Raw genomic sequence first — 105,559 nt, 5'->3', positions numbered from 1 at the left:
TAGGCTGTGGTTCATGACTGGGGTGAAGTCGTAACAAGGTAACTGTACCGGAAGGTGCGGTTGGATCACCTCCTTTCTATAGGTCACATTTTTCAACACCAGATGCGTCTTCAAGCGCCCCGGAACTGTTATGGTTCCGGGGCGTTCTTCGTTTTTGTGTATCTACAGGCTGTTGCTGTGGAGCACCGGGTTCCACTTGGGGTTTATCTCTATCTGGACTTTGCTCATGGAGATGCTGTTCGCCGGAAGCTCAGCCTGCTTCTTCTGGTCCTTCCAGGCACAGTGTGGGATGGTCTGCTGCCCAATGAACGGGGCGCAGGCTTGCACCGAGCGGAAAGAGCTGGCTTCACGACTGCAGGTGATTCAGACCGTCTGCAGGCGGAAGCAACCATCAAGAGCTGGGTCCAGGAGCGTGCTTTGTTGCCTGTCCTGCGCTGCAGATGCCCCAAGTGGCCTGTTCCGTTCTGGATCCGCGGTGGCTCTCCGCTGCAGCCGGGTCACTGGTTGTAGTTGAAAGTGGAGGTACAGCCTCCGTCCACAGTGACGATGGAACCGGTCATGAAGGAACTCGCGTCTGAGGCCAGGAAGACCGCCACACGGGCCACCTCGTCCACGTGGGCCTGGCGGCCGAGGGGCTGGCGGGCGGCATTGCTCTCGCGCCGTTGCAGCGCCGCCGCTGCCTGCTCGGGACCCAGGCGGGCACGCTGACCGCCCATGTCGGTATCCACATAGCCCGGGCACACGGCATTCACGCGGACGCCACTGGGACCGTAATCCACCGCAAGCTGTCGGGTCAGGTTGACCAACCCGCCCTTGGAAGCGCAGTAGGCGGGTGCCTGGGGTGCGCCGATCAGACCGTAGGTGGAAGCGACGTTGACCATGCTGCCCCTCCGTTCCATCAGGTGGGGGAGGGCGTACTTGGCGCACAGAAAGGGACCGCGGAGATTGACCGCCATCACGCGGTCCCAGGCGTCGACCTCCAGTTCATGCAGGCGCTGTGCTCCTCCCGAGATGCCCGCATTGTTGATCAGAACGTCGAGACGGCCAAAGCTCGCTACCGTCCGCTCCAGCAGGGCGCTGACCTGTTCGGGGACCGAGACATCGCAGCCGATGAACAGGGCCGTTCCCCCCTCGGTACGGATGGTATGGGCCGTATCCTCTCCCGCCTCGTCCAGATCCGCAACGACCACCACTGCGCCCGCCTCAGCCAGCGCGCGTGCGGTGGCCCTGCCTATCCCGCCCCCAGCGCCCGTGACCAGAGCGACGCGGCCATCAAAATTCCCCAGTGTGGTGCTGCGGCCGTCTGCAGGATCAAGGGTCATAGGGCCTGACTGTAGCGCCCCGGTGCAGATCGGTGATCAGGGCAGTCATCCGGGTGATCTTCCCGCAGGCCTACCGCTGGACGGTGCCCGGCCGGTGCTCTGCCCTAAAGACTTGACCCGCATCAGAGGTTTTTCAACGTGCTGCCGCAGGTGCATCCCTGCCGGTCTTCCCGGTTGGCCGCGCGGAACGAACCCGGTGTCGTCTGTCTCAAAAAAACCCCCCGTCTGGGACGGAGTCTGGTGTGGCGGACATGTCTGCAAGTACTCCGCCCAGCGGTCGTAGGTGCGGGTCCTGCATGGTGCGCCACACCGCACAAAGTCCACGCTGGCACACCATCGCGTACTGGCGAATTCGGTCTGGACAGAGCAGTGAACGGCCCACCGCCTTCAAGCCCAATCCCTGGAGTGACAGGCCAGGCTGATTGGGTGGTCAACTGCCCAGCCCGCTCTGCTGGGGCAGCCCTCTACTTGAGCAGACTTTGACCCCGTGCGAAGGGAGGGTAACGCTTCTCAAGGTCTTAGAACATCGGTGTGATGGCCGGATGAAGGTTCCCATCCTGCCTACATGCCTGGAATCACATTGCCCTCGTATTGGATGGCAATGACCGCCGTACGCATGCAGAGCGGCATTTACGACCATCCAGTCGTTTCTATCCGAGGAGTTGCTATGCGGGACGTGTGCAGGCTTTGTAAGAACGCCTCAGCCAAGATCGGGAGATGGGCTGTGCCATCACACCGAGTGATGCCCACGCCACACCAAGACCGAGGTGAACCTTATTTACACGACGATTCGCAGCTTGACCCTCGCGGCCACCGGCCTGCTCGCGCTGAACCTGAGCGGCTGTGCCGGCACCCAGACGCCTCCTTCTACCGTGATTACCGCCGACGGCGGCACGGTGAGCGGCCCGGACGGCGCTACGGTGACGGTGCCGGCCGGCGCGCTGACGCGCCCCACCGCCATCGCCATCACCCGCGTCTCCGGCATGGCGCAGCCCAGCGGCGTGGACGCCGCTCCGGACAGCCCGGTCTACCAGATCGAGCCGCACGACGTGACCTTCAAAGAGGCGGTGACCATCCGGCTGCCGCTGCCCGCCGGCGTGACCAGCGCGACGGTGTACGCCGCCGAGGACGGTACCGGGTGGTATCCACACGCCGCAGTGATCAAGGACGGATACCTGGAACTGCAGCGCAACGGGTTTTCGTACTACTACTGGAAGTACACCTCCACCGCCGGCGCCCAGGCTCCCGGCGAATACAAAGATCACTTCATCTACAAGGCCACCCAGGGCATCACCGACACGCAGTTCGATCCCAAGAACGCCCAGAGCTCCAACTACGGCTACATCGAGTACACCTCGACCCAGGGCACCTGGACCGCGCGCCGCGGCGCCGCGGCCAGCGTGACCTTCTCGGCCTTTCGTACCCAAGACGGCATCCAGACGGCGCTGCCCGCGTGCGCCAACCCGAAGGTCATCGGCACGCACCGCGTCCCCGGCGGCCCCCGGGCGCTGCTGGGAAGCTTCGAGATGACGTCCGGGGCGAGCGGCAGTGAAGTCACCGTGCCGGTGGACACCAACGTCCTGGCGCTGGGCGACAACGAGCTGTACTTCGGGCTGAGCTGCGCCGTCAACTTCGACGCCCCCCCCTACGCGCAGATCGGCATCAAGGTCAACGCGACGGTGCTCGCGCCGCTGCGAACGGTGGGCGGCCGGGTCAGCGGGCTCGGCACTGGGCAGAGCGTGACCCTCTCGAACGGTGGGCGGACCCGCACGGTGGTGGGCACCGGCGCGTCCGGCGGCGACGCTTTTGCCTTTGACGCCCTGGAAAGCGGCGAAGCCTATGACGTGAGGATCAGCGCTTCTCCCGCCGGCTCCACCTGCGCGGTCACGAACGGCAGCGGCACGGTGGGCAGCACTGACGTCACCGGCGTGGCCGTCACGTGCGCGGCCAACCGCTATGCGGTGGGCGGCAGCGTCACCGGCCTGCCCCAGGGCCAGAGCGTAACGGTGTCCAACGCGGGTGTGAGCCAGAGTGTGGCGTCCAGCGGCGGCGCCGCCGCGTTCTCGTTTGCCGGCGTCGAGTTCGGCACGACCTACAACGTCACGGTCTCGAACGTGCCCGCCGGGTACACCTGCACAGTCACCGGCGGCAGCGGCACGGTGGGCGCGGGCAACGTCACCGGCGTGGCCGTCACCTGCGCGGCCAACCCCACCTACGCCATCGGCGGCACCGTTTCGGGCCTGGTCAGCGACCGCGTGAAGCTGCAACTCAATGGCGGGGAGACCGTGAGCGTGGGCAACGGCAGCTTCGCCTTCACCACCCGCCTGGAAGCCGGACAGACCTACACGGTGGCCCTGACGGACAGCGGCAACTCCAGCTGCACCCTGAGCGGCGCGGGCGGCACGGTGGGCGGCGCAGTGGGCGACATCACCGTGAGCTGCACGCCCGGGTCTTACACCATCGGCGGCACCGTCAGTGGCCTGAGTGGCGGGGTGTTCGACACGGCCGAGGTACAGCTCAACGGCGGCGAGACGCTGACGCTGCGCAACGGCGCGTTCGTTTTCCAAACCCGCGTCACCGACGGACAGCCTTACGCCGTGACCATCCCCAGCCAGGGGCAGTCCACCTGCACTGTGCAGGGCGGGAGCGGCACTGTGGCCGGCATGAACGTCAGCGTCAGCGTGAGTTGTGAGCAGCCGGCCGCCGGCGGTCCGTTTCACGTCACCGGCGCGGTCGACGGTTGGATGCCTGGCGAGGACTACACCCTGAGCCTCACGCTGAGCAGTCCCGACGCCGCTGGCGGCTCAGAAACCGTGGTGGTCGACGACACCACCTACACCAACTTCGCGTTCGGGACGGCCCTGAGCGCTGGCAGCACCTACACCATTACCCTCTCCAAGGCCGTCTCCAGCGACCCCGGCGCACCCAGCCTGACGTGCATGTCTCAGGCCGACGGCTCCAACACCGCCACGGCCGACATGTTCCTCAACGTCACCTGCTTCCCCCCGTTCTGAGGGGCACTTCTTCCTGACCGGCAGCCATACGGCCGCCGGTTTCCTCATGTCTCCTTTCATGGGGGATTGCTGCTGCAGGTGCCATCAGGAGGCCTCGCTGGTTGGTGGTAACGCAAGAGGTGTGAGTAAAAGCAGCCAGTGGACAAGATCGCGATCCGCCTGCGCGTATTGTTTGCGGAAAGCAGTGTCCAATCAGCTCATCCACGGGCGGCACCAAGGCAGGGGAACCCCCAGCCCGGGCGTACAAGCTGTGGATCAGGTGCTGGATTTGCCTCAGGCGGCGCAGTTCCATGCGCTGGCTCCCCTGCTTTATGAGGCTGGACTGTGTCATCTGTGGCCTGTCCTGTTTGTGGCCGTCAGCATCGTGCTGCGCCGTGGGGTGCAATTGCCGGTGGTAAGCAAAAACGTTGGGTCATGCCAAGGTGTCGATCACCCACGGTATCAACCGGCCTGTTCTGCCAAGCGAAGCCAGGGCCAAGGCCATCGGTCTGTTCGGTCCCGGGTCAGGCGGTCCCCACTACTGAGCTTCTCCAGGCACTGTTACAGACGAAGACCCCGGGAAGCTCAAGTGGCCTCGGGGTCTTCGTCTGCAAAAACTGTGCTGAACGGCTGTTTCGTGTGGCGCACCCTGTAGGACTCGAACCTACGACCGACCGCTTAGAAGGCGGTTGCTCTATCCAGCTGAGCTAAGGGTGCGTGCTGTAAAAGACAGAAAGCTCCCACACGGGGAGCTTCTGGAGCTGGAGCGGGATCACGGATTCGAACCGAGGCCAGAAGCTTGGAAGGCTGCTGTGCTACCACTACACCAATCCCGCCGGTGCCGCGCGCCGCTTCTGATGAATATCAGAAAATGATGGTCGAGGCGACTGGATTCGAACCAGCGACCCCTTGGTCCCAAACCAAGTGCGCTACCAGCCTGCGCTACGCCTCGAACCTGCGCGCGGACGGCACTATAGCAAATGTTGCGCCGCGAATGTCGAGTCCTGCCGGGTGGCGTATGCTGACGACCGAATGAGTGTGGCTCCGCGCATGAAAACCTACCTGCAGCTCGTAAAATTCGAGCACACCGTGTTCGCCCTGCCCTTCGCCTACGCGGGCATGTTGCTGGCCAGCATGCAGACCCAGGGCACCGGCTGGCCGGGGCTGGGGGTGGTGGTGTGGGTCACGGTGGCGATGGCGGCGGCGCGCACGGCGGCGATGGGAGCCAACCGGGTCATTGACCGCTTCATAGACGCGCGTAACCCACGCACGGCGGGCCGCGAGGTGCCGAGCGGCAAGGTCAGCCCCGCGCAGGCCTGGGCCCTCGTGGGAATCAGTCTGGTGGTTATGGCCTTTGCGGCGGCGCAGCTCAATCCGCTGTGCCTGGCCCTGCTGCCCCTGGCGGTGGTCTTCCTGATCGGCTACCCGTATACCAAGCGCTTTACCTGGCTGTGCCACGCGTGGCTGGGCGTGACCGATGGCGCGGCGGCGGCGGGAGGATGGATCGCCGTCACCGGGCACTTTGCCCCCGGCGCCTGGGTGCTGTGGGCGGTGGTGATCTTCTGGATGATCGGCCTGGACGTGATCTACGCCACCATGGACCGCGACTTCGACGTCAAGCACGGCATCAAGAGCATTCCGGCCCGGTTTGGCATCCGCCGCGCCCTGCGCATCGCGGCCGCCAGCCACGCGCTGACCTTCGCCCTGCTGCTGCTCGTGGGTGTGGTCACCGGGGCCAGCGGGTGGTATTACCTGGCCGCCGCCGCGATGGGCGTGATCCTGCTCTACGAGCACCGCATCGTCAACCCGGATGATCTGGCGCGCGTCAACGTGGCGTTTTTCGACGCCAACATGTGGCTGGCCCTGACCATGCTCGCGGGCGTGGTGGTGGACGTAACGTGGCGGACCCTGACCTGAATGCCCTGGCCCTGCAACTCATCCCGCTGGAGGCGGCGCAGGCCTTTGCGGACGGCGACGAGCGCCTGACCCTGACCCTGCTGGCCCGCACCCGGGACACGCAGCGGGCAGGCAGCGCCGAGTGGGCGGTGCTGGAGCGGCTGGTGGGGCTGGTGCTGATTCACGTGCTGCGCGAGGTGGAGGGCACCTTTGCCCTGGAGCGCGCAGACGCCATTCTCGATTCCCTGGAACAGGCGCGGCCCACGCTGGGCCTGCTGGAAGCCCGGCTGGACCGGCCCCGGCTCGGATAGAGTGGCCGCAATGTCCGCCTGCGTGCCCATCCGACCACGTGTGTCCCGTTGCCTGGACTGGGGTCCCCGATGACCCTGGAGAGTTCCGAGCGTGATTTTGCCGCGCAATTCGGAGCCTTTGCGGCCGAGGGCCTGCTGTACCCGCAGCGCGAGGGCAGTCCGCTGCTCGAGTTCACTGCGGGGGGCCGGGTGCTTTACCTGTTCGATCGCCTGGGTCCGTATGCCGTGCAGCCGGGTGCGGCGCGGGTGGTGGTCCACGGAATTCTGGAACACGCCGAGGTGCTGGAGCCACAGGAAGACCCGACCGAGGCCCTGACCGTCATCGGCGTCTCTGCCGCCGAGGGTTGTGGGCGGGTTCTGCAGGCCGGGCGCAACACCTGGGTGGTACAGGCGCGGTTGCCCCTGGTTCTGTCGGCCTTCGAACCCCTGCCGGCCGCCCGGGTGGGCGAGTGGGTGGCCTTCCGGACGGCGCCTCCCCTTCATGGATTCATCGTGGTCTAGAGGGGTGGGGGTGAAGGCCCCCTCCAGTGAACTTGGGCGGACCGTCTGTGAAATTTTCTGCACTCCAAAACTAAGACAACCTTCATAATGCAAGGGTCTTCATGACCCAGCTTCTTCTGCCGCTGCCCAGCCATCCTCCTGACCCCATCTCGGTGTGTCTGGTCACGGTTGACGTGTCGGGCAGCACCCAGCTGGTCCGCACGCTGCCGCTGAACCACTACATGGCACTGATGACCGAGTTCGTGCAGGTCATGATCCTGAGTTTTGAGGCGCGGGGAGGGCAGGTCCTGCAGCATCAGGGGGACGCCGTGCTGGCCTACTGGACGGCGCAGGACACCGCGCAGGCCTGTGCGGCGGCGCTGGACGCCCATGACCGTGCGGCCCGGCTGGGGCTGGCCGGCATGCTGGGCGTGGCGCTGCGCGTCCGGGTGGGTCTGGCGGTAGGGGACGTGCTCACCGGCGTGGTGGGCGGGCAGCACAGCGCCTACGGCCTGCCCGTGAACTATGCCCGGCGGCTGTGCGACGCCGCGCGGCCCGGAGAGACGCTTGCCTGCCCCGATGTGGCCCCGCTGGTGGGCCGGGCCGTGGGCGTGGAGGTTCATCGTCCGCTGAATCTGCCGGGTTTCGGGCCGGAGTGCCGGACCTTCCGCCTCACACAGCTGCAGAATACGGCGCTGGACCACCGGGCCCTGCCGCTGTCCATATGAAAGCCGATTAAGCACCGCGCCCTGATTCTCATGAGAGCCGTCCCTAGACTGGCGGTATGGAACGCAAGCCTCTGGTACTCGTCATCGAGGATGAGAAAGACATCGCTCGATTTATTGAACTTGAACTCGCCGCCGAAGGATATGCCACCGAGGTCGCCTTCGACGGCGTAACCGGCCTGTCCAAATTCCGTGAAGTCAACCCCGATCTGGTGATTCTCGACCTGATGCTGCCCGTGCTCGACGGCCTGGAGGTGGCGCGGCGCATCCGCAAGACCAGCAACACGCCCATCATCATCCTGACCGCCAAGGACGGCATCCAGGACAAGGTCGAGGGCCTGGACAGCGGCGCGGACGATTACCTGATCAAGCCGTTTTCCATCGAGGAACTGCTTGCCCGCGTGCGCGCCCACCTGCGCCGCGTCAACCCGGCCGTGACCGGCGAGGTGCGGGTCGCCGATCTGGTGATGAACCTCGACGGGCGCGAGATCTTCCGGGGAGGCCGGCGTGTGGAACTGTCGGCCAAGGAATTCGAACTGCTGGAACTGCTCGCCCGCAACCCCGGCAAGGTGTTCTCGCGCTTCGAGATCGAGGAGAAGGTCTGGCCCGAGTACACCGGCGGCAGCAACGTGGTGGACGTGTACATTGGGTACCTGCGCCGCAAGCTGGAGGAGGGTGGTGAACGCCGCCTCATTCATACCGTGCGCGGCGTGGGCTACGTGCTGCGCGAGGAATAAAGCGGGCACCGGCCCCCCTTTGCCTTTTCCTCATTCAGCTCCCTCTCTCTGAGGCGGCCCTCATGGTGTCCCGGCTACACTACCGGGCGTGAGGGCCTGTTCCTTTTTTCCGGTCTGCCGCCGGGTGCGGCCATGACGCTGCGCTGGCGGCTGACGCTGTTCTATACGGCGCTGCTGGCGGCGCTGCTGACGGCGGTGGGCGTGACCACGCTGGTGATCATGCGCGGCAACCTGATCGCCAGCGTGAACAGCGATCTCAGCGACGCCTACGGCCGCTTTACCCAGGTGTTGCCCTCGCTGGGGCTCGATCCGAGCAACCAGGTGAACCGGGACGGTGCCGGAGACCTGCGCAGTGTCCGCTACCAGTTTCCCAACTACGCCATTCAGATCGAGCTGCTGCCGTTCTACGTCGACGGTCAGGTGGGGCTGGTGGACCGGCTGGCGGGCGCCACCTCGGGTCCGCAACGCCAGCAGCTGTTCGATGAGATGAAGTTTCAGCGTTTGGGCAGCCGCGACTCGTCTGGCATTGACCGCGCGGCCCCCATCGAGCTGTCCGAGGAACAATTAACAGAACTGATTCGCTCGCCGGGCGGGCAACTGCTGCTCAACCTGCACGTCAAGGAGGCCTTCCGCGAGCAGCCCACGCTGATGCGGGTGCTTGTGCGGCTCGCCCCCCTGGCGGTGCAGCCGGCGGTGCTCGGGCTGCCCGGCAGCAACGAGGTGCTGAGCATCGTGTACGTGGGGCGCAGCCTGGAGGAGATCCAGCGGACCCTGACCAACCTGCAAAACGTCATCCTGCTGCTGTTCCTGGCCGGGCTGGTGACGGCGGGCACCGGCGCCTACCTGCTTGCCGGTCAGGCGCTGCGGCCCCTGCAGCAGGTGCAGCGCGCCGCCGAGGGCATCGGCGGACAGAACCTGACCGAGCGGGTGCCCGAGCCGAGCACCGGCGACGAGGTGCAGGCGCTGGCCGGAGCGCTGAACAGCATGCTGGGCCGTCTGGAGGCCAGCTTCGAGGCCCAGCGGCGCTTTACCAGCGACGCCAGCCACGAACTGCGCACACCGGTCACGGCCATCAGCGGGCACGCCAGCTACCTGCTGCGGCGCACCAATCCCGACGAGCAGCAGCGCGAGAGCCTCAAGATCATCCGCAGCGAGTCCGAGCGGCTGACCAACCTGATTGCCAGCCTGTTGCAGCTGGCCCGTTCGGACAGCGGCGCGCTGGTCCTGACCCGCGAGCCGATTCTCTCCGAGCTGTTTCTGGACGAGATTGCCCGCGAGCTGATGCCACTGGCACGCGCCCAGAAAACCACCCTGACGGTGGGCGGACAGGAAGTTGCCTTCGAGGGCGACGCCGACCGCCTCAAGCAGGTCATCATCAACCTGGTGAGCAACGCGCTCAAGGCGGGGGCCGGCACCATCACCCTGCTCAGCCAGCCCGAGGAGAACGGCGAGCAGGTGCGCCTGAGCGTGCGTGACGACGGCCCCGGCATTCCGCCCGACCAGCTTGAGCGGCTCTTTGACCGCTTCTACCGCCTGGAAGACAGCCGCAGCCGTGATCAGGGAGGCGCTGGCCTGGGCCTGAGCATCGCGCGCAGCATCGTGGAGGCCCACGGGGGGCGCATCTGGCTGGAAAGCACCCTGGGCCGGGGGACCTCAGCCCACGTTCAGCTGCCCGTGGGCAATGTGCCTGTGCTGGATGAGGAGGACGTGCCGTGACCAGCACAGAGGGAAGTGAAGGGACCGCAGTGTTCCGTGGTCCCGTCTGGGTTGCCCGGTAGCTTTACCCCAGCATCAGTGCGTGCAGCTCCTCCATCAGCGCCTCGCCCTCGTCGGTGGTGCGGGCAACCACGAAAATGGTGTCTTCTCCCGCAATGGTGCCCACGATGTCGTCGCGGCGCAGGCGGTCAAGCAGCAGGGCGACCCCCGAAGCGTGGCCCTCGGCAGTGCGGACAACCAGGATGTTCTCACCCCGGTCCACATCGTGGACAAAGTTCTGGAACAGCCGGGCCAGTTCGTCATGCACGTCGCTGTGGCCGGTGGTCTGAGACAGGGCGTACCGGTGCCGGCCCTTGCCCACCGGCACCCGCACCAGCCGCAGTTCGTTGATGTCGCGGCTGACGGTGGCCTGGGTCACCTGAATGGCTTCCCGGCGCAGGAACTCGACCAGCTCACCCTGCGTCGAGACGCTCTCGCGGGCGATGATGTCCTGAATTCGTTTCTGGCGCTGTTCCTTGCTGAGCTTTCCGGGCACGCCGCTCACTGTATGCAGCTGGGATGAATAATGCAATCGGGCAGAGGGGGGGAAGGTCCGCGGCGGGTAAACCGGGCGCACCCCCGGCCCCGTCAGGAGGAGGCAGCCCCACGCATCAGCCGGGCGGCCTCGTCCAGCAGACGCCGGGCCACCTCGCGCTTGCTGGTGCGCGGCCAGTCCTCGTGCGAGCCGTCGGCCCGGACCAGCGTGACCTGATTGTCATCGCCGCCGAAGGCCGTGCCCGCCTGGGTGGGGTAGTTCAGCAGAATGAAGTCGGCGTTCTTGCGCTGGGCCTTGAGGGCGGCCCGTTCCACCCCCGCGTGGGTTTCCATCGCGAAGCCGACCAGCACGCGGCTGCCCTTGTTCGTGCCCAGTTCAGCGAGGATGTCGGGGTTGGGGGTCAGATGAAGGCTGACGTCGCCCGCGACCTTGGCCTGCTTCTCGTGCTGCTGCTCGGCGGCGCGGTAGTCGGCCACGGCGGCGGTCATGACCACAAGGTCGGCGTCCTGGGCGGCAGCAAGCACCGCGCCGCGCAGCTCCAGCGCCGATTCGATCCTGACCACCCGCATTCCAGACGGATCGGGAAGGTTCACGGGGCCCGTCACCAGCGTGACTCGCGCACCCCGGTCGCGCGCCTCCTGGGCCACCGCGAAGCCCATCTTGCCGCTGCTGGGGTTGCTGATGTAGCGCACCGGGTCCAGGTACTCGCGCGTCGGCCCGGCAGAGACGACCACCTGCAGGCCCTCCAGGTCACGCGGCCCGGTGGGCTGAAGCAGCTTCAGGGCGGCGGCGGCGATGGTTTCCGGCTCGGCCATGCGCCCCAGACCCGCTCCCTCACCGCGCGTGCCGAAGGCTCCGACCTCCGGCCCGAGGAAGTGGTGGCCCCAGTCCTTGAGCCGCTGCACGTTGGCCTGAACCGCCGGGCTGTGCCACATCGCCGCGTTCATGGCCGGCACCCACAGCACCGGACCGCGCACGCTGAGCAGGGTCGCGAGCGCGAGATCGCCGGCATGTCCTCCTGCCGCGCCGGCCAGCAGCTCGGCCGACGCGCCCACGACCACCGCGGCGTCCGCACGGGCCAGCGTGAGGTGCAGGGCGTCGGGGCGGGGCGAGAACCACGCCTCGTCGGTGCCCACCGGGCCGTCGGCAGCGGTGGACAGGCTCAGCTCGGTGATGAAGTGTAGAGCCGCCCGAGTGGCGATCACGTTGACCCGCACGCCGTCCTTACGCAGCCGCCGCAGCACCGAGGGCGCCTTCACGGCGGCCATGCTGCCTCCCACGATCACCAGCACGGTTGCCGGGTTCTCTGTCATCTTCGTTGCCGCCGCATCTGCCATCACCCCCGGAGTCTAGCGGGGCAGCCCCGTCCTGGGCCTTCTGAACAGCCCGGTAACCGCTCTGGCGCTCCTAAGCGGGGTTCCCGCCTCTGCCAGGGGACCGGGCATGACAAGACCTTCACCCGACCTTGACATCACTTTTGAAATACGATTACACTCTATAAAAATTAGACAACTAAGTAAGATGCCGGCAGGGAGGACGGGTGCAACGCGGGCAAGGTGAGGCAGGTTCGGCATACAGCGGCAGCGGGCCATTTCTCGGCGCATCAACGCAATCTGTGCTGACCCAGACGGTCGGCTCCGGAGGAACCATGACGACAGCACCCGTCCCGAACAAGGTCCACCCCGTCGATGAAGTTCTGCCCGTCCAGAACATGATCGCCTTCGGCCTGCAGCACGTTCTGAGCATGTATGCCGGAATCGTGGCGGTGCCGCTGATCCTGGCAACGGCGCTGGGGCTGGAGGGCGACGCTCTGGTCCGCATCATCGGCGCGAGCTTTTTCATGTGCGGCGTCGCCACGCTGATCCAGACCCTTGGGTTCGCGGGCTTCGGGGCCAAACTGCCCATCGTCCAGGGCACCACCTTTGCGGCGGTGGCCACCATGATCGCCATCGGCAAGGCCTATGGGTTGCCGGGCATCTACGGCGCGGTGATCGCCGGGGGCGTGCTCACCGTGCTGCTCGCGCCGTACTTTTCCAGGCTGCTGCGCTTCTTTCCGCCGGTGGTGGCCGGAACCGTGATCCTGATGATCGGCGTTTCGCTGATGCCCGTGGCCATCCGCTGGGCCGGGGGCGGCGTACCCGGCACGCCCACCTTCGGCGCCCCGGCCAACCTGGGGCTGGCGCTGCTGACCATGGTGACCGTGCTGCTGCTCACCCGCTTTGGCGCGGGCTTCCTGAGCCGGGTGGCCGTGCTGCTGGGTCTGGTCATCGGCACCGTCGTGGCCGCTGTGCTGGGGCTGGCGGATTTCTCCGGCGTCGCCACCGCCGCGTGGTTTGGCTTCAGCGCACCCTTTCACTTCGGCACGCCCACCTTCAACCTCGTTTCGGTGCTGTCCATGCTGCTGGTGATGCTGGTGGTCATGGTGGAGACCACCGCCGACATCCTGGCCATTGGAGAAGTCACCGGGAAGAAAGTGGATGCGGGCGTCGTGGCCCGGGGCCTGCGCGCCGACGGCCTGTCCACCGCGCTGGGCGGCCTGTTCAACGCCTTTCCCTTCACCGCCTTTGCCCAGAATGTCGGGCTGGTGCGCTTTACCGGCATCAAGAGCCGCTTCGTGGTGGCGGGGGCGGGCATCATCCTGATGCTGCTGGGCTTTTTGCCCAAGCTGAGCGCGCTGGTCTCGGCCATTCCGCTGCCCGTGCTGGGCGGCGCGGGGCTGGTGCTGTTCGGCACGGTGGCCGCCGCCGGGGTGCAAACCCTGTCCAAGGTCGACATGAACGACACCCGCAACCTGATCATCGTGGCCGTCAGCGTGGCCCTGGGCGTGATTCCCTCCACCGTGCCCACCCTGTACGAGAAGCTGCCCGAACAGGCCCAGCTCTTCCTGGACAGCGGCATCACCTCGGCCGCGCTGGCCGCCATCCTCCTGAACGTTCTGTTCAACATCGTTGGCCACAACACGCCGCATCCGTCCTCGCTGGCGGTCTCGGCCGGCCACGCGCCGGAACCCGGCGACCTGCACTGAGCTGGTGTGCGTCACGGGCGCGAAGAGGGCCTCCGGTCCACAGCGGCCGGGGGTTGCCTTGTGGCCGGCCTGTGTCGGGGAGGCGAGATCGCTGGGCGGGGCTGCTGCCCGGCCTTGCCTCCTCAGCGCCTTGCCAGCGGCTCTACGGGACCCTTACTGGGGAGGAGAGATCGGCGGGGCATCCTGACCGGGCCAGGACCCGCCGGTCTCGGAGGCCAGGGCCGCCACCCCGCCCGCGATAAACTGTCCCACCGCGTGGGCCTGCGCCTGCAGGTCTTCGGGGTTCTGTTCGGTGCGCACGGCTTCCACCAGGGCCGCCTCGAGCAGCAGCGTGATCAGGTGCAGGACGCCGGGCTGCCTCGCCTCGGCCCGGCGGTAGGGTTTGAGCCAGCCGCCGAGCTGCCGCAGAAAGTGACCGCGCTGCTCGCGGAAAATCGGGCCGCCGCCGCTGTGCAGCAGCAGCAGCAGCTCGCGCTCGTGCAGCAGGGCCAGGAACAGGGCGCTGAAGGTCCCGGCGCGGAACTCGCCCGAGGCGGGCAGGATCGGGCGCAGCCGCTCCCACATGGCGGGCAGCCGCCCCTGCAGCAGGGCGCGCAGCATGTCCTCGGTGGACGTGAAATAGGTGTAGACCGTGGGCCGCGAGGTCTGGAGTTCGTGGGCGATGTCGTTCATGCCCACCGCCTCGAAGCCGCGCTCGATAAACAGCGCCGACGCGGTTTCCAGAATCTGCTCGCGGCGGTCTTCCGCACTTAACCGGCGGGCAATGGGCGGGGGAGAAGTTGCAGCCATAGCATCAGTTTAACATGTCATTGACACTCTGTCACTTGACGGAGTGTCAGTAAAGGGGGATACTGGGGTCATTCGGGTGAAGCAGGACTCACCCCTGCAAGGAGCTTTCATGTCCCCGTTGACCAGACTGACCCAGGACTTCAGAACATTGACCCCCGCCGAGCGCAGCCTGTGGCGCCATCCCATGATGTGGCTGTCGGCCGCCGCCATTTCGGTGGTGCCGCTGCTGTACGCAGGCATCTATCTGGGCAGCGCGATTGACCCCTACGGCAACCTGAAGAACCTGCCCGTGGCCCTGGTCAATCTGGATGCGGGCACGCGGAGCCGGGGCGAGGCGGTGGACCTGGGGGCAGAGGTGATTCAGGATCTGCGTGATACGGCCAAGTTCAAATACCTGAACTACCCCAGTGAGGCCGCCGCGCAGAATGCCGTGCGGCGCGGCGACGCCTACTTTGCGCTGACGCTGCCCCGCGATTTCAGCGCAAAAGCCGTGGCCGGGGACAGTTCCAGCCACGGACTGCTGAAGTTTTACGTCTCCGAGGGCGGCAGCTACTTTGCCAGCCGTGTGGCGTCCACCTTCGCCACCACCCTGAGCGACGAGCTGAACCGCACCCTGGGCGAGAACCGCTGGGAAGTTGTGGGCGATTCGCTGAGGGATGTGCAGCAGGGCTTTGCCGACATCCGGAGCGCCACCGGAAAACTGCGCGACGGCGCGGCCACGCTGGAAGACGGCACCGGGGCCCTGAAGAGCGGAGCGGCGGACCTCGCGAGCGGTGCGGCGGCGGCGGCGGACGGCGGAACACAACTGACGGACGGAGCGAAGGCGCTGGCTGCCGGCGTGGGCCGTTTGACGCAAGGCAGCGCAAAACTCTCGGGGGGCTTGCGGGAGCTGGAGGCGGCGGCGCCCGGCCCGGCCCAGCTCTCGCCGCTGCAGCAGGGGGCCCGGCAGCTTCAGGCGGGGACCGCTGCCTTGTCGGGCGGCCTGAATCAGCTGTCCGAGGGAGCGGCTGCGCTCTCGGACGGCGCGGTGGATGTGAATGCGGGCGCGGCGCAGCTGGTGGGCGGCAGCAAGGAACTGGCGACCAGGCTTCCGCAGCTTCAACGCGGTCTGGGTGAGCTGCAGGCCGGAGCCACCGAACTCAGCGCCGGAGCAAAGACGGCCAACGCCGGAGCCGGAAAACTGGCTGCCGGAAACGGGCAACTGGCAGGCGGCCTGAAAGAACTGACGGACGGGCTGAAGCAGGCCAGCGCCGGAGCGGAGCAGTTGACCCTGGGAGCCACGGAACTCGCCGCGGGCACGCGGACACTCCATGAATCGGTGAAGGACCAGCCCCCCCTTCCCGGCGAGTTGAAGGCCGGGGTGGCGAAGCTCAATAACGGAGCCGTGCAGGTTCAGGCCGGGGGCACCCGCCTGAGCAACGCCCTGCCCGGTCTGGCAGACGCGGCAGCCAGGGCAGCGGCGAGCGCCGGCCAGCTCAGCGCCGGGGCGAAGGAGCTGGCGGCGGGCACGGCGAAGGTGCAGGGCGGGGCAGCCCGCCTCGCCTCCGGTGTGAAGGACGCCTCTGCCGCCTCTGCCGCCGCCGTGGGGGGCGCGGAGAAGCTCGGCGCCGGGGCCGCACAATTGCAGGACGGGACGGTCAAGCTGCAAAGCGGAGCGGCGACGCTGGCCGGAAAAACGGATGAGGCGGCGAAGGGCGCCGTGGACCTGAGCGCGGGGGCCATTTCCCTGCAAAGTGGTGTGGAGACGCTGGTGGCGGGCAACCTCAAAATCAAGGATGCCCTGAAGCAGATCACCGCCCAACTGCCCGCGCCGGACGATCTGGGCGAGCTGAACAACGGAGCCTCCACCCTGGCCCAGAAATCTGGAGAACTCGGCGCTGGTCTGACCACCCTGAGCAGCGGCGCAGCCAGGCTGCAGACGGGAGCAGATGACCTGGACGCCGGGGCCACCCGACTGCGCGACGGCCTGGCCACCCTGTACAGCAAGATTCCCGCCGACACCGAACAGCTGGGCGGCGACCCGGCGGGTCTGAGCGCCAGCGTCCTGCCCGTGACCGAGACGTTCGCCCCGGTCAGGAACAACGGGGCCGGGTTCGCGCCGTACTTCATGGCCCTGAGCCTGTGGGTGGGCGTGACGCTGACCACCTTCATCTTTCCGTACAGCCTGTTGCCCCGCAGCGGGCGCGGCACCTCGCAGTTTGCGCGGATGCTGCGCAAGGCCGCCGTTCCCGCCGCTCTGGTCACGGTGCAGGCGCTGCTGGTGGTCTGGGGGGTGCATGCGCTGGGCGTGGACTTCCTGCACCCGGCGCAGGTGGTGGCGACCGCTGTGGCCTCCAGCCTGACCTTCCTGGCGCTGGTGCTCGCGCTGATCTTTCTGTTCGGTGCGGCGGGCCGGCTGATCGCGCTGGTGCTGCTTGTGCTGCAGCTCGCGGCGTCGGGGGGCAGTTATCCGGTGGAACTCGCGCCGCCCTTTTTCGGGGCCATCCACAATTTCGTGCCCGTGACCCAGAGCGTCAATGCCTTTCGCCACGCCCTGAGCGGCGCGTTTCAGGGCAGCTATCCCACCTTCATGCTGGTCCTGCTGGGTATTGCCGTTCTGAGCGTTCTGGCGGGTCTGCTCGGACGCCGCCGCTGGGAACTGGTGGCCGACGAGGACTTCAAGCCGCTGATCTCCTCGCCGCTGGTCTCGGAGGAAGGGCACCACGAACGGGAGGAGCTGGGCCGCGGGTAAGGTGAAGTCCCGCAAACCCAGGGCGCGTCCAGGTCTTCCCGGACGCGCCCTGTTTTCCTGCTCTTCCCGGCTTAGCGCACCTTGAACGGCAGGTACCGGGGCTGCCAGAACTTGCGGCGCACCAGCTCCAGCAACTCGGTGTCGTTCAGACCGCGGATGCTGAATTCGGTGGCGACGCCGTCCTTCAGCGCCTGCTTGATCACGGCCACGGCAACTTCCACGCTCGCGTCGGCGAGTTCGGCCACGGGCGGGTAGATGCGGTCCGGGTGGTGGCGCTGGGTGTAGGCGGCCAGCGCGTAGGCCGACTCGGTGACCATCTCGTCGGTGATCTCGCGCACGCGGGCCAGGATCGCGCCGAAGCCCAGCCCCGGAAAGATGAAGGCGTTGTTGCCCTGCCCGATGGAATAGGTCTCGCCGCCGAGCGTTACCGGGTCAAAGGGGCTGCCGGTGGCGACCAGGGCCGTGCCCCCGCTCCAGCGCAGCACGTCCTGGGGCAGCGCCTCGCAGTGGGCGGTGGGGTTGGACAGCGGGAAGATCAGCGGGCGCGGGGTGTTCGCCAGCGCGGCCTTCACGATCTGCTCGTCAAAGGTGCCCGGCACCCCCGAAAGGCCCAGCAGAACGGTGGCCCCCGCCTCACGAATCACGTCCAGCAGCGAGGTGCCGGCCCAGCCCTCGGTCAGGGCCCGGGGCGTGGCGAGGCTGCGTTTGTAATCCTCCATCGAGCGGTCATCGGTAAGCAGGCCGCGCGAATCCAGCACAAAGACGCGCTCCGCGATCTCCTCGGGGCTCAGGCCCTCGCGGCGCATGCCCTCGCGGATGGCGGCGGCGACCCCGGCCCCGCCCGCGCCCGCACCGCTGACCACCACCCGCTGTTCGGCCAGCGTCTCGCCTTTGAGCCGGCAGGCGTTCAGCACGCCCGCGAGCACCACCGCGCCGGTGCCCTGGATGTCGTCGTTGAAGCTCGGAACCACCCGGCGGTAGCGGTCCAGCACCATGAAGGCGGTGTCCTTGGAGAAATCCTCCCACTGGATGATCGCCTTGGGGTAGCGCTCCAGGGTGGCCTCCACAAAACGGTCCACAAAGCGCAGGTACTCCTCGCCGGTCAGGCGGTCGTGCTTGACGCCCAGGTAGGAGGGGTCCTCGCGCAGGTCGGCGCGGCCCGTACCCACGTCGAGCTCCACGGGCAGGGTCTTGTCGGGGCCAACCCCGCCCGCCACCGTGTACAGCGAGAGCTTGCCAATGCTGATGGCCATGCCGCCAAAGCCCTGATCCCCGATGCCCAGAATGGCGCTGGAATCGGTCGCCACGATGATGCGCACGTCGTTGAGGGGCACGTTTGCCAGGGCCTGCGCCGCCCGGTCGATGGTTCGGGTGCTCAGGGTCAGGCCGCGTGCGTAGCGGTAGATCTGGCTGAATTTCTGCACCGCCAGACCCACCGTGGGCGTGTACACGATGGGCAGCATCTCCTCGACATGGGCGGCGAGCAGTGCGTAGAACAGCACCTCATTGCGGTCCTGCAGGCCCCGCAGGAATACGTGGCGTTCCAGCGGATCTGTGACCTTGACGTAATCCGCGTACAGCCGCTCGGCGAGCTCTTCCAGGGTGTCCACCTGCGGAGCGAGCAGGCCGTCGAGGTTCAGCTTCTCGCGCTCCTCGGCGGTGAAGGCCGTGCCCTTGTTGAGCAGCGGAATGCGGGTCAGGTTAAAGCCGGTCACCAGCGGATGCAGGTAGCGGTGGCCGTCCGGGTCGCGGCGCACGTCGTAGTGGTCGGTCAGGGGCAGCGGCGGGTGGCTCATGACAGCCCTCCCAGCATCGCCAGCGGGTGGCGGTTCATATCTTTGTACAGCAGGTACTTGCTCCAGTGGCGGCCCAGCGCGCCGTACCACTGCGGGCAGTGGGCGCCCATCCAGATCACGTCGCCCTGCGTGACCGGATAGTACGTTTGCTGCAGCTTGTACAGGCCCTCGCCCTCCAGCATCAACAGGCCGTGTTCCATGTAATGCACCTCGGTGTACGGCAGGCTGGCCCCCGGCGCAAAGCTCATGGTGCTGACCATGAAGTCGAAGGCGGGTTCGTCGGGCAGCAGCTTGCGGGCAATCAGGTGGTCGTCGCCCTCGAAGGCGTCGCCGGGATGGGCGCGCTCGTTGCCCCAGTGGACGCCGGGAGTGCCCACGCCGTCCACCGCGTCATAGGGCTTTTCGAACACTGCCACGCGGGCGTCCGTGGTGGCGCTCAGGGTATGCGGCACGCCCGCCGGGACGTACACGTAGTCGTATTCCCCCAGCGTGCGCTTCTCGCCGTCCCCCTCACCCTCAATCTGGGCCTCCACCGTGCCGCTCAGCACGAAGGCGAAGCGCTGGTGGCCGTGTGCCGATTCCCGTGCCGTCGCCCCGGCGGGCATCTGGGCCGTGAACTGCACGAAGCGGGCGCGGGTGCCGATCACGGGCGCGATGTGCAGCACGACCGAACTGCCCGGCCACTCGGCCAGGGCGGTGCGGACAAAAGTATCGGGCGTGATGACGGCGTGGGCCTGTTCCAGGGCGCTGCGGGTGACTCCAAGATGTTTCATCAGACTCCTGTGGGGAAAAAGGCGAGGTGGTGGGAGAAAGGATCAAGAGAACGCAGGGTGTGGAGGTGCTAGCTGCGTGGCCGCAGCAACCGCGCACGCCTCGGAGGACCAAAATGACCGCCGTGGTACACTGTGTGGCCCCGCGACAACGTATGCAGGACCCGGCCCCGATACGCTTCTCCAGCGAAGGGGTTCTGTTGCCAGCGGTCATGCAGCTCGGTCAGCGTGAAGGTCTCGTCCAGCTTTACCAGGGCGAGGTCGGCGTCGGCGCCCACCTCCAGGCGGCCCTTGTGTGCCAGGCCAAACCGGCGCGCGGGGTTCAGGGCGCTCAGGGCGGCGACGGCCTCCAGCGGCAGGCCCCGCGCGGCGTGCCCGTCGCTGAGCAGCACGTTCAGGGTGCTCTGTACCCCGCTGATGCCGCCCCACAGCGCAAAGAAGTCGTCGCTGGTCTTCAGGTCCGGGGGCGCGGGCGAGTGATCGGAACCGACCGTGTCAACGTGTCCGGCGAGCAGTTCGGCCCACAACTCCTCCTGCACGGCCCCTGAGCGCAGCGGCGGCGCACATTTCAGGGCTGCGCCGACCCGCTCCACGTCCTCATCGGTGAAGTGCAGGTAGTGGGGGCAGGTCTCGATGCTCACGTCCACGCCGCGCTGTTTCGCTTCATAGGCCAGCGCCACCGCCCGCCCACTGCTCAGGTGAACGAGGTGCAGGGCGGCTCCCGTTTCCTCGGCGAACAGCAGGGCGCGGCCCACCGCCTCCAGTTCGGCCACCACGGGGCGGCTGCTCAGGTAGTCGCGCACGCCCGTCCGCCCGCCCGCGCGCACCTGTTCGGCCAGGCCGCGGGTGAGCCCGTCGCTCTCGGCGTGGGCGCCGACCACCAGGCCGTGACGCGCGGCGACCCGCATGCCCTCCAGCAGGGTCAGGTCGTCGGCCGCCGGAAACTCCTCCAGCCCGCTGTGGCTCATGAAGGCCTTGAAAGCGACGACCCCGGCCTCGGCCAGCTCCTCCAGCCGGTCCAGATTCAGCGGCGTCAGGCCGCCCCACAGTCCGAAATCCACCAGCGATTTCTGCTGGCCCAGTGCGCGCTTGGCCTCGAACTCGGCGCGGCCCAGCACCGGGGGCGAGGAATTGAGGGGCATGTCCAGAAAACTGGTTCCCCCGCCCGCCACCAGTGCCCGTGACCCGGTTTCAAAGCCTTCCCAGTGGGTGCGGCCCGGTTCGTTGAAGTGCACGTGGGCGTCCACCACACCGGGAAAGATGTGCAGGCCGGAGGCGTCCAGCGTCTCGCCCGCCGCCGCGATCTCCGGCGAGATGTCCACAATCTGCCCGCCGCTGACGCCCAGGTCTGCGCGGCGCAGGCCGTCCGGCGTGACCAGCGTGCCGCCGCGCACGATCAGGTCAAGGCTCATGCGCTCTGTTCCGCCAGCAGGTGCAGAAAGCGCACGCTCAGGCGCAGGGCGTCGGCCACGTCCTCCGGCAGCACGAGTTCATCCGGGTGGTGCGACAGGGCGTTGGGCGAACGCACGAACAGCATGGCGGCCGGCATGTGCGCGGCCAGGATCATGGCGTCGTGGCCTGCGCCGCTGACCAGCTCGGGGTGTGGCAGCCCTTCGGCCTCGGCGGCGCGGTGCAGCAGCGCCCTTAACGTGTCTGACATGGGCGTGGCCGGCTCTTCCATCTTGGGCGTGATGGTCACGCTCACGCCCCGCGCCCCGGCCTCAGCCCGGGCGGTATGCAGCAGCTGTTCCAGGGCCTGCAGGCGCACTCCATCGTGGGCGTGGCGGAGGTCCAGGGTGCAGTGGGCCTCGCCGGGAATCACGTTGATCGCGCCGGGCCGGGCCGTCATCACGCCCACCGTCGCCACCAGGCCAGGGGTGGCGCGGGCCAGGTCCTCGGCGGCCACGGCAAAGCGGGCGGCGGCGGCCAGTGCGTCGCGGCGCAGCCCCATCGGGGTGGTCCCGGCGTGCGAGGCCTGACCCACGAAGTCCAGCAGCACACGGTTCTGGCCGGCGATGCCCTGCACCACCCCCACCGAGACGCCCGCGTCCTGCAGCACCGGTCCCTGTTCGGCGTGGATCTCGAGGTAGCCCAGCGCCGGGCGCCGGAAGCGGGCCGCACCGAGGTCCTGCACGTTCAGGCCGTACCCGCTGAGGGCCTCGCGCACGCTGTGGCCCGCCGCGTCGCGCAGTTCCAGCATCTCGTCCACCGTACCCACCAGGGTCCGGCTGCCGATGAAAGGCACGCCGTAGCGCACGCCCTCCTCCTCGGAGAAGCCCAGCACCTCCACCGCGTAGGGCAGGGTCTGGTCGCCCAGCGCTTCCAGCATGGCGTAGCCCATCACCACGCCCAGAATGCCGTCGTAGGCCCCCGCGTTTGGCACGGTGTCCAGGTGGGAGCCGAGGTACAGCGTCGGGGCGTCCGGTGTGGGGCCTGCCCGGCGCGAGCGCAGATTGCCGGCCGCGTCCACCCGGGTCTGCAGGCCCAGTCCATCGGCCCAGCGGATCAGGTAGGCGTGGACCTGATGCGTGGTGGGGCACAGAAAGGGCCGGTTGATCTCGCCGGGAACCTCGGTGTAGCAGGCCAGCGCGGCGCAGGCGTCCATGATCTTGCGGGTCAGTGCCTGCACGGTGGCGTCGGCAAGGGCGGCGGGGTGGGCATCGGTGGTCATACGGGGGCCTCCTGGGACGCGGTCTGGAGCAGCTGGGCCGCGCGCGGAAAGTATTCGGGGCAGGTGTGGGAAAGGACCAGATGATCGAGCAGCCGGGCGGAGGGGGTGAGGTCGTCCGTCAGTGTGCGCCGTTCGCTGAGGTAACGCTCGGGGGTCAACCGGCCCCCACCCTCCAGCTCTGCCCCACACCCCACCCACTGCCACAGCTGGGCGCGGGCGAGTTCGGCGGTGGCGGTGTCCTCGATGCGCCCGCCCCGGACCACCACGCCGCGCCCGGTGTACCACGCCCCGAACACCTCCAGGGCCAGGCCGATGGTGTCCTGCACGGTGGTCAGGGCAAGCGGACGCGGCCCAGGCAAGGCAAGCAGCCGGCGGTGCGTCTCCGGGGCCGGTTCCTCCGGGAGCGGGGGTGGGGCCTCTCCGGAAAAGCCCTCCCGCACGGCGTCCAGCAGTTCCGGCAGCCCGGCCCAGGCGGCGCTGAAGCCCTGCGCGGCTTCACGCCGTTTGTCGGCGCACACCGCGTCCAGCGCGGGCTGCGGATTGGCCGGGTCCGGCGCGACGGCGGCGCTGCCCCCGATGGCCTGGGCGCCGCGCCGCTGGCACACGCGCACCAGCGTCTCGGCGTAGGCGCGCATGGCTTCCACGTCCATGGTCAGGTCGCTGCGCGGCGGCATGGCCCCACGCCCGGGTCCCACCCGCTTGGTCAGGCTGAACACGTAATCCCAGCGCCCGGCGTTCAGCCCGAAGGCCCGCCCGCGCAGCGCATACAGCAGGGCGTCGGCGTGCAGCGCGCCCGCATAGGTCTCGATCTGCAGGCACACCCGGACCGCGTTGTGTGGCAGCCCCAGGTGGTGCTCGGCCAGCGTGAGCGCGTCGTCCCAGACCTGCGCTTCCTCCACGGTTTCCAGCTTGGGAATATAAACGTGCATGGGTTGCGCGGGCCGGGCGGCCAGCGCGGCCCCCAGGTCACACAGCGCGGCGATGGCGGGGCCGCCGAAGGTCAGATGCTCCTCCACGGCATACAGCGCGCGGGGCCGGACGAGCAGCGGCCGGGTGCCCGCCGCCGCCATCCTGAGCGCCCGGTACCCCCGCTCCACGTTGGCCCGCGTGGGCGCGAAGGTGTCGTCAAAATCCAGCACCACGGCGTCTGCCCCCGAATTCAGCGCCACCTCCAGGGCCTCCAGGTCGGAGGCCTCCACGATCAGCTCTACCCGGCGGCCCCGCAGATCATCCGGCACAGGGGCGGCGCGGTAGTCGGGGGGCGGGGGCGGCGCGGGCTGCCCGCCGGGGTCAAGCGCTTCCCAGCGCGGCCGCAGCGCGTGGTGCAGCGTCTCCAGCAGGGCGTGGACATCGTGTGGAAGGGAAAGGACAGTCATGGAGTCTCTCCTGGGGGTCGGGGGGAGGTCTGGAGACCGGGCGGCGGCCGGAGGGTTCTGGAGAAACAGGAGACAGTGGTCGGTCCCGCTCGCAAAACTTACTTAGTCATCTATCTATCTGGTCTTAAAAAAGGCGTCCCCTTGCGTGCCGGACGCCTGCGGGAACGGCGGGCTACGGAGTCCAGCCCAGCCGGGCCGAGATGGCGCGCGAGGCCTGTTCCATGCGCTGGTAAAACGCAGGAACCTGCGCCTTTTCAAAACGTGAGGTCGGCGCGGACACGCTCAGCGAGGCCACCACCTGCCGGGTGTGATCGTACAGGGGGGTCGCCATGCAGCGCACGCCGATCTCGCGTTCCTCGTCGTCCAGGGCGTAGCCGCGCGCGCGCACCTGCTGCAGCTCCTTGAGATACGGCTCCAGCGCCGTGATCGAGTGGGGGGTGAAGGCGGCGTAGGGCGCGGGCCCCAGGCGCGCGGACACCTCGGCTTCGGGCTGCCACGCGAGCAGCACCTTGCCCACGCCCGAGCAGTTCAGCGGGGTGCCCGCTCCCAGCTGCGCGAACATGCGCACGAGCTGCCTGCCCTCGACCTGATGGATGTAGACCGCCTCCTGGCCGCGCAGCACCGCCAGGTTCACCGTCTCGCCCAGGTCGTCCACCAGCGAGAGCATCTCGGACTGGGCCGCGCTCATCAGGGTGTTGCGCCCCGCGAAGGCCGCGCCCACCTGATAGGCGCGTATGCCCACGCTGAACAGGCCGCTGCGTTCCTCCCACTCCACGAACCCGCCCTGGCGCAGCGTTTCCAGCAGCCGGTAGGCCGTGCTCGCCGAGAGCCCGGAGGCCTTGGCGATCTGCGTGAGCGACGCCTGACCCAGCGCGGCCAGCGAGGTCAGGACCGTCAGGCCCCGTTCCAGCGTGCGGACGCTGGCCGCGTCGCCGCTGCGGGCGCGGCCCGTCTTCTGCCGGCCGCCGGGGGGAGGAGAGGAGTCGGTCATGGTACTAGGCCAGCTGCTCGTAGCCGGGAAGGGTCAGGAAGTCGGCCAGGGGAGAGCGGGTCGCCACGTCGCGGAACAGGGTGGCGGCGGCGGCGAAGTCCCCGCCCAGCTTCTGCGTCTCGTCGGCGTACAGTTCGTCGAACAGTTCGGGGGTCAGGGTGCGGCCGTCTTCCAGGGTCACGCCCTGCTCGCGCCACTGCCACAGCTGCGCGCGGCTGATCTCGGCAGTCGCGGCGTCCTCCATCAGGTTGTGGATCGGCACCGCGCCGCTGCCGCGCAGCCACGCCGCGAGGTACTGAATGCCCACGTTGATGTTCGTCCGCACGCCCTCCTCGGTCACCGTGCCCTCGGGCGGAGTCAGCAGGTCGGCGGCCGTGATGTGCAGGTCCATCTGCTTGCCGCTGTCGATCTGGTTGGGCGTGGGCATCAGGCGGTCAAAGACCTCGGTCGCCAGCGCCACCATGCCGGGGTGGGCCACCCAGGTACCGTCGTGGCCGTTGGTCGCCTCGCGCTCCTTGTCGGCGCGCACCTGCGCGAAGGCCCGCTCGTTGGCCGCCTCGTCGTTCTTGACCGGAATAAAGGCGCTCATGCCGCCGATGGCGGGGGCGCCGCGCTTGTGGCAGGTCTGGATGGCCAGCTTGCTGTAATTGCTCATCATCGGCACGGCCATGCTGACCTTGGCGCGGTCGGGCAGCACGCGGTCCCCGCGCTGACGGAACTTCTTGATGTACGAGAAGATGTAGTCCCAGCGCCCGCAGTTCAGCCCCGCCGAGTGTTCGCGCAGCTCGTACAGGATCTCATCCATCTCGAAGGCGGCTAGGATCGTCTCGATCAGCACCGTACCCTTGACGCTGCCGTGCTGAATGCCCAGCGTCTGCTCGGCGTGGTTGAACACGTCATTCCACAGCCGGGCTTCCAGGTGAGATTCCATCTTGGGCAGGTAGAAGTACGGGCCGCTGCCGCGGGCCAGCAGTTCGGCGGCGTTGTGGAAGAAGTACAGCCCGAAGTCGAAGAACGCGCCGTACAGCGTTTCCCCATCCACCATGACGTGCTTCTCGGGCAGGTGCCAGCCGCGCGGGCGCACCACCAGCACGGCCGTCTGGTCGTTGAGCCGGTAGGACTTGGCCCCGGTATCCAGGGTAATTTCCCGGCGCACCGCGTCGCGCAGGTTGATCTGGCCGTCCACCATGTTCTCCCAGGTGGGGCTACTCGCGTCCTCGAAATCGGCCATGAACACCCGCGCGCCGCTGTTGAGCGCATTGATGATCATCTTGCGGTCCACTGGCCCGGTGATCTCGACCCGGCGGTCCTGCAGGTCCTGCGGCAGCGGTGCAATGCGCCAGTCCCCTTCGCGGATCTCGCGCGTCTGCGGCAGAAAATCGGGCAGCTCTCCGGCGTCCAGCCGCGCCTGCCGGGCCCCGCGCGCCGCCATCAGCTCGCGGCGGCGCGGCTCGAAGCGGCGGTGCAGCTCGGCCACGAAGGCCAGCGCCTCGGGCGTGAGGATCTCCTGCTGCTGCGGGGTAAGGGGGGCCGAGATGTGCATGCCAGAGGGAAGGGTGATCATGGAGGCTCCTTCGGGAAACAGAAACAGGGGGGTGGCCGCTCCATGACCGCCGGGTGCCATGGATTCCGTAGAGTGAACTTGATTTTCATTGTACGCAAACCCGGCGGCAAAGGGAATCCCCTGTCTGCTGGGCAGGAACAGGGGAAGGCTGACGTTGGGGAAGGAGGGTTACCTCAGGCGGGGATCGCCGGCCGCCACCGCGAACACGCCGCCCCACGGCCGGTAACGGCTGCTGAAGGCGTCGGTGGTGTTCTGGCCGTCCCCAGACACGACGGTGCGGGTGACCACCGCCTTCATCCCGGTGGCGGGCATGTCGATGCGCCGGGCTCCGCCGGCGGGCAGAGTCCGGTCCAGCACGAAGCTGGGCTCGGTGGCCGTCTGCCGCCCGGTGATGACCGGCTCGGCAATCCGGACCGTGCGGCCGTCATCGTGGCCGAACACGCTGACCGTCAGGCGCCCGGCCTTCAGGTCCCAGTCGGCCTGCACGAGCAGCGGGGCGGCGGTGTCGTTGGTCCAGCGCAGGTCCTTGGCCGGGGCATAGACGGTGGCGTCCAGACCGGGTTCGCCGTAATACCCGACCAAGTAGGAGTGGGCGTGGCGTTCGGTGATGGGCAGCCCGGAGAGCAGGGCGGCGCGGAAGACGGTGGTGCTGACCTGACAGATGCCGCCGCCGTCCTCGGTCGCCAGGGTGTTGCCCGACACCACGTAGCCGGGCTGGAACCCGGTTGCTGCGCTGATGGGGCCCACCGCGCCGTTGAAGCTGAAGGTTTCTCCGGGCGCGATCCACAGGCCCTGCATGCGCGAGGCCCCCACCCGGATGTTGTGAACCCGGAAGGTCGGGCTGCCCGTGAACAGCGACTCCCCGCTCGCGAGGTGGGTCAGGCCCTTCCCGGCCGCCCAGCGCACGCTGCGCGCCGGGGCCTGCAGCGCCACACTCAGGGGGCTGCTGGGGCTTCCGTTCCGGAGGGCAGCGAGCAGCGCCGCCTCGCTGGCCGTCCGGTCCACCTTCCAGCCGGTGCGTGCCTCGCCCACCCAGGTCTTTCCCATGCGGGTAAAGCGGATGTCCCGGGACTCTCGGGACTCAATGCGGGCATACACCGCGTTCAGGGAAGCCCGGATGGCCTGCAAGCTGCCCTCCTGCCGGACCCGGGCCACCTGGCCGGCGCTCAGGGTCAGGGGGGCCGACCTGTGCAGCAGCGTGCGCTCGACCCGGGTGCCGATCAAGCGCGGTTCCGGCACCGACCAGCGCAGGTTCACGGTGTGCGGGGCCTCGGGACGCGGCACCTTTGCCGGGGGCGCGGCAACCGGCTGGGCAGGCGCGGCGGTCGCGCTCGCCAGCGTGGCCGTTCCGGAGGAAGCGGACTGCGCCGTCCCGGGAATGCGCGGCCCACACGCCATCAGCAGGGCGCCCAGCAGGGTCAGGCAGGTGAGGCGGGGGAGAACCTTGAATGCAGTCATGGGCGGAGGATTCCTTTCGGGAAGGGCGGGGCCGGTCTGCCGGAAGAGCGCAAGAGGGAGAGAGGCCCGCAAGCGTCTCTCCCCCGGATGGTGTGGGTGTTCAGGGCAGCAACACGGTGTCGATCACGTGGATGATGCCGTTGCTGGCGTTGATGTTCGTCCGGGTCACGGTGGCGTCGTTGATCATCACCATGCCGCCGCTCGTGGAGATGTTCAGGTCGGCGCCGTTGACGGTCGTGGCGCTGGACATGCCCGTGACCTGCGCGGCGGTGACGCGGCCGGGCACCACGTGGTACAGCAGAACCGACTTCAGCTGGGCGGGATCGTTCAGCAGGGCATTGAGCTGATCCTGCGGGATCTTGGCAAAGGCGGCGTTGGTGGGCGCGAACACGGTAAAGGGTCCCGGCCCGCTCAGCGTCTCGACCAGTCCGGCCGCCTTTACGGCGGCGAGGAGGGTGCTGAAGTTGGGGTCGTTGGACACGATGCCCGCAATGGTGTTGCCCGCAGGCATGGAGCTGCCGCCTCCGGCCACGGCCGCGCCGGTCAGAAGAAGGGCTGCGCTTAAAAGAAGCTTTTTCATGGTGGAACCTCCTGAATGAAAGGACGAACTGGTTTGTGATGGTGTCTGTCTTAGCTTCCGGGCGGTTTGTCTTAATTCGGGAGCGGTTATCTTGGAAAGATGGGACCTGTTCCCGGCATCTATCGGCTCCCCCGCCTTGATTGCTGCCTGTACCTTAAAGGCAGCCCGACAACATGGGCGTACGGCGCGGCACAATATGTGAAGCGGCTCAATCGCACATTGGAATGTAAGTCAGGGTACCGGATGAACAGCAGTCATCCGGCGCTTTTTAACATGCAAATGCTCCGGCTCAGCTGAAAGCCGCGGGCCAGAAGAGCGGTTCAGGGTTCCAGGGATTCCACCGCAATCAGCCGCAGGTCGTTGAGGTTGTGGCCGCTGGGACCGGTCACCAGACCGTCGTGCAGGGCGGCGAAGAAGGAGCCGGAATCGTTGCGGGCCAGGAAGGCGCGGGCGTCCAGGCCGGCCGCCCGCGCCCGCACGAGGCTGTCGGGGGTCAGGAACGCGCCCGCTGCCGGGCTGGAGCCGTCCACGCCGTCCGACCCGGCCGAGAGGACGTGCAGGCCGCGCTCGCCCAGCGCGAGCAGCAGCGCCAGCGCAAATTCCTGGTTGCGCCCGCCGACGCCGTCGCCGCGCAGGGTCACGGTGGCCTCGCCGCCGGACAGCAGCACGACCGGGGGCCTTGCCGGGCTGCCGTGGCGCTGCACGCTGCGCGCGATGGCCGCGTGGGCCCGCGCCAATTCTCTCGCCTCGCCCTCGAAACTGTCCGAGAGGATCACTGCCCGCATTCCCTGACCTTCCAGATACGCCTGCGCCGCCTCCAGCAGGTGACGGTTGGAGCCGATCACGGTGTTGGTAACGTGCGGCAGGTGGTCGGGCGTCTCCGGCACCCGGCCCGCCACGCCGGCCTGAAAGTGCCCGCGGACTTCCGGGGCGGAAATGCCGTAGTGGTCCAGCACAGCCAGAGCCTGCGCGAAGGTCGTCCGGTCCGGCACGGTGGGTCCGCTGGCGATCACCGAGGGATCGTCGCCCACCACGTCCGAGATCAGCAGGGCGGTCACCCGCGCCCGCGTGGCCGCCGCCAGCCGCCCGCCCTTGACGTGCGAGAGATGCTTGCGGACGGTATTGATCTCACCGATGTCCGCCCCGGCCCGCAGCAGCGCGCGGGTCAGCGCCTGCTTGTGCTCCAGCGTCACGCCGTCCGGGGCCGCCATCAGGGCGCTGCCGCCGCCGGAGACCAGCACCAGGGCGTGCTGTTCCTCCTTCAGCGCGCCCAACCGCGTGAGCGCTGCGTGCGCCGCCGCCACGCTGGAGGCGTCGGGAACCGGGTGGCTGGACAGCATCAGGTGTGCCTCTGCCGGAAGCTCCAGATGCTCGCTGTCCTTCGGGGCGATCACCAGCGTTTGCACCCCGGGAAAGGCCGCCAGCGCCGCCCGCGCCATCGGCAGCGCGGCCTTGCCGAACGCCAGGATGAAATCGGGCTTCTCTGCGTTCAGATGCGGGGCGTTCAGGTGGGGGGCCAGCAATTGCGCCGGACCCGCGGCCTCCAGCGCGGCGCGGTAGGCCCCTTCCAGCAGTGAGCGGATGTTCATGACAGGAGTTCCTTTTGAGTTAAAGCCGGATTGAAGCCGGGGAGAAAAAAGAAGCGGGCCGCAGCCAGCGCCTTTCTCGCGTCCTGCGTTCCGCCCGGGATGTGGTGTCTACCTTATTCGATGCCGCTCATCTCGGCATAGAACTTCGCCATGCCGGAGTGGTCCAGATCGCCGTCGCCCCGCGCGATCATGGCGTCCATGAGGTTGGCGGCCACGCCCGTGGCGAACAGCGGCACGCCCGCCTCGCGGCCTGTTTCCAGGGCCAGGCGCAGGTCCTTGCGGTGAAGGTTGATGCGAAAGCCCGGCGTGAAGTTGCCGTCCAGAATGCGCTGACCGTGCAGATCCAGAATGCGGCTCTGGGCAAAGCCGCCCAGCAGCGCCTCGCGCACCTTTGCCGGGTCCACACCGCTCTTCTTCGCCAGCGTCAGCGCCTCGGAGACCGCCTGGATGGTCAGGCCCACCACGATCTGGTTGGCGATCTTGGTCACCTGCCCCGAACCCGGGCCGCCGATGTGAACGATATTCTTGCCCACAGCCTCAAACACGGGTCTGGCGCGGTTAAACGACTCCTCGCTGCCGCCCACCATGATGCTCAGGGTGGCACCTTCCGCGCCCACCTGTCCGCCGGACACCGGGGCGTCCAGCGCGTCCGCGCCCCGGGCCGCCAGCTCCCGCTGCACCCTGCGCGAGGTGGCCGGCGAGATGCTGCTCATGTCGATGAACAGCGCCCCCTGCTTGATGCCGTGGGTGACGCCGCCCTCGCCCAGCACCACCTCCTCCACCTGCGGCGAGTCGGGCAGCATGGTGATGATGAGGTCGCTCTGCTCGGCGACTTCTTTAGCGCTGTGGGCCGCCTTCGCCCCGGCCCCCACCAGCTCGTCCATCACCTCGGGCGTGCGGTTGTGAACGACGACGGAGAATCCAGCCTTCACCAGATTCAGCGCCATGGGTTTGCCCATGATGCCCAGACCGATAAAGCCGATGGTTTCTTTGTGTGCCATGTGGTGGCCTCCTTTCAGGTCAAGTCGGGGGACGAAGTTCAGGCGTTCTGTAATGTTTTGAGCCAGCCCAGCGTGTCTTCCGTTCGCCCTTCGGGGATGTATTCCAGGCCCACGTACCCCCCGTACCCCAGGCAGTCCAGCTCGGCCATCAGGAAGGGGTAGTTGATTTCCCCGGTTCCTGGCTGGTGGCGGCCCGGCACATCGGCCAGCTGGATGTGGGCGATGCGGTCCAGATGCTCGCGCACGGTCTGGGTCAGGCGGCCCTCCACGCGCTGCATGTGGTAGACGTCATACTGCAATTTCACGTTGTCGCGCCCGATCTCGTCGATCAAATCCAGCGCACCCTGCGTGCCGTACAGGTAGAAGCCGGGTACGTCGTAGGGATTGAGCGGCTCGACGATCAGCGTCAGGCCCGCGTCGGCCAGCGCGTCGGCGGCGTACTGAAGATTGCCCACCACTGTTTTGCGCGTGGTGGCCTCGTCGCCCTCGGCCTTCCCGACGAGGACGTTGACCAGTTTCGGCCCTTTGGCACCTTTGTAAAGAACGTCCGCGTACGTCAGCGCCTGTTGAACACCCGCACGGAACTCGTCCTCGCGGCCCGGTTGCACGGCAATGCCCCGGTCTCCGCCGGCCCAGTCGCCCGCAGGCAGGTTGAACAGCACCTGACGCTGCCCGTTGCGGTCCAGCCGGTCCCGCAACTCGGCGGCGTCGTAGGGGTAGGGGAACATGTACTCGATGAACCGGAACCCGGCCCGGCCCGCTGCGTCGAAGCGGTCCAGAAAGTCGTGTTCCTGAAACAGCATGGAAAGGTTGGCGGCGTACCTGGGCATGGGTCTCCTTCGGAGGCAGGGGCGGGGAACACGGGTTCCAGACGGTAAAGGAGGTGCGGACCTCCGGGACCATGTCAATCCAGCAGGGCAAGCGCCGTGGGAGCGTCCTCACGGGTTCCAGCCAGGTCCTCGAACTCCACCACGTTGTCCAGTTGGGTGCCCATGCTGATGTTGGTCACGCGCTCCAGAATCACTTCCAGCACCACCGGCACTCGGAACTCCTGGGCCAGCGCCCGGGCTTCTTCCAGCCCGGCCCTGATCCTGTCCGGCTCGGTCACGCGCAGGGCGCGGCAGCCCAGGCCCTCGGCCACGGCCACATGGTCCACGCCGTAGCCGTTGAGGTCCGGGTTGTTGATGTTCTCGAAGGACAGCTGCACCTGATAGTCCATCTCGAAGCCGCGCTGCGACTGGCGGATGAGACCCAGGTAGGAGTTGTTCACCAGCACATGCACGTAGGGCAGCTTGAACTGTGCGCCCACGGCGAGTTCCTCGATCATGAACTGGAAGTCGTAGTCGCCGCTCAGGGCCACCACCGTCTTGCTGCGGTCGGCGGCCACTACCCCCAGCGCGGCGGGCAGCGTCCAGCCCAGAGGCCCGGCCTGTCCGGCGTTGATCCACTGGCGCGGCCCGTACACGTGCAGAAACTGCGCGGCGGCGATCTGCGACAGGCCGATGGTGCTGACATACACCGTGTCGCGCCCGAAGGACCGCAGCATTTCCTCGTACACGCGCTGCGGCTTGATCGGCATGTTGTCGTAGTGGGTCTTGCGCAGCAGGGTGCGCTTGCGCTCGCGGCACTGCTCGGCCCATCCGCCGTAGTCGGGCAGGCGGCCCTGCTGCCGCCACTCGCGCGCCACCTCCACCATCAGCCGCAGGGCCGCGCCCGCGTCGGACACGATGCCGTAATCGGGGCCGAACACGCGCCCGATCTGGGTCGGCTCGATGTCAATGTGGACAAAGCGGCGGCCCTCGGTGTACTTCTCCACACTCCCGGTGTGGCGGTTGGCCCAGCGGTTGCCGATGCCGTACACGAAGTCCGAGGCGAGCAACGTGGCGTTGCCGTACCTCTGCGCGGTCTGCAGGCCGGCCATGCCCGCCATCAGCGGGTGGTCGTCGGGAATGCTGCCCCAGCCCATCAGTGTGGGAATCACCGGAATGCCGGTCAGCTCGGCAAACTGCACCAGTTCCTCGCACGCGTCCGCGTTGATGATTCCGCCGCCGGCCACCAGCAACGGGCGATCGGAGGCGAACAGCATCTCCAGCGATTTCTCGATCTGGGCGCGGCTGGCGGTGGGCCTGTACGGGGGCAGCGGTTCGTAGGTGCCGGGGTCGAACTCGATCTCGGCCATCTGCACGTCGAAGGGCAGGTCGATATGCACGGGGCCGGGGCGACCCGAACGCATGATGTGGAAGGCCTGCTGGAACACGCGCGGCACCAGGGCGGGCTCGCGCACGGTCACGGCCCATTTGGTCACCGGCGCCGCGATGCTCTCGATGTCCACCGCCTGGAAGTCCTCCTTGTACAGGCGGTCGCGCGGAGCCTGACCCGTGATGCACAGAATCGGCACCGAGTCGGCAATCGCCGCGTACAGGCCGGTGATCATGTCGGTCCCGGCAGGGCCGGAGGTGCCGATGCACACGCCGATGTTGCCGGCCCGGGCGCGGGTATATCCGTCGGCCATGTGCGAGGCCCCCTCCACATGCCGCGCCAGGATGTGTTCAATCCCGCCGAGTTTCTTCAGCGCCGCGTACAGCGGATTGATCGCCGCGCCGGGCACCCCGAAGGCGATGTTCACGCCCTCCCTCTTCAGGACTTCGACCGCCGCCTCAATCGCCCGCATCTTTGCCATACGCCCGCCTCCTATGGTCTGAGTGCCCGCAGGTTAAAACTTAGACGTCTATTTGTCAATGTGTGATAACAATTTTCATTCAATAAAAATAAGAAGTCGAGGTCTGGACCGCCGGGTGTCTACGTGGCCGGTCCGCCGCGGCGTTCGGCGTCTTCCAGGTGGTTGACCAGCTTGACGGCCACTTGGGTCAGCACATCGAGTTCCTCGGGGCTCAGGGCGCTCAGGGCTTCCTGTTCGCGGGCGATGTGCTGGGGCAGCAGTTGCTCGACCAGGGCGCGGCCTTCGCGGGTCAGCCGGACCAGGGCCGAGCGGCGGTCTTTCTCGCTCACCACCCGTTCCACCAGTCCCTTCTCCAGCAGCCGGCCCACCCGGTTGGTCATGGACGGCCCGGAGATGGCGGTCAGTTCGCTGAGTTCGGTGTGGGTCAGGCCCTCGGGGGGGGCCGAACGCAGCAGCGTGAGCAGCAGGTCCCAGTTGGAGGAATTCAGGCCCGAGGCGCTGTAGGTCTGGCCCACATGCCTCGCAAAGGCGCTGCCCAGGCGGTCAAGCAGCAGCCCCGTCAGCATCGGGCGGGTGTCCAGGTCGGGCCGGACCCGTTGCCAGTCCTGGCCGATGCGGCCAAGCAGGCCCAGGGTGTCGCTGCGGCCGTCGCGGTCCTGTTCTTCCGGCAGGGCGCGGTCCGGGGCGGGAGGGGTCGGGGTCATGGGCGGCTCCGGGGTCCCGGCATACCGGACCAGTGTATCCCGCCCCGGCGCCGTCCGTCGCGGCGCCGGGGGCGCGGGCCGCTCCAGGCAGTCACACTTCGCTTGGCCCCTTTTCGTGGCCGGGGCCGGCATGCTACACTTCTCCAGTTTGCCCTCCAGCGCGGGGGCGCGGGGCGCTGCCGCACTCGGCAGATGACCCACGCGGCGCACCAGGCACCAAGCGTCCAGGCCGCGAGCAAGGAGAGACAGAGCATGAAGCGTACCTACCAGCCCAACGTCCGCAAGCGGGCCAAGACCCACGGTTTCCGCGCCCGCATGAAAACCAAAGCCGGCCGCAACATTCTCGCGCGCCGCCGCGCCAAGGGCCGCCGCCAGCTCACCGTCAGCGACGAGTAAGTCGCCAGGAGCGGCCCTTATCGCCACCCCACCCCTCCCCAGCGCCACGCAGGAACGGTCTCGCCGTCCGGTGGCGCTGGATTCATTGCGTGGGGACCGCGAGTTCCGCAAGGTCCGCAACCATGGCGTGGCCGTGCGCGACCCCCTGCTGACGGTGCGCGTGACCGAATATCGACCGCGTTACGGCGAGGCGTGGCGGCCACGCGCGATCATTGGCATCGTGGTCTCCAAGAAGACGCTGAGGCGGGCCGTGGACCGCAACCGTGCGCGCCGCCGGGTACGTGAGGCCCTGCGGACCCTGCCGGGCGGTCTGCCGCCGTGCCGCGCCATCGTGCTGCCCAATCCGGGGGTGTTGAGTGTGCCGTTTGAAGTGTTGCAGGCCACATTGACCCGCGCCCTGAGCCGCGCTCCCGGCCGGGCCCAGAGCAAGACCCAGGGCGCGGCTCAGGGCAAGGCGCAGGGGCGCAAGGCGGGGGGAGAAGGGAACCGCCGGGCTGCGGGCGTATCCGCCCCCGTGGCCTCCTCCCCCAGCCCTGACGCTTCCGGGGCCACTCCGGACCGGAAGGCGCCGTGAGCCGGGTGGCACGCGGGCTGGTCCGGGCCGTGCGGTACTACCAGCGCGAGCTGTCGCCGCGCAAGCCGGCGCCCACCTGCCGCTTTACCCCTACCTGCTCGGAATACGCGGCGCAGGCCATCGAACGCCACGGTGCCGTGGTGGGCGGGTGGCTGGCCACGTGGCGGGTGGTGCGCTGCAATCCGCTGGTGCCGGGCAGGTATGACCCGGTGCCCGAACATTTCCCGGACCACCACCTTCCGCCGGAGGCGAGCAACGCTCCGCCTGCGGCCGCTCCGCCCCACCCCGCCTCCCAGAAAAGCCCTTCCCCCAAAAAGAGACGCGTATCCTGATGAAACCCAGACTGCTACTTCCTTTGATCGCCGCCACGGGCGCGCTGCTGCTCACGGGCTGCGGACAGACCGGACCGCTGCCGACCTTCGGCAAGGCCATCAGCCCCGAATGGATCCGTGCCGACTATGACGGCCAGCCCGGCGACGAGTACATCGCCACCAGCAACCTGCAGGACGTGGTGTTCAACGCCCGCGGCGAGATCATCGGCTGGTTCATCAAGAGCTATGCGGGCACGCCCTACATCAAGCGCAATCCCGACGGCAGCGCCAACGTCAGCGGCCTGAAAAACCAGTCCAGCCTCGTGAACATGGTCGGGGAGCGCAAGGCGCTGGCGCTGCAGGGCGGCGGGCTCGATCCCGCGCAGCCGGCCCAGACCACCGCGCCTACGCTGTCCACGGACCTGCCGGCCAACCGGCAGGAGGCGGTCTTCAAGTACGTGCAAAACGGCGTGAACGTGACCAAGACCGTCACGCTGCACCCGCGCAACTTCAAGATTGACGTGCGGACCGACGTGAACAGTGGGCCCGAACGTGTGGACATGCTGTTTCCCGGTCTGGGCAAGGCCGACAACCCCCGCGTGCAGGCGTATGCCAGGGGTGCCGAGCAGCCGGCCGCCGTGCAGGGAGCGGGTACCCTGGTCGTGAACAACGCTCTGTACGCGGCGTTGCAGGAAAAGCCCAGCCAGATCGCGCACGCGCTGATCGTCCGCCCGCAGGGGGACACCACCCTGAACGCCACCCTGACCGGCGGGACGCAGGGCCTGATCGCAGCCAGCGTGCCGGCCCAGAGCAGCGTGGAAGTGTACGGCGGCAAGAACGAGCTTATTCACCTGTATCAAAGCGGCTACACGGAACTGCCGGGCCTGTTCCAGCCCAATATCTTCGGTCAGATCAGCCTGTACATCGTCAAACTGATGGAGGCGATCTACAAGTTGGTGGGCAACTGGGGTCTGGTGCTGGTGCTGCTGACCGTGCTGCTGCGGCTGATCATGTGGCCGCTGATGCAGGCCCAGGGCCGCACCACCGCCCGCATGCAGGTGATGCAGCCGCGCATCAAGGAAATCCAGGACAAGTACAAAGACCGCAAGGACCGCGACTCGCAGGTGGCCATGCAGGCCGAGATGCAGAAGCTGTACAAGGACTACAACTTCAACCCGGCTGGATGCCTCTCGACCTTCCTGCCCTTCCCGGTGTTGATCGCGCTGTGGTCCACCATCCGCAACTTCGAGTTCGACAGCGGCTTCCTGTGGCTGCCGGACCTCGCCATCCCCGATCCGTTTTACATCCTGGCGCTGTTCTACCTGATCGTAAACATCGGGCAGCTGTACGTCATGACCCGCAAGAACCCGGCCATGTTCCGCCAGCAGGCGTTCATCTACCTGATCTTCCTGTATTTCGCCCTGACCTTCCCGGCCGGCGTGACCATCTACATCATCCTGAGCACCATGATCGGCATCGTGCAGCAGGTCATCATCAACCGGCAGGTCGAGGCCGAGACGGCCACCATCGGCCAGCGAGTGGAGAAGGCGAGCGCGGCCCGGACCGTGACCGCCCCGGCGAACGGCGGGGGCAAGACCGTGATCGCCAAGACGGCCAAACCCTCCAAGACCCTGGACGCTCCCAAGAAGTAGCGCCCCGGATAGGGAAGACCGCCCGGCCGTCATGGCCGGGCGGTCTTTCTTTCTGGTGACCGATTCTATTCGCTCGTCTGCTCCAGTCGGCCCCATGCCTTCAGGGTCAGCAGCGCGTCCAGCGTCAGGGCGCTGCGCCACTCGGCCTCGGCTTCGGGCCACGTCTCGGGGAACTGTCCGAACCACGTCCAGGTCGGTCCCCAGCTGCCGTCCGCGGCCTGTGCGCCGATCAGGTGGGCCAGGGCTGCGCTGAGCGGTTCTTCCAAGGCGTGGGCCAGCGGGTGCCCCGGCGTCGGCGCGACCATCAGCGGGTTCAGGCCGTGCTGGGCAAACTCCTCCGGGATGGTCTGAACCCGGCCGGGCAGCACGTCGGCCAGATACTCCAGCACCGGCAGGCGGTGGTCGTCGGGAATCTGGGACGTTCCGGCAAAGACGGCCGCCGCCGCGTGGCCGTTCGCGTCCCCCTCCTCCAGCCCGGCGAGCACCGCGTCCCGCGCTTCGAGCGTCAGCTGGGCGAGCAGACCGTCCGGCCACAGCGCCGGCCAGCGCCACAGCCGGCCCACAAGTTCGGCGCGCGGATTGACCCGGAAGCCGCCGAAGGTCCGGGCCAGCTCGCCCGGCGGGCGCTGGTTCCACCACGGCGCGTGCGGATGGGATTCGGCCTGCGGCGGCACAAAGGGCCACACGCTGCCGTCCGCGTCGGTGTGCAGCTGCGTGTGCAGCCAGGCCACCGCGCCTTCCAGCAGCGGTTCGTCGGCGGGTACATCCAGATCCTGCAGTGCCCGCAGCGCCATCAGGGTCGCCAGGACGCTGCTGTGGGGAGCGCGCAGGTCCGGTTCCAGGGCCTGTCCAAAGCCGCCGTCATCGTTGCGGTAGGCCCTCAGCGCGTCCAGCACCCCGCCGGCCTCCCCGCCCTCAAAGGCGTGGCGAAACCGCGCGGCGTCCAGGGCCCGGCCCCCCTCCAGCACGAACGCGCGGGCGCGGGCGAAGGCCTCCGGGGTCAGGTGGGCGCTGGGCATGGGGCAGGGTAACATCCGGGGCAACAGGCCACAGGAAGGGAGCGCAGGGTTCACCGGCCCCACAACTTCGCCGCCGGCCGCCCGGTGTTCAGTACTCCATGACCTGCCGGATCGCCCGCGCCACCCGCACGGCATTGGGGCGGTACACGTCCTCGATGGCCGTGAAGGGGGGGTAGGGCGCGTCGAAGCCGGTGACCCGCACGACGGGGGCGTGCAGGTACTCGATGGCCTCTTCGGCGATGATCGCGCTGATCTCACTGTGGAACCCGCCCGTACGCGGCGCCTCGGTGACCACCACGGCGCGGCCGGTTTTCTGCACGCTCTCCAGAATGGTCTCGGTGTCCAGCGGCACCAGGGTCCGCAGGTCAATGACCTCCACGCCGATGCCGGCGCTCTGGGCGGCGGCGGCGGCCTTCTGGGCCACCTCCACCATGCCGCCGTAGCAGATCACGGTGACGTCGTTGCCTTCCGTGACCACGCGCGCCTTGCCCAGCGGAATGCGGTAGTCGCCGGTCTGAACGTCTTCCTTGACGCTGCGGTAGAGCTTGATGGCCTCAAAGAAGAACACCGGGTCCGGATCGTTGATGGCAGACAGCAGCAGTCCCTTGGCGTCGCTGGGGGTGCTGGGAATCACGACCTTGACTCCGGGGGTGTGCGCCAGGATGGCCTCGGGGCTGTCGGCGTGCTGCTCGGGGGTATGAACACCGCCGCCGTAGGGCGCGCGCACCACCATGGGCAGGTGGTAGCGGCTGCGGGTGCGGTGGCGGTAGCGCCCCAGGTGCGAGAGCACCTGATCCAGCGCCGGGTACAGAAAGCCCGCGAACTGGATCTCGGCCACCGGCTTGAGTCCGGCCAGGCCCATGCCGATGCCCATGCCCACGATGCCGGCCTCGGCCAGCGGCGTATCGAAGACCCGCTCGGCACCGTACCTGGCCTGCAGGCCGTCGGTGGCCCGGAACACGCCGCCCATCACGCCTACGTCCTCGCCGAAGATGTGGACGGTCGGATCGGCGGCCAGCGCCAGGTCCAGGGCGTCGTTGATGGCGGCGACCATGGTCATGGTCCGGGTTTCGGTGCGGGGTGCGGCGGCGGTCATGCGTTCTCCTCGGCCAGAATCTGTGCGCGCTGGCGGGCCAGCTGGGGGGTGGGCTCGGCAAAGACGTGGTCCAGAATCTCGGCGGGGGTCGGCTCGGGGTAGCCGTCGGCCTCCTGCAGGGCCGCCTCGAACTCGTCGGCCACCTCCTTGAGCAGCGCGGCCTCCGAGGCCTCGGTCATCAGGCCCTCGGCGAGCAGATGGGTCCGCAGACGCAGCACCGGGTCCTTGGCGTCCCACCCGGCGTTGTCCTCCTCGGTGCGGTATCGGCTGGGATCGTCGGCCACCGTGTGCGGCTTGACCCGGTACGTCACGGTCTCGATCAGGGTGGGGCCGCCGCCGTTGCGGGCGCGTTCCACGGCCTCGCGGGTCACGTGGTAGGTCGCGAGCACGTCGTTGCCGTCCACCCGCACGCCGGGAATGCCGTAACCCTCGGCGCGGCGCGAGAGGTTGGTGGCGCGGGTCTGGCTGCGCGTGGGCACGCTGATGGCCCAGCCGTTGTTCTGCAGGATGAACACGCACGGAGCGTCCAGCGCGCCCGCGAAGTTCAGGGCCTCGTGAAAGTCGCCCTCCGAGCTGCCGCCGTCCCCGATGTAGGCCATTGCCACGTTGCGCGTGCCCTTGCGTTTCTCGGCCAGCGCCGCCCCGACCGCGTGCGGGTACTGGGTGGCGATGGGAATGTAGAACGGCAGCACCTTGAGGTTCTCGGGCATGGCCCAGCCGTGCGGCGAGGTGCGCCAGTACGCCAGCGCCCGCGCGATGGGCAGGCCCAGGGTCAGGGCCGCGCCGGTGTCGCGGTAGGTGGGAAACAGCCAGTCGTCGGCGGTGAGGGCGGCGGCGGTGCCGCACTGGCTGGCCTCCATGCCCCCGAAAGGCGGAAAGACCCCCAGGCGGCCCTGGCGGTACAGCACCCATCCGCGGTCGTCGAAGTGGCGGGCGCGGCGCATCTCGCGGTACAGGCGCAGCCGGGTCTCGGGGTCCGGCAGCTCGGCGGCCCCGGTGGCTGTGCCCTCGGGCGTGAGCAGCTGGAACATGTCCCCGGCGTTGGCGTACGCAGCGGCGGCCGCGTCCAGGGCGGCGTCGCTGGGCAGGGTGCCCATGGGCGGGGTCACGGTGGAAGCGGAAACGGACTTGGTCTTGGATTTGGAACGGGTCATGCGACCTCCGGTCAGTGACCTGGGAACAACAGAAGCAGGGGCAGGCGGCCGTCCGCATGGAACGGGGCGGAATCCAGGCAGACGGTCAGGGAGCGCGGCGCTGGTTCAGCAGGCGGCGCGGTTCCGGGGGAGACTCGGGCGGGCAGGAACGCGGGAAGTGTGGCATGGAGGTTCGTTGGGGATAAAGCAGGGCGCAGGCCCGGTGGGGTGGAAGCCCCAGCGTAGCAGCCACGCGGACCGAAACCAAACGGGCGTTCGTGCGGGCCGAACCGGCGGCGTGGCCGACCTGAAAGGGCAGGGGGGGCCGCACCGTTTCCGATTCGGCGCCCCCCCTGTGCATTTGAAGTGTGCGCTCCAGAGTCGTGCAATCCGGAGCCGTGTTCCCTGGAACTGGGCAGGCGTTACTGCCAGGTGCCGCCGTTGTAGGTGGCGCTGCCCGAGGCTGGGGTGGTGTAGCTGCGGTTGTTGCCGCCCTCGTAGGTCACGCCCGCACCACTGTCCCCGGGTTTCTTGATGAACTTGAACTGCAGGGCCACGCTGGGCGGCAGGCTGACGGTGGTCTTCCAGGTGCAGGTGCTGCCCGAGCATCCGCTGGCGGTCATGGCCAGCGCCGAGCCGGTGTTCCACGCGCCCAGCTCACTGCGGTCCCCGACCAGATACACGTCCTGACCGTAGAACGTATTCGCCGTGACCTGGAAGGTGATGGTGGTGGACCCGCCGCCACCCCCGCTGCCTGCGGCTCCGGCGCGGTAGATGCCCATCTTGCCGGCCCCCAGCGTGACCGGCAGCTTGCCGCCGGCCACGGTGACGCTGCCCGGCGCTCCCTCGGCAAGCAGGTCGTTGAAGACCGTGCCGTTGGGCAGGGCCGCCTTGTCGGCGGCGCTGATGCCGGCGTTGCCCTGCAGGTCCAGATTCACGGTGGCGCTGCTCGCCGAGGAATTGAGGACCACCACAACCCGGCTGCTGCCGCTGCCCCGGTAGAAGGCGAACACATTCTGGCCACCGTTGGGCCGCCACAGTTCCGCGTAGTTGCCCTTCCACAGCGCGGGGGCGCCGGTACGGATGCCGATCAGCTTCTTGGTGAGGTCGAAGGTGGACTTGGGTGTGCCGCCTCCTGCCATGAAGTTCGCCTGGGTGGCGTTGCGGCCGCTGTCGGTCCAGGCCCAGGTCGGCATATCGCGGCGGTTGTCGGGATCGGAGCCGCCGTACATGCCCAGCTCGTTGCCGTAGTACAGCTGCGGAATGCCGGGCAGGGTCATCAGCGAGCCCAGGGCCAGCGCGTAGCGGGTGCGGATCTCGGCCTCGGGGACGCCCACGCCCGGCTCGTTCACGAAACGCGGCACGTCATGGTTGTCCAGCAGGTTCACCTGCAGCAGGGTGCGGCTCAGGCCGAAGGTGTTCAGGGTGTCCTGCGTGCGGGCGGCCAGGGCGTCCAGACTGCCGCCGCGCCCCAGACTGTCCACCATCGCCTGACGCAGCGGGAAGTTGAAGGTCGAGTCGAAGCCGGCGTCCAGGTAGGTCTTCAGCTTGCCCAGATTGCCCGAATCGAAGACCTCGCCGAGCAGGAAGGTGTTGGGCCGCGCACCGAGCACCCCGGGCACCCAGGAGTTCTGCCAGTAGGTGGTGGGGGCGTGCTTGACCGTATCCATGCGGATGCCGTCGAGGGCGTAGGTGCTGGTCCAGGTCTTGCTAAGGTTGGTCAGGTAGGTGGCGACGGCACTGTCCTCCTGGCGGAAGTCCGGCAGACCGGCCAGCGGGCAGGTGATGTCGTCGCCGCTGCAGTCGGCATGAAACCACCCGGGCTGCTGCGAGACGATCCGTGCTCCGTACCCGGCGTGGTTGACCACCATGTCCATCATGTATTTCTGGCCAGCGGCGTGCAGGTCGCCGATCAATCCGTTCAGGTCGGCGCTGGTGCCCAGCTTGGGCTCCAGGGCGGTGTCGTCCGGGATGGTGTAGTCCGGCCAGTAACCGTGGTAGCCGCACTGGCTGCCGTTGACAAGACCCACCTGTTTGTACACCGGCGTGGTCCAGACGGTGGTGGCTCCCAGATCACGGATGTACGGCAGCTTGTTGCGCAGCCCGGCGAGGTCTCCGCCATGAAACTTGGTGGCGCTCGCCTTGTCAAAGCAGCTGGCCTGCCCCAGGCCGTCGTTGGCCGTGTTGCCGTTGTAGAACCGGTCGGGCATGACCAGATAGATCACCTGTTTCTGCCACGCCTCGATGTTGGTTCCGCTGATGGTCTGTCCGGACAGGGAGGATGTGGAATCGGTTCCAGATGCGGCAGGTGAAGGTCCCTGGGCACAGGACCCGAGCAACAGGGCAACGGACAGAGCAGGCAACAGACCACGGCAACGGTTCATGGAAACCCCCAGAAAAACGGGCCCCACCTGCAGTGGAGCCGGACATTGATAATGTGCCGGCCAAACATACCACGCCGTTTTTAAGCCGGGAAGTTTGAGCGAAACTTCATTTGGGGGGCAGGAAAACAGCGGGGGCGTGCGCCGGAGCGCCGCCCCCGGACCGGGCACTGGTGGAGGGCTAGTGGGCGGCGGCAGGCTGCGGGGCCAGGGCCAGCTGTCCGGGCGTCAGCGGTTCGCGCAGCAAGCGTGCGAATCCCTCGGCCCCGTGCCGCTGCACCCACCCGCGCACCAGTGCGCCGCCCACGCTGTAGGTGAAGATGTACGCGCGGAAGTTGGGGTTCTGAATGAAGCGCAACGCCTGACGCGCCCGCTCCTCGGTGGCGAGGTCATAGCGGCGCAAAAAGGCCACGACCTCCTCCTCGGCCTGCCCGTCTTCATGCAGCATCAGGGCGGCGGTGCCGCGCACGTTTTTCAGACCTTCGCGGGCGTGGGCGGCGTTCAGGAATGCCCGGATGTCTGCGCTGTGCAGCCCCGCCAGAACCGCGAGTTCGCCCGTCAGCCAGTCTTCGACCTCGGCCCGGTCCATCACGGCGTCCAGGGCGTTGGTGGCGACGCCCTCGCTCACCACGCATTCGGGGGCGTTGATGAGCTGGATGCTGTGCTCGTGCCAGCCGTATTCGCGCACGAGCAGCGCCTCCTTGGTCGCGTGCTCGGTGTGGTGGCCGGGATAGCCCTCATGGGCAAGCAGGTCGGGCAGACCCGTCAGCAGAACCGGCAGGTCGGTGTTGATGTCGATGCGGCTTTTCAGGTTGCCCAGCGGCCAGTTGTACCCGCCCCAGGGTTTGTCGGACACCAGCCCGATGGCGAAGTCCTCTCCGTCCGGCAGTCCGAAGCGCCGCTGCACCCGCCCGCGCAGTTCGTGCAAAATCGGCTGTGCCACCCGCAGGATGTCGCCCTGCGGCAGGGCCACCCGGGTCCGCAACGCTTCAAGCCGTTCGGTCAGGGGGCCGCTTCCGGGCACGGCCGTTTCCAGGGCGTCCAGGGCGGCGTCCAGTTCGGTGGGGTCGGCCCGCACCGGGTCAATGTCGTACAGGCCGCGCACTTCCTGGGTGTAGGGCAGAGCCTCGCCCGCAATCAGGCGGGTCATGGTGTGCATGGCCGAAACCTGCACGCGCAGGAACTCGCGCCGGGCGTCGTCCGCCACCCCGGACACGTCGGCCTGCAGTTCCTGAGCCTCGGCCTGGAGGGCGGCGGGGTCGCGCCGGGTGCGGTCGGCCCACTCGGATGGACCGCCGTAGCCGTCGATAAACCCCTCGGAATGGGCGTCGATGGCGTGGGCGAGGCGGATGTAGCGTTCGGCAAAGTCCATGCCCGGCAGAATAGGGCCAGGGAACAGAACGTGGGAGAAGGGTCGCCGGGGGCCTCTCGCCGGCGCTGGCTCAGTCCCCCACGAACACCGCCCGCTGATACGTTCCGTCCCCGCCCACCTCGGGCAGCCCGGCCTGCGCCGCCTTCTTCAGGTGTTCCAGGGCCAGCGCTACCGTGGGCCCCTCGCCGTACATCCGCAGGGCGTCGCGGGTAAGCAGCAGTTCCAGCCCGTGCCCCGGCTGGGCCGCCCGGAACACGTGGCCTTCGGGGATGGTGCGCCGCGTCACCACCACGCCGGGAGGAAAGGCTGCGAGTTCCACCTGTCTGGCAAAGTCCATACCGGCCAGCATAAACGGACCGGACCAAACGGGATTCCGTCCACAACGTTTCTGGCCAGAGCGTCTATCCTCGCCCGGTGACCCTGTTCGATCCTCCCGCGCCCCTGGCCGAACGTCTGCGTCCCCGCACCGTTGCCGAGGTGGTGGGACAGTCTCATCTGCTCGGGCCGGGCAAACCCCTGACGCGGGTACTGCAGTCGGGCCGTCTGGGGTCGCTGATCCTATGGGGTCCGCCGGGCGTGGGCAAGACGACGCTGGCGCGGTTGATCGCGGGCGAGGTCGGCGCGCACTTTATTGCGCTGTCGGCGGTGTCGGCGGGGGTCAAGGATGTGCGCGAGGCCACCGCCGAGGCCGAGCGGCTGCGCGGGCGCGGCCAGAAGACCATCCTGTTTCTGGACGAGATTCACCGCTTCAACAAGGCCCAGCAGGACGCCCTGCTGCCGCACGTGGAGTCCGGGCTGCTCACCCTGATCGGCGCAACCACCGAGAACCCGAGCTTTGAGGTCAACCCGGCGCTGCGTTCACGGGCGCGGACGCTGGTCCTTGAGGCCCTGACCCATGAGGAGGTGCGCGGCCTGCTGGACCGGGCGCTGAACGATCCGCGCGGCCTGAGCGGCGTGACGGCCGAGCCCGAGGCCCTGGACCTGCTCGCGCGGCTGGCCGAGGGGGACGCCCGGCGCGCGCTGGGCACGCTGGAGGTGGCGAGCACCCTCGCCAACCCGGTGACCCCCGACGCCGTGACCGAGGCCTTTGGCCGCCACCTGCCCGCCATGGACAAGAACGGCGAGGACTTTTACAACCTGATTTCCGCGCTGCACAAATCGGTGCGCGGCAGCCATGTGGACGGAGCGCTGTACTGGCTCGCGCGCATGCTGGAGGGCGGCGCGGACGCCATGTACGTGGCCCGCCGTATCGTGCGCATGGCCGCCGAGGACATCGGGCTGGCCGATCCGCAGGCGCTGCGGCTGGCAGTTGCGGCCCGCGACACCGCCGATTTTCTGGGCAGTCCGGAAGGAGACCTGGCGCTGGCCCAGGCGGTGGTGTACCTGGCCCTGGCCCCCAAGAGCAACAGTGTGTACCTGGCCTGGAAAAGGGCGGTGGGCGCGGTACGGGAAGGAGAGACCCTGCCGGTGCCGCTGCACCTGCGCAACGCTCCCACCGGGCTGATGCGCCAGCAGGGGTACGGTCAGGGGTACGCGTATTACTTCGACGATCCGGAAGGCTCCTTCGCGCAGAACTACCTGCCGGACGGCGTGCATCTGGGCCTGTATGCTCCGACCGGTGAGGGCTGGGAGGCGCGGGTGGCAGAGCGCTGGCGCAAGCTGCAAGACGCCCACGGGGAGGGAGAGGAAGGCGAGAAGGGTTAGGCGTCCAGCCCCAGCCCCGCCCGGATGGCCCCTTCTTCCGGGCTGCCTCCCACCACGACCCGTTCTATAACGCCCGCTGGACCCGTCAGGACCAGGGTGGGGAATACGCCCACGCGGTAGGCCCGCCCGATCCTGCCGCCGTGATCCAGCACGAGTTGTTCGCCGTATCCGTGCTCGGGCAGTTCGCCGCGCCGCGCGTCAATGACCCGCAGGTCCAGCCCGCAGGCGCAGGCCAGCCGCCCGATAAACAGATCGAGCCGGTCGCACCCCACGCAGCCCTCGGCCTTGAAGTACAGCAGCGTCCGGCCGGTCAGTTCCAGCGCGGGCGGCGGCGGAACGGTGGCGCCCGCCCGGACGGTGGAGGCGGTGAGCAGGCGCTCCAGCAGGACACCGATGACCGGCGGCACCCTGAGTCTGATCTGCTTTTGAGATTTTGCGGTCTGGGACATGCCGACCTCCTGTGCGTGAATGCTCCCCGGTACGTGAGCGTCCGGGCAAGGGTTCCCTCACGCAAGCTTCAGCGCCTAAGCCACTACGCGCACGATTTCCTCCCCCCGGCGTTGTTATGCTCCCCATGAGATGCCGTTTGATGCCCGCGCCCTGTCTGCCCTGGATTTTCCCCGTATTCGTGACGCCCTTGCCGAGCGCAGCAGCACCTCGCTGGGCGTGGAACGGGCGCGGGCGCTGGCCCCCTCGGACGACGCGGGGCGCATCGCCCGTGAACTCGATGAGGTGGACGACGCGCTGTTCGGCGTGAGCCTGAGCCTGGGCGGCATTCAGGACATCCGCGAACTGCACGCGCGGGCCGCCGAGGGCCGGGTGCTCTCGGGACAGGAACTGCTGAACGCCGCGTACTCGCTGGACGGCGCGATGACCGTCAAGCGGGCCATCCACGCCAATTCGCGCGGGCCGCTGCGCGAGGTGGCCCTGGGCCTGGGCGAACACGCCGAGCTGATCCGGCGGGTGCTCTCGGCCCTGGACCGCGACGGCGGCGTGCGCGACGACGCCTCTCCGCGCCTGCGCGACCTGCGCAAACGCATCGAGCCGCTGCGCGGGCGCATCCGCGAGCGGCTGGCAGCCACGCTGGAGAAGTGGGCGGACGTGCTGCAGGAAAACATCGTGACCATCCGCCGCGACCGCTACGTGCTGCCGGTGCAGGCCAGCCGGGTGTCCACGGTGCAGGGCATCATCGTGGACGCCTCGGCCACCGGACAGACCTACTTCGTGGAACCGGCGGCGGTGACCCAGCTCAACAACGAGCTGACCCGCCTGATTCTGGATGAGGAGGCCGAGGTGCGGCGCATCCTCAGCGAACTCTCGGGCCTGCTCGCGCAGGACGCCGAGGTGCCCATGACGCTGATGACCATCGGCGAGCTGGACCTGATCGCGGCCCGCGCCCGGCTGGCCCGCGACTGGCGTCTGAACCGTCCCGAGGCGGTCACGGACGGCACCTACGACCTGCGCGAGGCCCGCCACCCCCTGATCGAGAATCCGGTGGCGAACGACATCCGGCTGGGCGAGACAAAACTGCTGCTGATTACCGGCCCGAACATGGGGGGCAAGACGGCCACCCTCAAGACGCTGGGGCTGGCCGTGCTGATGCACCAGTGCGGGCTGTACGTTGCCGCCGCCCGCGCCCGGCTGCCGGTCGTCAGCGACGTGCTCGTGGACATCGGGGACGAGCAGAGCATCGAGGCCTCGCTGAGTACCTTCGCCTCGCACCTCAAGCACCTGCGGTATGTGCTGCGCTACGCCTCGCCGGACACGCTGGTACTGGTGGACGAGCTGGGCAGCGGCACCGACCCGGACGAGGGCGCGGCGCTGTCGCAGGGCATCATCGAGACCCTGCTCGCGCAGGACGCGCGCGGCATCATCACGTCGCACCTCTCGCCGCTCAAGCTCTTTGCGCTGGAAACGCCGGGCCTCAAGAACGCGAGCATGGGCTTTGACCTCGAGACGCTGGCCCCCACGTACCACCTGCAGGTCGGGCAGCCGGGCCGCAGCTACGCGCTCGCGATCGCGCGGCGCATGGGTCTGCCGGAAAACGTGCTCGCGCGCGCCGAGGGCCTGCTCGGGCCGGAGGCCGGAATCATGGAGCGCATGCTCGAGGGCCTGGAGCGCGAACGCGCCGAGCTGGCCGCGCAGCTTGCGGACACCGCCAGCGCCCGGCGCGAGGCCGAGGCCGAGCTGGGCCGGGTCCGGCAGGAGCGCGACACCCTGGAGGCCCGCCGCAGCGAGATGCTCGCCGAGGCGGCCCAGAAGGCCGAGACGCTCTACGCCGACGCCATCGAGCGGGTCCGCAGCCTGCGCGCCCGCGCCCAGGAGGACAGCGCCCGCCCGCGCGTCATGCAGGAACTGCGCGAGCTGCGCACCGCCGCCCAGAAGGTCCGCCCCGCTCCCCCCGTGCGTGAGGAGCGCGGCGACCCGATTCGGGTGGGCAACATCGTGGATGTGCCCGCCTACAACGCGAGCGGTCAGGTGCTGGAACTGCGCGGCGACAATCTGGTGGTGCAGCTCGGCGTAATGAAGGTGGGCGTCAAGCGGCGCGACGTGCGTCTCAAGCCGCAGCCCAAGGTCACCGCGCCGGTGGGCCGCGGCGCACGCTCCGGCTTTGCCGGGACCAGCCCCAGCACCTTCAGCAACGAGCTGCAGTTGCGGGGGCTGGGGGTGGAGGAGGCCGTCGAGGAACTGCGCACCGCCGTGCTGGAGGCCCACGCCCTCAAGGAGTCGCCGCTGCGGGTGGTGCATGGCAAGGGCCAGGGCGTGCTCAGGCGGCTGCTGCGCGATTACCTCAAGACCGACAAGAAGGTGGAGTCCTTTCACGACGCCGAACCCAACCAGGGGGGCCACGGCGTGACCATCGTGAACATCCGGCGCTGAGGCGGCGCACTTCCTGATCTGGGTCGGTGGGTAGGGCCGCGCTGTGAGGACGGGTGCCGGGAATGGAAGAACCGGTCAGACGGATGACAGAGAAATGCGTCACCATGGACGGTGTGATCGTCCGGATTTCCTCGCCCCGCCCTTTTCGTCGCCTGCGTTCCCTGGGCAGCCTCCTGCTCGCCGGGCTGGCTGCCTTCCCGGTGGCTGGGGCGCAGACACAAAGCGCGCCCGCGCCCTTTGGCCTGCAGCTGCCGCCCGGCTACATGGACCGCTTTGGCGCCACGGCTGTCATGGCATCCAGCACCAGCGGTTTCGGAGTGCGGTATCTGCCGCTGCCGCTTGCGGCAGACCTGCGCGTGTCGCTGGTCAAGACTCCGGCCGCCCTGGACTACGGGCTGAGTGGCAACCTGGGCACGCTGAATGTGGCGGTGGGAGTCTTTTCCGGGATGCCCCGGGCGGAGATGGGCCAGAACCTGCCCTCCGGAGTGCAGTGGAGCGGGCTCGTCCAGGGGCCGGAGGGCCTGTCGCGCCTGACCTTCGGCTACGCATTCACGCAGAACGAGGGCCGCTTCCGGTTGCTCAACACGGTGGGGCTGGCCGCCCGCAGCGCGGTCAGTGCGCCGTACAGCTACAGCGAGGTCAGCAACTTTGCCCCCCGGTCGTTTGGCAAGGTCAACGCGGCGCTGAGGGCCACGGGCCGGCTGTACACCTTTCCGGCCCAGCAGGAAGCCCAGGCCAGCTTTGACCTGAACCTCAGCGCCAACTACTCGCCGCTCCCGGGGCTGCTGCTGGAAGGCTCACACCTGGAGCGCTTCGCCGCCGGCAGCGTGCCCATTGCCGATTTTGGCGCGGGCCGTTACGAGGAGAGCAACTTCAACGTCACCTACCGCCTGCCGGGAGCAGACTCCGCGCTGCGTGTGGGGGCGGTGCGCAGCCGCCTGACCCGCAACTGGACGGCCGACTACACCTACCTGTACGGCGACGTCCTGCTGCGGACCTCGGCGCTGCCGAGCATGTTTGGCCCCAGTATCGGCTACCAGTGGGGCCCCGGAGGCCGGGACGCCCACTGGCTGATCAGTCTGGTGTCGTTGCCCAAATAGCGCCGGGGCCGGCGCCGTGTTCATGGCGCCGGCCGTGAGGACTGTGCAAGAGTGCGCCTCCTACACTGCCCTCAGCCCTGGCGACCGACCGCGTGCCGCCGCCGGGGACCTTCCGGTTCCTGCGCGTGGTCGCAGGGCGGCCGGGAGGAGAGGCGGGAGGCAGCGGCCAGCCACGCGGTTCTTGTCCGGTGTGACGCGCAGCACGGGCGCAGCGGCTCCCTTCACAGAGCCGCTGCGCCCACTTCCTTGTGGCGGCCACTGTCTGTTGCGCCCGCTGTCCGTGGGGTCAGCCGGTGGACGGTGACGGCGCTGCGCGCTGCGCCCGCTGCCGCGCCACGAAGGCCCGGAATTCCGTCAGGTCCAGGGTGTTGACGACCTGCTGCGGTCTCAGCCCCGCCTTGCGCGCCACTGCCACCCCGAAGCGGGCGTCGGCGAGGCCGCCGGGCACGTGGGCATCGGTGTTGATGGCAAAGGTCAGCCGCTCACGCCAGCGCAGCGCGTCGCGCCAGTCCAGGTCCAGGCGGGAGGCGTTGGCATTGATCTCCACCACCGTTCCGTTCGCCTCGCAGGCGGCGAGCACCGCGTCGAGGTCGAGGGCGTAGCCGGGGCGGCGCAGCAGCAGGCGGCCCGTGGGGTGGCCCAGCACCGTGATCAGTGGGTGTGAGGCCGCCCGGATCAGCCGTTCGGTCTGCCGGGCCGGGTCCAGCGTGAACAGGCTGTGGACGCTGGCGACCACATAGTCCAGTTCCGAGAGCACCTCGTCCGGGTAGTCCAGCGAGCCGTCCTGCAGGATGTCCACCTCGGCCCCGGCCAGGACCGGGAGGCCCTCTGCCTGAAGCTCCCGGATCTCGGCGATGTATCCATGCAGCCGTTCCAGGCTCAGGCCGTTGGCGTAATGCGCCGACCGGGAGTGGTCGCCGGTGCCCAAAAAGGCGTGGCCCCGCTCCAGGGTGCTGCCCACCATGTCGCGGATGGTGGCCGCGCCGTCCGACCACACCGAGTGGGTGTGCAGCATGCCGCGCAGGTCGGCCACCGTGACCAGTTCCTCGGGGGGGGGCAGCGTCTGCCACACGGCGTCGTGCTCGGGCTCGCGGTATTCCGGCGGGCGCAGCGGCAGCCCCAGGGTGCCGGTCACGTCGTGTTCCTGTGGGGTCGGAATCAGCACCCCGCCGCGCTTCAGTCCGCGCCCGCTGAGGTCAAAGCCCCGCGCCTTCGCCTCGGCCCGCAGCGCCTCACGGTAGGCCGTGCTGCCGCCCATCATCAGGTCCAGAGCGCCGCGCGCCGCGGCGTCCGCGTACGCGACCTCTACCGGCACGCCATTCACCCGGCCAGCAAGCACGGGTTTGTGTTCGACCGGACCAAGGCCCTCCACCACGCCCTCCAGCCGCCGGGTCACGTCGTCGGCCGTGCCGGTCACGGTCACTCGGGCGGCGCGCACGGTGTCCAGTCCGCGCCGCGCGTCGCCGGAGATGCGCGCGTCCAGATCGGTCAGCCGCGCCGCCAGGGCCGCGGCGACGTCCAGCCCGGTGCTCAGGGCCTGCCGCTCCTGGGCCTCCAGGGCAAACTCCACCGCTTCAAGGATGGTGGCCGCGCTGCGGGCTCCGAACCCCTTGATGGCCGCCACCCGCCCGTCCCGGGCGGCGGCCCGCAGCTCCTCCAGCGAGTCCAGGCCCGCATCCCACAGCGTGCGGATCTTCTTGGGCCCCAGCCCGCGCACCCGGAACAGGTCCAGCACGCCCGGAGGAATCTGGCGGGCGGCCTCCTCCAGCGGCCCGAACAGTCCGGTGTCAACGAGGGCGCTCAGCTCGGCGGCGATGTTCTTGCCCACCTTGGGAATACCCGCAAACTCCCGGGCAGCGAGTTCGGACACCTCCGCCTCCAGCCCCTCCAGGCTGCGCGCCGCGCTGCGGTACGCCTGCGCCCGGAACGCCTCCTCGCCCAGCAGGTCCAGCAGGTCGGCGGTGGTGTTCAGGGCATGAACCAGCGACTTGCGGGTCATGTCTGTATTCACGCGGGGTCCTGGGGGCCAGCGGTCAGCGCGTCTCCTTGCGCCGACTCCTGCCGCACCCGCCCCGCATACGTCACGATGCGGCCCCCCACGTTTTCGATCTGCGCCGCCGCCTCGGCAAAGCGGTATCCCACCTCGCCGGGTTTGTGGGCGTCGCTGCCAAGCACAAAGGGGATGCCGCGTTCGGCGGCGGCCCGGACGAGTTGCGGCGCCGGGTAGGCCTCGGCGACCGGCTTGCGCCAGCCCGCCGTGTTGAAATCCAGCGCCAGGCCTACGGCCGCCACGGTGTCCAGCGTCCGCAGCGCGGCCGCGCCGTCCGGATCGCGGTGTCCGAACTTCTTGGGCAGGTCCAGGTGGCCGAGGGCATCGAACAGCCCCGACCGGGCCGCTCCCTCCACCAGCGTGTAGTAGTCGCGGTACAGGCCGCCCAGATCACGCTCGCCGTACTCATCGGTGAATTCGGGATTGTCAAAGCCCCACGCGCCGATGTAGTGGACGCTGCCGATCACGTAATCCCACTCGTGGACGCCGAGCAGCCGCTCCACGAACCGCTCGGTGCCGGGATGAAAATCGGCCTCCAGGCCCAGCCGCACGTCCAGCCGACCGGCGAACTCGGCCTGCACGTCCTGCACCTTCTCCACGTATTGCCACAGCTGTTCTATGCGCATGCGCCACGGTGCGTCGTACCAGCGGGGCATGGGGGAGTGGTCGGTAAAGCACAGACCGGCCAGCCCCGCGTCCAGGGCCGCCTGCGCATACTCGCGCGGCTCGCCCGAAGCGTGACCGCACAGCGGGGTATGCAGGTGAGAGTCGAGAAACCGCGAAACGGTGGACATGAGGTAAGCGTACTGGGTTGAGGCAGCGGACGTCACCAAACAACCTCAAGACCCCTCAAGACTTGCCCGGGTCCCGCGTATTTCGGCCCTCCGGTCTGGGAGGCGGCCTATCCGGCCAGGCGTTCGGGCCTGTTGAGCGGCCACACCCGCCGCCCGAAGACATGCAGCAGCAGCCCTCCGGCGATCAGGGCGGCGCCCACACCCTTTCCGAGTGGAAAACCCTCGTGGTAGACGGCGGCGCTGGCGAGCAGCCCGAACACGGGAACGAGCAGGGACAGCGGCGCGACCCGCGCGGCCCCGTGGCGCTGGATCAACAGCGACCACACCCCGAAGCCCAGGACGGTGTTGCCCAGACCCATGTACAGCACGGCCGCCCACAGCTCCCACCCACCGTGCAGCAGCGTGTGGGCCACCCGGTCCCAGCCCTCGGTGAGGCCGGCGAGCAAGGTCAGCGGCAGCGGGGCCACCAGACTGCTCCAGACCACCAGCGAGAACATGTTGGCCCCGCCCGCGGCGCGCACGAGCAGGTTGCTGACTGCCCACCCCAGCGCGGCAAACAGCGTCAGGCCCAGGGTCAGGGCCGTCACGTCCCCGCCCGCGAGCGCGCCGATCAGGCCCATGCCGCCAAAGGCGAGCACCATTCCCGCGACCTGCCACGGCTGAATGCGCTCGCCCAGGAAGGTGGCGGCGAGCAGGGCGGTGAAGAAGGCCTGCACCTGCATCAGCAGCGAGCCCAGCCCCGCGCTGAGGCCCAGCCCCACCGCCAGATACAGCAGCCCGAACTGCACCACCCCCACCGCCAGCCCGTAGCTCCACAGCACGCGCGCAGACACGGCGGGGCGCCGCACGAAAAAGACGGCGGGCACAGCCGCCACCGCAAAGCGCAGCGCCGCGACCAGCAGCGGAGGAGCGTCCGCCACCGACCACTTGATCACCACGAAGTTCAGCCCCCAGATCAGGGTGATCAGCAGGGCGAGCAGCAGTCCCCGCAGGCCCAGCGACTGGGTTCCGGGCCCGGCATGTGCAGGCGGTATGGTGGCGGGGCGGGGGGTCATCTGATGCGGAGTTTACTCCCGGGTCCGCCCGGCCGTCCGGGTCAGCCGGATGCATCTTTACACACTCAGGACGTATACTTACTCTCTATGACCAAGGCCGCCAAGTCCACCAGAAAAGCCAGTCCAACCGGAAAAAAGGCCGGGAAGGCGCCGTCCGCTGCGGAGGCTGCCGTGAATAATTCTGCGCTGTTGACCCCGGAGACCCTGCCCCGTCCGGTGATGGCGGGCCGCGATTTCCTGAGCAATCTGGACATGACGGCCGCCGAGCTGCGCGCGGTGATGGACACCGCCCACTCCATGAAGCGCGGCGAGTGGCGCGCGGTCAAGCCCCTGGCAGGCCTGAGCCTCGCGCTGGTGTTCGAGAAAGCGTCCCTGCGGACGCGCACCACCTTCGATGTCGGCATGTACCAGCTGGGCGGGCACGCCATCACGCTGTCGAACACCGAGATCGGCCTGGGCACCCGCGAGCGCGTCAGTGACGTGGCGCGCAACCTCGAGCGCTGGGTGGACGGCGTGATGGGCCGGGTGTACCTGCAGCAGACGCTCAATGAGCTGGCCGACCACGCCGCCGTTCCGGTGATCAACGGCCTGAGCGACATGCTGCACCCCGCGCAGCTGCTCGCCGACTACCAAACCATCGAGGAAGAATTCGGCACCGACCTCAGGGGCCGCCGCGTCGTGTACATCGGCGACGGCAACAACCTCGCCAACAGCCACATCCACATGGGCATCCTGACCGGCACCGACGTCACCATCGTCACGCCCGTCGGCTACGAACCCAACGCCGGAGTCCTGATGGATGCGGTGAGGGCCGGAGTAAACGTCACCCTCACCAACGACCTCGCCGCCATCGCCGGAGCCGACGTGCTGTACACCGACGTGTGGATCAGCATGGGGCAGGAAGCCGAGGCGGACATCCGCCGCCGCGCCTTTCAAGGCTACCAGGTCACCCCGGAAATGCTCGACACGCTGGCCCCGCACGGGATTTTCCTGCATTGCCTGCCCGCCCACTACGGCGAGGAGACCGTGCCCGAGGCCACCGAACACTCCAAGAGCCGCGTCTTCGATCAGGCCGAGAACCGACTGCATGCCCAGAAGGCGCTGCTGTACCACGTCATGGGCGACATGAAGCCCCGCTGGTAATGACCCTCCTGACCACCCCTCGCCTGACCCTGCGGCCCCTGACGCCGGACGACCTGCCCGCCGTGCTGGCCTACCGCAACGATCCGCAGGTCGCGCGGTACCAGGGCTGGGCGCTGCCCGCCACGCCCGACTCGGTGGCGGGACTGGTTTCGGACCGGCCACTGGGCGCGCCCGGCTGGGTGCAGCGGGCCGTCACCCTGCACGGCGGCACCTTGCTGGGCGACGTGGCGCTGAACACCCATAACCAGCAGGCCGAAATGGGCGTCACCCTGGCCCGGTCCGCCCAGGGGCACGGATACGCCCGCGAGGCCCTGCACGCCCTGATCACGCACGCCTTCACGGAGCTGGGGTTGCACCGCCTGCGCGCGAGTACCGACCCGCGCAACACGCCTGTGGCTGCCCTCCTGATCCGTCTGGGTTTCCGCTATGAGGGCACCGCCCTCCGGAGTTACTGGCACCGGGGCGAGTGGACCGATGACGCGCGGTACGCCCTGCTCGGGACAGAATGGACGGCATGACGGCGGCTGAAGCTCCATTTCTCCCCGCAAGGGCAGCCCCGGACGCTTATGTGTGGTGGGAGAAGACAGACACGAAGGGCAGCGGGCAGGGCGAGGACAGCCCGATCCGTTGACGCCGGACTTCTGGACGCACCAGAAGCCGGGAACGTTCCCAGACATGCCACTGGAACGCCTGCACGCGCAGGTCACGCATTCCCCGATGGAGAATCAATCATGACGGTACCCAGGGTATTTATTGACGGTGAGGCCGGAACGACCGGTCTTCAGATCCGGCAACGGCTGGAGGGCCGCGCGGATATCGAGTTGCTGAGCATCGATCCGGCGCGGCGCAAGGACCCGGCGGCGCGGGCGGAGTTGCTGAACGCGGCGGATGTGAGCATCTTGTGCCTGCATGACGACGCGGCGCGTGAGGCGGTCACGCTCACCACCAATCCGGCGGCCCGTTTGCTGGACGCGAGTACGGCGCACCGTGTGGACCCGGCATGGGTGTTCGGCTTCCCGGAGCTGAACGCGGCGCAGCCGGAACGGATCCGCGCGGCGCGGTTCGTGGCGAACCCAGGGTGCTACAGCACTGGGGCAATCTCGCTGCTTGCCCCGCTGACGGCGGCGGGCCTGATTCCGCCGGAGTTCCCGGTGAGCATTCAGGGCTACAGCGGGTATACGGGTGGAGGCCGGGCGCTGGTCGACGCCCACGAGAAGAACGAGGCGCACCCCATGAAGGGCGCATTCCTGGGATATGCGCTGGGCCTGGGCCACAAGCACATTCCCGAAACGATGCGTTACGGGGGCCTGAGCCGTACGCCGATCTTCACACCGAACGTGGGTGCGTGGGCGCAGGGCATGACCGTGACCATCCCGCTGCATCTGCGCGAACTGGGCACCACCCCACAGACGCTGCACGCGGCACTTCAGGCCCATTACGCCGGGCAGCGCTACGTGCGGGTGTTCGGGATGGCCGACAACCCGGAAGTGCTGGACCCGCAGACGCTCAACGGCACGAATAACCTGGAACTGTTCGTGTACGGCTCGGCACAGGGAGAACGTGCCGTGCTCGCCGCGCGGCTCGACAACCTGGGCAAGGGAGCCGGCGGCGCAGCGGTGCAGAACCTGGAACTGATGCTGGGCCTGCACAGTGCCGGGGTCTGAGCGCATCTGAGCGCATAAGGAGGAGGCTGATTCCCTTTCCCTCGCCTTCTACCGGGACTGGCAGGCCACCCGCCGGTACGCCGCTTCCTGCCGGCCCGCCAGATATTTGTCCTTGAACATGGAATTGATGCCCAGGCGGCGGGCCTCGGCGCAGTTCAGGAACTTCTGGTCGTATTCCACGTTCAGGGCAGGCTTGCCGCGCCGGACGTATTCGGCCAGCGGAGCGCATTCGTCGTAGCGCTGGCAGCTCTCGTTGAGAATGCCGTCGAACTTGTCGGCCAGCCGCTGCCCGGTCCGGTCCCTGAGCAGCACCTTGTCGGGGCCGTTTTTCTGGAAGATCGCCAGCCCCAGGGCATGCGCCTCGTCGGCGAGCCAGCCGTTGAAGTCCACCTGATCCTGCAGCGTGATGACGCCGCCGGGCACGTTCTCGTCGTTTTGCAGGTTGTCCGGTTCCACCGCCTCGAAGCCCTTGTCACGGCACAGGCGCAGGCGGTCTTTCAGGACATCGGCCAGCACAGAGCGGGGCCGGAACACGTCGCGCACGTCCACAAACGCCTCGTCGGTCCAGTTGGGGTCCACCCCCAGCTTGAGGCGGGCCGGGTAACGCGCGGCGTCGGGGCGGTACGGTTCGTAGCTGCCGGCGTTGATGTAGCACACGGTGTACAGCCCCGCCGCCTTCAGGCGGGCGACGGTGGCCGCCGAGGTTGCAAAGGCGTCCAGATCAATGAGGCGGATGCCCTCAGGCACGCCGACATGGGTTTCATCAGCCGCGCCGATCTGCCAGTCCCAGCCGTACAGGCCGGCGGGGGGCGGACTGAGGGTCGGATGGGCGCTGCCCGCATCACACGCCTGCACGATGCCGGCACCGACCACCAGGAACAACAGCCAGGGCCAGCGTCTTTTCATTCCATCACTGTAAGCCGCGGGTGGGGGGCTGCAGTAAGGTGAGCAGAGCGATGATGGAGCTCTGGAGGTTCACCATGTCAGCGAAATTTGTTCTGAAAGTATCTGGCGAGCAGTTCATGTTCAACTTGCAGGCCGCCAACGGCCAGACGGTACTGACCAGCGAGCGTTACGTGACCAAAGCCGCCGCGATACAGGGAATTGCCTCCGTGAAACAGAATGCGGCCAATGACAGCCGGTACGAGCTGAGCGAGTCGGGCAGGCACTTTAACCTCAAGGCCGGCAATGGTCAGGTCATTGGCACCAGCCAGCATTACTCCAGTGAGGCGGCGGCGCACGGCGGCATGGACGCTGTAAAGCGCGCGGCGGCCGAAGGCCTGGTGGACGACCAGACCTGAGCAGGGAGCGTGCTGGAAGTCATCTGGGCAGAGGCCCTAGACCTCGGCCACATGCGACTCCACCGTGATCTCGCCGTAGACCTCGGCCTGCTGCACGCTGAAGGTGCCTTCCTTGACGCCCTCAAGCAGGGCGGCGAAGTAGGTGGTCTGTTCGGGCCAGTCCTGGGCGGGCAGGCCCCGGAAGGTGAAATGGCGCAGGCGGGTGCCGAAGGCGCGCAGGGCGTGCAGGGCGTCGGCGAGCGTCAGGCGTTCGCGGGCGAGCAGGGGCAGGTCCACTGGGCGAACGGCGTTCTGCGCGGCCCGCACCAGCCGGGCTAGGCTGCCGGCTGGATTGCGGGGGCGTTCGCGCCGGGGCAGGTTCACCGGGGCGGGACGGGCGGCGAGCAGTCCCTCGCGTTCGCGGCGGCGGGCGGCCAGAAAACCCACCAGCGTGTCCAGCTCGGCCAGCGCCTCGACGCCCTCCAGGAGCCCTTCCAGATCGCCGTCCGGGGCGTCGTCGTAGGGTTCAGGCTCCGGTGCGGGCAACAGCAAGCGGGCCTTCAGGGCGATCACGGTGGCCAGCGTGGGCAGCAGGTCGGGATGGGACGCGGTAAAGGCCTGCACTCCGCCCGTGACGGTGTGGACCCAGGCAAGCACGCCCCGGGTCAGCGTGAGCAGGCCCACCTCCTCCGGCAGCACCCGTCCGGCCCGCAGCGCGGCGGCCAGTTCTGCCAGCGTGCCGCTGAAGCCGGGCAACTCGACCACGAAGCCGGGGGAACCCGGCGGCGCAGCGTTGGCGGGAACGGCGAGCGTCAAGCCCGCGGTCTCCCCACCCGCACGTCCCCGCCCCCGCGCCCCGCCCTCACAGCTTCAGGAAACCGACCTTCTCGCGCACCTCTTCCATGACCGGCGCGGCGATGGCGCGGGCCTCCCGGGCGCCCTGCGCCAGCGCGTCGCGGATCTCGTCCGGGCGCTCGGCCAGCTCGGCGGCCCGCGCCTGGATGGGGGAGAGGGTGGCGGTCACGCCCTCCATCAGCTTCTTCTTGCAGTCCACACAGCCGATACCCGCCCGGCGGCACTCCACGTTCACCAGCTCGATGGTCGGCAGGTCCGAGAACAGCTTGTGGTAATCGAAGATCAGGCACACGTCCGGGTTGCCCGGATCGGTGCGGCGCACGCGGGCCGGGTCGGTGGGCGCAGCCCGCAGCTTCTGCCAGATGGAGCCCAGGTCCTCCAGCAGGCCCAGGGTGCTGTTCTCACCCTTGCTCTTGCTCATCTTGCCGTGGCCGTCCACGCCGGGAATCCGCAGGGCGTCTTTGGTGTACACGGCCTGGGGCTCCGGAAAGGTCTCGCCAAAGGTGTGGTTGAAGCGCCGGGCGATCTCACGCGTCAGCTCGATGTGCTGGGTCTGGTCCTCGCCCACCGGCACGGTGTCGGCCTTGTACAGCAGGATGTCGGCGGCCATCAGCACCGGATACATCAGCAGCCCGGCAGGAACGCTCTCCAGCTGGCCGGCCTTGTCCTTGTACTGGGTCATGCGCTCCAGCTCGCCCACTGGAGTCAGGTTGGTGAAGATCCAGCTCAGTTCCTGGTGCTCGGGTACCTGCGACTGCACAAAGAAGATCACCTTGCTGGGGTCCAGGCCCACCGCGAAGTTCGCCAGCGCCATGTCGAAGGTGCGCTGGGCAAGCAGTTCGCGGTCGAAGGCCGCCGGGTTGGTCAGGGCATGCAGGTCCACCACGCAGTACAGGCTGTTCTTGCCGTACTGCTCGCCCAGCTTGACGTAGTTCTGCATGGCCCCGAAGTAGTTGCCGATGTGGGGCTCACCGGTGGGCTGAATTCCTGAAAACACGCGCGACATAACCGGGACATTCTAGCGGGCCGCTGCCAGTCGGGGCCGGCCGCCGGCCACAGACGGCCGCGCCCCCAGTACGCCGGGGGGACCAATAGGTCAGGGGGCGGCCCGCACTGCTGGGCCGCCCCCTGAAAGAGACTTGGGAAGAAAGAAAGACTCTAGCGGTTGACCGGGGCGGCGGGAGTGCCGTTCTCGACCGCTCCGCTGCCGGTACCCTCGCTGGGCGTGGCGGTTTCGTCCGTGGCCGGGGTACCGGTGGCTGGAGTGTCGGTCTCGGGAGTGGCCGTCTCGGGGGTATCGGTCGCGGGGGTCGCGGCCTCGCCGGAGGGAACCGGCGCGTCACTGCCCGGGGTGGCGGGCGTGGTGGACTCGGGCGTGGCGGCGGGTTTGGGCGCGGCGGCGGCGACCCGCTTCTCCTGCGCTTCCAGCACGGCCTTGAGGTTGTTCTCGGGCTTGAGGGTGGCGACCTGCTCGGTCAGGTAGGCCTGGCCGGCCTCGTTCTTCTTGGTGGCCAGCACCTGCGGCTCAATCTGGGCCCGCACGGCGCTCAGGGGCTGGGTCTCGGCCTTCTTCAGGTCGGTCACGTACAGCAGCGAGTAGCGGTCGCCCACCTTGACCACGTCGGTCAGGCTGCCCTCGCCGGCGTCCTTGAGGCTCTGGGCGCTGAACACGGCGGCGTTCAGTTCCTCGCTGAGCTTGCTGTCGCCGGCGGTCACTGCGCCGCGTTCGCTGACGGTGGCTCCGGCCTTACCGGCGGCCTGCGTGAAGTCCCCGGTGCCCTTCCAGTCGGTGCGGAAGGCCAGGGCCTGGTTGCGGTCGCGGAAGCTGGCCTCGGTCACGTTGGCGCTGGCCGGGGTCTGGAACTGCGCCTTGTTCTGCGTGTAGTACTCCTGCAGGTCGGCGTCGGTGACCTTCACGTCCCGCGCGCCGTAGGCGGCCAGTCCCGCCGCGATGTCCTGACGGGTGCCGACCAGGGGCAGCTTCAGCTTCTGGGCCAGGGTGGGGGCGGCGTAGTTCTGGATCAGGCTCTCGGTAACCTGCGGCTTGAGGATGCCGTTGACCAGCTGCGCGGCCTGTTCGGGCGGCACCTGCTGAAGCAGCGAGGCGAACTGCTGGTTGGTGACCACGCCCTCGATCACGTCCGAGTACGGAATCTTGCGGTCGCCCACCACGGCCACGGTGGGGTTCTCGACCTTCCAGTTGAGGTCCTGGTACTCGATCTTGGCGTCGCGCTCCAGACCGGTGATCCACTGCTCCAGGGCAGCGTTCTTCTTCTGCTCGGTCACGGCGGTCACGGCGTCGCTCTTGGCTTCCGCGTAGGGCTTGACGGCGGGCGGCAGGTACTTCTCGACCTGGACGATGTAGAACTTACCGCCGCTGGACACCACGTCGGTCACGCCCCCACCCGTGAGGGCGAAGGCCGCCGCGCCCACCTCGGCGGGCAGCGCGACCTGAGCGACCGGACGCGGAGCGCCGTTCTCGATGGGGCCGAGGGCGCCGCCCCGGTCCTTGTTCTCGGTGCTGTTGGCGGCGGCCAGTTCGGCGAAGTCCGCGCCGCTCCGGATCTGTGCGAGCAGGCTCTTGGCCTTGGCCTCGTCGGTCACCACGATCTGGCGGCCCACGATGCGCGCGTCACTCTGGAAAGCCTGGGGGTTGAGGTCGTAGTACAGCTTGGCCTCGGCGTCGGTGGCTGCGGGCACGGCGTCGCGCAGCTGCTCGGCCTTGCGCTGGACTGCGAGGTTCTGACGGGTCCGTTCGCGGTAGGTGGCGTCGGTCAGGCCCGCACCCTGCAGGGCGTCGGTCCAGGCCTTGTTGTCCTGGAAGTTGTTCGCCTCGCGGACCTTGTTCACCTCGGCGTTCACGTCTGCGCGGCTGACCTTGATGTCGCTGGCCCCCTGCGTGATCAGTTCCTGGCGAATCTGACTGGCGACCACGTAGGTCTTGAAATCATCGCCCAGCACGCCGGTATCGGTGCTGCTCAGGACCGGGTTGCTGCGGCGGGCCGTTTCCAGCTGTTCTACCGTCACGGTCTGGCCGTTGACCGTCAGCGCGGGCGTGCCGGTCTGGCGGTTGAACAGCCCCGCCACGTTGGGGGTGAACTGGTAGGCCATGCCCACCACCAGCAGCAGGGCCAGAACGCCCAGCAGGACGTTCACGACTTTTTTTCGGTTCACTTGATCTCCTTTACGCAAGGTGCTAGGGTACCTGAGCTTTGCACTCGTAGCTCAGGTGGATAGAGCGTTGGCCTCCGGAGCCAAAGGCCACTGGTTCGAGTCCAGTCGAGTGCACCACCCTCACCACCCTTCGGGGTGGTTTTTTGTGGCATGGGTGTGGGGGATGACCCGGCGCTCCAGAAAGACACGCGCAGAAGTCTAGCACGCAAGGTTAAATGAAGGTGAAGCAAAAAACTTCGTGCTGGCCGGTCTTTTTGCTGGGTCCCTGCCGCGCTGGACGCCGGCGGCCTGTACGCTGTGGGCATGAGCGATTCCTCTTCTTCCATGTCGATGTCCGGCTCCACGTCCGGCCTGCTGGCCCTGCTTGAGCGTCTGCCCGGCAGCTACGCCGGTCCCACCGAGCAGGAAAGTGCTCCCTACGGCGTGGTGGGGGTGGGCGAGGGCACCCTGGCGGCCCACCTGATCCAGGCCTTTGCGCTGCCCAGCCTGACCCGCAGCGGCACCCAGTTCGTGCTGAGCAGCCCCGATGTTCACGCCGCCGCCGTGGACTACGCCGATCTGGCCGAGGTCGCCGGAGCCAGTGCCCGGCGCGTGAGTACCGGCGGGGTGGCGGGCGAGATCGACACGCTGATGCCGGGCGGGCCGCTGTCCACCTACCACTTCGCGCAGTACCTGGCCCACGTCACTGGCCATGCCGATGAGGCGCAGGCCGCCGACGCCGCGTTGGCCGATCTGGCCGGGCGCTGCGGCCCACACGTGGAGGAGAACAATCCGGCCCGAGACCTCGCGTGGAGTCTGTGGGGGCGCACGCCGCTGCTGCTCGCCACCCCCGACGCGGACGCCCTGCCGCACGCGTGGCAGCAACTGCTGGCCCGCACCGGCAAGATCCTGGCCGTGCCGCTGCTGGGCGACCTGCTGCCGCTGACCTGTGGGGCCTTTGAGGCCCAGCACGAGCGCGGTGACGCCAAGGTGGCGCTGATCCTGGGCGAGACGGATGACAGCCTGCTCCTGGCCCGCGAGATTCTGGAGTCACGCATCGACGAGATCATTCATGTTCCGGCTCCTGGGGGCGTGCAGGGCTATCCGGCCGCGCTGGCGCTGTGGTATTTCGGCGCGTGGGTCGCCGCCTACCTCGCCGAGCGCTATCAGATGGCTCCCGCCGACCCCGCCGTGCTGATCCGCGCCCAGGCCACCCTGGCGGGCGAGGCGGCGGACCCGGCGCAGCTCAGCGCTCCCCGCGATGACCTGCGACGCAGCGAACCCGTGTGGGCCGGCGACGAAGAGGTGTCCGGTGGGCCCGATGACGGCGATGAACCCGACGACGATGATGAAGAGGACGGGGACCGCTGAGCCGCATCCCTGAGGGGGACAGGCGCCGGGGCCGGGCGCGGTTCAGGAATCCGTGGAGCCGGAGGGGCCGGACGTGACCGAGAGGTGCAGGTCCAGGCCCGGCAGCTGCCGTCTGATATGGCCGAACAGGGCCGAGATGAACACGACCAGCCCCAGCATCTCCATCGTTTCCTCGATGGCCACGCCAAGCAGAGGAATGAAGCCGCTGTGAATCCCGCGGGCGTCGGAGGCCGCCTCGATCAGTTCCAGGCCCAGCGCCCCCCCGACATACATAGCCCCGGCAAGCACGAAGAGCCGGCGGGTGGCGGCGGGCAGGTGCAGCAAGAAGCGCACCGAGGCGAGCAGCAGCAGCAGGACGGCCAGACCGTACGGCACGACCCACAGGTAGAGCAGGGCGCCCCCAGGCTGGGCGAGCCGGCTGAGGGGGGCGCTGATGTTGTCGTGAATGGCGGCGAGCTCGTCCAGACACAGAAACAGAAACACGCCCGCGAGGACGGCCCAGTGGCGTGAGAACGGCCCGCCCGCCCGCTGCGTCGTCAGGGCGATGGTTCCGAGCAGCGCGGCGCTGAGCAGCAGCAGCCCCCCCGAAAAGGTGGCCGGAAGGTTGGCCTCCCCGCCCAGTCCGAACATGATGACCAGCCAGTTGCGTCCCGGAAAATCGGGAAAGTACACCGTCGCTACTTTGGTCAGCACGTGAATGCCGGCGAAGACCGCCGTGATCCACAGCAGCGCACGCGTAATTTTTTCCGGGGACAGCGTCAGGTGTCCGGCATACGGACCTTCCAGGGGCACGGTGTCTGTGGCGCCTGCGACGGTTGACGCAGGAATCAACACGGTGGATTGCGGGGTCCAGTTCGTTCGGCTCGGTTCCGACATGCCGGGTTCCTCCTGTGCCGTGTCCGGCTGGGCGCGTGTATGCCGTGCAGGGCCATCCCGGGGAGGCGCTGTGACCCGGGGAGGCACTGAGAAGGGCCCCTGGGAAGTGGGTCGGCTGCGGCCCCTCCATAAGAGGCGTCCCGGCGTTTCAAGGTCGTAAATTGTGTCTGTCACGCGTGTCTGCCGGACCCACAGCATGGGCGTGAGGCTGGCCGTCGGTCACCCTGCGTGCTGGTGCGGCCCCGAAGACGCCCCCTTGAGGGGCTCCAGGCCGATGGCGGGTGGGTTCTTTTCTTTCATCCCACCTGAAAAAGCTGTTTCAATTTGGCCGGCAGGCTTCCATCGTTGGCCATCAGTCGGCGGCAGCGAGGTCCGCTGCGCCGCGTGGCGTCAGACCCAGCATGGCGTACACCGAGGCCGCCCAGCCCGCGTCGTCCAGCGTGCGCCAGTGGTGAACCCACTGCCAGCGGCGGTAGGCGTCGGCGGCGGCGGCCATGTGCGCCTCGTCCTGGGTCGCGTCGGCCAGCGGATTGGCGGGCGGCACGCTGAGGTGATGCCGGGACAGCGCGCCTTCCAGCTCGGCCAGGGTCTTGGGCCCCAGCGCGAAGGCGATCCGGCCACCGTTCCGGTCTGCTCCGCTGATCCACGCGCGCAGGTCCTCCTCGGCGGGCAGGGCGTACAGGATCAGCTCGCCGCCAGGAGCGGGGTCGCCCGCGGCCACCAGCTGCAGGCCCGGCACGTTGTCGCGCAGGTAGGCGGCGACGGCTCCCTGCGCGTGGGCGCTGGCCCCGGCGTGCAGACGCTGCATGGCGTCCCGGGGATTCAGGCGGGCCAGCCGGGGCTCCGGCGCGGCGTCCATGTCCTCCGGAACCGGCCCGGGCCCGTCCAGCGACAGCTGAGCAGGGGGCCGCAGGGCCTGGGCGTGGTATTCCAGGCGCGACTGGCCGCGCCACTCGCTGACCACCAGCCCGGTGGCGAGGTCACGCTCGCCTGCCTGGGCGTCGTGCTCGCCGTACTTGATGCCGCGCAGCGCTCCGATCCGGAACTGCAGGCTGTCGCCACGCTTGCCCACCAGCCGCGTGTCGCTCAGGGTGTCGCGCACATGCCACAGCGGCGGCGCGTGGCCCTCGCCGAAGGGTTCGAAGGCCCCGGCTCCCTCCACCAGTTCGTGTGTCGCGCCCAGCGTGGGCAGCGGGGCGTCCAGGCGCACCTGTGGCCGGGGCACCGGGAACTGCCGCATGTAGGCGTGGATGCGTTCGCGGAAGGCCCCGAAGTGTTCGTCGTCTATGGAAAAGCCCGCCGCTCCCATGTGCCCGCCATAGCGTTTCAGGAGGTCTTCGCTGTAGCGCAGGCCGCCCACCGCACTGATGCCCGGCGTGCTGCGGACCGAGCCCTTGCCCTGCGCGACGATAAACACCGGCTTGTGGTAAGTCTCGACCAGTTTGCTCGCCACAATGCCCATCACGCCCGCGTGCCAGTCGGGGTGCGTGACCACCAGCGCCGGTTCGCTGGGATCGGCAATCTGCAGCGCCTGGGCAAACATGTCGTCCTGCAGCTTGCGCCGCTCGCCGTTGCGGATCTCCAGGTATTCGGCGAGCCGGCCCGCGTCGTGGCGGCTCGCCGTGGTCAGCAGGTCCAGCGCCACGTCCGCCTCGCCCAGCCGGCCGGCGGCGTTGATGCGCGGCGCGATCACGAAGGCCACGTCGCGGGCGCTGGGCCGCGCCACCCGGCCCGAATCCAGCAGCGCCCGCAGTCCGGGCAACTCGGTTGCGGCCAGGGCACTCAGGCCCGCGCGCACCAGCGCCCGGTTCTCACCGATCAGCGGAGCCACATCTGCCACCGTGCCCAGGGTCGCCAGCGCCGAGAGGGAACGCGGCTCCTCCAGGCCCAGTTCGGCATGAACGGCCCACAGCAGGTGGTAGGCCACGCCCGCGCCGGTGAGGTTGTGTATCTGCGGGTCGTAGTCGGCGGTCAGGCTGGGATGCACCACCAGCGCCGCCGGGAAACTGGGTCCCGGCGTGTGGTGGTCGGTGACGATTACCTCGGTGCCGCTCGCCAGCAGGGCGGCGACCTCCTCGACGTTGCTCACGCCGCAGTCCACCGTCACGAGCAGGTCGCAGGCGGCGGCATGTTCGGCCACCTTGTCGGGATGAATGCCGTACCCCTCGTTCAGGCGGTGCGGAATGAAGCCGTGTACGTCGGCGCCCAGCGCCCGCAGACCCAGCACGAGTACGGCGGTGGCGCTCACACCGTCGGCGTCGTAGTCGCCGTGAATGCGCAGACGTTTGCGCGCCCGGATGGCTGCCACGAGGCGGCGCGCCGCTTCGCCCAGGGCCGGGTTGGGGGTCAGGGCCAGCGGCGGGTCCAGCAGCGCCGGAGTCAGGCCGCGCCCGTGCAGCACCTGTGCCAGCGGCGGCGAGACCCGCCAGCGCCGCATCACCGAGAGCAGTTCCTCCCGGCTGGCGGGAGGGGCAAGCAGCCAGCGGGCCTGCGGGGGGTGGTCCGTCGGGTGCCGCGTCATGCCGCGCCGCTCATGACACCTGCTCCAGGGCGTTGCTCTCGGGAAGGCCCACCGGTGCCCGCAGACCATCGGCGGGGGGCATGGCTCCCAGCCGGGCCTGCAGGGTGGCGGTCAGGCGCTGCTCGACCGCGCGGCGTTCGCGGCGCTCGCGCAGGCGGCGGGCGCGCTCGCCCCACACCGGGGGCAGCAGCAGCAGGACGGCGTAGGCCACCCCGACGAGCAAGGCGAGCGCCACCGTCAGGCCCACCGACAACGACAGTTCGCCGCGTCCGAAGGGCAGCGGCAGGCGCACCAGCGCCGGATTCTCCAGGGTCACCAGCACCAGATAGGCCGCGATGGTCAGCAAAAGCAGCACCTGGATGAACGAGACGAGCCGCATGGTGCCAGTTTAGCGCCAAGCTGCAACAAAAACCGTGCCGGACGCGTGCCTGCGTTTGCGGCCCGACTGGCTTTCAGGGCCCGCAGTCACCAACGAAACATAAAGGGGCGACGGCAACAGCGAAGGGCAGAGGCCCGCGTGGTAAACTGAGCTGTTAACCCATATTTCTGTGGGTGCAGCCGCCCGGCCCGCCAGCGTGCGGGGGGTGTGCGGAGGTGATGAATATAGCGAAAGAACATAAGGTCAACGAGCAGATCCGCGTCCGCCAGATCCGTCTGATCGGCGCAGAGGGCGAGCAGGTGGGCATCATCGACACCCGTGAGGCCATGAACATGGCGCGCGAGGCGGCCATGGATCTGGTCATGGTCAGTCCGCAGGCTGTTCCGCCCGTCTGCCGCCTGCTCGATTATGGCCGGTTCCGCTACGAGCAGCAGCAGAACGAGAAGGAAAACCGCAAGCGTGCCCGCGCTCAGGAAGTCAAGGCCATCAAGTTCCGGGTCAAGATTGACGACCACGACTTCAAGACCAAGACCGGGCACGTGCGCCGCTTTCTCGAAGAGGGCCACAAGGTCAAGGTCACCATCATGTTCCGCGGGCGCGAGCGCACCCACCCGGAGCTCGGCGAGCGCATTCTGGTGCGTGTGGCCGAGACCCTGGCCGACATCGGGGCGCCCGAGAGCAACCCCAGCATGATGGGCATGGACATGAACATGATCATGACCCCCAAGGCGGCTCCCGCGCCCAAGAAAGAGCGTGGCGAGGACAGCGGCGCTGCGGGCACCGAGGCTGCGTCCCCGGCACCGGCAGAAACGCCCGCCGAGACGCCCGCTTCGGCCTAAACGCTTCCAGGCAGCGGTCCGCCCCACTCGGCGGGCCGTTTTCTGTCGCCGGATATGCAACCTGCCGCTTGCTTTTCATGCTTTATTTTGTAAACTGATGCGGTGCCTGAGGCCGAGTCCGACCGGGCGCAGTGCACTGGAGGAACCCATGATCAAGATGTACACGACCAACTGGTGCCCCGACTGTCACGCGGCCAAACGCGCCCTGAGCAGCAAGGGCCTGGCCTTTGAGGAAATCAACATTGAGCAGGATGAGGACGCCGCCGCCTACGTGATGAGCGTCAACGGCGGGCGGCGCAGCGTTCCGACGCTGGTTCACGGCGAGGTGGCGCACAGCCTCAGCGGGTTCCGGCCGCAGAAGCTGGACGCCTTTCTGGCCGCCGCCGGCCTGTAACTCCTAGCGTCCGGCAGAAGTGGGCGGTCCTCCAGCGGGGGCCGCCCCTTTCGTGTTTTATCTGCTGCCCTCCCGCGTGGTGATGTGGTGCGTGCCGGCGAGCCGCGCTGTTCCGTCGGCCGCCACGGTATAGACCCGCACGTTCAGGGTGTGCGGCGTCAAGTGCAGCCACAGAAAGCCGGGCTGTCCATGGATTTCGGTGGCGGCGGGCCGCGTGCCTGTCCGCGCGCCCTCGGCCTTGCCCGCTGCACCGGACACCATCGCCCAGGTGCCGGGGCATTCCGGCTGTGGAGCAAAGACTTCCAGGGCGTGGTCGTGTCCGCTCAGCACGGCGTCCGCGTACCCACAGGCCACCCGGTACAGGTCGCGCACCGCGTCTCCCCGCTGAAAGGCGAAGGGCAGTCCGTCGTACTGCCCGGCGTCGCCGTGTTTGCCGTTGGAAAACAGGGGATGGTGACCCAGCACCAGCTTCCAGCGGGCGCCGCTGCCGCGCAGCGCATTCGCCAGCCAAGTGCGCTGCGCAGCGTCCCACGGTCCGCCGGGCCACTCGTTCACCCGTCTGCCCGGCAGGTAGGCGGCAAGCGGCGTGGTGTCCACCACAAAGAATTCGGCCAGAGCCTCTCCGGTTCCAGCGGTCACGGGTGCCCGGTAGGTGCGGGCGGGCATCACCCAGCGCGGATTGACCTTCGCGTAGGCGACCTGAGTCTCCGCTCCGCGTGCGTCCGTTCCGTCGCCGCCAAAAAGTCCGCTCTCGTCGTGGTTGCCTGCCACCATCAGGAAGGGAAGGTTCAGGGGGCCATACACGTCCTCAAAGCGGGTCTGGAACAGGGGAGAGCCCACCTCCCGCGGGCCGGCGGGATAGAAGTTGTCGCCCAGGCCCACGCCCAGATCGCAGCCCTCGCGCGCGCATACCTCCTGCATGGCCGCCGCGACACGCCGCTGCACGTCCGTTCCGGTGCCCTGGTCCCCCATGACCACCACGCGCAGGTGCTCCGGGCCAGGCATGGTGAGGGGGGCGGTCACGTCGGGCAGGGACACTGCCGGGCCGCTCAGGGCGGGGGCGCAGGCGGGCAGGAACAGCAGGAGAACGCTTGGCAGACTCAGGCGGTGCATGGAGGTCACGGTATACCCCCAGATCCCCCGCCGGGCCACGCGCAAGTGCGGCAACGCGGCGGTGTCTGCGCTCCTACGCTGTTTGCGTGAACGAATATCTGAAGGTCATCCGTCACCATTACGCCGACTTTTCTGGCCGTGCCCGTCGCCGCGAATACTGGATGTTTACGCTTTTCAACCTCATCATCACGTTCGTTCTGGGGTTCGTGGACGGCATGCTCGGACTGGGAAGCGACGATCTCTCACTGGGGGTCCTGAGCGGCATCTATACGCTGGCGGTGCTGATTCCAGGCCTCGCCCTGACTGCCCGGCGTCTGCACGACACGGGACGGAGCGGCTGGTGGCAACTCCTGAGCCTCATTCCCCTGGTGGGCGGAATCGTGGTGCTGGTTTTCGTGGTATCAGACAGCGATGCCCAGACCAACAGGTGGGGGCCGAATCCCAAAGGGGTGTCCGGCAGTGCCGCCTTTGGAGTGCAGGGCTGAGCCGTTCACGGGTAAGCCCGACAAAGACGACAGCGCCCTGGAGCTGTTTCCATGCCTGGAGGGCGGTGTGTGCGGCGGGAACTGGGTGACGCCGCCGCCGCGCTTGCCCCCACTCGTCCCAAACCGCTATCCTGCCTGCATGAAGTCACGCGCCCATCACTCCGGTCTGGTGATGGCTGCCGTGTGGCTACGAATGTCTGGCCCATCCGGTCTGAACACGCGAACTCCCTGCGCCTGAGAACCTATAGACGGTTTTCAGGCGTCCTGCTGGAGTGCGGCCAGGCCGGGTCTTTTTGTCTTGAATTCTAAGGAGTGGAACACATGCACGTCTTTTTGCCCGATGGAAAACAACTGGAACTGCCGCAGGGAGCGACCGCGCTGGACGCTGCCCAGGCGATTGGCCCCCGGCTGGCGCAGGACGCGCTCGCCGCGACCGTGGGCGGCGTTCTGACCGACCTGCAAACGCCGTTGCCCGAGGGCGCACAGATTAGTCTGATCACCAAGAAGAATCCCGGACAGGCCCAGAGCGTCTTCCGGCACTCGCTGGGCCACGTCATGAGTCAGGCGGTGGGCGAGTTCTACACGCGCAAGGGCCATCCCAGGGAAGCGGTCAAGCGTGGGGTCGGCCCCAGCATCGAGAACGGCTTCTACCAGGACTTTGATCTGCCCGAGCCGCTGCGTGAGGAGGACCTGCCCGCAATCGAGGCGATCATGCGCGAGATCATCGGGCAGGGCCTGGACATCACGCGCTCGGAGGTCAGCAAGCAGGAGGCGCTGGAGCGCTTCGGCTTCGATCCCTACAAGGTTGAGCTGATCTCTGAATTGCCTGACGACCAGGCCATCACCTTCTATACCCAGGGCGACTATGTGGACCTGTGCCGCGGCCCGCACTTCCCGAACACCGGCAAGCTGCCCACTGCCTTCAAGCTGACGAGTACCTCGGGCGCGTACTGGCGCGGCAACGAGAAGAACCCCATCCTGCAGCGGGTCTACGGCGTCGCCTTTGCCAGCCAGAAGGAACTCGACGAGTACCTGGAGCGGCTGGAAGAGGCCAAGCGGCGCGACCACCGCAAGCTGGGACGCGAGCTGGAACTGTTCACGATTGATCCCCTCGTGGGCAAGGGCCTGCCGCTGTGGCTGCCCAACGGCACAGTGCTGCGCGAGGAACTCGCGGGCTTTCTCAAGGAGCAGCAGTTCCAGCGCGGGTACCAGGGCGTGATCACGCCGAACATCGGCAATCTGGAGCTGTACAAGACGAGCGGCCATTACCAGAACTACAGCGACAGCAACTTCTCGCCGATCACCGTGGACGACGAGCAGTACATGCTCAAGCCCATGAACTGCCCGCACCACGTCCGCATCTACGCGAGCAAGCCGCGCAGCTACCGCGACCTGCCGGTGCGGCTGGCCGAGTTCGGAACTGTGTACCGCTACGAGCAGTCCGGCGAGCTCAATGGCCTGACGCGCGTGCGCGGCTTCACGCAGGACGACGCCCACATCTTCTGCCGCCCGGACCAGCTCAAGAAGGAATTCCTGGATGTGCTGGACCTGACCGTGCTCGTGCTGCGGACCTTCGGCATGAACGACGTGCGTTTCCGGGTGGGCACCCGTGACCCGGAGAGCGACAAGTACGTGGGCGACGCCGCGAACTGGGACCTGGCCGAGGGGCAGATCATCCAGGCGGTCGAGGAAGTCGGGCTGCCCTACAGCGTCGAGCCCGGCGACGCCGCCTTCTACGGCCCCAAGCTGGATTTCGTGGTCAAGGACGTGCTGGGCCGCGAGTGGCAGCTGGGCACCATTCAGGTGGACTACAACCTGCCCGAACGCTTTGACATCAGCTATGTCGGCGAGGACGGCCAGGACCACCGCCCCATCATGATTCACCGCGCGCCTTTCGGCAGCCTGGAGCGTTTCGTGGGCATCCTGATCGAGCACTACGCCGGAGACTTCCCGCTGTGGCTCGCGCCCCGGCAGGTCGCCATCATTCCCATCGCCGACCGTCACAATGCTTATGCCGAGGAACTGCGCGCCGAACTGCACGCGGCGGGCCTGCGCGCCGAGGTGGACGATTCCTCCAACCGCATGAACGCCAAGGTCCGCTCGGCCGAGCTGTCCAAGATCCCGGTGATGCTGATCGTGGGTGATAAGGAACAGGAAGCGCGGCAGGTCAGCGTCCGTGAGCGCACCCCCAGCGGCCATCAGGAGCGCAAGGGCGTGGGCTTTGACGACCTCAAGGCCGAGTTGCTGGAGCGCTACAACAGCCGCAGCTAGCGGTCCGGGTGCCCCACGCGGGGCGGGGGCGGGAGGCGGGCGAGCGCGCCCGCCCCCGCCCCTTAATCTGGATTACGGTCCCTCCCCTCCAAAAAGGACATACTCTTGCGATGACCACCGCGAATCCCCCCGCCACCCTGGGTGCCGACCAACTGATGCAAGAGCAGCTGGAGCTGCCCGGACTGAGCGCCCTGACCGAGCAGTGGCTGAGTGCCATCGGTGAAGATCCGCAGCGCGAGGGGTTGCTCAAGACCCCGCACCGCGTGGCCAAGGCCTGGAATTTCCTGACCGACGGCTACCGCCTGACCCTGGAGGCCGCCGCCGGGGACGCCGTGTTCGAGGCCGAGGGCAGCGAGATGGTGATCGTCAAGGACATCGAGTTCTATTCGATGTGCGAGCACCACATGCTGCCCTTCTACGGCCGGGCGCACATCGCCTACATTCCCGACGGCAAGATCCTGGGTCTGAGCAAGTTCGCGCGCATCGTGGACCTGTACGCCCGGCGCCTGCAGGTGCAGGAGCGCATCACCACCCAGCTGGCCGACGCCATCGAGGAACTGCTCGCTCCCAAGGGGGTGGCCGTGCTGATGGAAGGCACCCACCTGTGCATGGCCATGCGCGGCGTGCAGAAGCAGAACTCCTCGACCACCACCAGCGCCATGCGCGGCACCTTCCGCGACGATCCGCGCACCCGCGCCGAGTTCATGAGTGCGGTGCAGACCACGCTGCGCTCGCGCTGAGCCACAACAGTCCTGAAGGACAAAGGAGCAGGGCCGTGACGGTGGTCACCGGCCCTGCTTTTCAGGCCCGGAGTTAGTCGCGCCGTTCCAGCCAGCCCGCGATCCAGGGCAGCTTTCTTTGCACCTTGTCGGCCATACCGCCCCAGTACCGGCGCGACCAGCCCTCGATGTTGCGCTGTTTGCCGCGCGCAATCGCCATCGCTCCCTCGGGAACGTCGTCGTGGACGGCGCTGCCGGCGGCGATGAAAGCGGCGTCTCCCACCGTGCGCGGCGCGATCAGCGTGCTGTTGCTGCCGATGAAGACGCCCGCGCCCACCGTGCTGCGGTGCTTGTTCACGCCGTCGAAGTTGGCGATGATGGTGCCTGCCCCGACGTTGGTCTCCGCGCCGATCTCGACGTCTCCCAGGTAGGCGAGGTGCCCGGCCTTGACCCCGGCGTCCAGATGGGCGTTCTTGGTCTCCACGAAGTTGCCGATGTGGACGCCCGGCCCCAGCACGCTGCCGGGGCGCAGGCGCGCGAAGGGCCCGACGTCGCTGCCCGCGCCAACGTGCGCGCCTTCCAGCACGCTGTGGGGTTTGACCACCACGCCCGCTTCCAGCACGCTGTCGGTGACCACGCTGTATGCCCCCACCGTCACGCCGTCTGCCAGGCGGGTGCGCCCCCGCAGAATCACGCCGGGTTCCAGAATCACGTCGCGGCCCAAGGCCACGCCGTCCTCGATGCGGATGCTGTGGGGGTCTTGCAGGGTCACCCCGGCCTGCATGTGGGCCATGTTGATGCGGCGGCGCAGGATGGCTTCCAGCTCGGCCAGGCCGCGCCGGTCGTTGGCGCCCAGCACCTCGTCGGGGTCGCTGAGCTTGAAAGCGTGGGCCTGCTCGCCCTCGGCGTGGTACAGCTCCAGCAGGTCGGTCAGGTAGTACTCGCCCGCCGCGTTGTCGTTGGTGATGCGGTGTGCCAGCCCCGAGGCGCGCGAATCCATCAGGTACACGCCGCTGTTGAACTCGCGCACGATCTGTTCGTGGGGCTTGAGGTCCTTTTGCTCCACGATGCGCTCGACGTTGCCCTCCAGATCACGGATGATGCGGCCATAGCCGGTGGCGTCGGGCAGCTCGCCGGTCAGGATGGTCAGTGCGCTGTCGCGCGTGCGGTGGTCTTCGAGCAGCGCGCGCAGCGTTTCGGTGCGCAGCAACGGGGTGTCGCCGTACAGCACCAGCACGTCCGCGTCCGCGTGGTCCCCCAGCGCATCGATGCCGCACACGAAGGCGTGGCCGGTCCCCTGCTGCCGGTCCTGGCGTGCGAAGACCAGCTGGGGCTGATGGACCGCGCCAGGGTCCGGCGCGCCCTGTGGTCCGGTCAGCGCCGCCTCCACCTGCCCGGCCCCGTGGCCGGTCACCACGACCACGTTGCGCGCGCCCAGCTCACGGGCGGCCTTCACCGCCCACGCGACCATCGGGCGGCCTCCCACCGGATGCAGCACCTTGGGCAGGGCCGAGCGCATACGGGTGCCCTGGCCCGCTGCGAGAATCACCACGTCCAGCGGACGGTTGTCTTCAATCATTCCACTTCACCTGACCGGCAGTGTAGTGCAGCGGTCCGTCCGGGCGGGCGGGGTTTTTCATATCCGTTCGTGGCGCGGCGCACCCGGGCACGCGGGCTGCCGGTCAGGCGCCACAATGCCGGTCATGCAACGCCTCGCAGTGATTCATACCGGCGGCACCATCGCCAGCCGGCCCAGCCCGGACGGACGCGGCCTGACGCCCCAGCAGGCTCCCAGCGTGCCGGGCTTGCCGGGGGTGGAGGTCCGCGACTTCCAGCCCTTCACCCTGCCCAGTCCACAGGTCACGCCGGCGCACATGCTGCAGCTCGGTGACCTGATTGCGCGCGTGGCCCCCGAGCATGACGGCGTGGTGGTCACACACGGCACGGATACGCTGGAGGAAACGGCCTTCGCGCTGCACCTGTTGCTGGACACCCCCGCCCCCGTGGTCCTGACCGGCAGCATGCGCCACGCCGAGGAGGTGTCCTGGGACGGTCCCGGCAACCTGCTGGACGCCGCCGGGGTGGCTCTGCACGCCCGCAGCGCCGGGCGCGGACCCCTGGTGGTGTTCGGCGGCGACATCTTCGACGCCCGCACGGTGACCAAGGTGCATACCACCGCGGTGGACGCCTTCGGCGGCTACCCGGGCCCCATCGGGCGGATTGACCGTGAGGGCGATACCGCCCACCTCAAGTACTTCGCCGGCCCCGAGCCGCGCGTGAGTTACCACCCGCCCCACCTGAACGCGCGCGTGGACATCCTGTACGCCTACGCCGGCTGGCGCGGTGAGGGCTACGCGGCGGCGCGGGCCGGGGCCGACGGCATCGTCATCGCGGCGCTGGGTACCGGCAATCTGCCGGCCGAACTGCTGCCCCTGATCGCGGCCACCCGGCAGCCGGTGGTCATTGCCACGCGTACGCACGCCGGGCCGGTGCTGCCGGTCTACGGGTACGCGGGGGGCGGGGCGACGCTGGTGGACGCCGGCGCCATTCCGGCCAGCTTCCTCAATGCCCACAAGGCCCGCATCCTGCTGCTGACGCTGCTGGGCTGTGGCCTGGACCGCGGAGAGATCCGCAGGGTGTTCACGCAGATGGAGTTCTAGCACCGGCACCCGCCCACAACATCAAAAGCCATCGCCCGGTCCTCCGGGCGGTGGCTTTTGATGTTGTGGGCGGGTGGGGGAGAAGCCTCCAGTCGGGGTGCGGGCCAGGAGACCGGGACCCCACCGGGGAGCTCCGCTCCCACTGGCTTCAGTCCAGGTCCAGCCGGATCAGGAAGCGCCCACACGAGGGGCATTTCACGGGGGGCAGTTTGCCCAGCGCCGCTTTCTGCTGCACGTTGACCGGCAGGACCACGTTGCAGCCGGTGCAGCGTCCTCCCCGGATCTCCACGACCCCCAGACCCTTCTTGGCCTTGCGGATCATGTCGTATTCGCGCACAGTGCGGGCCTCCAGGCCGCCCACCAGCGCGGCGCGTTCCTGGCGGTCGGCCTCGCCCTGATCGCGCAGGTCCTGCACGCGGGCCTCGTCACGTTCCTCGAGCGCGTTCAGGGTGGGGCGCAGGGCGCGGTGCTGGCTGCGCAGCTCGGCGGCCTTCTCGTTGAGTTCGCGCTGGCGTTCACGCAGGGGCAGCAGGTCCTCTTCCATCTCGTCGGCGCGCTCGCCGAGCTGCTGGATGCGGCTGCCGTACTGGCTCTGGGCGCGGGCGTCGAAGGCGCTCTTCTCCTGCTCCTCCTGGGCGCGCTCGATCTGGGCGCGGGTGCCCGCCAGATCCTGTTCCTGAGCACGGACCCGCTTGTCCACCCCCTCGAGGGTGATCTCGGTGTCTTCCAGGTCGTTGTTCAGACGCTCCTGCTCGTTGCGGGCGGCGCGCAGGTCGTCGGGCAGGTTCTTTTCCTCGTCGCGCAGGCGGTCCAGATTGAGATCGAGTTCCTGAACGCGGTGCAGGCGACGGAGGGGGGAGGTATCACTCATCGCTTCCAGTCTACCCCCAACGCCGGTCATCGGGCGGAGACCAAATGTGCTCTAAACTGGGAAGCGTTCCTGTTCCCCGTGGGGGAAGCCCAATTTCTGGTCCTGACCGCTGTGGTCGGGGCCATTTTGTGTTGCATGACCGTTCGTCCACAGGAGGCTCCATGCACCCCACCCGGCATCCCACCCGCACTGTCTTGCTTGCGCCGCATTCGAACGCCGGGGTGCGGGTGGCCCTGAGCGCCTACGACGCCCTGTGGCTGGCCATCCGCGGCGGCGCGGCGGTGCTGAACCGCGACGACATCTGCCCGCTGGCGCCGGGATTTGCCGCCAACCTGATCGTGGGGTATTCCGGGGCCACGCACGACTCCGCAGCGCCCTGCTGTGTACCCCGCCGCGCGCGGCCCTCAACATGGTGGGGGGCCGGGTGATGGTGGGGAACGGGAAACTGTCCGGCGTGGACCTTTCGGTCCTGGTGGAGCGCCACACGGCCCACGGCCACCGCATGATCGGGGGTGAGGTGGCCGCACACACCAAAAAAAACTCCCGCACGAAGCGGGAGGTTTTGTCTGGCGGGCCCTGTAGGACTTGAACCTACGACCCTCGGTTTTGGAGACCGATGCTCTACCAACTGAGCTAAGAACCCATCTGCCATTCAAAGGTGCCGCGCGGTCACGCGGGCCCAACCAAAATAGCAGAGGCCCGGCGGACGTGCAAGGCGGCTCTCCCGGCGGCGCGTTACAGCACGCCGCCCCCCAGCAGCAGGCGCAGCGCAGCGAGCACGGCGACGACCGCGCTCAGGGTGGTGGCTCCCCGGTCGCGGCTGAGTGCGCCGAACACCAGCCCCAGCACGGCGGGAGGCAACACCACCAGCCAGTTCAGCCACCCGAACAGCGGCAGCAGCCCCAGCAGCAGTCCCAGGGCGGCGAGGATGCCAAAGATCAACGAGAGGACTCTCATGCCCCCGATTACGCGGCGGAGGCCGCCCGGGTTGCATCTGCCCGGGCCGCGTCTGCACGGGTTGCGTCTGGGCCGGGCGGACAGCCTGCCAGGGAGGGGCGCTAGCCTGGGAACCCGATGACCTCCTCTTCCTCTGCCCGGCGTCCTGCGGCGCGTCTGCCTGCCGGGGCCCGGAGCCGTGCTCCGCAGGTCCTGACGGTGCTGGATACCCTGTACCCGGACGCCCGCACCGAACTGGAGTTCCGCACGCCGTTTGAACTGCTCGTCGCCACCGTCCTGAGCGCCCAGGCCACCGATGTGAGCGTGAACGCCGCTACTCCTGCCCTGTTCGCCCGCTATCCCGACGCCCACGCCATGAGCGCGGCCAGCGCCGAGGACATAGAGCCCCTGATCCGCCGCATCGGACTGTACCGGGGCAAGGCCCGCAACCTTGCGGCGCTCGCCCGCCTGCTTGTCGAGCGGCACGGCGGCGAGGTCCCCGACGACTTCGCCGCCGTGGTGGCCTTGCCCGGTGCGGGCCGCAAGACGGCCAATGTCGTGCTGAGCAACGCATACGGGTATCCGGCCATCGCGGTGGATACCCATGTGGGCCGTCTGGCCCGCCGTCTGGGATTGAGCACCCAGACCAACCCCGACAAGGTGGAAACCGACCTGCAAAAACTGTTTCCGCGTGGGCGCTGGGTCTTTCTGCACCACGCGCTGATCCTGCACGGGCGGCGGGTATGCCACGCCCGCAAGCCGCAGTGTGGGGCGTGTGGGCTGGCGTCTTTCTGTCCGAAGGTGGGGGTGGAGGGTGCGGAGCAAGGCCGTTAACCCACCCGCAGCCGGAGGGCCGGCATGAACTGGCGCTTTTCCCGGCAGGTCTGGCTGTACCTGGCGTCTGTCTTCTCGTTCGGGCTGGCCCAGGCGTTTCTGGTTCTGTTCCTGAACTTCTATCTGCGGGCGCTGGGCCTGGGAGCCGAGTGGCAGGGCTTCATGAATGCCCTGCCCGCGCTGACCCTGGTGTGCCTGAGTCTGCCCGCCGTGGCGCTGGCGCGGCGCATCAGCAACGCGCACACCATCAAGATCGGGGTGGCGCTGAGCCTGCTGGGCACCCTGGCGCTGGCGCTGGCGGGCGGGGCCGGTCTGCCGGTCGTGGCGGGCGTAGTCGTGGGGGCGCTGGTGCAGGGCAGTGGAGCGGCGCTGCTGATTGTGGCGGGTTCGCCCTTCATGGCCAACAACAGCACCGACGAGAACCGCGTGACCCTGTTCAGTGTGCAGAGCGCCCTGATGACCGGCGCGGGCTTTCTGGGCAACCTGCTGGGCGGACGGATTCCGGAACTGTACGCCGCCGCCACCGCCACCGAGCCCGCGGGACTGGGGGCGCTCCGGGCCGCGCTGCTGGTTGCCACGGCGCTGCAGCTGCTGGGGCTGGCTCCGGTGCTGGCCCTGAAGCCCACGGGCAAGTCGTCCCAGACCGGCCGCAGCTTCGCCGTGCAGGACTGGGGCACCATGGGACGGCTGGTGTTTCCCAATCTGCTCGTGGGGCTGGGGGCCGGGGCCACCATTCCCTTCCTGAACATCTATATCGAGGGCCGTTTTCAGGTGAGCTACGCCAGCCTGGGCCTGCTGTTCGCGTGGGCCAGTCTGGCGACGGCGGCGACGGCGCTGCTGCAGCCGCTGCTCGTGCGGCGACTGGGGCAGCTGCCGGCGGTCCTGCTCGTGCAGGCTTCCAGCCTGCCGTTTCTGGCGCTGCTGGGCTTTGCGCCGCAGCTGTGGCTGGTGACCATCGCGCTGTTCACCCGCGGAGCGCTGATGAACGCGGCTGGCCCGGTATACGGGGCCTACGCCATGTCGGCCCTGCCGGAAAATGACCGCCCCATGTACTCGGCCGTGAACGTGATCGCCTGGGACCTGGGCTGGGCCGCGAGCAGCATTCTCTCCGGCGTGGTGCGCGGTCAGCTGCCGTTCAGCACGGCCTTCAACGTGCTGTTCGGCTGGACGCTCGCCATGTACGCGGCCAGTGTGGCTGCCATCTACCTGGGACTGTACCGGCGGGCCCGGCGGGCAGCGCCGGCCTCGGCCACCTGAGCGGCTCTGGTCTGTCCCTGGTCAGGGGATGTAGGGGACCCGGCCCATGTTCAAGGTTTCCATGACCATGTGGGCCGCTGTGCGTGAATTTGCTCACCCGCATCCCCCCGCTGGGGTCAGTGTCGGGCGGGACTAGGCATGAACCGGAGCGGCGTGTTACGGTGCGCCCAACAGCTTTACATCAATTGCTTCGGTTCCTCTCATCTCGCCCCCTGTGAGCCCCTGTCCGGATGCTGCAATTCTCATTTCAATCCTGGCGTGTTTCCCTGCTGACGACGGTCCTGCTTGCTTGTGCGGCTTCGGCCCGGGCGCAGGTTGCCCCTCTGCCTGCCCAGGCAGTCACCGTACAGACGGTCACTGTTCAGGCGGGCGACACTGCCTACGCCATCGCCCGCCGCGTCGGTCTGCGGGTGGAGACCCTGCTGGCCCTCAACCACCTGACCGCACCCGACCTGAAGGTGGGACAGGTGCTGCTCGTGCAGGATCCATACCGCCACAGCGTGCAGCCGGGGGAGACCCTGTATGCCCTGTCGCGCCGTTACGGCGTGAGTGTGGACGCCCTGCTCGCCGAGAACCTGCTGCCGGTCGGCGCGGTGCTGACGGTGGGTCAGGTGCTGAAATTGCCCGTCTCCGCCATCCGGCCCGCCGCTCCGGTCGTGGCCCCCCTCGCCACCGCCCCGTTCCAGCCCGCTCAGGCTCCGGCCGCTTCCTCCAACTCCCAGCCCCTCCAGACTTCGTCGGGGGGGCTGCCCCCTTTGGTACTTCCGACAGCGCTGTCGGCTCCTCTCCGGAGTGCGGCGGGAGAACAGCCTGCGCTCCCCACCGCCGCGCTCGGGCCGTCCTGGGCAGCGCCCGAGCCGCTGCCCGCTCCTCCCGAGGCCCTGCCCGCGCTTTCCAGCGACTGGCGCAGCGCGGCGCTCGCCATGCTCGACACGCCGTATGTCTACGGTGGCACCACCCGCGCTGGCCTGGACTGCAGCGGCTTCGTCCTGCAGGTGTTTACGCCGCTGGGCGTACGCCTGCCCCGGGTCAGTGCCGATCAGGCGCGGACGGGCCTGCCGGTCGAGGCGGGGCAGTTGCAGCCCGGCGACCTGCTGTTCTTCGACACCGAGGGCCGGGGCCGGGTGTCCCATGTGGGCATCTACCTGGGAGACGACACCTTCGTGAGCGCCAACAGCTACCGGGGCAAGGTCAGCATTGACGCGCTGATGACCGACCGCTACTGGGCCCCGCGGTACCTGGGGGCGCGGCGGGTGCTGGGCACGCCCTACGCCCAGCAGGCCCCCTGAGCCCACCCGCCTGGCCTGCACGGTCGCTCCCGATCACGTGGACGCCGTGAAAAAAACTGGCGCAACGGGGTTTGGTCCGTTCCGCCAGTTCTGTGATGCCGCGGCGCCCTGTGGTTCTAGCTGTCGGCCTCGGGATCCTCATTTTCCAGCAGGGCCCGGAAGCCGTCGAGCGGCTCGCCGTCCCCGAGTTCGCGGGCGATCTTCTCGATGGCCAGCCGGACCACTTCACTCTTGCTGATCAGCCGTTCGGGGCTAGACAACTCATAAGCGGTCCGTGTCAGCAGGGCATCCTGTTCGTCGCTGATGACCACCTGCAGGCGTTTGCGTTCCTTCTTGGGCATGCCTCTCCTGAATGGGCCTCACGCGGCCCGGTGGGGGCGTGGGTGTGTGGGAAGCGTATCACGCAACCACACTCCCCTCAACATCCTCCTCACCATCAGCCGCAGGCGGCCGCGCGCCTGATGAGTTCATGAGGCTTCGCAGATAGACGAGTCTAGACGTGCGGTGAGTATGATGTGTAACATGCACCTGTAGTCGGGATGAATGCGTTCAACCGTCATCACCGTACCGCCCCCTCTGACCACCCCCCTGGGGTCCCCAGCAGAAAAAGGATGAAGCCATGCAATTGACCCCGCTCCAGATCAAGGGTGGCCGCCAGATCGGCGGCGAAATTACCGTTCAGCACAGCAAGAATGCCGCTCTTCCCGTCATTGTGGCCAGCCTGCTGACCCACGAGCCGGTGATCCTTCACGGCATTCCCCGCCTGAGTGACGTGTACACCATCCTTGACCTGCTTGCCCACCTGGGCACGGTTCACCGCTGGGTCGGCGACAACAGCCTGGAGTTGCACACCCCCGAGATCCTGAACACCGACGCGCCGTACGCGCTCGTGAGCAAGATGCGGGCGAGCTTCATCGTGATGGGGGCCATCCTGGCGCGTGCCGGAGAGGCCACCGTCAGCATGCCCGGCGGCTGCGCGTGGGGGCCGCGTCCGGTGGACCAGCACGTCAAGGCCTTCCGGGCGCTGGGTGTGGAGATCACCGAGGACGGCGGCAACTTTGATGCCCGGCGCTCGGCCAGCCTCAGCGGACGCTTTACCTTTGAGCTGCTGACGGTGGGCGGCACCCACAACGCCATTCTGGCGGCGGTGCTCGGAGACGGCGTCGTGATTCTTGAAAACGCCAGCATCGACACCGATGTGGTGGACATGGTGGAATTCCTGAACAGCCTGGGCGCCGACATCGAGGGTGCGGGAACCAACACCATCACCGTGCGGGGCGTGCCCGCCCTGCGCGGCGGCGAATACACCGTGATTCCCGACCGCATCGAGGCCGGCACCTTCATGATGCTCGCCGCCGCCACCCGCAGCCGCCTGACGGTCAACAACGTGCGCCCCGACCACCTGCGCGCCGTGACGGCCAAGCTGCAGGAGATGGGCGTGGAAATCACCGAGGAGGCGGGCCGCCTGATCGTGGACGCCACCGTGCGCGAGCTCAAGCCGGTGAACATCACGACCCAGAGCTACCCGGGCTTTCCCACCGACCTGCAGCCGCAGATGAGTGCGCTGCTGGCAACGGTGCCCGGCACGAGCGTGGTGCAGGACCCGGTCTATCCCGACCGCTTGACCCACGTGGCCGAATTGCACCGCATGGGCGCAAACATCACCGTCAGCGGCTACACCCAGGTAATCCAGGGCGCGGACCTGCACGCCGCGCCCGTCAAGGCCGCCGACCTGCGCGCCGGAGCGGCCCTGTTTATCGCCGCGCTGACCACCGAGGGCGAAACCGTCATTGACGGCGTGCAGTATCTGAACCGGGGCTACGAGCGTCTGGGCGAGCGTCTGCGTGGCATCGGGGCGAGCGTCCGGCAGCCGGACCTCGCGCTGGCAATGGACTGAGCGGTTACCCCGTTCAGGACGGGCTGACGGGCACGGCTCCGCAGACCGCCACCTCCGACAGGCGCCGGGCTGCCTCGGCGAGCACCTCGGGCGGCTGAATCAGGGCAAAGCGCACGAAACCCTCGCCGCGCTCTCCAAAAGCCCGACCTGGATTGACCGCCACGCCGGTGGTCTCGGCCGCCCGCACGGCGTAGGCCACGCTGTCGGTCAGGCCGGGCACGTGGGCCCAGACGTACATGCTCGCCTGGGGTAGGGCGACCTCCCAGCCCAGGGCGCGCAGGGCCGGGACCAGGGCGTCGCGGCGCTCCTGAAACACCGCCGCGCCGGCGCGGCCCACCTCATCCGGCAGGCCCAGCGCGAGCGCAGCGGCCCGCTGGATGCCCAGGTACGGATGGAAATCCACAGCTCCCTTCACGCGGGCCAGCGCGGCCAGAGCGTCGGCATCCCCGGCGGCAAAGCCCACCCGGAAGCCGCCCATGTGGTGCGTCTTGCTCAGCGAATGCAGTTCCACCACCCCCTGTACCCCCGCTTCCAGGGCGCTGGGGGCGCGGTAGTCGCCGAAGGTCAGCTCGGCGTAGGGATGATCGTGGATCAGCAGCGTGCCGCGCGCCCGGCACCACGCCGCCACCGCGCGGAAGAAGGCGGCGTCGGCCACCGCGGAGGTCGGGTTGTTGGGGTAGTTCAGCAGCAGGGCGCGGGGGCGCAGGTCGGCCGGAAGGGCGTCCAGATCCGGCAGAAAGCCGCGTTCGGGCAGCAGGGGCAGCGTCACCGCGCGCACGCCGGCCACCGCCGCCGCCCCCAGATACGGCGGGTAGCCCGGATCGGGCAGCAGCAGCGTGTCACCGGGGTCGGTCACCGCGAGCAGCAGGTGGGCCAGTCCCTCCTGAGCGCCGATCAGCGGCAGCACCTCGCGTTCGGCGTCGAGGTTCACTCCGAAGCGCCGGCCCAGATAGGCGGCAGCGGCCTCGCGCAGCGGGCGCGTGTCGCTGAACAGCGGGTAGCGGTAGGTCAGCGGATCGTGGGTCGCCTCACGCAGCGTTTCCAGTACGGCCGGTGAAGGAGCCTGATCGCTGCTGCCGATGCTCAGGTCAATGACCTCCCGTCCGGCCGACCGCGCCCGTTGCTTGGCCGCGTCCATCAGCGCGAATACGCTGCCCGGCACATCTGCTGCCCGCCGTGAACTCCACATGCGCTCAGCCTAGAGCACGCGCGTGGGCCCGCGCCACCGGGCGCCGGGCCCCACCGCCGCGGCTTACTCGTCGGCGCTCGCGGCGCCCAGGACTGGGATGGACACCGTGGTCAGGGTCTGTCCGCCCGAGTTCAGGGCGATGGTGGCGGTCTGGTTGATGGCCCTGCCGGTGTCCGCGCGGCTCACTGTGACGTGCAGCAGCACCAGATCGCCCTGCCGGGTCACGCCGTCGAGCGTGATGGTGGTGCCTGCGTCCAGGTCGCCGGCGCTCAGGGTCAGGTCGCTGGGAACCGTGCCGCCCAGGTCCGCGACGGGCACGGCGATGGCCATCCACGAACTCTCGGTGTACAGCGCCGTATAGCTCAGGTTGCCGTCGGTGGCGGTGACCTGCATGGGCGAGGCGGCGAAGGCGCTGCTGACGGTCAGGCTCAGGCCCAGGATGGCGGACAGAATGGTCTTGTTCATGGTGTGCTCCTTTGGGGCGGGGGCGGCGCGGTGCCTTCTCCCGTCTGAGCAAAGGATGCGGGCGGGCTGTGCAGAAGCCGTTTACGGGCTGTGCAGATTCTGTGAAGGGCCGTGCGAGGCCGGTCTGCCGGGCGTGCCCTCCTCCCAGCTGCCTACAGCTGAGCGCGCTGGCCTCCGTTCGGCGCTAGCCTGCCGTCATGGCCGACGCCAGCCTGAGTGTTCTGACCGCCATGATCACCCCCGCCGTTCTGATCAGCGGAGCGGGCACGCTGCTGATGAGCACGAGCACGCGGGTGGGCCGCGCCACCGACCGGGTGCGGCACCTGACCGCGCGCTTCCGCTTTCTGGTGTCGCCCGAAGGCCAGCAGGAACCGCGTGCCCGCGAGGAAAAACGGCTGATCGTGCGCCAGTTGCCCCGGCTGGCCCGCCGGACCCGCCTGCTCGTGCGGGCCATGACCGCGCTGTACGTGGCCGTGGCGCTGCTGGTGCTGACCAGCATCCTGATCGGCGGGTCTTCGCTGCTCGGCGAGGCGGCGGGGCTGCTGCCGGTGGTGGTGGCGGTGCTGGGCTCGGCCTCGCTGGCGTTTGCCGCGCTGCTGCTGAGCTTCGAGACCCGCCTGAGCGCCCGCACCACCCGCGAGGAGATGGGGTTTCTGGTGGGTCTGGGCGAACATTACGCCGCCCTGTATGACGATGCGTATCCCGAGGCAGAGGAAAGAACCCCAGCGGACCTGCGCACGGAGTAGGCCCGCGCCGCCCGCAGGTGGCCCCAGAGAATTCCGTCCCAGCCGACTTTCTGACCGTTCGGTCGGGGACGGCTGCCCCGGCCGGACGCGCTATGCTGCGCGGTGTGAGTGTGCTGCCCGTGTTCCTGAATCTGTGCGCCCAGCGGGCGGTGGTCGTCGGCGGAGGTGCCGTGGCGCTGCGCCGCGTTCGTACCCTGCTGGCCGCAGAACTGCAGGTGACGGTCATTGCCCCCGAGCTGCACCCGGACTTGCGTACACTGCCGGTTCAGCTGGAGCGCCGGCCCTACCGGGAGGGCGATCTGATGGGGGCACGGCTGGTCGTGGTGGCCACCGACCGGCCAGACGTCAACGCCGCCGCCGCCGCCGAGGCGCGGCGTGTCGGCGCGCTGGTGAACCATGCCGCCGACGCGACGCTGGGGGAGGTGCGCTTTCCAGCGACCGCGCAGCGTGCGGGCGTTCAGGTGGCTGTGGGCACCGGGCGCGAGCTGCCCATGCTTGCGCGGGCAGTCGCCGAGCGGGTGGCCCAGCTGCTGCCCGGTGACGCGCAGATCAGCGGCTGGGTCACGGCCCGCGAACAGGCCCTGAGCCTGGAAGGTGCGGGCCGCGAGAGCGCGCTGCAGCGCCTGCGTGACGACATCCAAGCCGCCCTGGGAGTGCCCGCATGACGCTGGCCTGTCCCACCGCCCGCACCCTGCTGCGCCAGGCGCATGGGCCCACGCCCGATCCGCTGGATTTCGTGGTGGTCGGCCTCAACCACCACACTGCTCCGGTCGAGGTGCGCGAACGCGCCGCCGTGCGTGCCGGCGAGGAAGAGGCGCTGCTGGCGCATCTGGGCCAGCATGCCCGCGAGGTGATGCTGCTTTCCACCTGCAACCGCACCGAGGTCTACTTCGCCGGGCTGTCCGGCGACGCGCTGGCGGCGTTTCAGGGCGCGTGGGGCCACGCCCTGGAAGACCACCTGTACAGCCACTGTGGTGAAGCCGCCGTGACCCACCTGTACCGGGTGGCGGCCGGGCTCGACAGCCTGGTGATCGGGGAGACCCAGATTCAGGGACAGGTCAAGCGGGCGTGGCAGGACGCCCACGCGCGCGGCCTGAGCGGCACCCTGTTGAACAAGATTGCCCAGGGAGCGCTGGCCGCCGGCAAGCGGGTCCGCAGTGAGACCGGCCTGAGCGACCGCGTGGTCAGCGTGTCCAGCGCGGCCGTGGAACTGGCGGGCCTGGCGCTCGGGGGCCTTTCTGGGCGCACCGCCCTGATTCTCGGTGCGGGCGAGACGGCCGAGCTGACCCTGACGCACCTGCGCGCCGCCGGAGTCGAGGACGTGATCGTGGTGAACCGCACCGCCGAGCGGGCCCGTCAGCTGGCCGAGAAACTCGGCGGGCGGGTCTGCGCCGCCGAGTACCTGCACGAGGCGCTGCCCGAGGCCGATGTGGTGATTGCGTCCAGCGCCGCGCCGCATTACGTGCTGCACGGAGAGGCGGTGGCGGCGGCGCTGGCGGGGCGTGAGGACCGCGCCATGTTCCTGATTGACATCAGCGTGCCGCGCATCCTGGCCCCCGACATTGCCGACGTGCGCGGCGCCCACCTGCTGAACCTCGACGACCTGACGGCGGTGGTCAACCACAACATGCAGGGCCGCCGCGCCGCGTTGCCCCGCGCCGGAGCGATCATCCGCGAGTCGGTCGCCGACCTGAACCGCTGGCACCTTACCCGGCAGGCGCAGGGGCTCAGGAGCGTGCGCCGCGAACTGGCCGTGGCGAGCGACTGAAGGAAGCCTGAGCGCTGCGGGGGAGGCCGGAAGCTGTTTTCCCGCCTCCCTTTCACTTGCCGCGCCGCATTTCCCGTACCCTGGCGTCATGTGGACCTTTCTTCCCTCGGGCGGACTGCGCGTGACCGGCGCGGACCGTGTGGACTTTGTGCAGGGGCAGATGACCGGCGACCTGCGCGGCGCGCCGACGCCGGGGCTGGTGGCCTGCGCCTTTCTGAACGTGCGCGGACAGATCGAGCACTTCGCGCGGGCGTACCGGCGGGCCGATGACGTGTACCTGCACCTGGATGCCGGGCAGTCGGCCTCGCTGCTCGCCCGGCTCAAGCGTTACATCATCTTCGATCAGGTGGAGCTTCAGGACGTGTCGGAGACGCTGCGCACCGTGCATGTCTGGCGTGCCGACAGTTTGCCCGGCTGGCAGGCCGATGGTCCGGACGCGCAGAGCTTCGAGCTGGGGGGCGCAACGGTGCTGGTCGGACGGGTGAACCGCACGGGGGAGGCGGGCGTGGACCTGCATTACCTTGCCCAGCACGAGGATGAGGTGCGGGCTGTCCTTCCGGGCGAGGAGGTGTCCCTGGCCACCCTGGACGCCGCCCGGGTCCGCGCCGGGATTCCCGACATTGCCCGCGACGGCTTTACCGGCACGCTGCCGCAGGAGGTGGGCCTGGACGTGGGCGGGCCGCTGCCGGCCATCAGCTACCGCAAGGGGTGTTACGTGGGCCAGGAGATCATGGCCCGGCTGGAGGCGCGCGGCAATGCCCGGTACCACCTCGCCCGGCTGGCGGGGGAGGGCTGGGAGGCCGGCGCGCAGGTCGTGCGTGACGGCAAGGTGGTGGGGCAGGCCGGCCTGAACGCGGGCGGCCTGAGCCTCGCGCGGCTGCGCAAGGAACTGCCGGAGGGTGCCGAGGTTCTGGTGGGGGGCCGCCCGGCCCACGCGCACCAACTGGCGGCCCGCGTCTGAAGCGGCCCATGCTGGAAGCCCTGATTCAGGAAATGCGTGCCGGTCGGGCGGGGCTGATCCGCGCTGCCCGCCGCGTTTACCTGTGGGCCCTGCTGGCCCTGGCCCTGCCCGGTGCGGTGCTGGGGGGGCTGCTGGTCTGGACCCGTCCGGTTCCGGTGCCTCTCCCCGCGCTGCTCATTCTGGGAGGGGTGGCGCTGGGGGTATCCCTGGTGGCCCTGACCCTGGCGCGCTACGCTGCCAGGAAAAAAGACCAGCCCGCACATCAGGCTGCCCTGACTGCGGCGATCCAGGCGGCGACGGTTCCCGGAGTGCCGCTGCTGCTCGCCTGCGCCACCCTGTCGCAGGGGTGGGCGGTCCTGTCGTTTCTGATCCTGGCACTGATTCTGCACCTGTGGGTCTGGAAGCAGCTGCCCGACTGGGTGCGGGGCCCGGAAACCGCCGACACCACGGGTTCCTGAACAACAGAAGCAGGCGGCGCACAGGAGATTCCCTGTGCGCCGCCTGCTTCTGAATCTCTTTTGCGAACCTACCGCGTCTTCGGATCGAGTGCGTCGCGCAGACCGTCCCCGAACAGGTTGAAGGCCAAGCTGAACAGCACGATGAAGGCGGCGGGAAACACCAGCACGTACCAGTATTCGGGTTTGAGCCACGCGCGGGCAAAGTCCACCAGCTGTCCCCACTCGGAGTACCCCGGCTCGAAGCCCAGGCCCAGGAAGCTCAGGGCGGCGATGCCCAGCGGCACGGTCGCGAGGTCCAGCACGGCGATCGTGAACACGGTGGTTACGCTGTTGGGGATGATGTGCTTCAGGATCATGCGCATGTCGCGCGCACCCAGGCCGCGCGCAGCGTCCACGTATTCCAGCTGCCGGGTCTTCAGGACGTCGCCGCGGATCACGCGGGCGTACGAGGCCCAGCCCGCCACGCTGTAGGCAAAGATGATCGGCCAGGTGGGGTCGCCGCCCGGATTCTTGGCCCGCAGGATGGTCAGGATCACCACGGTCAGCACCAGGCCCGGCATGGCGAACAGAACGTCAATGAAGCGCTGGATCAGGTTGTCGATCCAGCCGCCATAGAAGCCGCTGATGGCCCCGATCAGCACGCCCACGAGCAGCGTGATGCCCACGATGGTAAAGGCCATTTTCAGAGCGGTGCGGGTGCCCCAGATCAGACCATAGAAGATGTTGTAGCCGTTAACGGTCCCGAAGGGCGCGGTGGCTCCGGCAACCGAGTTGGGCGGCGCGGGTTCCTGCGCAAAGCTCAGACGCTCGATCTTGTAGCAGCTGGCCGGCGGCACGAAGATCGCGTTCCAGAACGGAGCGGCCAGCGGGTTGTAGATCTGGCTCTGGCTGGTCATGCCCAGGTCGCGCAGGCAGTTGCCGGTGGGCCGGGCCACCAGCGGCGCGAACAGCGCAAGCAGGGCGAACAGCAGTGTGATGATCAGTCCGCCGATGGCGAGCGGATTGCGCCGCAGCTTGCGCATGGCCGGGCCGGTCCAGAACATCTGGAATGCGCCGCGTTTTTCAAGGGCAACGGGGGCAGAAGTGGTCGTCATGCCTGTCCTCCTGGCAGGTGCGCGCGCATCAGTGGAACCTCACGCGCGGGTCGATCACGCCGTACAGGATGTCCACGGCGGTGCTCATCACGACCACCAACAGGGCCGAGAGCAGCGTGAAGCCCAGCACGCCGGCAATGTCCAGCTGCAGCGCGGATTGCACAAACCACTGCCCGATGCCGGGGTAGGCGAAAATGGTCTCGGTGATGATCGAGCCGCCCAGCAGCCCGATCACCAGGAAGCCGCCCAGCGTCACGATGGGCAGCAGGGCGTTGCGGCGGGCGTGCTTGCCGTTCACCACCCGCGAGGACAGGCCCTTGGCCCGGGCCGTACGCACGTAATCGCTGGTCAGCACTTCCAGCATGCTGTTGCGCATCACCTTGACCAGGTTGGCGCTCAGGACGATCATCAGCGTCACGGCGGGCAGGATCATGTGGCGCAGCGCGTCCCAAGCGATGTCCCAGCGGCCGTTGAGCGCGGCGTCTATCGACATCATGCCGGTATAGCGCCGCAGGTCGCCCACGGCAAACTGGTTGATGATCTCCAGCTGTCCGGCGCCGGGCAGCCAGCCCAGATACGCATAGAACACCGCCAGCAGCACGATGCCCAGCACGAAGGTGGGCAGACTGTAGCCAAAGACCACCAGCACACGCAGGATTTGGTCAAGCAGCTTGTCCTTGTGCAGGGCGCTCAGCGTGCCCAGCCAGATGGACAGCAGCAGAATGGGAAGCGCGGTGACCAGCGTCAGCTCAATGGTGTTCGGCAGACGTTCCTGGATGGTGGGAATCACGTCCTTGCCACTGGCCTTGGAAAAGCCCAGGTCGCCGCGGATGGTGTTGGAAAACCAGCGCCCGTACTGGACCGGAAAGGGGTCGCGCAGGCCGCGTTCCGTGATGATCTGTTCCAGACGTGCGGCCTGCTGTTCGGAACGGATGTACGGCGCGGCGCGTTGCTCGGGCGACAGCAACTGTGTCAGCCCGATGACGATGACGGACAGGACAAGCATGACCAGCGGAATCTGGATCAGCCGTCGGATGGTGAAGTTCAGCATGCGGGGGCCTCGGGTTCAACGGATGAAAAATGACAACGGGTCGGGCGGACAGCTTGACAGCCAGGTGCAGAAGGTTTGCCAAGTATAGGGCGAGCCAGTCTACACAAGGACACGGTCAAAGCAAAAGGGCCCTCAAGCACAGAAGGCGGGCAGGGACACCCGCGTGGTGACTCCCCTGCCCGCCTGTGAAGAACCTGTCAGGTCCTGTTGGCGCTTACTTCTTGGACAGATCCTTCCAGTTCAGCGACGTCATGGGGTTGAAGCCGGCCTTGGTGATCGGCGCGCCACTGAGTCGGCTGCTCTGGAAGGTGTAGTTGACCGGTGCGGGCACCAGGATGAACGGGGCCTGCTCGTAGGCACGGTTGCCGATGAGGCTGTACAGGCGGTTGCGCTCGGCGACGTTCACGGTCGAACGGGCCTGCTTGAGCCACTTGTCCACGCTGGCGTCCTTCCAGTTGGCGCGGGGGCTGTAGTAGCCGTCCGAGGCGTAGAAGGTGTACATGAAGTTGTCGGCGTCGGCGTAGTCCGGAGCCCAGCCGATCAGGATCATGGCTTCCTCGCCCTTCTTGGAATCGGCGAGCATTTCAGACCACTGCTTGGACTGGATGTTCACGCGGAACTTGGGGTTCAGCGACTCGATGTTCTTCTTGAGGATTTCCATGGCCGTCTGGGCCCCGACCGAGTTGGCGCGGTAGTTGGCGGTCAGCGTGAAGCCGTTCTTCCAGACCTGTCCGCCCCAGGCGCGCTTGAAGTACTCGGTGGCCTTGGCGGGGTCAAAGGTGTACTTCTTGACCTTGGGATCGTAGCCGGGGAAGCTGTCGGGCATCAGCATGGTGCGCTGCATGCCCTGGCCCTTCTGCACGTCCTTGATGTAGCCGTCGTAGTCGAAGGCGTACGAGAAGCCGCGGCGCACGTTCACGTCGCTGAAGAAGTTGGCGGGAATGCCCTTGCCGTCCAGCTTGCCGCTGCCCAGCAGGGAGTTGCCCTTGCCCTGGATCTTCTCGTTCATGAAGATGGCGGTAGAGGTGGTGTTGGGCAGGCCGTCCACCCAGGTCACGCCGGGCTTGCCCTTGATCTGCGCCTCGTCCACGCTGCGGCCGCCGCCTTCGATGATGTCGGCGTCGCCGCGCAGCAGCGCCTGCTGACGGGCCGCGAGCTCAGGCACCTTCTGACGGATCACGTTCTTGATGCTGGGCTTCTCGCCCCAGTAGCCGTCGAAGGCCTGGAACAGGTGGTTGTTGGCGTCGGCGCGCACCAGACGGTAGGGGCCGGTGCCGTTGGGCTGCTTGCTCAGGTTGCTGCCGGTCAGGTCCTTGCCGATCCAGTCCTTCCAGGTGGCCTCGGTGCCGTCCCATTCGCCGATCTTGGCGCTGTAGGCCTTCTCGACGATGGCCTGACCGGTGTAGGCGAGCTTGGCCAGGAAGGCGGGGTCGACGGCGGGCAGCGTAAAGACCAGCTGACCGGCGTTGTTGCACTCCACCGACTTGTCGATCTTGGCCCAGGTAATGCTCTTGTCGTCGGCGGCGTTGCTCTGGCTGCCGGTCAGGCTCTCGGCGATAAACCAGTTGCCGCTCGCGCCGCTGTTGGTCACGAGGTTGCGCTCGATGGTGTACTCGGCGTCGGCGCAGGTCATGGTGGCGCCGCTGTGGAACTTGACGCCCTTGCGCAGATCGAAGGTGTAGGTCTTGCCGCCGTTGCTGACGGTCCACTTGGTGGCCAGCTGGGGCACCAGCTTGGTCAGGCTCGCGCCGTCATAGGTCAGCAGCGTCTCGTACATGTTGTCCACGAGCGCCGAGGAGGACGTGTCATAGGTCACGCCGGGGTCCATGGTGGGGACGTCTGCGGCGGACTGAATCACCAGGGTGTCGGCCGGGGACGCGGCCAGAGCGGCGGAAATGACGAGCAGCGAGCTGAGGGTAACGAGTTTCTTCATGAAGCCTCCTGAATAGGGTTGACCGGTAAGGAGCGAAAAGGCCGGTTGTGAAGCCAGTAAGTCCGTTCCAGCTGCCTACCTGTCTGTGTTAGATCGCCGCGCATCATAGCGTAGGTCTAACGGCTTAGGTGTGAACTCGGTTGGAAGCGGCGGTGGGGGGGGCGGGCGGCCCGGACGCCGGGCGAAGAGACCAGCGCAGGGTCACCTGCGCCGCGCACCGGGGACGGTATCTGCCATACTGCGCCGCGTGAAGAAGCGCATTCTGCTGCTGGCGGGCGGCCAGTCCGGGGAACATGAGGTCAGCTTGAGCAGTGCCCGCAGCGTTCTGAATGCCCTGCCGCGCGACCAGTTCGACGTGACGCCGGTGGCGATCAGCAAGCAGGGGCGCTGGCTGCCGCCCACCGAGACGCGGCAGGCCCTGGAGTCGGGGGCGGCGGTCTCCGGCGGCGATCTGGTGCTGCACCGGGTGGCCAGCGCCGAGGGTTACGACGCCGTGTTTCCCCTGCTGCACGGACCGATGGGCGAGGACGGCACCATCCAGGGGCTGCTGACCCTGGCGGGCATTCCGTTTGTGGGCAGCGGCGTGCTGGGCTCGGCGGTGAGCATGGACAAGGTGATGACCAAACAGGTGCTCGCCTCCGCGGGCATCCCGCAGGTGGAGTGGCGGCTGGCTGTGCGCCGCGAGTGGCACGGCGACCCGGAGAGTGTGCGGGCGCGTGCCGCAGAGCTGGGCTACCCCCTGTTCGTCAAGCCGGCCAACCTGGGCTCCAGCGTGGGCATCAGCAAGGTGCGCGGCCCCGAGGAGCTGGACGCGGCCCTGACGCTGGCCTTCGGCCTGGACCGCCGCGTGATTCTGGAAGCCATGACCGCCCACAAACCCCGCGAACTGGAAGTCGGCGTGCTGGGCAACGACGCGCCCATCGCCAGCCCGGTGGGAGAGCTGCGCTTTGCCTCCGAGTTCTACGACTACGAGACCAAGTACACCGAGGGCCGCGCCGAGGTCCACATTCCCGCGCCCATCCCGACCGAGGTGGCCGAACGGGTACGTGAGGGCGCCCTGCAGGCTTTCCGGGCGCTGGACTGCGCCGGCCTGGCGCGGGTGGACTTCTTCTACGTGGAAGAGACGGGAGAGTTGCTGCTCAACGAGGTGAACACCATGCCCGGGTTTACCCAGACCAGCATGTATCCCAAGCTGTTCGAGGCGTCGGGGCTGGGCTACAGCGAACTCGTCACGCGGCTGGTGGAACTCGCCCTGGATGAGCGCTAGGGGCACAGGCCGGGGCGGGGGGTATTTGCTTGCTCCCCCCGCCCTCTGGTGGCCCTGGGTGGTCGTCCTGGGAACCGCCGGGACAAATATACCTTACTAATCCGAGTGGTTTGCTTAGGATTCAGGACATGCGAAACGTGATTCTTGCCACCACCGCCCTTGTTCTGACCGGCACGGCCCTGGGCCAGTCGGGGCAAACGCTGACGGTGTATTCGGGCCGGGCCAAGACCTTTGTGGAACCGCTGGTTCAGCAGTTTGAAAAGCAGACGGGCATCAAGGTCAACGTGCGCTATGGCAGCGACGCCCAGTTGGTCGCCGCCCTGCGTGAGGAGGGCAACCGCAGTCCCGCCGACGTGTTCTGGGGCAACTCGGTGGGCGCACTGGGCGAACTGGCGAGCGAGGGCCGCTTCGTCAAGCTGGGCACGTCGCTGACCCGCAACGTGGCGGGCGACTATCTGCCGGCAGACCGCTCGTGGCTGCCCACCACCGTCCGGTTCCGCACCCTGGCCTACAACACCGACAAGATCAAGCCCGAACAGCTTCCGGACAGCGTGCTGGACCTGCCCAAGATGACTGCGCTCAAGGGCCGCATCGGCTGGACGGTCGCGTACCCCAGCTTTCAGGACTTTCTGGCGGGCATGATCGCCCAGCACGGGGAGGCGACCACCCGGCAGTGGCTCGAGGGCATGAAGGCGCTGCAGCCCAGGGATTACAAGACGAGCAACGTGGGGATGCTCGAAGCCATGCGCTCCGGCGAGATCGATGTGGCCCTGACGAACCACTACTACATCCAGCGCGTGAACCGTCTGAGCTACCCCATCGACACCTACTTTTTCAAGAACGGCGACATCGGGAACCTGGGCAACGCGACCGGCGCGGCCATTCTGAAGAGCAGCAAGAACACGGCCACGGCTTCCCGCTTCCTGAGCAGCCTGGTGGGCAAGGACGCGCAGACCTTCTTCCTGAGCGTTAACTTCGAGTACCCGGTGATCGGCAACATCCTACAGCCCACCACCATGCGCCCGTTCAGCGAGGTCACCAAGCGCAGCCCCAAGCTGGATCCCACGGCCCTGCCCAAGAACATCGAGAAGGCCCAGAAGCTGCTGCGCGACGCTGGACTGCTGTAACCCCCTCAGACGGATTCCACCCAATCTCTTTTGATGAGGCCCGTACCGTTGATGTCCGGTACGGGGCTCACGTGTGGTCCACTGCAGCGTGGAGGTCCTGGGGGTGCTGATCGGGGCAGCAATGGCGGTCGCCGTCCTGCTGCCGAGCGTGGCCCTGCCGCGCCTGTGGGCGCGCGGATTGGCTGTGCTGGGTTTTGGGACCCTGCTGGTGGTGGGCGCCGTTGTGCTGTCGGGCGACCGGATGGAGCGCAGCTTTGGGCTGGTGTACCTGGCCGGGAGTGTGCTGGCCGCAGGGGTGCTGGCGCTGCCCCGGCGGCTGCGCTGGGCGGCTTGGGAGCCGCTCTGGGTCAGTCTAGGTTTGGGCCTGGCTGCCCTGGCACTGCTGATTGCGGGAGGCGTGGGACTGGCTGCGCTGCTGTCGGTGGTGTGGTCCTCTGGTCCGCAGGCGGACGTCTCGATCAGGACCGGAGTCGCCCAGGGGGTGAGCAACGGAGTCCTTCTGACCGCTCCGCCCACGGTGCTGGTTCTGTCCCTCTGGGGCTGGCGGAACCGCGTGCGGTAGCGGCCCGTGACCCTGAGTCCGTGGCCTTCACCATCCAGACAAGTTCGCAGCAAAGAAAACCCGAGTATTCCGGTCTGATAAAGTGGCATGATTGACGCCCGGATCTGCATTGGTGCCCGGCTCCATCCCTCCCTGCCATGACCCGAAGACTTCCCTTCTCCCTGTTGCTGCCCGCCCTGCTGACCATGCTGGGGGTTCTGGTGCCGCTGTCTTATCTGGGTCTGCGCGCACTGGGGGCCGATGCCGGGGAACTGCGTGAAATCGTCTTTCGTTCCCGGAATCTGGTCCTGGCGGGCAACACCCTGCTGCTGAGCGCCTCGGTCCTGCTGACCACCTCGTTGGTGGCGTTGCCGCTGGCCTTTCTGGCGGCCCGCAGTGACCTGCGCCCCCGCCGGCTGCTGACGCTGCTGGGCGTGCTGCCGCTGGCGATTCCGGGCTATGTGGGGGCCTACGCCCTGATTGCGGCGGGCGGGGCGGGCGGGGCGGTGGACACGCTGATCGGCTGGCGGATGCCGGTGCCGGGCGGCTTCTGGGGAGCGCTGCTTGTCCTGACCCTGTTTACCTTTCCGTACCTGTTTCTGAACCTGCACGCGGCCCTGCGTACCCAGGACCCGGCGCTGGAGGACGCAGCCCGGCTGCTGGGGCGCAACCGCTGGCAGACCTTCTGGGGGGTGACCGTGCCGCACCTGCGCCCGGCGTGGCTGTCGGGCGGCCTGCTGATTGGCCTGCATACGCTGGGAGATTTCAGCGTGGTGAGCCTGATGCGCTACCCGACTTTCAGTGCGGCGATCTACCAGCAGTACACGGCGGCCTATGACCGGGTGTACTCCGCGTGGCTGGCACTGGGATTGCTGCTGCTGACGGGAGCCGTGCTGTGGCTGGAGGGCCGGTTCATGCGCGGCGTGTTTCTCTCGCGGACCTCGCCCGGCGGAGCGAGGCGGCCCGGCACCGTCCGGCTGGGTCGCCTTCGTCCCCTGGCGTGGGTGTTCGTGACCCTGCTCGCGGCCGTATCGCTGGTCCTGCCGCTGGGAACCATGCTGTACTGGCTGGGTCTGGAGGGCAGTCCGTGGCTGTGGACAGAGGTGCTGGACGCCCTGCGTTCGGCGCTGGGAGCGGCGGCGCTCGCGGCCATCACGACGACCGCACTGGCCCTGCCGCTGGCCGTGATTGGCAGCCGGTTCCAGGGGCGCTGGCCGCGGCTGATCGAGCGCATTGCCTATCTGGGATATGCCACGCCGCCGCTGGCCTTCGCCCTGGCCCTGATCTTCTTCGTGTTGCGGGTCACGCCGGCGCTGTACCAGACCCTGCCGCTGCTGATCATCGCGTACACCCTGCACTTTGTCGCCGAGGCCATCGGCCCGGTTCGCAGCGGGCTGGTGCGGGCCACTCCCCGGCTGGAAGAGGCCGCCCGCGTGCTGGGCGTTACCCGCAGCGGGGCGCTGCGCCGGGTCACGCTGCCCCTGCTGGCGCCGGGCCTGCTGGTCAGCGCCGCTTTCGTGTTTCTGAGTGTGCTCAAGGAATTGCCGCTGACCCTGCTGCTCTCGCCCATTGGTTTTGAAACCCTGGCCCGCAATGTCTGGTCCTACACCGAGGAGGCCCAGTATGCCAGCGCCGCTCCCTACGCGCTGACCCTGGCCGCCATCGGAGGCCTCCTGACCCTGCTGATTCTCAGGCGGGACCGGGAATGAAGGAAGTTCCCATGACCATGACTGTGATGACCCCCGAGCCGTCTGCCCCCAATGCCGCACCGCACCGCGCCGCTTCCACCGCGCCGCCTGCGCTGGAACTGCGGCACCTCAGCAAGCGCTTTTCCGTGCACCGTTCTGGTTCTGATCTGCCCTCTGTGGTGGACGACCTGAATCTGCAGGTGGCGCCAGGCGAGCTGTTGACCCTGCTGGGGCCTTCGGGCTGCGGCAAGACCACCACCCTTCGCCTGATTGCAGGACTGGAGGAACCCGACGGCGGCGAGGTCTGGATCGATGGACGCAACATGACGGCCCCGTTCCAGCCGCCGGAGCGCCGGGGGGTGGGGCTGGTGTTTCAGGACTACGCCCTGTTTCCGCACTTGAGCGTGCTGGACAACGTGCTGTTCGGGCTGCGCAGGCTGCCGCGCGCCGAGCGGTTGCCCCGCGCCCGTGAGACGCTCTCGCTGGTGGGCCTGACCGTGTTCGAGTCGCGCATGCCCCATCAGCTCTCGGGCGGACAGCAGCAGCGCGTCGCGCTGGCCCGCGCGCTGGCGCCGCGGCCCCGGCTGCTGCTGCTGGATGAGCCGTTTTCCAACCTGGACGCCCAGTTGCGCCACGCCACCCGCCAGGAAGTGCGCACGATCCTGCGCCGCAGCGGTGTGGCGGCCATTCTGGTTACCCACGATCAGGAAGAGGCGCTGGCGTTCAGTGACCGGATCGCGCTGATGCGGGCAGGGCAGATCGAGCAGCTCGGCACGCCCCAGGACATCTACACTTGGCCGCGCACGGCTTTCGTCGCCTCCTTCCTGGGCCGCAGCAACCTGCTGTCCGGCACCGTGCAGGCCGGGGTGGCGCGCACGCTGCTGGGCCCGGTGCTGCTGGAAGACCTGGGAGCCGGGGAAACGCTGCAGGAAGGCGATAATCCCGTGCCGGACGGCCTGCAGATGATCAGCCTGCGCCCCGAGCATCTGACCTTTACCGATGACCCGTCCGGAGCCGAGGCCGTGATCGTGGCCCGGGAGTTTGGGGGACATGCGGTGACCTACACGCTCTCCCTGGGCCAGCACGAGGTGCTGCTGCACGAGACGGGCCACCCTCTGCGTGCCGAGGGCGAGCGGGTCCGGATTCGGGCCGCGCGGCCGGGCCGGGCCGTGCGCTGACGGTCCCGCCGGCCCCTCCCGAACACCGCCCCTGCCTAAAGGTTCGGTCAGAGTCGGCTCCGGGTGGGCGGCCTACACTGTGTCCTGTATTTCTATATCCGGGTACGGCCCACGGGGCGCTGCAGTGCCCCGGTCCGACATTGCCCCGGCTCGACGGCACCTTTCTGCATCAACCTTCCTGCACCCAAAAGAGGCGAACACTATGGACTGGAAAAATCTTCCTGGCGGCGGCGGCGGCATCGAGGACCGACGCGGAGCGGGCGGCCTGCCCGGCGGCGGCATCGCGGTGGGCGGCATCGGCGGCCTGATCATTGCCCTGGTCGCCATGTTCTTCGGCATCGATCCCGGTGCGATTCTGGGCGGTGACGGCGGCCAGACCCAGAGCCAGACCCAGACGCAGAATTCATCTCAGGGCAGTGCGGCCACCGACGAGAACTATCAATTCGTCAAAAAGGTCTTGCAGAGTGCCAATGGCGTATGGAGCGACGTCTTCCAGGAGGCGGGCCGGACCTACACGCCCGCCAATCTGGTGCTGTATACGCGCGGCACCCAGAGCGGCTGCGGGGTCGCCAACTCGGCGGTCGGGCCGTTCTACTGCCCGCTGGACAACAAGGTCTACCTCGATACCAGCTTCTTTGCCATGATGGACCGGCAGCTGGGCGGCGGCGGCGACTTCGCGTATTCCTACGTGGTTGCGCACGAGGTCGGCCACCACGTCCAGAACGAGCTGGGCATCGCCGATCAGGTGGAGCGCCAGCAGCGCTCTGCCCGCAGCGAGGCCCAGGCCAACCAGTACAGCGTGCGGCTGGAGTTGCAGGCCGACTGCTTTGCGGGCGTGTGGGGCAACCGCGTGCGGGAACAGGCGAGCATCACCCAGGCGGATGTGCGCGAGGCAATCAGCACCGCGCAGGCCATCGGCGACGACAACCTGCAGCGGCAGTCGGCGGGCCGGGTGGTGCCGGATTCCTTTACCCACGGCAGCAGCGAGCAGCGCACCCAGTGGTTCATGACCGGCTTTAAAAGCGGCGACGCCAACAAGTGCGACACCTTTAACCAGGATTACAACCAGCTGTAGTCGGTCTGTGGGGCCTGGGGAAGACGGGTGCGGGAGAAGATCCTGCACCCGTCCCTGCCTGTTCCCGGAACGTGAACTGGCTCGCCCCGTTCCCGTGCCGGATGCGCTTTGCTGCTGTGGATGCTGGGCGACGGAGCAACGGAGGACTGGACGGTGGCCGGGGTGCGGGTGCAGGTCCGGCGCAGCGCGCGGCGGCGTACGGTGGCGCTGCAGGTGCGGCCCGGCGAGGTCGTGCTGTACGCCCCGGTTCATGTACCGGCCGCCCGGTTGCAGGACTTTCTGGGCGAGCGGCGGGCCTGGGCGGCGCGGCACCTGGCACAGTACGCGGCCCGGCCGGTTGTGGGCCGGGCCTTTGGGGACGGCGCGGCCCTGCCCTTCATGGGCGAGTGCCTGACCCTGCGGCTGGACCCCGCCTGCAGGCAGCCCCAGCGTGTGGGACCGGACCTGCGGCTGCCCGGCCCCCCGGAGGACGCGGAGCGCTGGGTGGAGGCCTGGACGCGGGCGGCGTGTCTGGAGCCGTACACGGCGCTGGTCACGGCCTGTGCCCGGACCCTGGGCGCAGAGGAACGGCTGGGCCGGGTGCGGGTCAGCGGTGCGGGCGGACGCTGGGGCAGTTGCACCAGCCGCGGCGACATCCGACTTCACTGGCGGCTGTCGCGCGCACCGCTGGAGGTGCTGCGGTACGTCGCGCTGCACGAGGCCGCGCACCTGCTGGAACTCAACCACTCGCCGCGCTACTGGGCGCTGGTGGCCCGCGTGATGCCTGAGCATGCGGCGCAGCGGCGCTGGCTGAAAGAAAACGGCCAGCTGCTCTAAAGCTGCTCTGAACCTCAAAGCCATTTGATGTTAAGCCATAAGGCCCCTGAACGCCCCCCTCACGCGCTGCGGACCGGGACTTTCTAGGGTGGGGCTTCAGGAGGAACACGTATGCCCCATGTCACCGTCGGCCAGGAAAACACCCACCCCATCGAGCTGTATTTCGAGGATCATGGCAGCGGTCAGCCGGTGGTGCTGATCCACGGCTATCCCCTCAACGGCCACTCGTGGGAGCGTCAGACCATCTCCCTGCTGGAGGCCGGATACCGGGTCATTACCTACGACCGCCGGGGCTTCGGGGCGTCCAGCCAGCCCACCACCGGTTACAACTACGACACCTTTGCCGCCGACCTTAGGGCCCTGCTCGAGCACCTGGACCTGCAGGACGTGGTGCTGGTCGGTTTCTCGATGGGCACCGGGGAGGTCACGCGGTACCTTGGGCAGTACGGCTCAGACCGGGTAAGCAAGGCCGTGCTGATCGGCTCGATTCCTCCCTTCCTGCTCAAGACCGACGACAACCCCGAGGGCGTGGACCGCAGCGTGTTCGAGGGCATCGAGCAGGCCATCCGCAAGGACCGCTTCGCGTACCTCACGGACTTTTTCAAAAACTTCTACAACACCGATGAACTGGGCGGCAGCCGCATCAGTGAAGAGGCCATCCGCGCGAGCTGGAATGTGGCGGCGCGCGCCTCGGCCACGGCCACGCTGGCGTGTGTGGCGACCTGGCTGGAGGACTTCCGCCCGGACGTGGCCAAGATCGATGTGCCCACCCTGCTGATTCACGGAGACGCCGACCGCATCCTGCCCATCGAGGCCACCGGAGCGCGTCTGCCGGACCTGATCAAGGGCAGCGAATATGTCGTGGTCAAGGGCGGGCCGCACAACATCCTGTGGACCTTCCCCGACGAGGTGAACTCGGCCCTGCTCGACTTTCTCAAGAAGTAAGGCCGGTCCAGCAAAAGGAGCCCCCTCAAGGTACGGAGGGGGCTCCTTGCCTGCGGGCCCTGCTCTACAGCGCGGGCATCGGCGTGGGGCCGGGGGTGGGCAGACCCGGCGTATCGGGGTTCTCGCTGGGGTCGGGCACCGGCATGCCCGGCAGATCGGGGTTGGCAGGTGGATCGCTGATAGGGCCGGCGCCGCCCTCGCCGGGCATGCGTTCGGGCATCGGGGCCGGGGTATCGGTCGGTTCGGTCGCCGGAGCGGGGGGACGGTCGTAGGGTCCGGTCATGGGTGGGGTACCTCCATTGCAGATGAGTGTCCCGCAGCCTAGTCCTGGCGGTGGGCAGGCAGTCAAGAAGAGCATGAAAGGGCCTTCACGCCTCAGCGGGATGCGTCACAGTCGCCTGTCCGGCGCTCAGCGCACACTGGTCTATGTCCAACTTCAACCGTTCTGTCCTGAGGGCCGGGCTCCTGACGGCGGGCCTGCTGGGCCTCACGACGGCCCAGGCGGCGCCGACAGTCACCTTCCAGCCCTTCGTGGGGGGGCTACCCCAGGTCACTTCCCTGGTCCACGCCGCAGACGGTTCGGGCCGCCTATACGCCGCACAGCAGGACGGACGGGTACAGGTGATCGAGAACAGCCGCGTGCGGAACACCCCGTTCCTCGATCTGCGACCGCTCACCCGTGCGGGTGGGGAGCGCGGTCTGCTGGGCCTGGCCTTCGATCCGGCGTACCGAAGCAACCGCCGCGTATACGTGCATTACACCGATCAGGGCGGCAACACGGTGCTGGCACGCTACAGTGCCGCGCCGGATTTCAGCCGCGCCGATCCGGGCAGTGCGCGGGTGCTGTTCACGGCGAAGCAGCCCTATGGCAACCACAACGGCGGGCAGCTGGCCTTTGGCCCCGACGGTTTTCTGTACCTGGGCCTGGGGGACGGGGGCAGCGCCGGCGATCCCCAGAACAACGCGCAGAACCTCGCCTCGCCGCTGGGCAAGCTGCTGCGTTTTGACGTATCTGGTGACGCCGCCCGGCCCGCTGCTGGCAACCCATTCATCAGCCGTTCGGGAGCCAACCCCTATATCTGGGCCTACGGGCTGCGCAATCCGTGGCGCTTCAGCTTCGACCGCCAGAGCGGCGACCTCGTCATCGCGGACGTGGGCCAGAACGCCTTCGAGGAGGTGGATGTTCAGCCGCGCACGAGCAAGGGCGGCGAGAACTACGGCTGGCGCGTGCGCGAGGGCCGGGTGTGCTACGAAAAGAACTGTGGCAATCAGGGGTTCGTGGCCCCGGTGCTGGTATATGGCCGCAATGAGGGTCAGAGCATTACCGGCGGTTACGTCTACCGGGGCAAAGCCGTTCCCGCGCTGAAGGGGCAGTACGTCTTCGCCGACTTCGCCGCCGGGACCGTGTGGGCCGCGCCGGCCCAGGGCCGCACCTGGGAAAAAACGACCCTGGGTCGCGTCAGCAATCCCAGCACCTTCGGCGAGGACGAGGCCGGAGAACTCTACGTGGCCGAGTACGGCAGTGGCCGCATCCTGAAGCTGGCCGGGAAGTAGACCAGCCACGCAGGCGGCGCGGACCCTGGTTCAGTCCGCGCCACTTTCTGTCGATCCGGAAGGGAAGCGCTGGTCGTTCAGCGGTCCCCCACGCTCAGCGGTACTGCGCGGCCACTTCCCGCGCTTCCTCGCGCTCGGCGAGTTCCTGACGCTGCACCGCGCTGACGGCGTCGGCCAGCGCTTCTTTCAGTTCACCCAGGCCCAGCTCGGCCAGAGCGCTGACCGGAACCCCCCCGGTGCGCTCGGTCTCGCGTTCCAGCGTGCCCGGCTCGGCGGCGTCGGCCTTGTTCAGGGCGACCACGGTGGGCATCTCGACAAAGCCCAGGTCCTCCAGAATGCGGTTCACGGCGTCCAGGCGGGTGTCGGCACCGGGACTGGCGGCGTCCACCACGTGCAGCAGCACGTCGGCGTCCCCGATCTCCTCCAGGGTGGCCCGGAAGGCACGCGTCAGGTCCTTGGGCAGGTCACGGATAAAGCCCACCGTATCGGTGAACACCACCGGCCCAATTCCTTCCAGGTATCCCTGACGGCTGGTAGGGCGCAGCGTGGCGAACAGCTTGTTGGCGGCGAGCACGCGCCGGGGTTCCTCGGCGGCGTGGGTAAAGGCATTGAGCAGTGTGGACTTGCCCGCGTTGGTGTAGCCCACGATGGACACCACCGGCACGGCGTTGCGCTCCCGGCTCTTGCGGCGTTCCTCGCGGCGCAGAGAGACGCCTTCCAGTTGCTTTTCCAGAAAGCTCAGGCGGTCGTTGATGCGCCGGCGGTCCAGCTCCAGCTTGGTCTCGCCGGGACCGCGCGTACCGATGGCCCCGCCCGCCGCGCTGCCCCCGCTGCCCCCGATGCGCGAGAGCTGTGCGCCTGCCCCGAGCAACCGCGGCTTCATGTAGCGCAGCTGGGCCAGCTCGACCTGCAGCCGCGACTCGACGCCCTGGGCATGCAGCGCAAAGATGTCCAGAATCAGCTGCGTGCGGTCGATGACCTTCAGGCCGGTCGCCGCCTCGATCTCGCGGGCCTGCGCCGCCCCCAGTTCCTGCCCGAAGATCAGCAGGTCGGCGTCCAGGTGGTAGGCCTTGCTCGTGAGTTCCTCGAGCTTGCCTGCGCCCACCAGGGTGCCGGGTTTGAGGTTGCGGCGGTAGATCAGCTCCTTGTACACCACCTCGGCCCCCGCGGTGCGGGCGAGTTCGCCCAGTTCCTCCAGGCGCTCCTCAGCGTCAAATTCACCCTGGTCAATCTGCACGAGCAGGGCGCGTTCGCGGTCCTTCTTGGCCTCGCGGGTGCGGCTGGCGCGGGCGATCTCTTCTTCCAGCGCCGCGACCTGGGCACCCAGGTCAAATTCGTCAATCTGGTACACGGGAACGGGAGGCAGGATGCGCCAGTCCTCTTCCTCGCCGACCGTGCCGGGCGGGGTCAGGTGGGCGGTGTGGACCGGGCCGGGCTGACCCTCATTGCGCGCCTCGATGACGCTTACTGCGTCCAGCCGGTTCAGGAACAGCGTGGAGAGGTCGCCCTTGCTCAACGCCCCGCCCTTGGGATGGGCATGCAGCAGGTGGTAGCCCGCCAGCCGGTTCTCGCCCGCGCGGAGGGCCGGCAGTTCGGCGCCCTTGGCATCGGCAACCGAGACACTCAGCACCCGGCCACGCCGGTCGATCAGCACGCTGACCTCGCGGCGGACGTCACGCGACAGTTCAGCCAGCGTGCGGGCGAGTTCGGGAGTCCCGACCCGGCCCGGCTCGACACGGCGGCGGTACAGGTTGCCCAGGGATTTCAGCTGTGCCGGGCGCAGGCCCGAGGTATTGCCATGAACTTTATCTATATGGAGTCACATCCTTTTCTGGGGGGTGAAGTGGGGTGCAGCTTGTGAGAACCGTCCGGCAGCACAGATCCAGGGTCGCCAGGCCCGAACATCGTTCGCGCGGCGGGGGACGGCGGGGTTCGGTCATTGGTCTCAGGATAACGTTGCGTGGCTTTTGCAAAGGTGTGCAATGCCTTCAGGAGACCACCGAACACGGTCTTTTTCAGGGCTGGATCATCGTGTGTTCAGGGTAGGGGAGCGGGGGGGCGGGGCGCATCCGCCGCCTGGCGTACCCTGGGGCATGACCGATCCGGCCACCCTGCCCGAGCTGCTGCGCGAGACCCTGCGGGAAGTGCTGTACGGTCCCGGCGGCGGGCCGCTGCGCTCGGGGCTTTTCAGTGAGGGCGAGGCGGGCCTGCTGCGGACCGTTCACGCCTTGACCTTCGTCCAGGCCACCGCGCCCGTCGCGCCCGGACGTCCCACGCCCGCGCAGTACACCGCTCACGTCCGCGAGACTCTGGAGTTCACGGCCCTGCAACTCGCCGATCCCCACGCCCTGCTGCCCCAGGGAGGCGACGTCTGGACCTTCCACCCGGCCCATCTGCAGGCGTGGCGCGCCGAACTGGTGGCCCTGGCCCGCGCCGGTCAGAGCCTCTATGACGCGCTGTATCTGCCGCTGTCGCCTGAGGGCCAGCGGCTGGCCCTGGGCGGAGTTACGCACGCGGCGTACCACACCGGGGCGCTGCGTTTTCATCTCGGCAACCTGCAGGGCGGCAGCTAGGCACGTGGCAGCCAGGCACAGGGCCGGCAGGAATGCGAAAGCCCCCGACGGTGGGTCGGGGGCGTGCGTCTGGCGAAGAGGGTGGGATTCGAACCCACGGTACAGTTGCCCGTACTTCAGTTTTCGAGACTGACCCATTCAACCACTCTGGCACCTCTCCGCGCCGGGTAAAACATGGGCAAGCGGGAGTGTAGCACGGAGCCGGGCCGGGCGGGAAGTCCCCCTCGGCGGTGCGCTGCCGCCCGCGCTCATTCCTGCCTCAAACTACGCAGCTCCGCGCTCTGCCGGGTAGAGGGTTCAAGGTAATGACGCGTTGTAGCGGTGGAGAAAGAGCCAGATCAGCAGCTCCAGATTGGCTTGCTTGCG

Annotated in this window: 94 protein-coding genes, 6 tRNA genes and 1 rRNA gene; 49 read left to right on the top strand and 52 right to left on the bottom strand. The window is 68.2% G+C overall.

Annotation, left to right across the window (positions count from 1 at the left end):
• A 16S ribosomal RNA gene (locus IEY21_RS07905) occupies positions 1–76 on the top strand; the annotation flags it as partial.
• A gap of 421 nt (positions 77–497) precedes the next feature.
• Here the strand turns inward: IEY21_RS07905 and IEY21_RS07900 are convergent.
• Positions 498–1,322, bottom strand: coding sequence for an SDR family NAD(P)-dependent oxidoreductase (locus IEY21_RS07900; protein WP_188903117.1), 825 nt, complete (start codon positions 1,320–1,322; stop codon positions 498–500).
• A gap of 767 nt (positions 1,323–2,089) precedes the next feature.
• Here IEY21_RS07900 and IEY21_RS07895 point away from each other — a divergent pair.
• On the top strand, positions 2,090–4,336 hold the full coding sequence (locus tag IEY21_RS07895) for a hypothetical protein (RefSeq protein ID WP_188903115.1): 2,247 nt from the start codon (positions 2,090–2,092) through the stop codon (positions 4,334–4,336).
• A 619-nt stretch (positions 4,337–4,955) separates the two neighbouring features.
• Here IEY21_RS07895 and IEY21_RS07890 read toward each other — a convergent pair.
• From IEY21_RS07890 to IEY21_RS07880, 3 genes are all read right to left on the bottom strand, one after another.
• Positions 4,956–5,032, bottom strand: a tRNA-Arg gene (locus IEY21_RS07890).
• 45 nt (positions 5,033–5,077) lie between these two features.
• Positions 5,078–5,151, bottom strand: a tRNA-Gly gene (locus IEY21_RS07885).
• Positions 5,152–5,190: 39 nt separating this feature from the next.
• Positions 5,191–5,267, bottom strand: a tRNA-Pro gene (locus IEY21_RS07880).
• An 80-nt stretch (positions 5,268–5,347) separates the two neighbouring features.
• Between IEY21_RS07880 and mqnP the strand changes: the two genes are divergently transcribed.
• The 6 genes from mqnP to IEY21_RS07850 all read left to right on the top strand — a co-directional run bounded on the left by mqnP (position 5,348) and on the right by IEY21_RS07850 (position 10,180).
• Positions 5,348–6,232 (top strand): menaquinone biosynthesis prenyltransferase MqnP, encoded by an 885-nt coding sequence (mqnP, locus tag IEY21_RS07875; RefSeq protein WP_188903113.1) that lies wholly within the window; start codon positions 5,348–5,350, stop codon positions 6,230–6,232.
• Entirely contained in the window at positions 6,214–6,522 is a 309-nt protein-coding gene (locus IEY21_RS07870) for a hypothetical protein (protein ID WP_188903111.1), read from the top strand. The genes mqnP and IEY21_RS07870 overlap by 19 nt, the downstream gene beginning before the upstream one ends.
• Before the next feature lie 69 nt (positions 6,523–6,591).
• Complete coding sequence (locus tag IEY21_RS07865) at positions 6,592–7,023, top strand: hypothetical protein (RefSeq protein WP_188903109.1); 432 nt, start codon at positions 6,592–6,594, stop codon at positions 7,021–7,023.
• Positions 7,024–7,124: 101 nt separating this feature from the next.
• The gene (locus IEY21_RS07860) at positions 7,125–7,730 is read left to right on the top strand and encodes an adenylate/guanylate cyclase domain-containing protein (protein ID WP_188903107.1); all 606 of its coding nucleotides are present in this window, start codon (positions 7,125–7,127) and stop codon (positions 7,728–7,730) included.
• Between the two features lie 56 nt (positions 7,731–7,786).
• Positions 7,787–8,464: a response regulator transcription factor gene (locus IEY21_RS07855; RefSeq protein ID WP_010887388.1), complete on the top strand. Its 678-nt coding sequence runs from the start codon at positions 7,787–7,789 to the stop codon at positions 8,462–8,464.
• 132 nt (positions 8,465–8,596) lie between these two features.
• Positions 8,597–10,180, top strand: a complete 1,584-nt coding sequence (locus IEY21_RS07850; RefSeq protein WP_188903105.1) for a sensor histidine kinase — start codon at positions 8,597–8,599, stop codon at positions 10,178–10,180.
• 64 nt (positions 10,181–10,244) lie between these two features.
• On the opposite strand, the gene argR is transcribed toward IEY21_RS07850, so the two are convergent.
• Both argR and coaBC read right to left on the bottom strand, forming a co-directional pair.
• Positions 10,245–10,715, bottom strand: coding sequence for an arginine repressor (argR, locus tag IEY21_RS07845; protein ID WP_188903102.1), 471 nt, complete (start codon positions 10,713–10,715; stop codon positions 10,245–10,247).
• Between the two features lie 92 nt (positions 10,716–10,807).
• A complete protein-coding gene (gene coaBC, locus IEY21_RS07840; protein WP_229752968.1) occupies positions 10,808–12,052 on the bottom strand; it encodes a bifunctional phosphopantothenoylcysteine decarboxylase/phosphopantothenate--cysteine ligase CoaBC in 1,245 nt (414 codons plus the stop codon).
• Between the two features lie 311 nt (positions 12,053–12,363).
• On the opposite strand from coaBC, the gene IEY21_RS07835 reads away from it, so the two are divergent.
• Entirely contained in the window at positions 12,364–13,740 is a 1,377-nt protein-coding gene (locus tag IEY21_RS07835) for a nucleobase:cation symporter-2 family protein (protein ID WP_188903100.1), read from the top strand.
• A 153-nt stretch (positions 13,741–13,893) separates the two neighbouring features.
• Here the strand turns inward: IEY21_RS07835 and IEY21_RS07830 are convergent, their stop codons facing one another.
• A complete protein-coding gene (locus IEY21_RS07830) occupies positions 13,894–14,529 on the bottom strand; it encodes a TetR/AcrR family transcriptional regulator (RefSeq protein WP_188903098.1) in 636 nt (211 codons plus the stop codon).
• Positions 14,530–14,638: 109 nt separating this feature from the next.
• Between IEY21_RS07830 and IEY21_RS07825 the strand changes: the two genes are divergently transcribed.
• Positions 14,639–17,260 (top strand): YhgE/Pip domain-containing protein, encoded by a 2,622-nt coding sequence (locus tag IEY21_RS07825; protein ID WP_188903096.1) that lies wholly within the window; start codon positions 14,639–14,641, stop codon positions 17,258–17,260.
• 71 nt (positions 17,261–17,331) lie between these two features.
• Here IEY21_RS07825 and IEY21_RS07820 read toward each other — a convergent pair whose 3' ends face one another.
• The 14 genes from IEY21_RS07820 to IEY21_RS07755 form a co-directional block, all read right to left on the bottom strand.
• A complete protein-coding gene (locus tag IEY21_RS07820; RefSeq protein WP_229752966.1) occupies positions 17,332–19,056 on the bottom strand; it encodes an NAD-dependent malic enzyme in 1,725 nt (574 codons plus the stop codon).
• Positions 19,053–19,829: a (S)-ureidoglycine aminohydrolase gene (gene allE, locus IEY21_RS07815; protein ID WP_188903094.1), complete on the bottom strand. Its 777-nt coding sequence runs from the start codon at positions 19,827–19,829 to the stop codon at positions 19,053–19,055. Before allE ends, IEY21_RS07820 begins: the two co-directional genes overlap by 4 nt.
• A gap of 68 nt (positions 19,830–19,897) precedes the next feature.
• Positions 19,898–21,238 carry an allantoinase gene (locus IEY21_RS07810; protein ID WP_188903092.1) on the bottom strand — a complete coding sequence of 447 codons (1,341 nt, stop codon included), beginning with the start codon at positions 21,236–21,238 and terminating at the stop codon, positions 19,898–19,900.
• The gene (locus IEY21_RS07805) at positions 21,235–22,497 is read right to left on the bottom strand and encodes an allantoate amidohydrolase (RefSeq protein WP_188903089.1); all 1,263 of its coding nucleotides are present in this window, start codon (positions 22,495–22,497) and stop codon (positions 21,235–21,237) included. Before IEY21_RS07805 ends, IEY21_RS07810 begins: the two co-directional genes overlap by 4 nt.
• Positions 22,494–23,873 carry an aldolase/citrate lyase/malate synthase family protein gene (locus tag IEY21_RS07800; protein WP_188903087.1) on the bottom strand — a complete coding sequence of 460 codons (1,380 nt, stop codon included), beginning with the start codon at positions 23,871–23,873 and terminating at the stop codon, positions 22,494–22,496. The genes IEY21_RS07805 and IEY21_RS07800 overlap by 4 nt, the downstream gene beginning before the upstream one ends.
• Before the next feature lie 172 nt (positions 23,874–24,045).
• Positions 24,046–24,864 carry an IclR family transcriptional regulator gene (locus IEY21_RS07795; RefSeq protein ID WP_188903085.1) on the bottom strand — a complete coding sequence of 273 codons (819 nt, stop codon included), beginning with the start codon at positions 24,862–24,864 and terminating at the stop codon, positions 24,046–24,048.
• A gap of 4 nt (positions 24,865–24,868) precedes the next feature.
• Positions 24,869–26,428 carry a malate synthase A gene (gene aceB / locus IEY21_RS07790; RefSeq protein WP_188903083.1) on the bottom strand — a complete coding sequence of 520 codons (1,560 nt, stop codon included), beginning with the start codon at positions 26,426–26,428 and terminating at the stop codon, positions 24,869–24,871.
• Positions 26,429–26,596: 168 nt separating this feature from the next.
• Positions 26,597–27,886, bottom strand: coding sequence for a VanW family protein (locus tag IEY21_RS07785; protein WP_188903081.1), 1,290 nt, complete (start codon positions 27,884–27,886; stop codon positions 26,597–26,599).
• Between the two features lie 100 nt (positions 27,887–27,986).
• A complete protein-coding gene (locus IEY21_RS07780; protein ID WP_188903079.1) occupies positions 27,987–28,466 on the bottom strand; it encodes a fasciclin domain-containing protein in 480 nt (159 codons plus the stop codon).
• A gap of 320 nt (positions 28,467–28,786) precedes the next feature.
• The gene (locus tag IEY21_RS07775) at positions 28,787–30,055 is read right to left on the bottom strand and encodes a glycerate kinase type-2 family protein (RefSeq protein ID WP_229752965.1); all 1,269 of its coding nucleotides are present in this window, start codon (positions 30,053–30,055) and stop codon (positions 28,787–28,789) included.
• A 113-nt stretch (positions 30,056–30,168) separates the two neighbouring features.
• Positions 30,169–31,056: a 2-hydroxy-3-oxopropionate reductase gene (locus IEY21_RS07770; RefSeq protein ID WP_188903077.1), complete on the bottom strand. Its 888-nt coding sequence runs from the start codon at positions 31,054–31,056 to the stop codon at positions 30,169–30,171.
• 38 nt (positions 31,057–31,094) lie between these two features.
• Positions 31,095–31,886 (bottom strand): 2-oxo-tetronate isomerase, encoded by a 792-nt coding sequence (otnI, locus tag IEY21_RS07765; protein WP_188903075.1) that lies wholly within the window; start codon positions 31,884–31,886, stop codon positions 31,095–31,097.
• 74 nt (positions 31,887–31,960) lie between these two features.
• A complete protein-coding gene (gene gcl, locus IEY21_RS07760) occupies positions 31,961–33,736 on the bottom strand; it encodes a glyoxylate carboligase (protein ID WP_188903073.1) in 1,776 nt (591 codons plus the stop codon).
• Positions 33,737–33,855: 119 nt separating this feature from the next.
• Complete coding sequence (locus tag IEY21_RS07755) at positions 33,856–34,440, bottom strand: MarR family winged helix-turn-helix transcriptional regulator (RefSeq protein WP_188903071.1); 585 nt, start codon at positions 34,438–34,440, stop codon at positions 33,856–33,858.
• Between the two features lie 252 nt (positions 34,441–34,692).
• Between IEY21_RS07755 and rpmH the strand changes: the two genes are divergently transcribed.
• The 4 genes from rpmH to yidC all read left to right on the top strand — a co-directional run bounded on the left by rpmH (position 34,693) and on the right by yidC (position 37,373).
• Positions 34,693–34,836, top strand: coding sequence for a 50S ribosomal protein L34 (rpmH, locus tag IEY21_RS07750; RefSeq protein ID WP_188903069.1), 144 nt, complete (start codon positions 34,693–34,695; stop codon positions 34,834–34,836).
• A gap of 85 nt (positions 34,837–34,921) precedes the next feature.
• Positions 34,922–35,410, top strand: a complete 489-nt coding sequence (gene rnpA, locus IEY21_RS07745; RefSeq protein ID WP_188903137.1) for a ribonuclease P protein component — start codon at positions 34,922–34,924, stop codon at positions 35,408–35,410.
• Complete coding sequence (yidD, locus tag IEY21_RS07740) at positions 35,407–35,742, top strand: membrane protein insertion efficiency factor YidD (protein ID WP_188903066.1); 336 nt, start codon at positions 35,407–35,409, stop codon at positions 35,740–35,742. Before rnpA ends, yidD begins: the two co-directional genes overlap by 4 nt.
• The gene (yidC, locus tag IEY21_RS07735; protein ID WP_188903064.1) at positions 35,742–37,373 is read left to right on the top strand and encodes a membrane protein insertase YidC; all 1,632 of its coding nucleotides are present in this window, start codon (positions 35,742–35,744) and stop codon (positions 37,371–37,373) included. The genes yidD and yidC overlap by 1 nt, the downstream gene beginning before the upstream one ends.
• Before the next feature lie 65 nt (positions 37,374–37,438).
• Here the strand turns inward: yidC and IEY21_RS07730 are convergent, their stop codons facing one another.
• The 6 genes from IEY21_RS07730 to IEY21_RS07705 form a co-directional block, all read right to left on the bottom strand.
• Positions 37,439–38,392, bottom strand: a complete 954-nt coding sequence (locus IEY21_RS07730) for a hypothetical protein (RefSeq protein ID WP_188903062.1) — start codon at positions 38,390–38,392, stop codon at positions 37,439–37,441.
• 88 nt (positions 38,393–38,480) lie between these two features.
• Positions 38,481–39,488, bottom strand: coding sequence for an alpha-ketoacid dehydrogenase subunit beta (locus IEY21_RS07725; RefSeq protein WP_188903060.1), 1,008 nt, complete (start codon positions 39,486–39,488; stop codon positions 38,481–38,483).
• A complete protein-coding gene (gene pdhA, locus IEY21_RS07720; protein ID WP_229752967.1) occupies positions 39,485–40,519 on the bottom strand; it encodes a pyruvate dehydrogenase (acetyl-transferring) E1 component subunit alpha in 1,035 nt (344 codons plus the stop codon). Before pdhA ends, IEY21_RS07725 begins: the two co-directional genes overlap by 4 nt.
• Before the next feature lie 524 nt (positions 40,520–41,043).
• The gene (locus IEY21_RS07715) at positions 41,044–43,005 is read right to left on the bottom strand and encodes an alpha-amylase family glycosyl hydrolase (RefSeq protein ID WP_188903058.1); all 1,962 of its coding nucleotides are present in this window, start codon (positions 43,003–43,005) and stop codon (positions 41,044–41,046) included.
• 178 nt (positions 43,006–43,183) lie between these two features.
• On the bottom strand, positions 43,184–44,374 hold the full coding sequence (locus IEY21_RS07710; protein WP_188903057.1) for a DUF885 domain-containing protein: 1,191 nt from the start codon (positions 44,372–44,374) through the stop codon (positions 43,184–43,186).
• A 70-nt stretch (positions 44,375–44,444) separates the two neighbouring features.
• Positions 44,445–44,711 (bottom strand): hypothetical protein, encoded by a 267-nt coding sequence (locus IEY21_RS07705; RefSeq protein ID WP_229752964.1) that lies wholly within the window; start codon positions 44,709–44,711, stop codon positions 44,445–44,447.
• A 77-nt stretch (positions 44,712–44,788) separates the two neighbouring features.
• Between IEY21_RS07705 and IEY21_RS07700 the strand changes: the two genes are divergently transcribed.
• On the top strand, positions 44,789–46,078 hold the full coding sequence (locus IEY21_RS07700) for a replication-associated recombination protein A (RefSeq protein WP_188903053.1): 1,290 nt from the start codon (positions 44,789–44,791) through the stop codon (positions 46,076–46,078).
• On the opposite strand, the gene IEY21_RS07695 is transcribed toward IEY21_RS07700, so the two are convergent.
• Positions 46,075–46,527, bottom strand: a complete 453-nt coding sequence (locus IEY21_RS07695) for a TlpA family protein disulfide reductase (protein WP_188903051.1) — start codon at positions 46,525–46,527, stop codon at positions 46,075–46,077. The genes IEY21_RS07700 and IEY21_RS07695 overlap by 4 nt on opposite strands.
• A 130-nt stretch (positions 46,528–46,657) precedes the next feature.
• Here IEY21_RS07695 and IEY21_RS07690 point away from each other — a divergent pair, with 130 nt between their 5' ends.
• Positions 46,658–48,958 (top strand): endonuclease MutS2, encoded by a 2,301-nt coding sequence (locus IEY21_RS07690; protein WP_188903049.1) that lies wholly within the window; start codon positions 46,658–46,660, stop codon positions 48,956–48,958.
• A gap of 83 nt (positions 48,959–49,041) precedes the next feature.
• Positions 49,042–50,058 (top strand): hypothetical protein, encoded by a 1,017-nt coding sequence (locus IEY21_RS07685; protein ID WP_229752963.1) that lies wholly within the window; start codon positions 49,042–49,044, stop codon positions 50,056–50,058.
• Between the two features lie 286 nt (positions 50,059–50,344).
• Here IEY21_RS07685 and IEY21_RS07680 read toward each other — a convergent pair whose 3' ends face one another.
• The 3 genes from IEY21_RS07680 to IEY21_RS07670 all read right to left on the bottom strand — a co-directional run bounded on the left by IEY21_RS07680 (position 50,345) and on the right by IEY21_RS07670 (position 53,957).
• Positions 50,345–52,057 (bottom strand): DNA polymerase/3'-5' exonuclease PolX, encoded by a 1,713-nt coding sequence (locus IEY21_RS07680; protein ID WP_188903131.1) that lies wholly within the window; start codon positions 52,055–52,057, stop codon positions 50,345–50,347.
• Positions 52,058–52,065: 8 nt separating this feature from the next.
• Positions 52,066–52,902, bottom strand: a complete 837-nt coding sequence (locus IEY21_RS07675) for a histidinol-phosphatase HisJ family protein (protein WP_188903047.1) — start codon at positions 52,900–52,902, stop codon at positions 52,066–52,068.
• Between the two features lie 107 nt (positions 52,903–53,009).
• Entirely contained in the window at positions 53,010–53,957 is a 948-nt protein-coding gene (locus IEY21_RS07670) for an EamA family transporter (RefSeq protein WP_188903045.1), read from the bottom strand.
• An 87-nt stretch (positions 53,958–54,044) separates the two neighbouring features.
• Here IEY21_RS07670 and argF point away from each other — a divergent pair, with 87 nt between their 5' ends.
• The 3 genes from argF (at position 54,045) to argC (ending at position 56,764) form a co-directional block, all read left to right on the top strand.
• Positions 54,045–55,100 (top strand): ornithine carbamoyltransferase, encoded by a 1,056-nt coding sequence (gene argF, locus IEY21_RS07665; protein WP_373290492.1) that lies wholly within the window; start codon positions 54,045–54,047, stop codon positions 55,098–55,100.
• Positions 55,100–55,618: a GNAT family N-acetyltransferase gene (locus IEY21_RS07660; protein ID WP_188903043.1), complete on the top strand. Its 519-nt coding sequence runs from the start codon at positions 55,100–55,102 to the stop codon at positions 55,616–55,618. The genes argF and IEY21_RS07660 overlap by 1 nt, the downstream gene beginning before the upstream one ends.
• A 213-nt stretch (positions 55,619–55,831) precedes the next feature.
• Positions 55,832–56,764, top strand: a complete 933-nt coding sequence (gene argC, locus IEY21_RS07655) for an N-acetyl-gamma-glutamyl-phosphate reductase (protein ID WP_188903041.1) — start codon at positions 55,832–55,834, stop codon at positions 56,762–56,764.
• A 48-nt stretch (positions 56,765–56,812) separates the two neighbouring features.
• Here argC and IEY21_RS07650 read toward each other — a convergent pair whose 3' ends face one another.
• A complete protein-coding gene (locus IEY21_RS07650) occupies positions 56,813–57,670 on the bottom strand; it encodes an endo alpha-1,4 polygalactosaminidase (protein ID WP_188903039.1) in 858 nt (285 codons plus the stop codon).
• A 74-nt stretch (positions 57,671–57,744) separates the two neighbouring features.
• Here IEY21_RS07650 and IEY21_RS07645 point away from each other — a divergent pair, with 74 nt between their 5' ends.
• The gene (locus tag IEY21_RS07645; RefSeq protein ID WP_188903037.1) at positions 57,745–58,065 is read left to right on the top strand and encodes a YegP family protein; all 321 of its coding nucleotides are present in this window, start codon (positions 57,745–57,747) and stop codon (positions 58,063–58,065) included.
• 36 nt (positions 58,066–58,101) lie between these two features.
• Here IEY21_RS07645 and IEY21_RS07640 read toward each other — a convergent pair whose 3' ends face one another.
• The 3 genes from IEY21_RS07640 to IEY21_RS07630 all read right to left on the bottom strand — a co-directional run bounded on the left by IEY21_RS07640 (position 58,102) and on the right by IEY21_RS07630 (position 62,073).
• On the bottom strand, positions 58,102–58,860 hold the full coding sequence (locus tag IEY21_RS07640; protein WP_229752962.1) for a segregation and condensation protein A: 759 nt from the start codon (positions 58,858–58,860) through the stop codon (positions 58,102–58,104).
• Positions 58,861–58,906: 46 nt separating this feature from the next.
• Complete coding sequence (gene trpS, locus IEY21_RS07635; RefSeq protein ID WP_188903035.1) at positions 58,907–59,905, bottom strand: tryptophan--tRNA ligase; 999 nt, start codon at positions 59,903–59,905, stop codon at positions 58,907–58,909.
• Positions 59,906–60,057: 152 nt separating this feature from the next.
• Positions 60,058–62,073 carry a peptidylprolyl isomerase gene (locus IEY21_RS07630; RefSeq protein ID WP_188903033.1) on the bottom strand — a complete coding sequence of 672 codons (2,016 nt, stop codon included), beginning with the start codon at positions 62,071–62,073 and terminating at the stop codon, positions 60,058–60,060.
• Positions 62,074–62,113: 40 nt separating this feature from the next.
• Between IEY21_RS07630 and IEY21_RS07625 the strand changes: the two genes are divergently transcribed.
• A tRNA-Arg gene (locus IEY21_RS07625) sits at positions 62,114–62,190 on the top strand.
• Between the two features lie 186 nt (positions 62,191–62,376).
• Positions 62,377–63,423, top strand: coding sequence for an SIS domain-containing protein (locus tag IEY21_RS07620; protein ID WP_188903031.1), 1,047 nt, complete (start codon positions 62,377–62,379; stop codon positions 63,421–63,423).
• Between the two features lie 42 nt (positions 63,424–63,465).
• Here the strand turns inward: IEY21_RS07620 and IEY21_RS07615 are convergent, their stop codons facing one another.
• The 3 genes from IEY21_RS07615 to IEY21_RS07605 all read right to left on the bottom strand — a co-directional run bounded on the left by IEY21_RS07615 (position 63,466) and on the right by IEY21_RS07605 (position 67,199).
• The gene (locus IEY21_RS07615; protein ID WP_188903030.1) at positions 63,466–64,299 is read right to left on the bottom strand and encodes a DUF8692 domain-containing protein; all 834 of its coding nucleotides are present in this window, start codon (positions 64,297–64,299) and stop codon (positions 63,466–63,468) included.
• A gap of 352 nt (positions 64,300–64,651) precedes the next feature.
• Positions 64,652–66,820, bottom strand: coding sequence for a single-stranded-DNA-specific exonuclease RecJ (locus IEY21_RS07610; protein WP_188903028.1), 2,169 nt, complete (start codon positions 66,818–66,820; stop codon positions 64,652–64,654).
• Between the two features lie 10 nt (positions 66,821–66,830).
• Entirely contained in the window at positions 66,831–67,199 is a 369-nt protein-coding gene (locus IEY21_RS07605) for a lipopolysaccharide assembly protein LapA domain-containing protein (RefSeq protein WP_188903026.1), read from the bottom strand.
• 215 nt (positions 67,200–67,414) lie between these two features.
• Here IEY21_RS07605 and infC point away from each other — a divergent pair, with 215 nt between their 5' ends.
• Together infC and IEY21_RS07595 are read left to right on the top strand one after the other, a co-directional pair.
• The gene (infC, locus tag IEY21_RS07600; protein WP_188903024.1) at positions 67,415–68,038 is read left to right on the top strand and encodes a translation initiation factor IF-3; all 624 of its coding nucleotides are present in this window, start codon (positions 67,415–67,417) and stop codon (positions 68,036–68,038) included.
• Positions 68,039–68,186: 148 nt separating this feature from the next.
• Complete coding sequence (locus IEY21_RS07595; RefSeq protein ID WP_188903022.1) at positions 68,187–68,432, top strand: glutaredoxin domain-containing protein; 246 nt, start codon at positions 68,187–68,189, stop codon at positions 68,430–68,432.
• 57 nt (positions 68,433–68,489) lie between these two features.
• On the opposite strand, the gene IEY21_RS07590 is transcribed toward IEY21_RS07595, so the two are convergent.
• A complete protein-coding gene (locus IEY21_RS07590) occupies positions 68,490–69,545 on the bottom strand; it encodes a metallophosphoesterase (RefSeq protein WP_188903126.1) in 1,056 nt (351 codons plus the stop codon).
• 86 nt (positions 69,546–69,631) lie between these two features.
• Here IEY21_RS07590 and IEY21_RS07585 point away from each other — a divergent pair, with 86 nt between their 5' ends.
• The 3 genes from IEY21_RS07585 to folE all read left to right on the top strand — a co-directional run bounded on the left by IEY21_RS07585 (position 69,632) and on the right by folE (position 73,041).
• A complete protein-coding gene (locus IEY21_RS07585; protein ID WP_188903020.1) occupies positions 69,632–70,030 on the top strand; it encodes a DUF805 domain-containing protein in 399 nt (132 codons plus the stop codon).
• A 321-nt stretch (positions 70,031–70,351) separates the two neighbouring features.
• Complete coding sequence (thrS, locus tag IEY21_RS07580; protein WP_188903018.1) at positions 70,352–72,301, top strand: threonine--tRNA ligase; 1,950 nt, start codon at positions 70,352–70,354, stop codon at positions 72,299–72,301.
• A 110-nt stretch (positions 72,302–72,411) separates the two neighbouring features.
• Complete coding sequence (folE, locus tag IEY21_RS07575) at positions 72,412–73,041, top strand: GTP cyclohydrolase I FolE (RefSeq protein ID WP_188903017.1); 630 nt, start codon at positions 72,412–72,414, stop codon at positions 73,039–73,041.
• Positions 73,042–73,114: 73 nt separating this feature from the next.
• Here the strand turns inward: folE and glmU are convergent, their stop codons facing one another.
• Positions 73,115–74,599 carry a bifunctional UDP-N-acetylglucosamine diphosphorylase/glucosamine-1-phosphate N-acetyltransferase GlmU gene (gene glmU, locus IEY21_RS07570; protein ID WP_188903015.1) on the bottom strand — a complete coding sequence of 495 codons (1,485 nt, stop codon included), beginning with the start codon at positions 74,597–74,599 and terminating at the stop codon, positions 73,115–73,117.
• Positions 74,600–74,723: 124 nt separating this feature from the next.
• On the opposite strand from glmU, the gene IEY21_RS07565 reads away from it, so the two are divergent.
• Positions 74,724–75,680, top strand: coding sequence for an asparaginase (locus IEY21_RS07565; protein WP_188903013.1), 957 nt, complete (start codon positions 74,724–74,726; stop codon positions 75,678–75,680).
• A gap of 148 nt (positions 75,681–75,828) precedes the next feature.
• Here the strand turns inward: IEY21_RS07565 and IEY21_RS07560 are convergent, their stop codons facing one another.
• The gene (locus IEY21_RS07560; RefSeq protein ID WP_188903011.1) at positions 75,829–76,551 is read right to left on the bottom strand and encodes a zinc ribbon domain-containing protein; all 723 of its coding nucleotides are present in this window, start codon (positions 76,549–76,551) and stop codon (positions 75,829–75,831) included.
• 161 nt (positions 76,552–76,712) lie between these two features.
• Between IEY21_RS07560 and IEY21_RS07555 the strand changes: the two genes are divergently transcribed.
• Entirely contained in the window at positions 76,713–76,979 is a 267-nt protein-coding gene (locus tag IEY21_RS07555) for a hypothetical protein (RefSeq protein WP_188903009.1), read from the top strand.
• Positions 76,980–77,118: 139 nt separating this feature from the next.
• Here IEY21_RS07555 and IEY21_RS07550 read toward each other — a convergent pair.
• Both IEY21_RS07550 and IEY21_RS07545 read right to left on the bottom strand, forming a co-directional pair.
• Positions 77,119–77,194: transfer RNA gene (locus tag IEY21_RS07550), tRNA-Trp, on the bottom strand.
• Positions 77,195–77,286: 92 nt separating this feature from the next.
• Complete coding sequence (locus IEY21_RS07545; RefSeq protein WP_188903007.1) at positions 77,287–77,508, bottom strand: hypothetical protein; 222 nt, start codon at positions 77,506–77,508, stop codon at positions 77,287–77,289.
• 117 nt (positions 77,509–77,625) lie between these two features.
• Between IEY21_RS07545 and nth the strand changes: the two genes are divergently transcribed.
• The 3 genes from nth to IEY21_RS07530 all read left to right on the top strand — a co-directional run bounded on the left by nth (position 77,626) and on the right by IEY21_RS07530 (position 80,867).
• On the top strand, positions 77,626–78,321 hold the full coding sequence (gene nth / locus IEY21_RS07540) for an endonuclease III (protein ID WP_188903005.1): 696 nt from the start codon (positions 77,626–77,628) through the stop codon (positions 78,319–78,321).
• 24 nt (positions 78,322–78,345) lie between these two features.
• A complete protein-coding gene (locus tag IEY21_RS07535) occupies positions 78,346–79,578 on the top strand; it encodes an MFS transporter (protein ID WP_188903003.1) in 1,233 nt (410 codons plus the stop codon).
• Positions 79,579–79,808: 230 nt separating this feature from the next.
• Positions 79,809–80,867: a C40 family peptidase gene (locus IEY21_RS07530; RefSeq protein WP_188903001.1), complete on the top strand. Its 1,059-nt coding sequence runs from the start codon at positions 79,809–79,811 to the stop codon at positions 80,865–80,867.
• A 116-nt stretch (positions 80,868–80,983) separates the two neighbouring features.
• Here IEY21_RS07530 and IEY21_RS07525 read toward each other — a convergent pair whose 3' ends face one another.
• Entirely contained in the window at positions 80,984–81,208 is a 225-nt protein-coding gene (locus tag IEY21_RS07525; protein WP_188902999.1) for a transcriptional regulator, read from the bottom strand.
• A 278-nt stretch (positions 81,209–81,486) separates the two neighbouring features.
• Between IEY21_RS07525 and murA the strand changes: the two genes are divergently transcribed.
• On the top strand, positions 81,487–82,764 hold the full coding sequence (murA, locus tag IEY21_RS07520; protein WP_188902997.1) for a UDP-N-acetylglucosamine 1-carboxyvinyltransferase: 1,278 nt from the start codon (positions 81,487–81,489) through the stop codon (positions 82,762–82,764).
• Positions 82,765–82,777: 13 nt separating this feature from the next.
• Here murA and IEY21_RS07515 read toward each other — a convergent pair whose 3' ends face one another.
• Positions 82,778–83,953, bottom strand: a complete 1,176-nt coding sequence (locus IEY21_RS07515) for an aminotransferase class I/II-fold pyridoxal phosphate-dependent enzyme (RefSeq protein ID WP_188902995.1) — start codon at positions 83,951–83,953, stop codon at positions 82,778–82,780.
• 63 nt (positions 83,954–84,016) lie between these two features.
• A complete protein-coding gene (locus IEY21_RS07510; RefSeq protein ID WP_188902993.1) occupies positions 84,017–84,418 on the bottom strand; it encodes a hypothetical protein in 402 nt (133 codons plus the stop codon).
• A gap of 197 nt (positions 84,419–84,615) precedes the next feature.
• Here IEY21_RS07510 and IEY21_RS07505 point away from each other — a divergent pair, with 197 nt between their 5' ends.
• From IEY21_RS07505 to IEY21_RS07485, 5 genes are all read left to right on the top strand, one after another.
• Positions 84,616–85,164, top strand: a complete 549-nt coding sequence (locus tag IEY21_RS07505) for a DUF2721 domain-containing protein (protein ID WP_188902991.1) — start codon at positions 84,616–84,618, stop codon at positions 85,162–85,164.
• A gap of 104 nt (positions 85,165–85,268) precedes the next feature.
• Complete coding sequence (locus IEY21_RS07500; RefSeq protein WP_229752961.1) at positions 85,269–85,829, top strand: precorrin-2 dehydrogenase/sirohydrochlorin ferrochelatase family protein; 561 nt, start codon at positions 85,269–85,271, stop codon at positions 85,827–85,829.
• A complete protein-coding gene (gene hemA / locus IEY21_RS07495) occupies positions 85,826–86,932 on the top strand; it encodes a glutamyl-tRNA reductase (RefSeq protein ID WP_188902987.1) in 1,107 nt (368 codons plus the stop codon). The genes IEY21_RS07500 and hemA overlap by 4 nt, the downstream gene beginning before the upstream one ends.
• A gap of 88 nt (positions 86,933–87,020) precedes the next feature.
• Positions 87,021–87,893 (top strand): CAF17-like 4Fe-4S cluster assembly/insertion protein YgfZ, encoded by an 873-nt coding sequence (gene ygfZ / locus IEY21_RS07490; protein ID WP_188902985.1) that lies wholly within the window; start codon positions 87,021–87,023, stop codon positions 87,891–87,893.
• An 8-nt stretch (positions 87,894–87,901) separates the two neighbouring features.
• The gene (locus IEY21_RS07485; RefSeq protein ID WP_188902983.1) at positions 87,902–88,351 is read left to right on the top strand and encodes a hypothetical protein; all 450 of its coding nucleotides are present in this window, start codon (positions 87,902–87,904) and stop codon (positions 88,349–88,351) included.
• Between the two features lie 68 nt (positions 88,352–88,419).
• Here the strand turns inward: IEY21_RS07485 and IEY21_RS07480 are convergent, their stop codons facing one another.
• The 3 genes from IEY21_RS07480 to IEY21_RS07470 all read right to left on the bottom strand — a co-directional run bounded on the left by IEY21_RS07480 (position 88,420) and on the right by IEY21_RS07470 (position 92,429).
• Positions 88,420–89,445 (bottom strand): ABC transporter permease, encoded by a 1,026-nt coding sequence (locus tag IEY21_RS07480; RefSeq protein WP_188902980.1) that lies wholly within the window; start codon positions 89,443–89,445, stop codon positions 88,420–88,422.
• A gap of 28 nt (positions 89,446–89,473) precedes the next feature.
• Positions 89,474–90,496 (bottom strand): ABC transporter permease, encoded by a 1,023-nt coding sequence (locus IEY21_RS07475; protein WP_188902978.1) that lies wholly within the window; start codon positions 90,494–90,496, stop codon positions 89,474–89,476.
• Between the two features lie 214 nt (positions 90,497–90,710).
• A complete protein-coding gene (locus tag IEY21_RS07470) occupies positions 90,711–92,429 on the bottom strand; it encodes an ABC transporter substrate-binding protein (protein WP_188902976.1) in 1,719 nt (572 codons plus the stop codon).
• A 247-nt stretch (positions 92,430–92,676) separates the two neighbouring features.
• Between IEY21_RS07470 and IEY21_RS07465 the strand changes: the two genes are divergently transcribed.
• The 8 genes from IEY21_RS07465 (at position 92,677) to IEY21_RS07430 (ending at position 101,066) form a co-directional block, all read left to right on the top strand.
• On the top strand, positions 92,677–93,696 hold the full coding sequence (locus IEY21_RS07465) for a D-alanine--D-alanine ligase family protein (RefSeq protein ID WP_188902974.1): 1,020 nt from the start codon (positions 92,677–92,679) through the stop codon (positions 93,694–93,696).
• Between the two features lie 128 nt (positions 93,697–93,824).
• Entirely contained in the window at positions 93,825–94,823 is a 999-nt protein-coding gene (locus IEY21_RS07460) for an extracellular solute-binding protein (protein ID WP_188902972.1), read from the top strand.
• Positions 94,824–94,896: 73 nt separating this feature from the next.
• Complete coding sequence (locus IEY21_RS07455) at positions 94,897–95,385, top strand: hypothetical protein (protein WP_188902971.1); 489 nt, start codon at positions 94,897–94,899, stop codon at positions 95,383–95,385.
• A 137-nt stretch (positions 95,386–95,522) separates the two neighbouring features.
• Positions 95,523–97,073, top strand: a complete 1,551-nt coding sequence (locus tag IEY21_RS07450) for an ABC transporter permease (protein ID WP_188902969.1) — start codon at positions 95,523–95,525, stop codon at positions 97,071–97,073.
• A gap of 11 nt (positions 97,074–97,084) precedes the next feature.
• Positions 97,085–98,230: an ABC transporter ATP-binding protein gene (locus IEY21_RS07445; protein ID WP_308424829.1), complete on the top strand. Its 1,146-nt coding sequence runs from the start codon at positions 97,085–97,087 to the stop codon at positions 98,228–98,230.
• A 202-nt stretch (positions 98,231–98,432) separates the two neighbouring features.
• A complete protein-coding gene (gene ypfJ / locus IEY21_RS07440) occupies positions 98,433–99,305 on the top strand; it encodes a KPN_02809 family neutral zinc metallopeptidase (protein WP_188902967.1) in 873 nt (290 codons plus the stop codon).
• A gap of 108 nt (positions 99,306–99,413) precedes the next feature.
• Positions 99,414–100,121, top strand: coding sequence for a M48 family metallopeptidase (locus IEY21_RS07435; RefSeq protein WP_229752960.1), 708 nt, complete (start codon positions 99,414–99,416; stop codon positions 100,119–100,121).
• A 111-nt stretch (positions 100,122–100,232) separates the two neighbouring features.
• Entirely contained in the window at positions 100,233–101,066 is an 834-nt protein-coding gene (locus tag IEY21_RS07430; protein ID WP_188902965.1) for an alpha/beta fold hydrolase, read from the top strand.
• Between the two features lie 64 nt (positions 101,067–101,130).
• Here IEY21_RS07430 and IEY21_RS07425 read toward each other — a convergent pair whose 3' ends face one another.
• Positions 101,131–101,349, bottom strand: a complete 219-nt coding sequence (locus tag IEY21_RS07425; RefSeq protein WP_188902963.1) for a hypothetical protein — start codon at positions 101,347–101,349, stop codon at positions 101,131–101,133.
• A 143-nt stretch (positions 101,350–101,492) separates the two neighbouring features.
• On the opposite strand from IEY21_RS07425, the gene IEY21_RS07420 reads away from it, so the two are divergent.
• A complete protein-coding gene (locus IEY21_RS07420) occupies positions 101,493–102,620 on the top strand; it encodes a PQQ-dependent sugar dehydrogenase (RefSeq protein WP_188902961.1) in 1,128 nt (375 codons plus the stop codon).
• Between the two features lie 94 nt (positions 102,621–102,714).
• On the opposite strand, the gene hflX is transcribed toward IEY21_RS07420, so the two are convergent.
• A complete protein-coding gene (gene hflX, locus IEY21_RS07415) occupies positions 102,715–104,433 on the bottom strand; it encodes a GTPase HflX (protein ID WP_188903120.1) in 1,719 nt (572 codons plus the stop codon).
• Positions 104,434–104,713: 280 nt separating this feature from the next.
• Here hflX and IEY21_RS07410 point away from each other — a divergent pair, with 280 nt between their 5' ends.
• Positions 104,714–105,193: a hypothetical protein gene (locus tag IEY21_RS07410; RefSeq protein ID WP_188902959.1), complete on the top strand. Its 480-nt coding sequence runs from the start codon at positions 104,714–104,716 to the stop codon at positions 105,191–105,193.
• A gap of 70 nt (positions 105,194–105,263) precedes the next feature.
• Here the strand turns inward: IEY21_RS07410 and IEY21_RS07405 are convergent.
• Positions 105,264–105,353 (bottom strand) — tRNA-Ser (locus tag IEY21_RS07405).
• Positions 105,354–105,559: the final 206 nt, after the last annotated feature.

This window comes from Deinococcus aerophilus (assembly GCF_014647075.1).
Classification (GTDB): domain Bacteria; phylum Deinococcota; class Deinococci; order Deinococcales; family Deinococcaceae; genus Deinococcus; species Deinococcus aerophilus.
Note: the sequence above shows the minus strand (reverse complement) of the source record. Positions and strands in the feature narration are given on the sequence as shown.

What these genes read in the sequence shown, in the direction of transcription:
- mqnP (WP_188903113.1), top strand. Translation starts at nt 5,348, where the DNA reads ATGAGTGTGGCTCCGCGCATGAAAACCTACCTGCAGCTCGTAAAATTC.
- IEY21_RS07515 (WP_188902995.1), bottom strand. Translation starts at nt 83,953, where the DNA reads ATGTGGAGTTCACGGCGGGCAGCAGATGTGCCGGGCAGCGTATTCGCG.
- aceB (WP_188903083.1), bottom strand. Translation starts at nt 26,428, where the DNA reads ATGATCACCCTTCCCTCTGGCATGCACATCTCGGCCCCCCTTACCCCG.
- IEY21_RS07530 (WP_188903001.1), top strand. Translation starts at nt 79,809, where the DNA reads ATGCTGCAATTCTCATTTCAATCCTGGCGTGTTTCCCTGCTGACGACG.
- IEY21_RS07620 (WP_188903031.1), top strand. Translation starts at nt 62,377, where the DNA reads ATGAGCGATTCCTCTTCTTCCATGTCGATGTCCGGCTCCACGTCCGGC.
- IEY21_RS07430 (WP_188902965.1), top strand. Translation starts at nt 100,233, where the DNA reads ATGCCCCATGTCACCGTCGGCCAGGAAAACACCCACCCCATCGAGCTG.
- IEY21_RS07560 (WP_188903011.1), bottom strand. Translation starts at nt 76,551, where the DNA reads ATGAGTGATACCTCCCCCCTCCGTCGCCTGCACCGCGTTCAGGAACTC.
- IEY21_RS07695 (WP_188903051.1), bottom strand. Translation starts at nt 46,527, where the DNA reads ATGTCCCAGACCGCAAAATCTCAAAAGCAGATCAGACTCAGGGTGCCG.
- IEY21_RS07510 (WP_188902993.1), bottom strand. Translation starts at nt 84,418, where the DNA reads ATGAACAAGACCATTCTGTCCGCCATCCTGGGCCTGAGCCTGACCGTC.
- IEY21_RS07860 (WP_188903107.1), top strand. Translation starts at nt 7,125, where the DNA reads ATGACCCAGCTTCTTCTGCCGCTGCCCAGCCATCCTCCTGACCCCATC.
- IEY21_RS07805 (WP_188903089.1), bottom strand. Translation starts at nt 22,497, where the DNA reads ATGACCACCGATGCCCACCCCGCCGCCCTTGCCGACGCCACCGTGCAG.
- IEY21_RS07900 (WP_188903117.1), bottom strand. Translation starts at nt 1,322, where the DNA reads ATGACCCTTGATCCTGCAGACGGCCGCAGCACCACACTGGGGAATTTT.
- IEY21_RS07780 (WP_188903079.1), bottom strand. Translation starts at nt 28,466, where the DNA reads ATGAAAAAGCTTCTTTTAAGCGCAGCCCTTCTTCTGACCGGCGCGGCC.
- IEY21_RS07835 (WP_188903100.1), top strand. Translation starts at nt 12,364, where the DNA reads ATGACGACAGCACCCGTCCCGAACAAGGTCCACCCCGTCGATGAAGTT.
- IEY21_RS07470 (WP_188902976.1), bottom strand. Translation starts at nt 92,429, where the DNA reads ATGAAGAAACTCGTTACCCTCAGCTCGCTGCTCGTCATTTCCGCCGCT.
- IEY21_RS07460 (WP_188902972.1), top strand. Translation starts at nt 93,825, where the DNA reads ATGCGAAACGTGATTCTTGCCACCACCGCCCTTGTTCTGACCGGCACG.
- pdhA (WP_229752967.1), bottom strand. Translation starts at nt 40,519, where the DNA reads ATGTTCCAGCTGCTCACGCCCGAGGGCACAGCCACCGGGGCCGCCGAG.
- IEY21_RS07795 (WP_188903085.1), bottom strand. Translation starts at nt 24,864, where the DNA reads ATGACCGACTCCTCTCCTCCCCCCGGCGGCCGGCAGAAGACGGGCCGC.
- IEY21_RS07830 (WP_188903098.1), bottom strand. Translation starts at nt 14,529, where the DNA reads ATGGCTGCAACTTCTCCCCCGCCCATTGCCCGCCGGTTAAGTGCGGAA.
- IEY21_RS07535 (WP_188903003.1), top strand. Translation starts at nt 78,346, where the DNA reads ATGAACTGGCGCTTTTCCCGGCAGGTCTGGCTGTACCTGGCGTCTGTC.
- IEY21_RS07730 (WP_188903062.1), bottom strand. Translation starts at nt 38,392, where the DNA reads ATGCCCAGCGCCCACCTGACCCCGGAGGCCTTCGCCCGCGCCCGCGCG.
- IEY21_RS07425 (WP_188902963.1), bottom strand. Translation starts at nt 101,349, where the DNA reads ATGACCGGACCCTACGACCGTCCCCCCGCTCCGGCGACCGAACCGACC.
- IEY21_RS07420 (WP_188902961.1), top strand. Translation starts at nt 101,493, where the DNA reads ATGTCCAACTTCAACCGTTCTGTCCTGAGGGCCGGGCTCCTGACGGCG.
- IEY21_RS07450 (WP_188902969.1), top strand. Translation starts at nt 95,523, where the DNA reads ATGACCCGAAGACTTCCCTTCTCCCTGTTGCTGCCCGCCCTGCTGACC.
- IEY21_RS07590 (WP_188903126.1), bottom strand. Translation starts at nt 69,545, where the DNA reads ATGCACCGCCTGAGTCTGCCAAGCGTTCTCCTGCTGTTCCTGCCCGCC.
- otnI (WP_188903075.1), bottom strand. Translation starts at nt 31,886, where the DNA reads ATGCCCAGGTACGCCGCCAACCTTTCCATGCTGTTTCAGGAACACGAC.
- IEY21_RS07825 (WP_188903096.1), top strand. Translation starts at nt 14,639, where the DNA reads ATGTCCCCGTTGACCAGACTGACCCAGGACTTCAGAACATTGACCCCC.
- IEY21_RS07865 (WP_188903109.1), top strand. Translation starts at nt 6,592, where the DNA reads ATGACCCTGGAGAGTTCCGAGCGTGATTTTGCCGCGCAATTCGGAGCC.
- nth (WP_188903005.1), top strand. Translation starts at nt 77,626, where the DNA reads ATGACCTCCTCTTCCTCTGCCCGGCGTCCTGCGGCGCGTCTGCCTGCC.
- IEY21_RS07715 (WP_188903058.1), bottom strand. Translation starts at nt 43,005, where the DNA reads ATGAACCGTTGCCGTGGTCTGTTGCCTGCTCTGTCCGTTGCCCTGTTG.
- thrS (WP_188903018.1), top strand. Translation starts at nt 70,352, where the DNA reads ATGCACGTCTTTTTGCCCGATGGAAAACAACTGGAACTGCCGCAGGGA.
- coaBC (WP_229752968.1), bottom strand. Translation starts at nt 12,052, where the DNA reads ATGGCAGATGCGGCGGCAACGAAGATGACAGAGAACCCGGCAACCGTG.
- IEY21_RS07555 (WP_188903009.1), top strand. Translation starts at nt 76,713, where the DNA reads ATGCACCCCACCCGGCATCCCACCCGCACTGTCTTGCTTGCGCCGCAT.
- IEY21_RS07855 (WP_010887388.1), top strand. Translation starts at nt 7,787, where the DNA reads ATGGAACGCAAGCCTCTGGTACTCGTCATCGAGGATGAGAAAGACATC.
- folE (WP_188903017.1), top strand. Translation starts at nt 72,412, where the DNA reads ATGACCACCGCGAATCCCCCCGCCACCCTGGGTGCCGACCAACTGATG.
- IEY21_RS07850 (WP_188903105.1), top strand. Translation starts at nt 8,597, where the DNA reads ATGACGCTGCGCTGGCGGCTGACGCTGTTCTATACGGCGCTGCTGGCG.
- IEY21_RS07775 (WP_229752965.1), bottom strand. Translation starts at nt 30,055, where the DNA reads ATGAACATCCGCTCACTGCTGGAAGGGGCCTACCGCGCCGCGCTGGAG.
- IEY21_RS07475 (WP_188902978.1), bottom strand. Translation starts at nt 90,496, where the DNA reads ATGCTGAACTTCACCATCCGACGGCTGATCCAGATTCCGCTGGTCATG.
- IEY21_RS07650 (WP_188903039.1), bottom strand. Translation starts at nt 57,670, where the DNA reads ATGAAAAGACGCTGGCCCTGGCTGTTGTTCCTGGTGGTCGGTGCCGGC.
- allE (WP_188903094.1), bottom strand. Translation starts at nt 19,829, where the DNA reads ATGAAACATCTTGGAGTCACCCGCAGCGCCCTGGAACAGGCCCACGCC.
- ypfJ (WP_188902967.1), top strand. Translation starts at nt 98,433, where the DNA reads ATGGACTGGAAAAATCTTCCTGGCGGCGGCGGCGGCATCGAGGACCGA.
- IEY21_RS07445 (WP_308424829.1), top strand. Translation starts at nt 97,085, where the DNA reads ATGACCATGACTGTGATGACCCCCGAGCCGTCTGCCCCCAATGCCGCA.
- murA (WP_188902997.1), top strand. Translation starts at nt 81,487, where the DNA reads ATGCAATTGACCCCGCTCCAGATCAAGGGTGGCCGCCAGATCGGCGGC.
- argC (WP_188903041.1), top strand. Translation starts at nt 55,832, where the DNA reads ATGACGGTACCCAGGGTATTTATTGACGGTGAGGCCGGAACGACCGGT.
- IEY21_RS07670 (WP_188903045.1), bottom strand. Translation starts at nt 53,957, where the DNA reads ATGACCCCCCGCCCCGCCACCATACCGCCTGCACATGCCGGGCCCGGA.
- IEY21_RS07680 (WP_188903131.1), bottom strand. Translation starts at nt 52,057, where the DNA reads ATGACCCGCAAGTCGCTGGTTCATGCCCTGAACACCACCGCCGACCTG.
- IEY21_RS07690 (WP_188903049.1), top strand. Translation starts at nt 46,658, where the DNA reads ATGCCGTTTGATGCCCGCGCCCTGTCTGCCCTGGATTTTCCCCGTATT.
- IEY21_RS07525 (WP_188902999.1), bottom strand. Translation starts at nt 81,208, where the DNA reads ATGCCCAAGAAGGAACGCAAACGCCTGCAGGTGGTCATCAGCGACGAA.
- IEY21_RS07485 (WP_188902983.1), top strand. Translation starts at nt 87,902, where the DNA reads ATGCTGGAAGCCCTGATTCAGGAAATGCGTGCCGGTCGGGCGGGGCTG.
- IEY21_RS07785 (WP_188903081.1), bottom strand. Translation starts at nt 27,886, where the DNA reads ATGACTGCATTCAAGGTTCTCCCCCGCCTCACCTGCCTGACCCTGCTG.
- yidC (WP_188903064.1), top strand. Translation starts at nt 35,742, where the DNA reads ATGAAACCCAGACTGCTACTTCCTTTGATCGCCGCCACGGGCGCGCTG.
- IEY21_RS07725 (WP_188903060.1), bottom strand. Translation starts at nt 39,488, where the DNA reads ATGACCGCCGCCGCACCCCGCACCGAAACCCGGACCATGACCATGGTC.
- IEY21_RS07480 (WP_188902980.1), bottom strand. Translation starts at nt 89,445, where the DNA reads ATGACGACCACTTCTGCCCCCGTTGCCCTTGAAAAACGCGGCGCATTC.
- IEY21_RS07605 (WP_188903026.1), bottom strand. Translation starts at nt 67,199, where the DNA reads ATGCGGCTCGTCTCGTTCATCCAGGTGCTGCTTTTGCTGACCATCGCG.
- IEY21_RS07610 (WP_188903028.1), bottom strand. Translation starts at nt 66,820, where the DNA reads ATGACGCGGCACCCGACGGACCACCCCCCGCAGGCCCGCTGGCTGCTT.
- IEY21_RS07820 (WP_229752966.1), bottom strand. Translation starts at nt 19,056, where the DNA reads ATGAGCCACCCGCCGCTGCCCCTGACCGACCACTACGACGTGCGCCGC.
- IEY21_RS07710 (WP_188903057.1), bottom strand. Translation starts at nt 44,374, where the DNA reads ATGGACTTTGCCGAACGCTACATCCGCCTCGCCCACGCCATCGACGCC.
- IEY21_RS07675 (WP_188903047.1), bottom strand. Translation starts at nt 52,902, where the DNA reads ATGTCCACCGTTTCGCGGTTTCTCGACTCTCACCTGCATACCCCGCTG.
- IEY21_RS07545 (WP_188903007.1), bottom strand. Translation starts at nt 77,508, where the DNA reads ATGAGAGTCCTCTCGTTGATCTTTGGCATCCTCGCCGCCCTGGGACTG.
- IEY21_RS07615 (WP_188903030.1), bottom strand. Translation starts at nt 64,299, where the DNA reads ATGTCGGAACCGAGCCGAACGAACTGGACCCCGCAATCCACCGTGTTG.
- IEY21_RS07685 (WP_229752963.1), top strand. Translation starts at nt 49,042, where the DNA reads ATGACAGAGAAATGCGTCACCATGGACGGTGTGATCGTCCGGATTTCC.
- IEY21_RS07755 (WP_188903071.1), bottom strand. Translation starts at nt 34,440, where the DNA reads ATGACCCCGACCCCTCCCGCCCCGGACCGCGCCCTGCCGGAAGAACAG.
- IEY21_RS07660 (WP_188903043.1), top strand. Translation starts at nt 55,100, where the DNA reads ATGACCCTCCTGACCACCCCTCGCCTGACCCTGCGGCCCCTGACGCCG.
- IEY21_RS07770 (WP_188903077.1), bottom strand. Translation starts at nt 31,056, where the DNA reads ATGGCACACAAAGAAACCATCGGCTTTATCGGTCTGGGCATCATGGGC.
- gcl (WP_188903073.1), bottom strand. Translation starts at nt 33,736, where the DNA reads ATGGCAAAGATGCGGGCGATTGAGGCGGCGGTCGAAGTCCTGAAGAGG.
- argF (WP_373290492.1), top strand. Translation starts at nt 54,045, where the DNA reads ATGACCAAGGCCGCCAAGTCCACCAGAAAAGCCAGTCCAACCGGAAAA.
- trpS (WP_188903035.1), bottom strand. Translation starts at nt 59,905, where the DNA reads ATGTCGCGCGTGTTTTCAGGAATTCAGCCCACCGGTGAGCCCCACATC.
- rpmH (WP_188903069.1), top strand. Translation starts at nt 34,693, where the DNA reads ATGAAGCGTACCTACCAGCCCAACGTCCGCAAGCGGGCCAAGACCCAC.
- IEY21_RS07595 (WP_188903022.1), top strand. Translation starts at nt 68,187, where the DNA reads ATGATCAAGATGTACACGACCAACTGGTGCCCCGACTGTCACGCGGCC.
- IEY21_RS07505 (WP_188902991.1), top strand. Translation starts at nt 84,616, where the DNA reads ATGGCCGACGCCAGCCTGAGTGTTCTGACCGCCATGATCACCCCCGCC.
- IEY21_RS07410 (WP_188902959.1), top strand. Translation starts at nt 104,714, where the DNA reads ATGACCGATCCGGCCACCCTGCCCGAGCTGCTGCGCGAGACCCTGCGG.
- IEY21_RS07800 (WP_188903087.1), bottom strand. Translation starts at nt 23,873, where the DNA reads ATGACTGTCCTTTCCCTTCCACACGATGTCCACGCCCTGCTGGAGACG.
- IEY21_RS07565 (WP_188903013.1), top strand. Translation starts at nt 74,724, where the DNA reads ATGCAACGCCTCGCAGTGATTCATACCGGCGGCACCATCGCCAGCCGG.
- glmU (WP_188903015.1), bottom strand. Translation starts at nt 74,599, where the DNA reads ATGATTGAAGACAACCGTCCGCTGGACGTGGTGATTCTCGCAGCGGGC.
- hemA (WP_188902987.1), top strand. Translation starts at nt 85,826, where the DNA reads ATGACGCTGGCCTGTCCCACCGCCCGCACCCTGCTGCGCCAGGCGCAT.
- IEY21_RS07705 (WP_229752964.1), bottom strand. Translation starts at nt 44,711, where the DNA reads ATGGACTTTGCCAGACAGGTGGAACTCGCAGCCTTTCCTCCCGGCGTG.
- ygfZ (WP_188902985.1), top strand. Translation starts at nt 87,021, where the DNA reads ATGTGGACCTTTCTTCCCTCGGGCGGACTGCGCGTGACCGGCGCGGAC.
- IEY21_RS07810 (WP_188903092.1), bottom strand. Translation starts at nt 21,238, where the DNA reads ATGAGCCTTGACCTGATCGTGCGCGGCGGCACGCTGGTCACGCCGGAC.
- IEY21_RS07645 (WP_188903037.1), top strand. Translation starts at nt 57,745, where the DNA reads ATGTCAGCGAAATTTGTTCTGAAAGTATCTGGCGAGCAGTTCATGTTC.